Raw genomic sequence first — 114,408 nt, 5'->3', positions numbered from 1 at the left:
TAATAGATCGGCTGTCCACCGAAATGCGCATCCACATCTACATCCGGATACCGCTCTTCAATCTGCGCTGTAAACTTATCCGCATCTTCCTCAGATACTTCTTCTCCATAGTACAGACTGATCAGCTCAGAATCTTCATCAACCAGAAGAGCCAGCATCTCCTTCGTCGTATCCTCCACAGATTTTCCTACTGCAAGAATTCCCTGATCTCCGATTCCCATAATATCGCCTTCGTGAATCTCTTTGTCATCGATCTTTGTGTCTCTAACGGCGTAAGTAACCTGACCGGATTTTACGTTTTTAATCTCTTCTAGCATCGTTTCTTCATTGGTCTTTGCATCTGCATCCGGCATAAAATTAATGATCGCTGTGATTCCCTGCGGAACTGTCTTCGTTGGGATTACAATAATCTCTTTATCTTTGACCAGCGCCTTTGCCTGATTGGCTGCAAGCACGATATTCTTGTTATTCGGAAGAATGAAAATGGAGTCCGCATTGACACGGTCAATCGCATTTAACATATCTTCTGTACTCGGGTTCATCGTCTGTCCGCCTTCAATAATATAGTCGGCTCCAAGTTCCCGGAAAATTTCATTTAATCCTTCTCCGATAGAAACCGCAATGAATCCCATCGGCTTTCTTGGCTCATCTGCTTTTCTTGCCTCTTCCGCTTCCTTTTCCTGCTGCGCCAGTTTCTCTGCATCACGGATTAATTTTTCCTGATGCTCTTCGCGCATATTATCGATCTTCATACGGGAAAGCTGCCCGTATGTCAGTGCTCTCTGGATAGCCAGTCCCGGATCATTCGTATGAACATGGATCTTCACCACATCATCATCAGCCACACATACAATGGAATCACCAATGGAACTTAAGTACTCTTTGAAGGTATGCTCATCTTCTTCTGTAAACTCTTTTTCTGTAAGAATAATAAACTCTGTACAATATCCAAATTTGATATCCGCTGTATCTTCTGTACTGATCTTTGCAACTCCCGCGCCTGTTCCGGGCGTAATTGCAGTGTAATCAATCTCTTTTCCCAGGAATGCGTCATAGGCACCTTTGATTACTTCCAGAAGCCCCTGTCCACCGGAATCTACTACCCCAGCTTCTTTTAATACCGGAAGCATATCCGGCGTCTTTGCCAATACTTCTTCGGCATGTTCAATAACCGCTGGAATAAAGACTTCCAGATCGTCCGTCTCTTCTGCCATCTGAGCCGCTTTCTCAGCGATTCCGCTTGCAACTGTTAAAATCGTTCCTTCCTTCGGCTTCATGACCGCCTTATAGGCTGTGTCTCTCGCTCTTGAACAGGCTGCTGCCAATGCAAGTACATCAATCTCTTTTTCTTCACGAATTGCCTTCGTAAATCCTCGCAGCAACTGGGAAAGAATAACCCCTGAGTTTCCTCTTGCTCCTCTTAATGATCCGGAAGAAATTGCTTTTGCAAGTTCTTTCATATCAGATCCTGAAAGCGCAGTCACTTCCTTCGCCGCTGACATAATGGTCAGAGACATATTTGTCCCCGTATCGCCGTCCGGCACTGGAAACACATTCAGCTCATTAATATATTCCTTCTTCGCTTCAATATTCTGTGCACCTGCAAGAAACATCTTTGCAAGCATATCCACACTGATTGTTTTTGTAGCCACTTTCCTATGTCCTCCTTAATTAATCGATGACCCTGACGCCTTCAATGTAGATATTAATTTTATCTACCGGCATTCCGGAAAATTCTTCCACGCGGTATTTTACATTACTGTTCAAATTCTCTGTTACCGCAGAGATACTTACTCCATATGCAACAATAATATGGAAGTCTATAGTCAGATGATTATCATCAGAGATATCAACCTGGATTCCTTTTGTCAGACTTTCCTTCTTCAACAGATGAACTAGTCCGTCTTTTACATTCACTGCAGCCATACCAACGATGCCAAAACATTCAACTGCTACTGTACCGGCATATTTTGCGATTACTTCTGGATCAATTGTAATAATGCCGAGATCTGTGCTCATACATCCTTTCATAATTAAAAACCTCCGTTTTTTATTTTATATATAGCCATAGTAAACCATAATAATATAATATTATACTCCCTTTCCGCATATAATACAACACAAAAACTTTTACAATTATTCATGTTTTTTGTATAAAAAAGCACATTTTTCTTCCCTTTATGACAATAAAGTGATATAATACGTAATATTGCATATATTGCAATAGAATTTTTCATAGAAAGGATTGAGAACATGGAAAACAACAAGAACGAGTTCAAGCCGTATATTCCAGCCGACCGTGTCGTACCGGAATTTACAGCGACCTCTCTCTTGATTGGTATCCTGCTTGCTATCGTGTTTGGAGCAGCTAATGCTTATTTGGGGCTTCGCGTAGGTATGACAATTTCAGCTTCTATCCCTGCCGCAGTTATCTCCATGGGTATTATTCGTGTTATTATGCGTAGGGATTCCATTCTTGAGAACAACCTGGTTCAGACCATCGGTTCTGCCGGTGAGTCTGTAGCCGCAGGAGCAATCTTCACACTTCCAGCATTATTCTTATGGGCTGAAGAAGGAAAGATCGATTCTCCTAGCATCATTACCATCTTCCTGGTAGCATTTGTCGGAGGTATCTTAGGTGTATGCTTCATGGTACCACTTCGTCAGGCGCTGATCGTAGAGGAACATGGTACTCTTCCATTCCCGGAAGGAACTGCTTGTGCAGAAGTACTTCTGGCTGGAGAAGAAGGAGGAAGCAAAGCAAGTACTGTATTTGCAGGACTTGGAATTGCAGCTGCTTACAAATTTATCGCTGACGGTGTAAAACTGTTCCCAAGCGAAATCGGTTATGACTTCAAAGGTTACCCAGGATCTCACGCTGGTATTCAGGTTCTTCCTGCACTGGCCGGTGTTGGATACATCTGTGGACCTAAGATCTCTAGCTACATGCTTGCCGGAAGTACATTAAGCTGGTTTGTGCTGATGCCTATGATCGCACTGTTCGGTGCTAATGCAACGATCTTCCCAGGAACTACTCCAATTGCAGAACTTGCACCTGGAGACCTGTGGGGAACTTACATTAAGTACATAGGTGCCGGAGCCGTTGCTGCCGGAGGTATCATGAGCTTGATCAAGAGTCTTCCTCTGATCGCAAGAACCTTCAAACAGGCAATGTCCAGCATGAAGAAAAACCATACTGCTTCCAAAGCACTTCGTACAGAAGATGATCTTCCAATGCCATTACTGCTTGTAATCGTACTGGTAATCGCAATTGCAATCTGGTTGATCCCAGCATTCCCGGTTAACCCACTGGGTGCTCTGATCGTTGTTATCTTCGGATTCTTCTTTGCGACTGTATCTTCTCGTATGGTAGGTCTGATTGGTTCTTCCAACAACCCTGTATCCGGTATGGCGATTGCTACACTGATTATCGCAACTCTTCTTCTGAAGGTTACCGGAACAGACGGAACAACTGGTATGATCGGTGCTATCGCTATCGGTGGTATCATCTGTGTTATCGCTGCTATCGCAGGCGACTGTTCACAGGACTTAAAGACCGGATTTATTCTTGGTGCTACACCTAAGAAACAGCAGATCGGTGAAATGATCGGTGTATTTGCTTCTGCAATCGCTATCGGTTATGTACTGAACCTGTTGAACCAGGCATGGGGTTATGGCTCTGCTGAAATCCCTGCACCACAGGCAACAATGATGAAAATGCTTGTTGAAGGTATCATGAACGCTGAGCTTCCATGGTCACTGATCTTAATCGGTGTATTTGTAGCTATCGTAATTGAGATCCTGAAGATTCCGGTACTTCCATTTGCTGTAGGTATGTACCTTCCATTCAGTCTGAATGCTGGTATCATGGCAGGTGGTGTCGTAAGATTCATCGTAGAACGCCGTAAAGGTGAAGAAAAAGAGAAGAAAGCTTCTATCGACCGCGGTATCCTGTACACATCAGGTCTTATCGCTGGAGAAGGTCTCATGGGTGTTGTTCTTGCAGCCCTGGCTGTTGCAAAACTGGATACAAAGATTGTTTCCCCATTTGCACTTCCACAGATTGGAAGCCTGATTCTGTTCATCCTGCTTCTTGTTTCTCTGTACATGGTATGTATTAAGAAATCTAAAAAAAGCAAATAAGATGAATAAAAGTCTTGTAAAATAAGCATAACGGATACAGCCTGTGATTCGCAGGCTGTATCTTATTATCAGATAGTTGTAATCAATGCAAACGAGGAGTTTTACCCATGTCAAAGAAAAACAAGAACAAAAATTATCTAGACTTCATTCCTGTCCGAAATCCAAAGATCGAATTTGAAACCAGCGAGAAAGGGCAGGTAACTCTTTTCATTGAATGGAAAGGATTCTATCACAAGATCGCTCAGCGTATTTTCCGTCGCCCGCGAGTAAGCGACATCAAGCTGGATACTTATGGAAGCTTTGTATGGCTGTCCATTGATGACTGCAAAGATGTTCATCAACTCTCCAAAGATATGGATGCAAAATTTCCGGGAATGGAAAAATCTTTGTCCCGGCTGATTAAATTTCTTGAAATCCTACATGATCACAAATTGATCCACTGGAAAGGAGAAGAAAAATAATGCTAAAATATCTTCCCTATGTTTTATTATTCGCAGTCGCAACTGCCATCATTTACGGATGGGGGCTTTGGCGTTCTATGCGGCAGGGTCAGGATCTTTCTAATATGCTATGTTCCAAAGGAATTTCCAAGGTTCGAAAAGCTCTGAAAAAAAACGGCCCAATGACTCGCATGGAACTGGAACCTATTGTAAAAGATCTGACTGCAAAGCAGCCTTTTACCACAGAAAAAATGGGTGTTACAGATCCCAAAACTTTTTTGGAGTCCATCCTTCCATATATGATGAAACAAAAAATGATTCAGGAAATCAAAGAAAATAATAAAGTGAAGTATCAGATATGCAAGTAGAAAAGAATAATATAAAAAACGGACTGTCTCAGGCATAAAATGCTCCAGGACAGTCCGTTTTTTATTGTTTTTATCGCTGCATTACAAATGCCTATAAATTCGCCATTCTCTTTAATACATCCGTCAAAAGTTCATAGAATCGCTCTACAGAATCCAGTGGCAAACGCTCATCCGGAGTATGACAACCCTGAATGGTCGGTCCAACTGCAATCGCATCAATTCCAGGAAGGGCATCAGAAAACAGTCCGCATTCCAATCCTGCATGGATCGCTTCGATCTTTAACTCATCTTTGAAAAGATCACGATAACTGTCTTTGAAGACTTCCCTTACTGCAGATTCTTCTTTATAACTCCACCCTGGATACTCTGCACTAAATTCGCAATCAAATCCATACTCTTCCATGGACAGTCTGATTCGAAGTTTCAGATCCTCCATCAGAGATACTACAGAAGATCTTGGCGAGAAGTTAATATACATCACATTCTCTTCAAGATTTACAATTCCAAGGTTTGTAGAGGTAACAACAAAGCCTTCCATGGTCATATTACGCTTCTGAACACCGTTTGGCGCCATATATACCGCTTTTACAACCGTCATGCTATCCTCTCTTGTCAACGCAGAAACTACCGCCTCCTGTGAAGTCACATTGCAGGCAATTTCCTTCTCATACGCTGCTAATTCATCACGGAAAGCTTCTGCCAGCTCTTCTGCCAAAGCCTTCGCATTTTCTGCTTCTTTGGAATCTGCATAAACCAAAGACGCCTTACACTCTCTCGGGATTGCATTATCTTTCGTTCCGCCCACGAAGGAAACCACTCTTCCATCCGTTCCTTCCAGCAAACGGTACAAAAGTCTTGCCATCAAAATATTACCGTTCTGACGTCCTTTATTAATATCGCTTCCAGAGTGTCCTCCCATCAATCCAGATACAGACAACTGAAGCTGCGTTCCATTGATCTCTTCTCTTTCCACTTTTCTGGACGCAATGATACGAAGTCCTCCCGCACAGCTTACCGTCGCAATTCCTTCCTCTTCTGAATCCAGATTGATCATAGTAGATGCACTGATCTGGGATTTATCAAGTCCAGCTGCTCCAAAAAGTCCTGTTTCCTCCTGACTGGTAAATACGCACTCAAGCGGCGGATGCGCAAGTGTCTCATCATCCATTACCATCAACATCAACGCCACCGCAATTCCATTGTCCGCGCCCAGGGTTGTCCCATCTGCTTTCAAAGCTCCATCTTCAACCAAAAGATTTAATCCATCTTTCGTAAAATCATGCTCAACGCCTTCCAATTTTTCACATACCATATCGATGTGCCCTTGAAGCATCACCGGCTTCTGCTCTTCTGCGCCTTTGCTTCCCGGCTTCTTAATAATTACATTAAAAAGTTCGTCCTGGTAATACCAAAGTCCTCTTTCCTTTGCGTAGGCTACCAAATAATCGCTGATTGCCTTTTCATTTCCAGATCCTCTTGGGATCGCACTGATCTCCTCAAAAAAGTGAAATAATTTTTCCGGCTTGCATCCTGTAATCTTATATTCCATCTCTGCCGTCTCCTTTCTGATTCCCTTTTTATAATTTTAAAACATGAAATGTACTTTTTGACATTTCTATAATTAAACAAAAACTCAGATTCCTGACGAAATCTGAGTTTTAATTCTTACTGATATCAGTTTCAATTAAGCACGCTCTACTCTGCCTGACTTCAGACAAGAAGTACATACATACATCTTCTTTGTAGCTCCGCCTTCTGTTTTAACACGAACTGATTTTACATTTGATTTCCACATTTTTGGTGTTTTTCTATGAGAGTGGCTTACATTGTTTCCAAAGTGAGCTCCCTTTTCACAAATAGCACATTTTGCCATGATTGCACCTCCTAACCTACCTATATAGTCTCTTCTCCAGACTCACAACAATAGTATTTTATCAGATATGGGCTGTAATTGCAAGTGTTATTTTACTATTTTGCTTGTTTTGTCCATTTTTATATTGCTGTCTCTTCTTTTCCTCCTAACAGCAGAACAAATTGTAACCTGCAAGGATACACAGAATAATACACAGCACTTCCACAAATGTATTCGGCAGGATCAACGCCAGAACCATTCCAACCGCCACCCAGAAAAGCGCAAATCCAACGACCCGCTTCATACACTCACCTCTGCTTGCATTTTCTATCAATCTATGCACAGATGCCGATATTTATTCTTTAACAGAAAAAGATTGAAATTAATCGCCTTTATTTCTCTGCTTCATCCAGGATATCCATCACATCCTCTTCTGTCACTTTTCCCTCTTTTCTCTCCTGAAAACGATCCATGACATCCGGAATCAAATCCAGAATCTTGGTCATGGTATCCTGATTTCGAATGTTGACCAGTTTGGTATGTCCGTTCTGAATCACTAGCACTGCACTTGGAGTCATCTTTCCGCCAATACCGCCTGCTCCCTTTTCCCTATTTTCACCATTGAATGATCCGGCTCCCACCGCAAAGGATACATCCACCAACGGAAGGATAATGGTATCTCCAATATGAATCGCATCTCCTACCACCGTTTTACTGGACACTACTCCATTCATCCCATGAAACAGCGCTTCCACCGTTCCTTTAAAATTACTTTCAGCCATACTTTTTCTCCTCCTGCCTGCTACCATTTAAAATTTTTGATCTGCCGATACGCCAAGCGCACTTCCTTTGCCAAAACCAGTTTCAGCAAAAGACCCACAAACGGCGAAACTCGGATTCTTCCTTTGATATAGCAACTTCCTTCCAGAATCTGGTTTTCAAAATCCGGTTCGATCTCCACTGCCTCTCCATAAAACGGATACAGTATTCCAAGAACCGCCAACACCTTCCCTGTATTGTAAGGATCCGAAAATCCATAGTGAATCTTTGCACTTAATTTCTTAGGCCGGATCTTTTTTAACAGTGTAACAATTCCTTTTTTCACCTTCGCAAAGGCTTTTCTCTGAGTCGGATCCGTCAGAAATTCCGTGACTTTTTCTTTTCTATCCAATAATATTTTTATTTTATCACAGATCTTCTGAAATGTACATTTGATCTTATCGATCAGACTTTCTTTTTCTTTCTTTTCTGCATTGCTTTTTGAAGTGCTTTTACGTTCTTCGCCGCTTTTCTCCACTTTCTTCCGGTCAATCTTTGCACTTTCTTCCACTGTCTGCGTTTCTGCTTCTCGAACTTTTTCCACAGCTTTTTCTTCCATCTGCAAAGCTTCTTCCAGAGCTTCTTTTTGCGTTTCACAAGCTTTTTCAACTGTTTTCCATCCAGTGTCTTCATCCTGCTTTGCCTCCCTTTGTTCCCGTTTTTCATTCTCCAATTCCAGTTCCGCTTTCAGTTCTGCTTCTGGTTCTGCTTCTGCTTCCGACTCTGAAGCTCCCATCATTGTCTTCCATGCAACCCGAAGCTTCCATTTGATGCGTCCATCCTTCGCCGCCAGTCGGAAACTGACCAGATGCAAAAGCCAGCTTGCCCGCACCTGCGCCTGAAGATTCTTCATCGTCTTTTCACAGACCACTTTTCCTTCATAGCGGACAGGGACGAAGAGGATAATTCCGATCAGCAATACCAGTATCCCCAGTATTCCTACAATTATCATTCCAATTATTTTTAAAATCAGTAATAGAATATGCAGCATTCCTACTCTTCCTGTTCTTTCTCTAATATAAGGGACCGTACATCTGCCCCGCCTGTCTTTCGATACACTTCTTCTACAATGGCTTCTACCAATTTCACTGCCGCGTCATAACCTCTGGCAATTCCCACCACCAGATAGTCTTCCGTGGGATAAGCCGGCTGCAAAAACTGCACGGTATTATAAATCTCCAGTTGATTCTTTTCCCCTTCCGGCAGTGTAACTACAAACAAATCCCACTGCAGACGGTTCTCATTCAGCCTCCTGATAATTGTTTCTTTCTTCTTTTCCAGTCCTTCTGACCAGAAAAGTCTTCGACAGTACCTCATAGTATAACCCCTTTTCAGGAATATTTTCTAGTAATAATAAGTATCAAACACCTGCTTTGCCACATTAACAGCCTTGGCCGTTCCATCAGAAGACTCAATAATCACACTGATGACAAGTTCCGGATTTTCCACATTAGACATTCCTACAAACCAGGAATGGTCTTTCTCTTTATCAGAACTATACTCCGCAGTTCCTGTCTTTCCTGCCGCCGTATAAGACTGACCGGAAAGAACGGATCCCGTTCCATAATCCACCACACTTTGCATATAAGATTTCAACGCCGAAGCCTCCTGAGCCGTCATAAGCTCTCCGTATTTGGATGGTTTATTCTTACTCATCTCTGCGCCTTTATAGTTCGTCACTGAATCCACGAGATACGGCTTCATCAACGTTCCGCCATTGGCAACAGCTGCCGTAATCAGGGCCATATGGTAAGGACTTACCTGCGTCTGCCCCTGTCCCATTGCCGTCATCATTCTTGCCGCACTTCCATCCTGCGCTGACAGAGTAAAACTACTCTTCGCCGCCGGAAGTACGCAAGGGAGCTTCTTTCCAAACAACAGCTCTTTCGATGTCGCCTGAAATGCAGACGGATCCAAGCTCAAACCAATATTGGAAAAAGATGTATTACAGGAATAGGCAAAGCTTCCCTGCAAATCCAAAGGACCATGTACATTTCCGCCGTAACAGTGAATAGCTGTGCCTTCCTGTTCAATGACACCCGTGCAATTGTAGCTGTAAGAATTATAATCACTGTGTTCTCTCATATATTCCAGCGCCGTCACAATTTTAAAGGTAGAACCCGGTGCATAGAGCCCTTGCGTAGCCCGATTTAAAAGCACACTGTTCTCATCTGTACTAAGGGCTTCCCAGTTCTGCTTTACCGTATTTGGATCATAATCTGGCTTCGATACCATAGCAAGAATTTTTCCTGTGCTTGGCTCCAAAACTACAACCGCACCCTTATAGGCTCCCAGGGCATCATATGCCGCCTCCTGAAGCGTCGCATCCAACGTCGTCACCACGGTATCTCCCTGATTCTTCTGATCCTGAAATTCATTCTTTAGCTTCTCCAGGAAGAATGCATTAGACGTCAGAAGTTCATAGTTTTCTTCCGCTTCTAATCCGGCTTTTCCCTGCACACTGTAACCAACTACATGCGCGAAGATATTCCCATATGGATATTCTCTCGTCTCTGTTCCATCAGGAGCCACATTTGTCTGCGCCAGTACATTGCCGTTCTTATCTACAATCTTTCCTCTCACAACCCGGTCTGCGTAAGAGTCCTGCCTGGCGTTATAAGGGCTTCTGATAATATCCCGGCTCTTTACCACCTGGAAATATGCAATATATCCCATCATTCCAAGGAAAAGCGCCACAAAAATATAAGTAACCCTAGCGAACTCTTTGTTCCGGGCGCGCTTTGCCTTTTCCCGCTTCTTGTCTCTTTTGACCGCTTCTCTTCGCTCTTTCCGGGACATTTCCCGTTTTTCCTGGTCTCTGCGGATACGCTTGTCTGCTTCTCTTTGCTCGTAACCGCTCCTTCTTCTTTCTTTCAATATCCTCTTCCTCGTCTTCTCTTAATATATATAACCCTTGAATAATTGCAAACATAATCAGCGTGCTCAGAAGGGAGCTTCCTCCGTAGCTTACCAGCGGAAGCGTCACCCCCGTGGAAGGAATAAACTTCGTCACTCCGCCAATTGTCAGAAACACCTGGAAAATATAGCAGGTTCCAAGTCCAAGTGCCACCATCTTATAGAACATGTTATGAAGCTGCATTGCAATATTTAAGAACATAATATAACAGCTAACGCAGATAAGAATCATACATAATGCAAAGATCAATCCCATTTCTTCTGAGATAGCAGAAAAAATGAAATCTTCATCCGCTACCGGTATGGTATCCGGCTCTCCCTGAAACAGTCCCATTCCAAACCATCCGCCAGTACCAATCGCAAACAGGGATTGCGCCACCTGATATCCTCCATTGTCATACGTCGCAAAGGGATCTCTCCACACATTCACACGGGTACGCACGTGTCCAAACAGATAGTACGCTGCAACGGAAGCCACACTTCCTGCCCCCAGCCCAGCCAACAGATAAAGCGGCTGATGGGTGGCCACATACAACATTGTAAGATACACCACAAAAATAATCAGCGCCGCCCCCAAATCCTTGGACGCAACCAGAATCAAAACATGAAACGCTGCAACGGCTGTAGTAATCACAATATTCTTAAATTCCATGGAATACTTAAAACTCGCCGCCACAAAAAATACAAAAACAATCTTCACCAGCTCTGACGGTTGAATACTGATTCCTCCAATGGTAAATCCCAGCTTGGCACCGTAGGATACCTGCCCTAATACAGCAACAACCCCTAGCGACACAATTCCTGCAATGCCATAGAATTTACGCCACTCAGGAAGTTTTTTAAATTTTCTGATAATGACCGGAACCACCAGACTTAGGGCAACTGTTCCTGCCGCAATCACATACTGCTTCACCGCTTTTTCATAATTCAGCCTGGTCAGCATAATCAATCCGATCGAAAGCAGCATACACATATTGTTGACAACCAGCCTTGAGACCTTCGGATAAATCAATGTATACAGAAGAATGATCGCTCCCAACAACACCACCTGCATCAGATAGAATGCAAACATTTTAATATCTTCCGTCTCCAGATACATCACCACAAACGCGATCATATGAATCGTAAACATCAATACATTCTGCTTCCTCAGCATCCGTTTCTTTTTATCCGGATCATAATATCCGAAAATGTTAAAACACAGATATGTATACATTGTGATGAAAATAATCATCAGATATTTTGATAATTCTACAATAATATTAACCAATTTTCCACCTACTTTACTCCCCGTTTAAAATGTCCCCTGGTAAACTCAGATACGAACGGTTGCGTTTTTTCACCAGAAAGAAGGGCATGGATGCAGGAAGCTGTTATTTTCTGAAGTTCCTTTCCTGTCTCCACCGTCATATCCAGACGAAGCTCTGCAGGCGCTAACGCCCGAATCTCTTCCTGTTTATCTGCCAGGTAGAGAGGATTCAAATTATAAATCACATTATAGCAGTATTTGCAGCACTTTTGAACCCGAAATTCTTTCTGATATCTGTCAAATATCGACAATCCCCCTTCCTGTCTCCTGCAGGTTCCAGTCGTTTTCTCTATACAGTTTGCTGTAATCATTACCGGCTGGTAACCATAAACAGGCAGTGCTGCCTCCGTAATTCCAAGCCGCAGCAGCTCTCTGTCATTAAGTTCCGCAGGCGCTGTAATCCTGCTGATTCCATTTTCTTTAAAAAATGCTTTCCCATATTGATTCCACACATACAAATTCTGATCAGAACGTATCTCTCCTTCATATCCCTTTTCCCACAGCCAGGACAGGCTTTCCCAGTTTCGAATCAACATTCCGTCATAGTGTGTAAGTGCTTCGCTATATTCCTGCTCTAAGAAAGAAATCCCCTCCTTGCGCAGGATATAAGGAAGTGCAAGAAAGAATCTCTTCTCGCTCCCGGCATGACTTTGAAGCAGACGATACGCTTTCATTCCAAGTCCCACTGTACTGTCCACATAGATAGCTGAAATCTCCGGAATTAAAAGAGCCTGCTCCAGCTGTTCCTGCGTGTGAACCAACATCGTAATTTCCGGATCCTTCCCTTTCGATTCCGGGATTGTCTCCTTCTTGGGCTGTACTTTCACTTCCCTCCGATAGGTTTTTAATAAACCTTCACTGAGGAGAGAAAGCCCCTCCCGACGCAATTCATTCAGCGCCTGCATTGGAAGAAATACCTCCCCTTCCAACACAATCTCCAGCTGATCAAACAGAAAATCTGTATTTCCTGTCTTTCGCATCTGTTTTTCTATCCGCTCTTTTGAAAGCGGCTGGCTCTGAGCCTTCTGAACTATCTCCCCGGTACACAGAATTTGCGTTTCCTTGGCGCTCACCACCAGTTTAGCACTCTGCCCGACAGAAAGTATTAATTTGCCATTAATTTTTTCTTGTATTTTTTCATCCAACCAGCTGTTTCCCTGATCTTTTTCCCGATCTTTTGCCGGCTGCGGACGCTGAAAGGATATCATATTCTTTCCGTTGTGCTGTCGATAATACCCTTCACTATATCCCCTTCTTTGATAAGCCTCCTGCAGTTTCTGAAGATCACTTTGCGTAACCCGGAACTTCTCTCTTCCATTTGCAAGATACGCGTCCGCATACTTCCGATACATCTGAGTCACCACAAACACATATTCCGGCTGTTTCATCCGACCTTCGATTTTAAAGGAGTCGATTCCTGCATCAATCAAATCCGGAATCATCTCAATTGTGCACAAATCTTTCAAGCTCATAAGATCCTTCGGCTTCTGCCCCTTCACTTGCCACGGAAGACGGCATGGCTGAGCACACTGTCCTCGGTTGCCGCTTCTTCCTCCAATCATGCTGCTCATTAAACACTGGCCAGAATAACAGTAGCAGAGAGCTCCATGTACAAAACACTCTACCTCCAGACCCGTTTCCTGCTTGATCTGTCTAACCTCCGCAAGAGACAGTTCCCTGGCCGGAACAACACGAGTAATCCCCTGGGCTTTCCAAAATGCCGCTCCCCTGCTTCCGGTAATGGTCATCTGAGTACTTGCATGGATCTGAAGATCCGGAAAATAACGGCGGATATAAGCTGCCACACCTGCATCCTGTACGATCACCGCATCCAATCCTCTTTTATAGTATGGAAGAAGATAACTGTACAGTCCATCCATCTCTGAATCTTTCAGCAAGGTATTCACCGTCAGATAAATCCGCCTCCCATGGATATGCACATAATCAATTGCGTCTAACAATTCTTCTTCTGACAGATTTTTTGCATACGCTCTTGCGCCAAATTGTATGCCGCCGATATAAACGGCATCAGCCCCTGCAAGAATCGCCGCTTTTAAACTTTCTATCGATCCGGCAGGCGCCAATATTTCAACTTCTCGTTTCATCATATTCCTTTTCCTATCCCTATTTATCTAGCAGGGATTTGTCTGTTCCCCGCACCTTATCTCTTTGAAGAAAAATAGGCTGTCCTCGGACAGCCTATTTTTTATGATTATTCTTTATCTCTGTTTCAAGCTGTACGATCTTCATCTGAAGCTCCTTGTTCTCCTCTTTCAGCTTGTCCATCGCTTTTTCTGCATTCTCAAGCTTAATCTGTACAGAGATCAATTCATGTTTCAGATCGTACATCTCCTTGTCCTTGGCTTCGATATCACTCTCCAGCGTACTTCCCTGCTTTTTCGCCTTAAAGTAATCATCTGCAATATTCAATGCCAGCAGGATACTTCTTGTCTCCGCACTCTGCTTCCGGTATCCATCGCTGTTCCCACATTCGTCAATCTTATGATTCAGATAAGTAGATACCTTCTGCAGATACTCTTCACTCTCGAATCCGCTAAGCGTAAATACTTTTCCCCCAATTAATACTTCTGTATAATTTTTTGATGATGCCATAAAAAGCCTCCTCGAACTTTCCTAATACTCTGATAACTATTATAAACTAATCCGCTGCAAATTGCCACAAATTTATTCATTTTCGCATGAAATTCCAAGATGACGATATGCATGATCTGTTACAACCCTTCCTCTTGGTGTTCTCTGAATAAATCCATTTTTCAGAAGATAAGGCTCATATACGTCCTCTATGGTTCCTGCATCCTCGCCAAGTGATGCCGCCAGCGTATCGAGTCCTACCGGCCCTCCCTGGAACTTTTCGATCATAATCAGAAGTAAATCCCGATCCGTCTGATCTAACCCTTCCTTATCCACATCCAGCAAATCCAGCGCATAGTTAGCCACTTCCTCTGTAATATGTCCTTCGTATTTTACCTGCGCAAAATCCCGAACTCTCTTTAAGAGGCGGTTAGCCAGACGCGGCGTTCCTCTTGACCGTCTGGCAAGAGCGTAAGCGCCTCTTTCATCAATTCCAACCTCCAGCACATGTGCTGATCGTATAATAATCGTCTTTAATTCTTCCACAGTATAGTATTCCATCCGGTTTACCACACCGAAGCGATCCCGCAGAGGAGCCGTCAGCATTCCCGCTCTGGTGGTAGCACCAACAAGGGTAAATTTCGGCAAATCCAGACGAATCGACCTAGCACTTGCCCCTTTTCCAATCATAATATCAATTGCATAATCTTCCATCGCCGGATAAAGTACCTCTTCCACCTGCCTGTTCAGCCGATGAATCTCATCCACAAAGAGAACGTCTCCCTCCTGAAGATTGTTCAAAATCGCCGCCATCTCCCCCGGCTTTTCAATTGCCGGTCCAGAGGTAATCTTCAAATTCACATTCATCTCATTGGCAATAATTCCCGCCAGTGTTGTCTTCCCTAACCCCGGAGGACCATAGAACAGCACATGATCCAGAGCCTCTCCTCTGGCTTTCGCTGCTTCAATATATATTTTCAACGTCTCCTTTGCCTTCTCTTGTCCGATATAATCTTCCAAAAGCTGAGGACGAAGATGGTTCTCTATCTTAATATCTTCTTCCAAATTCTCCGTCGTGATAATTCTTCTGCTCATGCTCTGCTCCCTACATCATGTATTTCAGCGCCTGTTTCAGCACCGTTTCCACATCGGTATCTGCCTGCATCTCTACCTGTTTCACAGCTCTTAAAGCCTCTGTACTGCCATAACCAAGAGCCACCAACGCCTGTACCGCTTCACTTTGCACCTCTCCTTGTCCACCGGAAGAGACCCCCGATGTAGGTGCTTCTTCCAGATGATCCAGTACATCCTCTAGATGAAGCTTGTCCTTTAATTCCAAAATCAACTTTTCTGCTGTCTTCTTTCCGATTCCCGGCGCCGCACAGATTGCCTTGACATCATTGGACAGAACCGCAAATCGAAGATCATCAGGCGACAGGACAGACAAAACCCCAAGTCCTCCTTTCGGACCAATTCCATTTACTCCAATCAACAATTTGAATACCCGCAAGTCATCGCGGGTAAAAAAGCCATATAACTTCATGGCATCTTCCTTTACACTTAAGTATGTGTGTAGTTTAACCTCACTTCCTGCTGGCGGAAGCATTCCCATGGCAGAACCCGCCATGTAAATTCCATATCCCACTCCGCCTACATCTACAATCACCTTGTCCTCTTCGCAGTCCACAAGGGTTCCTCTGATATACGATATCATAACTCCTCCTACAATTGAATATCTTTTAGTCTCCTAATCATCCCGTTTGCCACCAGACCAATCACCAGACCTGTTGCCACTCCGGCAACAAGAAGAACCGGCACATAATAAGCCACGCTGAACGTCTCAACGACCAGCATGGCAACAATTAACTGACCGATATTGTGGCAGACACCTCCAGCCACACTGACTCCCATCACGCTGAAGCCGTCATTTTTTTTCAAACACGCCATAGCTGTCAGGCTCAAAAGCCCCCCTGCCAAACTGTATATAATACTAAAATAATTTCCAAATATAAATCCGGATAAAACCACTCTGACTACTGAAAGTAGATAGGCTTCCGAAAGACGCATTTTATAAAGTGCGATCACAATAATCAAATTGGCAAGCCCCAGCTTCACACCTGGGATTCCGAATGAAATCGGAATCAGCGTCTCTACATAACTGAAGATCAGAGCCAATGCTGTGAATACGCCAAAATATGCTACTCTGCTTTTCACTGCTCTTCCTCCCTTGCCGTCCCGTTAATTACTGATCCCGTCCAGCTTTCCTGACTCTGCGCTTTCCACTTCCACTACAACCTTATGCGGCAGACAAATAATGCTCTCATGGTTTTTTGAAATGGCTTTCTGGTGCACACAGAGCTGATCCGGACAATCCGCTTCCTCCATATCTGCTTTTCCATCTTTGATTATGAGGATGTTCGTTCCTCCATTGATCGAAATTTCCTGATCCTTAGACAACGTATAGGTACCTTCTAGCACACCGTCCACCTTCACGCTAATAACACCGGCGCCCTCGCCCCCAATCAGCTCGTGAAACAGAAATGCAGCGCCTGCCACAACCACAATAATTCCTATCAGAAGCCAGTCTTTCTTTTTGAATCGAAATTTCTTTGTATGATTTTCACCCATGGTTTTTACCTCTTTCATTCATTCTGTTCTATTTTAACACAAGAAATCTATGCCATCAACCATATGTCAGTTTGCAGATCCGACTTTTCATGGTATAATAATTGCATTATATGCAATTCAAGCCGATATATCGGCTTGCTGTCACGCCCGTGACAGATTATACCCTGCAATCCAATTTTACAGATCAAAGAGGTGTCTTATGAAATCAAAACGACTGATTGTTTTGCTGGCATCTGCCGCGCTCCTTTTAAGCGGATGTTCCAGCTTATCGAAAAAGAAAGAACTGACTTATACTGATACCCTGTTCGATACCGTCATCAGTGTACAGATTCTAGATCCTGCAGAAGAAAGCATCCTTAACGGCTGCAAAAAACTGTGCCAGAAATACGACCTGATGTTCTCTTCTTATAATGAAGAAAGCGAAATTTCTAAAATCAATTCTGCCGGCGGCGCACCCGTAGAAGTGTCCCCTGAAACGGCAGCGCTGATCAAAAAGGGAATCTATTATAGCGAGCTTTCCGGCGGTGCCTTTGACATCACCATTGGCCCCGTATCCAAATTATGGGACTTCAAATCCGGTGAGCACATCATACCGGATGCTGGTGCGATCGCCGAAGCTCTATCTCATGTAAATTATGAAAACATTATGATCTCCGACAATGTGGTCACTCTTGCCGATCCGGCAGCTGCCATCGATCTTGGCGCACTGGCCAAGGGATACGTTGCTGACCGCATCCGCGATTACCTGGAGAAGCAGGGAGTCAAACACGCTTTCATCAATTTAGGAGGAAATATTCTGGCCATGGGAACCAAACCAGACGGTTCTGATTATAACGTTGGAATTCAGGCTCCTTTTAAAGACACTGGAGAACCGATTACTTCCGTGAAGGTTGCCGACAAATCTGTCGTAACTTCCGGTACATACCAGCGCTACTTCGAAGTAGACGGGAATCTGTATCACCACATTTTGGATCCAAGAACCGGTTATCCATGCGAAAATACGCTGACCAGCGTTACCATCATTACAAATTCCTCTTTGACGGCCGATGCTTTCAGCACTACCTGCTTTCTGTTGGGCTACGACGAAAGCATGAAAATGATCAGCCAGATGGAAAACGTGGATGCTGTCTTCATTACAAATGACAATAAGATTCACTACTCCGCTAATTTTCAACAGAAATAAATCAAAAAGCAGACGGCTCATTTTGTCGCAAGGTCTTCCCAAGTGGATGACTCTAAACAAAATAAACCCTCTGCTTTTTATTTTTATACCTTCTGATACGAATCTTTATCTCTCTATACAGCCCTTCCTTTTCGGAAAACTCATAAATATTCCCGAATTCTTGACAGCAGATTTCCCGGATAATAACTCATAGGCGGCTCTCCCGGATAATAGCGAAACATCCGCCACACGTAGAACGCTACCATAAGAAGCATACCTGCCACCAAAAGCTGCAGCATCCATTTTCTGCTCTCTCTAAGGAACACATACCGATTGATTCCGAACAAAAGCACGAAGAATATTACCGCATAGATAAATGGATGGATTTTCCATGCCCCTGCAAAATCAAAATGCAAAAGACATATTCCCGCTCTGGTAAGTCCACATCCCGGACACGGCATTCCCGTAATCAGAACCCATGGACACCCACCGTGAAAAAACGTTCTTAAAACGACAAAATAGGCGATTATACCCATAATCACCCATTTTATCTCTTTGACGTCACTCCACAGCAGACGCAGTCCATCCCGCACAACCTGCCTGAAAGTTCGTCTTTTCATGCTATGTCCTCTCTTATAAGATAATCTTCTTCGGACACTTCTCTGCACATTTTCCACAGTTCGTGCATTTTTCCGGATCAATGTGGGCGATATTGTCGATGACTTTCACTGCATCAAATTCACATACCTTCTCACACATCTTACATCCGATACATCCTACGGAACATGCCTTCATAACATCCTTACCTTTATCTCTGGAACTGCACTGTACCAGATGTTTCTGATCATATGGCACCAATTCAATCAAGTTCTTCGGACATACGGCAATACATTTTCCACATGCCTTACACTCATCCTTATCCACCACTGCAACTCCATCTACGATATGGATCGCATCAAATGGACAGGCTTTCACACAGCTTCCTTCTCCAAGGCAGCCATAATTACATGCTTTTGGCCCTCCGTCCTGCATCATATTCACCATTACGCAGTCGTTTAAGCCATGATATTCATATTCCTGCTTTGCTTTGTCACAAGTTCCTGCACATTTTACAAAAGCAACCCGATGAACCTGTGTTCCTGCTTCGATTCCCATAATCTTGCCAACCTTCTCCGCAACCGGAGCACCGCCGACCGGACATCCGCCTACTTCAGCTTCTCCTTTTACGATGGCTGCTGCAAGACCGGAACAACCTGCATATCCACATCCTCCACAGTTATTTCCAGGAAGGACTTCCAGGATAGCCTCTTCTCTTTCATCTACTTCTACTGCAAACTTTTTTCCCGCAATTCCAAGGAACACACCAATGAATAATCCGGTGCCGCCTACGATTGCAGCAGCAATAATAATTCCTGTAATACTCATAGTCTGTTTCCTCCTAAATCAGTCCAGAGAATCCAAAGAACGCAATAGACATCAGTGCTGCTGTAATCAGCACGATCGGTGTTCCCTGGAAGGACTCTGAAATATCATTGTATTCAATCTTCTCACGGATTCCTGCCATAATCACGATGGCGATAGCAAATCCAACAGAAGTTCCGATACCATTGATCACACCTGTCAGAATACCGTAATCCTTCTGTACGTTGGTTAAGGCAACACCCAGAACCGCACAGTTAGTAGTAATCAGCGGAAGATATACTCCTAACGCATCATACAGAGACGGCATTGATTTCTTCAGGAACATTTCCACAAACTGTACCAGCGCCGCAATCACAAGGATGAATACGATCGTCTGCAGATAGGAAATATCCAATGGAACCAATATAAACTTATAGATCAATCCTGTAAAGAATGATGCAATTGTGATAACGAAGATAACGGCTCCACCCATACCGGAAGCTGTCTCAACCTTTTTTGATACTCCGAGGAACGGACAAATTCCCAGGAACTGGCTGAGTACAACGTTATTTACAATTGCAGACCCAATTGCAATAATCAATAATTCTTTCATCTATGTACTCCTCCTATTCTTCATTTCCCGTTGGGAATACTTTGCCGCTGCATCCTCCGCAGGAACCGCAGCCTTCTCCGCATCCGGAAGTCTCTGTAACCTTCTTGCCCTTCTTTGCCGCATTTTTCTTAATCTTATTCTGTAATGCTACCAAGCCTGCCAGTACAAGGAATGCACCAGGAGCAAGAATAAAAATGGTTACCGGAACGTATCCTGCTTTTCCCGCCGCCTCATCTGCAAGTGGAAGCAGCTGATATCCGAAGATCTGACCGGCACCGATCACTTCACGCACGATACCGATACATGTTAAACCAACTGTAAATCCAAGCCCCATACCAATTCCATCAAAGATAGACGGAAGCACCGGATTCTTAGATGCGTAACTCTCAGCACGTCCAAGGATAATACAGTTTACTACGATCAGCGGTATGTAAAGCCCCAATGCATCATAAAGACTTGGAACAAATCCTTCCAGCAGGAACTGTACAATTGTTACAAAGGATGCTACGACTACAATGAATGCCGGCATTCTGACAGAATCCGGAATAACCTTACGCAGCATGGAAATCAACATGTTAGACAGTACAAGTACGACCGTCGTAGAAAGACCCATACCCACACCGTTGATTGCGGATGTTGTTACCGCAAGGGTCGGACACATACCCAACATCAAAACGAAGGTAGGATTTTCTTTGACCAGACCGTTATATACTCTTTCGGTACATCTATTCATCTTTCACTACCTCCCTACATAAATACATTCTGGTAGTAGCTAAGGGCAGCGTTCACAGCTCCTGTTACCGCTCTGGAAGTAATGGTTGCACCGCTTAACGCATCGATCGGCTCCCCGTCTCCTCCATCCTTAGATACCACGAATTTTTCTGCCTGTTTTCCCTGATACTGCTCATAGAATGCAGGTTCTTTAGCCTTCATACCAAGACCTGCAGTCTCACTGATAGACAGAATAGAAACACCGTTTACCGTTCCGTCTGCTGTGATTCCGACGGTAATCTTAATATCTCCGCCGTATCCTTCAGAATCTGTAGTTGTGATCACATATCCTTCCTCGCCAACGGTACAGACTTCATCAATAGATCCTTTAATTCCTAAATCTTTGATCACCTTGTCAGCAGCCTTCTGATCCACATCCATCGGCTCAAATTCATCAAGATCCGCCTCTGGGAATACCGCCTGCCATGCTTCTTTCTTTGCAGCTTCCTGTGCCTGAGCGATCGGCTCTTTGGTAATTTCATACACAAATCCAAGTCCCAGACCAGCCACCAATGTAATGACTGTAAGAATCAATGTGTTTTTAATAATCTTATTCATTATTTTTCTCCTCCTTTACCGAATGGTTTTGGAAGAGTAACCCTTTCAATCAACGGAACCAATAAGTTTCCAATGATGATTGCATAGGATACACCTTCTGCTGATCCGCCAAAGAGACGGAACAGACCTGTTAAAATACCAAGCAGCGCACCATAGACATACTGCCCTTTCTTGGTAATCGGCGCCGTCACATAATCGGTTGCCATAAACCATGCACCGAGCATTAAACCGCCTCCGCACAGATGTGCTGTAATGTACTGCGGATCGAAAAGTCCTACAGACGCTTCTGTAAACTGTCCGAAGATTCCCACGAAGAGCACGAAGCTTACAATGTATGTTCCCGGAATACGAAGATCGATGACACCCGTCAGAATCAGTAAGATTGCTCCAATAATAATTGCAATCACGGAAGTCTCTCCGATGGTTCCCGGAACGGTTCCGATCAGCATATCCATCGTGTCAACTGCTTCGCCGCCCTTTAACAATGCCAAAGGAGTCGGTCCTGTCACACCATCGTAGATAAATCTGGTCATCGGTCCTGTAAAGGAAATCAAAAGGAAACATCTTGCTCCCAATGCCGGGTTCATAAAGTTCTGCCCCAGACCGCCAAACAACTGTTTTACGATCAGAATACCAAACACACTTCCCAGCGCTCCCATCCACCATGGTGCGGTTGCCGGCATGTTCAGTCCAAGTAATAAACCTGTAACCACTGCACTGAAATCATTGATGGTTACTTTCTTATGCATTAATTTCTCGTATATGTACTCTGTCAGGACTGCAGATACCGTTGTGCTGATCAGCATAATCAGCGCAGGCAGTCCAAAGTTCCAAACCCCGAAAGCTGCTGACGGCAGAAGTGCCACAACAACCAAAAGCATAATATTGCTTGAGGTAATCTTGGAACGAATGTGTGGTGAAGATGACATTTTTAATAAATTGTTCTCACTCACGATTGTTCACCTCTTCCAAATTATTTTTTCTTTTTGCGATTTGCCATTGCAATCTTTCTCATAGATCCGATTGCCTGCTTTAACGGACGTTTTGCTGGACATACAAAACTGCACGATCCACATTCCATACATTCCAGACCCTCGCGCTTTGTAAATGCTTCCTCATTATGATGCTCCGCGTAGTCTGCAAGTCTGGATGGAATCAAACGGCTTGGACAGGCTTCTACGCAGCGCCCGCAGTTGATACATGCCGTCGGCTCAAATTTTGCCACCTCGTCTTTGGTAAAGCACAGAATGGAGGAAGATGTCTTTGTCACCGGAACATCCAGCGTAAACATCGCAAATCCCATCATTGGACCGCCGGAAATCATTTTTTCCGGATCCACCTTAAATCCGCCCGCTGCTTCTACAAGCTCTGCCTGGTTCGTTCCAAACGGCACCTTAAAGTTTCCAGGCTCATTGATCGCATCACCACTTACCGTAACAACACGATCCATAGACGGCTTGCCTTCTGCAACTGCCTGGTAAATATTGATCATCGTCTCTACGTTGTCTACCACACATCCTGCATCAGCCGGAAGCATTGCGGAATTGATTGCTCTTCCTGTTGTTGCATAAATCAGCTGACGCTCTCCGCCCTGTGGATACTTGGTCTTAAGCGCAAGCACTTCCATACGCGGTTCATCCTTCGTCAGTTCTTTTAATTTTGCAATACAATCCGGTTTGTTGTCTTCTACACCGAAGATTCCTTTTGCATTGTCGAACAGCTTCAGAACAACCTTCATTCCTCCGACCAGCTTCTCCGGATTTTCAAGCATCCGTCTGTAGTCCGCCGTAATGTAAGGCTCACACTCCGCACAGTTCGCGATTACATATTCGATTTTCTCAGGTTCCTTCGGTGACAGCTTTACTTTCGTCGGAAATCCAGCTCCGCCCATTCCGACTACTCCTGCTTCCCCAATTGCATTCAGGATCTCTTCCTTTGACATCTCGTCCAAAGATTTTACTGCCGGATACTCTACTTCTTCATATTCTCCGTCATTCTCAACTACGATACTGTTAACCGTAGCACCCGTCGGATTCATATGTGGTTCAATTGCTTTTACAGTACCAGATACAGATGCATAAATCGGTGCTGATACGAATCCTCCGGCCTCTGCAATCTTCTGACCTCTCAGTACGCGCTCTCCGACTTCTACAATTGGGCTTGCCGGAGCACCAATATGCTGGGATACCAGATACACCAGATCACCCTGGGGTTTTACTTCGACAATCGCCTTTTCCTTTGCTAGGCTCTTGCCGTCATCCGGGTGGATACCACCCTTAAATGTTAACAATGCCATCCCTTTATCCTTCCTTCCTTTTTACTCTTTAATATACTATACAGGAATATGCACTGTTTTTCCAGTCAATACAGGCAATTCCTTGTATATTTCCATAAACATTTTGTTGTTTTTTTAACAGACAGAAAAGATAGAGGCTGATACGCCTCTATCTTGTATTTCGATCAACATATTCTCTTTTCAGATTATTCTGCTGTATCTTCTTCTCCAACTTCTTCCACGCTTTCTGCCGGTTCTAAAGCTTTCATGCTTAAGCTGATCTTCTTCTCAGACTCGTTCAGATCAACGATCTTCGCTGTAATCTCCTGTCCGATAGCCAGAACGTCAGACGGCTTATCCACATGTGCTCTTGAAATCTGAGACACGTGAAGCAGTGCATCCACACCAGGTGCAAGCTCTACAAATGCACCAAAGTCTGTCATTCTTGCAACTTTACCTGTAATTACAGTTCCTACTGCATAATTCTCTGCTGCATTTGCCCATGGATTTGCCTCTGGGAATTTCAGAGTCAGTGCAACCTTGGTATCGTTAATATCTTTGATCATAACTTCTACCGTCTCACCAACCTGGAATACCTTCTTTGGATTCTCAACGCGTCCCCAGGACATCTCAGAGATATGAAGGAGTCCGTCCACTCCGCCAAGGTCGATAAACGCACCAAAATCAGTTACGTTCTTAACGGTTCCTTCCATTCTGTCTCCAACCTGGATCTTTGCAAACAGTTCTTTCTGCTTCTCTGCACGTTCTGCAACTAACAGCTGTCTTCTGTCACCGATCACGCGGTTTCTTCTTGGATTGAACTCACTGATTACGAATTCAATCTCCTGATCCTGATATTTGTTCAGGTCTTTCTCATAAGTATCAGATACCAGGCTTGCCGGGATGAATACTCTTGCCTCATCGATAACAACGCTTAATCCTCCGCCAAGGATCTGTGCTACAGGAGCTTTCAGAACCTCATGGTTCTCATAAGCTTCTTTCAGTCTCTCGTTGCCCTTCTCAGCAGCCAGTCTCTTATAAGTCAATAATACCTGACCTTCTCCGTCGTTTACTTTCAGTACCTTTGCTGTCATCTCATCTCCAACAGACACCATCGTTGTAAGATCTGCACCTGATTCATTGGTGTATTCACTTCTTGTGATAATGCCGTCTGCCTTATAGCCTATATTTAAGATGATCTCATCCGGCTTAACGTCGATGACCGTACCATCTACGACCTCTCCATTTCTAATTGTCTTAAATGACTCTTCTAACATCTGTTCAAAAGTTAATTCTGACATTATTTTGAACCTCCTCAATTATATTGTTGGGCGTGGATGCCCCTGCTGTAATACCTACTGTTTCCACGGACCCTAATTGATTCATATTCAAATCGCCGAGTGTCTGTATATAGTACGTATTAAGACATGCATTCCTGCATATTTCAAATAACTTCTGAGTGTTGGAGCTGCGCTTGTCGCCAATGACGATCATCGCATCCACACTCTCTGCAATTTTACGTGCCTCTTCCTGGCGTTCTTTCGTTGCATTGCAGATCGTATTTAAAACAATTATATCATACCCCTTTTTTTCAATGATTTCAACTAAATCTTTGAATTTATTGTAATTAAATGTCGTTTGGGATACAATACAAACTTTCTGACTCTGATCTGGAAGGAAAAAGCTTTTCGCATCCTCCGGTGTCTGAATAACAGTAACCGGACTTTCTGACCACCCCCGGATCCCCTCCACCTCAGGATGCTCGCTATTTCCAATGATCACAATGCGGGATCCTTTCGCGCTTTCTTCTGCCACAATGCGATGAATTTTCTTCACAAATGGGCAGGTAGCATCCACACAGTCAACCTCTTTTCTTTCCAGCATATCACAGATCCTTTTGGGTACGCCATGGGATCGAATAATCACCACTCCCTCTGTCAGCGCCTCCAGCTCCTCTTCGCTGTCCACAACTTCTACACCATGCCGCTTCAGATCCTTGATCACTTCTTCGTTGTGAATAATCGGTCCATAGGTGTAGATTTTTTTCCCTTTATGAAGAGCAATCTGTTCATAGACTGTATCTACCGCCCGCTTTACGCCAAAGCAAAACCCCGCCGTCTTTGCCAGTTCTACCTTCATCTTTCGCCTTTCGCTCCTTCCTCTTCCTTCTACCTGCAAAGCTTCACAATTGCAGCCACCACTTCATCAATCGTCATATCTGAGCTGTCCAAAAGGACTGCATCTTCTGCCTGACGAAGCGGTGAAATCTCCCGGTTTTCATCCCGTTCATCCCGCTCCTTAATATCTCGTTCAATCTCAGCAAGATCGCAAGCCGCACCTTTTTCTCTTAACTCATCATAGCGTCTCTTTGCACGCGTCTCTACACTGGCAGTTAAAAACACTTTCACATCTGCATCCGGTAGCACACAGGTTCCAATATCCCGTCCATCCATAATGACGTTCTGTGTCCGTGCCAGTCCCTTCTGGAGCTCCAGAAGCTTTGCCCGCACTTCCGGAATTGCGGACGTTACAGAAGCCATATTTCCTACCGCCTCATCTCTAAGCCTCGCCGTAATATTCTGCCCGTTAAGATAGACCTGCTGAAGACCATCTTCATAGCAGATTGTCACATCTGCACTTTCACATGCCTTTACTACTTTCTCCGTCTCATTTGGCAAAATTCCCTGATCCAGAAAATGAATCGCAAGACCGCGATACATCGCGCCTGTATCTACATAAACATAACCTTTTTCTTTTGCTACCAGCTTTGCAATCGTACTTTTCCCCGCACCTGCCGGTCCGTCAATCGCCACATTATATCCCATATCGTTCCTCCGAATGTCCTTTTTCTAGTTATATTTCAACTCTTCTTAGTATAGCGCATGCTTCTATACGAAACAAGCTGTTTCCTTACTCTTCTTTACACAGACATTCCTGCCGCATATCCGGTAGACCACGCAATCTGCAGATTAAATCCTCCGGTTACCGCGTCAAGATCCAGCACCTCACCGGCAAAGCAAAGTCCCTTAACCAGCTTTGACTCCATCGTCCCCGGATCAATCTCCTTTACTTTCACACCGCCCTTTGTAATAATCGCTTCGTTATATCCCCGAAGACCGGTTAATGTCACCGGAAGATTTTTAATCAGCGACACAAATCTCTGGCGTTCTTCTCTGGAAATAATATTTACCTTTTTATCTTCATCAATTCCACTCAATTCAATCATCACAGGAATCAGTTTTGCTGGAAAGAGCTTTCCAACCGCATTCTTAAACTGACGATTCTGATTCTCTTCAAAATCCCGCAGCACCCGCTTTTCCAACTGTTCCATAGAAAGAGCAGGCTTTAAATCTATTACAAGCTTTAATTCTTTTTCTCTTAGCTTCTTCCCCACAATGCTGCTGGCACTTAACATCAGAGGCCCACTCACGCCGTAATGGGTAAACAGCATTTCACCGAATTCCTCATAAAGCCGCTTCTTTCCATCATAGATCACTGCGCTGACATTGCGAAGCGACAATCCCTGAAGCCTCGGAACCCAGTCTTCCTTCGCCGTCATTGGAACCAATGCCGGCATACACGGCGTAACACTATGTCCATTCTCTTTTGCAAAGCGATGTCCGTCTCCGGTAGATCCTGTTGTCTGGTAGGAAAGTCCTCCAGTCGCCACAATACAGGCATCCCCCTTGATCTGGCTGCCATCTGTAAGTTCAATGAAGGAAAATCTTCCCTCATCCGATACCACACGCCGAACCTCTGTGTACAAATGGATCTGAACTCCCCTGCGCCGCATCTCTGCTTCCAGTGCACGGATTACATCTGAAGAATGATCCGATTGAGGAAAGACTCGCTCTCCTCGTTCGACTTTGGTTTTCACGCCAATCTGTTCAAAGAAATCAATCACATTCTGATTGGTATATCCGTAAAAGCTGCTGTATAAAAACTTGGAATTCGTCACGACCGCATCAAACAGCGTCTCTATATCACAGGCATTGGTAATATTGCATCTTCCCTTTCCTGTAATAAAAAGTTTCTTTCCCAGTTTTTCATTTTTTTCGTATACATGAACCTCGTGTCCGTTCCCTGCCGCCGCAATCGCCGCGAACATTCCGGCGGCTCCGCCGCCAATCACCAGTGTCTTACTCATCATCTTCTCCCGTCTTCATCTTCATGGTCAGCTCTACTTTATCTCCTACCATATTCAGCTCATCTTTACTGTAAACCTGATATTCATCCCAGATCTGTTCCAGTGTCTCCAACGTAGTAATGACTTCCTCCTGCTTTTTCATGCACAGAGCCACCACTAACGCATTCACCACGCTAAGGGGGGCTACCAGCGAATCCACGATGGATGCCATATCGCTTCTTGCAATCAGATTACAGGAGGAATAAATCGTCATCGGAGAGTGTACACTATCCGTCAATGTAATCACCTTTGCCTTACGATTGCTTGCGAACTCCAACGCCTTCAAGGTTCGCATCGAATATCTTGGGAAACTGATTCCAATGACCACATCCTGCTCTCCTACCCGGATAATCTGCTCAAAAATCTCGCTGGAACTATTGGTATTCACCAGTTTTACATCCGGACAGATCAGATTCAGATAAAATCCCAGAAAACTTGCAAGCGGAGCGCAGCTTCTAATTCCAATAATGTAAATGGATTTGGCATTTAAGATGGTGTCTACTGCCAATTCAAACACGCTATGATCGATGGATTCCATCGTCATCTTAATTTTTTCAATATCCGACTGCAAAACGGATGCAAGAATCTCTCCCTGACTGATTCTTCCATAAGTCACTTCCATCCGCTGAATGGAATTTAGCTTCGTACGCACCAGTTCCCCCAGCGCTTTCTGGAACTCCGGGTATCCATTATACCCAAGCGCAGTCGCAAATCGAACAACCGTAGATTCACTGACTCCTACTTCTTCTCCCATCTTTGCCGCCGTTAAAAACGCTGCTTTATCATAATACTCCCGGATAAAATCAGCCAGCTTTTTCTGCCCCTTGCTGAACTTTCCATATCCTTCCTCTATCTTCTGCAATAATTCATTCTTATTTCCCATATATTTGCTGTCCTTCTCAAATCCGATTTCTTTCAAAATTATAACAGAATTATTATATAGCGAATTCCGTTAAGATTCAAGCAAAGAAAAAAGCCCTGACAGGGAACCTCTATCCAAAAGATAGAGATTGCCCTGACAAAGCTTTTCTATTTTCTGTCAGAAAATATTTTCTTATACCGGATAGCTTCCGTTTTCTGTATCAGCTACAGTCTGATCCACTTTGGTCTGCTGTGCTTCTCTGTATTTGAAGAAATCCGTTGCAACCTGTGGGAAGAGTGCATATGTCAATACATCTTCATCCTGCTGGCTCCACTGTGCCATCTCCTGTCTCAATGTATCCAGCTCATCTGGAATCAGGTCTGCCGGACGACAAGTGATAATCTCAGCGTCATCGCCAAGAACTTTCTTTCTTACCTCTTCATTAAATGGTTTTACAGTTGCACCATACTTTCCACTTAATACATCCTTAGTCTCTTTTGTCGCCATCTTATAACGCTCGCCCATCAGCACGTTAAATACAGCCTGTGTACCAACGATCTGAGAAGAAGGAGTAACAAGCGGCGGCTCTCCTAAGTCTTTCCGAACCTTTGGAACTTCCTCTAATACTTCATAGTATTTGTCCTCTGCGTTCTGCTCTTTCAGCTGAGAAGTCAGGTTGGAAAGCATTCCACCAGGTACCTGGTATAACAATGTTTTAATGTTAACACCAAGGTTCTTTGGATTCAAAAGTCCGCTTTCTAATGCTTCGTCACGAATTGGACGGAAGTAGTCAGCGATCTCTGCCAATAAGTTCTGATCAAATCCTGTATCGTATGGCGTTCCCTTAAAGGTCTCAACCATAACTTCTGTTGCCGGCTGAGAAGTACCCAGTGCAAATGGTGACATTGCAGTATCAATCACATCCACACCTGCTTCTACTGCCTTTAAGTAAGTCATAGAAGCCACACCAGAAGTATAGTGTGTGTGCAGCTGGATTGGAAGATCCACTGCTTCTTTCAATGCTCCGATCAACTCGGTTGCTTTATAAGGAACCAGAAGTCCTGCCATATCTTTGATACAGATAGAGTTTGCACCCATATCCTCGATTCTCTTTGCGATGTCTACCCAGTAATCTAGAGTGTATGCATCTCCCAGTGTATAGGACAAAGCAACCTGTGCCTCAGCCTTTTCTTTATTTGCTGCAGATACTGCTGTCTGAAGATTACGAAGGTCGTTCAGACAGTCAAAAATACGGATGATATCAATTCCGTTTGCAGCTGATTTCTGTACAAAATACTCTACTACATCATCTGCATATGGACGGTATCCAAGAATATTCTGTCCACGGAACAGCATCTGAAGTTTGGTGTTTTTAAAACCATCACGGAATTTACGAAGTCTCTCCCATGGATCTTCTTTCAGGAAACGAAGGGATGCATCAAAAGTAGCTCCACCCCAGCACTCTACAGAATGATATCCGACCTTGTCCATCTTTTCTACGATCGGCAGCATCTGTTCTGTCGTCATACGTGTGGCAATCAGAGACTGGTGAGCATCTCGCAGGATCGTCTCTGTAATCTTAATTGGTTTCTTTTCTATTTCTGCCATTATATCTTCCTCCATATATAATTATTATATTATTACATTACTCCGAAAATAGCCATAAATGTTCCGGCAGCTACCGCTGTACCGATAACACCGGCAACGTTCGGTCCCATTGCATGCATCAGCAGGAAGTTTGTAGGATCCGCCTCTGCTCCCACCTTCTGGGATACTCTGGCAGCCATCGGCACTGCTGATACACCGGCAGAACCAATCAGTGGATTTACCTTACCATGCGTTGCAATACACATTAATTTACCAAACAGAACACCTGCCGCGGTTCCGAACGCAAACGCGATCAGTCCCAAAGCTACAATTTTCAATGTATCAAGATTCAGGAACGCTTCTGCACTCGTTGTTGCTCCTACGGATGTTCCCAGCAGGATAACGACAATGTACATCAATGCATTGGAAGCCGTATCGGTCAGCTGTCTTACCACTCCTGATTCACGGAATAAGTTACCCAGCATCAACATACCAACCAATGGTGCTGTAGTAGGAAGAATCATACATACGACGATGGTAACAATGATTGGGAACAGGATCTTCTCCAGCTTGGATACTGGTCTTAACTGCTCCATCTTAATCTTACGTTCTTTTTCCGTTGTCAATAATTTCATAATCGGCGGCTGAATAATCGGCACCAGTGACATATAAGAATATGCCGCTACTGCGATCGGTCCAAGAATCGCCGTCTGCTGTAATTTACCGGCAAGGAAGATGGATGTCGGTCCGTCTGCTCCACCGATAATAGAAATTGCTGCCGCTGCCTTATCAGAGAATCCCATTGCCATAGCTCCCAGATAAGCTGCAAAAATTCCAAACTGTGCCGCTGCACCAAGAAGGAAACTCTTCGGATTTGCAATCAGCGGTCCAAAGTCTGTCATCGCTCCTACACCAAGGAAAATCAATGACGGAAGGATGGACCATTCGTCCAGCATGTAGAAGTAGTAGAGCAATCCGCCCGTTCCGTTTGCAGCATCTTCTGCATGCAGCATAATATCCGGATAGATATTAACAAGCAGCATACCAAATGCAATCGGAACCAGAAGCAGAGGCTCAAACCCATGTCTGATTGCCAGATATAGGAACGCACATGCAACCGCAATCATGATCAAATTGCCCCATGTAAGACTGAAAAAAGCGGTCTGATGCACGAGGTTTCCTAATGTTGTTGTTATATATTCCATTTTTTAACCTCCAGTCGTTTCAGTAAACGTCTTCTGCCTATATGCTAGTTCAATGTAGCCAATACCTGTCCAGCATCGATTGCATCGCCTACAGCCACATCAATACTTGCCACGGTTCCGTCTTCCGGTGCCACAACTGGGATCTCCATCTTCATCGCTTCGATAATGACAACAGCGTCACCCTTCTTTACGCTCTGTCCTACACTCGCCTCAACCTTGAATACTTTTCCGGCTGCTCCTGCTTTTACTTCAATAGAACCTGCTCCTGCTGCCTTTGGTGCTGCTTTTGGAGCTGCCTTCGGTGCTGCCTTTGGAGCCGCTTTCGGTGCTGCTGCAGGTGCTGCTGCATTTCCGTTTTCTTCTACTGTTACATCATATACATTACCATTTACTGTGATTGTATAGTTTTTCATCTTTCTTAATCCTCCTGATTTTTCGGTATTGGTTATTTCTTACCACTTATTCGATGGACGGCGTCTAATACTTCTCACAGTAAATCCGTCCGTACTGCTGCTTCCTTCTGAAGCTGCGATTGCCGCTGCAATAACTGCAACCAACTCTGTATCATCTGTTACGTCTTCTGCTTCTTCCACACTTGGCGCTGCCTCTGGCTGTACTGCCGGAGCTGCCTTCGGAGCATCCTTTTTCTTCTTGAATGCTGCTTCAATTGCCGGAATGAAACGGAACAGAGAAATCAATGCTGAAATAAAGATCAGTACCACAAACACGGTTCCCATACCAAGCACGGTATTCAGACCTGCTTTTTTCAGAATCTCTCCCGTTGTATATTCCGCATCTACCGTCATACTGTCCAAATACTGATTTTCATCAAACACAAATGTAATATGCGCATCCCGATCTGCAAATTCAGCCTCTGTAGATACTTGTAATTCATCCTTGGAGGCCTCGTACGTATAGTCTCCATGACTTACGTATTCGCCACATTCCTTCTCTGCTGACTGCCATGCATCCAAAGCACCCAAGAATCCATCTTTGGTAAATGGAAGTCCTGCCTGTGTCAGCTGAGACTCCAGCGCAAAGTCTGTCATCGTCTCCCACTGTTCTACCGTATCGTCCTGCATACTGGCACAATACTCGATCAGAAATTCCGTGCTCTGCTGCACTGTAGCTTCATCATACGCCATCGTCTCCTTGCTGCTTCCACAGCCGGTAAAGCACAGCGTCACTGCAAGTCCACAGAATAATAAGCTAATTTTCTTTCTCACTTTGCCTCACCTCTCTAAACCGTTCCATGCTTTTTCATCGGACGATCTTCTCTCTTTGTGAATAACATTTCAAAAGCACCGATCACATACTTTCTGGTATCTTCCGGCTCAATGATCGTATCCACATATCCTCTTCTTGCTGCAGATAACGGGCTGGACTGTAATTCCTTATATTCTGCTGCTTTTTCTTTCAATGTCGCAGCGTCTGCTCCTGCATACATAATCTTTGCTGCAAGTGCTGCATCCATCATTCCAATCTCTGCATTTGGCCATGCATAGACCATATCTGCACCTACAGATTTGCTGTTCATGCTCACATAAGCTGTTCCAAACGCTTTACCGATCACAACATTTACCTTCGGAACGGTTGCATTTGCGAATGCATAAGTCAGTCTTGCTGTCTGTCTTGCAAGATCTTTCTCTTCTTCCATGCCTGCCTTGAAGCCAGATACGTTGGTAAGTGTCAGAACCGGAATATTAAATGCATCACAGAAAGATACGAACTCTGCTGCTTTCTTTGCTCCGTCTGCTGATAAAGAGCCATCGAATTCTGCAACCACTTCTGCCTCTTCATTATAAACTTTGGAACGGTTTGCAACTGCTCCAACAGTCATTCCGTTCAAACGGATAAATCCTGTTACCATATCCTGTGCGAAATATTTCTTTGTCTCAAAGAAGATACCTTCATCAGAGATGGATGCCAGTGCAATCGCTGTATCCTCTGCTGCATTCTCGATTCCTTCGCATGCACGGTTCAAATCATCGTTGCACTCATCATAAGAAGCATCTTCCTCATTATTACATGGAAGCATGCATACCAGAGTACGGATGTTTTCCAACATCTCTTCCTCTGTTCCCATATCATCTACAAGACCTGCTGTCTCTGCCTGATATTTTGCAGAAGAGGTATCGTTCTTGGAGATCTCATTTCCAGGAATTGCATTTGGAGAATTGACAAAGAGTTTGCCTTTCTTTTCTTCCATAAATGTAAAGTCTGTCATAGCCGGAACTACGGATAATCCTCCTCCGCATGTACCGAATACAGCTGTAATCTGTGGAATCACACCAGAAGCCAGTGCCTGTTTCAGATAAAGTCCGCCGAATGCCTCCAGCGCGTCTGTCGCCTCCTGAAGTCTCATTCCGGCACAATCGATCAATCCGATCACTGGTGCCCCCATCTTCATTGCCATATCATAAATGTTAGCAATCTTCTTTGCATGCATCTCACCGATTGCTCCGTTTAACACGGATACATCCTGGCTGTATACATATACCAGGTTTCCATCGATTACTCCGTATCCGGTGATAACACCGTCTGCCGGAGTTGCTTTGTCCTGCAGATTGAAATCTGTATTTCTGGCTGTTACAGCGCCGCCGATTTCAACAAAACTGCCTGCATCAAGCAAAGAATTAATTCTTGCGCTTGCTGCGCTTTCTGTTGCCATGTTGCCCATAGTCAAATCCTCCATTTTCTAAGATATTAAAAGTTGGTTAATACCAAATTTTTTGCCAATTATATTATATATCTTTTCTTCCGATTGCGCAACAGTTTTTCCCTATTTTCGTTAAGAAATTGACAAACAAATATGGACACCTTTTTTCAAGATGCCCACACGCTTTTCTCCTTGTTTATATTCTCTTTTTTCTGCCTATTTCTGGCTCCTGAACTGCATTGGCGTCATATCGTACGCCTTCTTAAACAGCCGGTTAAAATGTTCTACATTTTGATACCCAACTGTGAGCGCAATATTCTCTACCGTCATATTACTGCTCTTAAGAAGCGCTCTTGCCTTCTTCATCCGAATCTGTTTTACCAACTCGCCAAAGGTCATTCCGGATTTTTCCTTGATGTATTTGGACAGATACGGCTTTGACAAATAGAATTTTTCCGCCAAATCATCCAGTGTAATATCAATATAGTTTGCCTGAATATAATTCAGCATCTCGATCATCCTTGGATCTTTACATCCTTCGGAATTCCCGATTTCATCAATTTTATTGACCGCTACCGTCAGCGCCTCCATAGACGCGCTGATAATATCTGCATCAATACCAACTCCCCAAAAGGTCTTTCCCTTGAAAACGATTCCCACATATGCCACCGCTTTAGAAGATGATCCTTTCGTCAGGGAATGCTCCTCATAAAAGCTCAGCTCATAACTAATATTAAAATATTGCTTGATTGCATTGCTGACCGCATCCAGACGTCCATTTCCCATAGCCGCTATGGTGTGCACCTTATTCTCATGGTTCAGCGTCACCTCTGCAGTAATTCCATCTGCCTGTTTAAAATGGCACTCGTCAATATGGAACACCGGCTTGGTATTCACATAATGATCGGAGAAAATCTGGTATACCCAGTCAGCCGTCAGTTCCTTGTGTGCTTTATCAGAAATATCCTTCACCAGATATCCCACTTCGGAACGCATTTCCTGCGGAAGATTGATTCCATGGCTCTGCTTCAGAATATAGTTCACACCGCCCTTACCGGACTGACTGTTAATCCGAATCACATCCGAATCATACTGGCGTCCCACATCCTGCGGGTCAATCGGAAGATACGGAACAGACCATGTTTCGCATGCCTTCTCTTCACGGTATGCCATTCCCTTGGCAATCGCATCCTGATGAGATCCTGAAAAAGCGGTAAACACCAGGTCTCCTGCATAAGGCTGACGCTCATATACATGCATCCTGGTCAGTCGCTCATAGGTTTCCCGAAGACGCTTCATATCTGAAAAGTCAAGCCCCGGATCTACTCCATGGGAAAACATATTCATTCCCATTGTAATCAGATCCACATTTCCGGTCCGCTCTCCATTGCCAAACAGCGTTCCTTCGATTCTGTCTGCTCCTGCCAGCACACCAAGTTCCGCCGTCGCCACGCCGCATCCTCTGTCGTTATGCGGGTGCAGACACAGAATAACGCTGTCGCGGTATTTTAAATGTTTATTGACATATTCCAACTGACAGGCAAATACATGCGGCATTGCATTTTCTACCGTAGTCGGAATATTGATAATTGCTTTATTGTCCTGCGTCGGCTTCCACACATCTAAAACTGCATTGCAGACGTCCACCGCGTAATCCACTTCCGTCCCCGAAAAACTCTCCGGACTATACTGGAAGGTAAAGTTTCCATCCGTCTCAGATGCCAGTTCAAGAAGAAGCTTCGCTCCGTCTACTGCAATCTGCTTAATCTCTTCTTTGCTTTTCCGAAATACCTGTTCCCGCTGCGCAACCGACGTGGAATTATACAGGTGAATCACAGCGTGAGGCGCTCCTTTTACAGCCTCAAAGGTCTTCTTAATGATATGTTCTCTGGCCTGCGTTAATACCTGAACCGTCACATCATCCGGAATCATATTCTTCTCAATCAGGGTCCGCATAAACTGATATTCCGTCTCAGACGCTGCCGGGAATCCTACTTCTATCTCTTTTAATCCGATGTCTACCAGCATCTGAAAGAATTCCAGCTTTTCCTCCAGGCTCATAGGTTCAATCAACGCCTGGTTTCCATCTCTAAGATCCACGCTGCACCAAATCGGAGGCTTTTCAATATATTCCTTTTTCACCCAGTCATAAGTTACCTCCGGTGGCATAAAATATGCACGTTCATACTTCTGATAATTCTCCATTGTTGCATTCCTCTCCTTCTTATATCCTATTTTGAAAGGCTTTGCTTGCGAAAGTCATTCGGATAATATTCATCAACTTTGTTGTTTATTTTTAACACTCTTTTATCCTATCATATGTGTTTTTAAAATTTAAGTGACATTTTTAATCACTTTTATTGATCTTTTTTAATCTTTCCAATCTTTCATCCCAATTCTTCTACTCCCGACAATTATTTCTGGTCTCCAAAGGAAGATTTTCTAGAAATCACAACCTTTTCTTCATAACACTCAAAGATCTGATCCACCTGTTCCTGTTTCGGCTTCGGCGTCAGCAAACTGACCACAGGCACCACCACAAGTCCCGCCGCCATGGCAAATGCTCCTGCATTAATGGGAGACTCAATATAACCGATCACCATGTTTGATACAGTAATTCCTACACCAACGGCAAAGCTTGCCCACACAGAGGCTTTCGTCACCCGTTTCCAGTATAATCCGTAGAGGAACGGCGCCAGGAATGCTCCCGCCAGCGCTCCCCAGGAGATTCCCATCAGCTGGGCGATAAATGTCGGCGGATTCCATGCCAGAAGTACCGACACCGCAATAAAAAATACGACCAGAATCTGCATCACCCGAATCTGTTTCTTTTCACTCATCTCCTGCATCAACGTATCCTTCAGGAAATCAAGGGTCAGTGTGGAACTGGAAGTCAACACCAGTGACGCCAATGTCGACATGGAAGCAGACAGAACCAACACCACCACAATTCCGATCAGAATATCCGGAAGGGAAGAAAGCATATGAGGAATAATACTGTCAAATACCACCACGCCAGATGCATCGTAAATTTCTTTCCCGTCAAACAGACGCCCAAATCCTCCAAGGAAGTAACACCCCCCGGAAATAATCACCGCGAAGATCGTGGAGATCACGGTTCCTGTATGGATGGATTTCTCATCCTTGATTGCGTAAAACTTTCCGACCATCTGCGGCAGCCCCCAAGTTCCAAGAGAAGTCAAAATAACAACTCCCAGAAGGTTCAAAGGATCTGGTCCGAAGAAGGAAGTAAATGCTCCCGGCTGCCCCAGTGTCACCGGAATATCACTTGGAATCTCCGCCATCTTCTCTATCGCTTCCAAAAATCCTCCCTGACCGCTAAGCACAGAGGCAATGACTGCCACAATTCCAATCAGCATAATAATTCCCTGAATAAAATCATTAATAGCCGTCGCCATATAACCTCCCAGAATCACGTAGATTCCTGTAAAGACCGCCATCCCTGCCACACACACTGTATAAGGTATGTGAAACGCCATTTCAAAGAGCCGTGACAGCCCATTGTAGATAGACGCTGTATAAGGCACCAGAAAGACGAACACGATCACCGATGCCGCAATCTTTAAAGCACGGCTTCCGTATCTGTTCCCGAAGAAATCCGGCATTGTTCTGGAACCTAAGTGCTGCGTCATTACCTTCGTCCGTCTTCCCAGAACGACCCACGCCAGAAGACTTCCAATCACTGCATTTCCAATTCCAATCCAGGTAGAAGACAACCCGTACTTCCAGCCAAACTGTCCGGCATATCCAACAAATACTACTGCAGAGAAATAGGAGGTTCCATATGCGAACGCTGTCAGCCACGGTCCCGCCGACCGTCCACCCAGCACAAATCCATCTACGCTCGTTACATGCTTTCTTGCATAAAGTCCGACTGCTACCATAACAGCAAAAAATACGATTAGTAATGCAATCTTAATCCCCATATCTGTTCTCCTTTTCTCTTTGTTTCGTCTTACTTTAAAGCGTTGCGCTTTAAAGCATTAAAGTTTTCTTCATAAGAATAACACACTGCTAAAAGAAATGCAAGTAAAAACAGGGCAGAAAGCCTTTTTGCCTTCTGCCCTGTTTTTTAACGCATTTTCTCGACCCGGTCCTGAATCGTTTTATTAAAATTCTCTACCTTCCGGCTGTATTCTTCTGTCATAAACTTAGAATTCAGCATAAAGTCTGCTGTTGCCAGGTTATTCGCTACCGGAATGTCATACACTACCGCGATTCTAAGAAGCGCTTTCACATCCGGATCGTGAGGCTGTGCCTCCAAAGGATCCCAAAGGAAGATCATAAAATCCACCTGGCCTTCCACAATCTTGGCGCCAATCTGCTGATCTCCTCCCAGAGGACCGCTGTTATAAGCTCTTACCGGCAGTCCCGTTTTATCTGCGATCAGTCTGGCCGTAGTTCCGGTTCCACATAAGAAATGCCCTTTTAAGACATCCTTGTTCTTATCGCACCACTCAACCAGTTCCTTCTTCTTTCCATCGTGCGCAACCAGCGCAATGCGTTTCGCTTTTCCAATCTCGAAAGATACATAATTATCGTTCATCATCTGCATTTCCTCCTTCATAATATTTCATCAGCGCCTGAGTTCCCAATTCTCCATACCCTTCTGCTTCTAATTCCTCATAGTTGGCAAGTACCTGACTTAACACGTCTAAGCTTAGGCCACTTCTGTTCGCCTCAATAAGCGCCAGCTTCATATCCTTAACAAAATGTTTCAGGAAAAATCCCGGCGCATAGTCTCCTGCCAAAATCTTCGGTCCAAAGGTATCAAGCTGTTTACTTCCCGCAGCTCCGGTTGCCACTGATTTCAAAACGGTATCAAGGTTCATCCCTTTGGCTTTCGCATAGGTAAGCGCTTCACAGACGCCAGACAATGTGCCTGCGATCATAATCTGATTGGCCATTTTGGCATGCTGGCCACATCCTGCGCTTCCCTGATAATTGATATTCGTTCCCATGGCTTTAAAAAGCGGCAGACAGGCCTCATAATCTTCCTGTTTTCCTCCCACGAGGATGGACAGCGTCCCTGCCTTCGCACCACCGTCGCCTCCGGTTACCGGCGCATCCAGCACGCGGCACCCTTTCTGCTGTCCGGCTTCGCTGATCTTCTCAGCCAGCATAGGACTGGTCGTTGTCATATCAATCAAATAGGTGCCTTCCTTCACGCTGTCTAAAATATTGCCTTCTTCAAAATATACTTCCTCTACATCTTTCGGAAAGCCAACAATTGTAATTACCGCGTCGCATCCTGTCACACAATCCTTTATGGTTTCATGGAATACCGCTCCTTCTGCAATGACGTCTTCCACCTTTTCTTTGTGTCTTGCAAAAATATGAAGCTCATATCCCGCCTTCATCAAATTACGAACCATGGATTTCCCCATAATTCCAACTCCGATAAATCCGATTTTCTTCATTGTACTCTCCTTTTATATTCCGCTTTTATTGTTTTTCAACTACTTCTCCCTGTCTTTTGTAAATACTCTCCTGCGGAACAAACCCTCTGACACTGGAAAGAGGATAAATATTCGTACGCTTTCCTACGACACTTCCCGGATTCAGCACAGTTCCACATCCTACTTCTACTTCATCACCAAGCATTGCACCGAATTTTTTCAGTCCGGTTTCCAGATTCCCTTCTGCCGTCTTAACCACAACCAGCTTTTTATCCGACTTCACATTGGATGTAATGGAACCGGCTCCCATATGCGCCTTGTATCCAAGGATAGAATCTCCCACATAATTGTAATGAGGTACCTGCACCTTGTTAAACAGAATGACATTCTTAAGTTCTGTAGAATTTCCTACCACCGCACCTTCTCCTACAATTGCATTTCCCCGAATAAACGCGCCATGCCGAACTTCTGCATCTTTCCCGATAATGGCTGGTCCATGAATATAAGCCGATTCAAATACATGTGCAGATTTTGCAATCCACACATCCTCTCCCACTCGGTCATATTCCTCTTCCGGAAGTGTTTCTCCTAATTTTAAAATAAAATCATGAATCTTTGACAATACTTCCCATGGATAAACCGCACCCTCAAAAATCTCTGCCGCAATGGTCTCATCCAATGTATATAGTTCCTGAATTGTTAATGCTTTCATCTCTTCTTATCTCCTTTTTTACTATTTGCCGTCGTCTTATAAAACTGCGCCGCCTTGTCATAACAGCCACGAAGCTGCCACTGATTTGCCAGCCCTTTGACTCCCTGCGTTCTGCTGACAATAAAATGATCCAGCTTCTGCATATATTCTTCCGGTGTGATCTCTCCGTCCGCCACGTAATTAAGTCCCTTTTCCCAGCTGGCTGTAAGCTCTGGATTCAAAAGCGATTTAATCGAGTGATCCACCACATCGTAAATCATCTCGCCCAACATGGTTGGCGTTACAATCTGCGTCTTTTTATTCAACGCCAGATATTTGTTGTGGAACAATTTTTTCAGGATTTCACCCCTGGTCGCACTGGTTCCAATTCCGCTTCCCTTAATCTGTGCACGAAGCTCCTCATCCTCGATCAGCTGCCCGGCATTTTCCATCGCAAGGATCAAAGACCCGGAATTGTAACGCTTTGGCGGCGACGTCTTTCCTTCTTTGATCGCGAGATTGGAAACCTCCAAAGACATCCCCTTTTTCAACGTCTGTATTTTCTGAAAAAAGGCTGCATCGGCGTCACGATCGTCTTCGGACTCTTCTTCCTGCTCTTCTTTTTCCTTCTTTAACGCCTGTGGCTTCGCCACCTTCAGATACCCTTCCTCTGCCAGCACCTTAAAGCTTGAGAAGAAAGACTCTTCCTTTATCTTCGTCACAATCGCCACTTTTTGGTACACCGCAGGCGGGTAAAAGATACTTAAGAACCTGCGCACAATTACATCATACACCATTCCTCCCAATCGTGGAAGAGAAGAAAGTGCATTCATTCCCTGTCCCGTCGGAATAATGGCATAGTGATCTGTAATCTGCTTATCATTTACATAGCGGGTTTTCTCCAGGCCTTTGTAACTCCCAAAAGATACAATTTCCTGAAGATACGGTACCGCCGGATCATATTTCATCAGACCATTTAAGTTTTTGTGAATCTCTTTTGCCACCGCAGTAGACAAAACTCTGGCATCCGTTCTCGGATAGGTCACCAATTTCTTTTCGTACATCTCCTGAACAATCCGAAGGGTCTCATCCGGGCTGATCTTAAAGCGCTTGGAGCACTCGTTCTGAAGTTCCGCCAGATTAAATAAAAGCGGAGGATTCTTCTTTTCCTTCTTTTTCTCAATGGTGGCAATCTGACACTTTAGAGGTTTTCCCTCTTCTGTTCCTTCCCGAAGCCAGCGGATCAATTCTTCTGCCTTTTCTTTCGTCTTAAAGCCATTTTCCTTATACAAATCAAAGGACTCAAAATAACGGGAGCCTTGCACTGCTCTCCATTCTCCTTCAAACCCCAGTTCTGATCCTCCGATCGTACTGATTACCCGGTAGAAGGGAGTCTCAACGAACTCCCGGATCTCCCGTTCCCGACGTACTACCATCCCCAGAACGCAAGTCATAACCCGCCCCACAGAAATGACCGAATATTTTGTATGTAAATAATTAGAAATACTGTTCCCATATTTCAATGTCAGAAGTCTGGAAAAATTAATTCCCATCAAATAGTCTTCTTTTGCCCGCAGATAAGCCGACGCAGAAAGATTGTCATATTCTTTCAAATCTTTTGCTTCACGAATCCCTCGAAGAATCTCTTCCTCTGTCTGAGAATCGATCCACACCCTTCTTCGCTCCTTGCCATGGACACCTGCCTGTTGTTCCACCAGTCGGTAAATATACTCTCCTTCCCGTCCGGAGTCGGTGCACACATAAATGGTATCCACGTCCTCCCTGTTTAAAAGGCCTGCCACAATCTTAAACTGCTTTGCCACTGCAGGAATCACCTCATATTGGAACTCCTGCGGAATGAATGGCAGTGTTTCCAGATTCCATCGCTTCAGCGCCGGATCATAGGCTTCCGGATAGCTCATGGTAACCAGATGTCCCACGCACCAGGTAACCACCGCATCTTCAGATTCCAAATATCCGTCCTGCCGTCTTGTCTTCATCTTTAATGCTTTGGCAAATTCCTGTGCAACACTTGGTTTTTCCGCGATATAAAGTGATTTCCCCATAAATATTATTCTAACTCCTTATATTTACTGTCTTTTATACCAGGCGGCAATACTCATTACCTCCGAAACAGACTCCTGATTCGTGCTGCAAAACTTTCTTTTTTCTCCTCCGGCTCTTTTCTTGCCGCCTGCAGAGCTTCTTCCATAAACACTGCCTGAGAATCAATAAATGGCTCGGACTGCTCCTTTTTTCGATAACTTCCGTCTCTTTGCAGCACCCTGGCTTTGATATTATCTTCCAGCATAATTTTCAAATAATGATTGATCTGTTCCTTAACCTCTTTATCCCGAACCGGACATGCAACTTCTACACGCTTCTCTGTGTTTCTCGTCATCATATCTGCAGAGCCAATATAAATTTTCTGCTCCGCTCCAGTTCCGAAACTAAAAATTCGCGGATGCTCCAGATAGCGCCCTACCACGCTCATCACCCGCAGATTGTCGGTATATCCCGGTACTTGCGGAAGTATACAACAAATTCCCCGGACAATCAAGTCAATTTTCACACCTGCACGAGACGCCTCTGATACTTTCTCGATAAAATCCGTATCCGTTACGGAATTCATTTTCATAATGATTCTTCCGTTGCTTCCTTTCAAAATTTCCTCATCCATCAGGGCAAGCACCGTCTGTTTCAGACTGGTCGGCGCCACAATCAGATGATGATAACTTCCATTCAGATTACTGATCGACATATTTTTAAAGAACTCTGCGGCATCCATTCCAATCTCTGGATTGGCAGTCATCAATGACAAGTCCGTATACATAGCAGCTGTTTTCTCATTATAATTTCCGGTACCAATCTGCGTAATATATTGAATCTCTCCTCGATTCCGGTAAGTGATAAGACAGATTTTAGAATGCACCTTATATCCTTCAAATCCATAAATCACCCGACAGCCTGCTTCTTCTAGTCTCTCCGACCATTCAATATTATTCTGTTCATCAAATCTGGCCCGAAGCTCGATAAGTACCGTGACTTCTTTGCCATTTTCCGCTGCTGCACAAAGATATTCCACCAGTCTTGCTTTCTTTGCCAGACGATAAATGGTAATTTTAATGGTCATAACATTCGGATCCACAGAAGCTTCTTTTATGAGCTTCAAAAATGGATTCATACTCTCATAAGGATAGAATAACAATAAATCCTTCTTCCGAATCTGCTTCATCATACTGCCGCTTGTCACTCTCGCAGATTCCTGCGGTGAAAATGCCGGGTAAGTCAATGATTTTTTCATAGGCTCCGGAAGATTTCCACTCATCGCAAAAATGTAGGAAAGCTTCATAGGCATTTTAGTACGGAAGATCTGATATGGTTTAATATCGAACTTCTCGCAGAAATATTTCTGCGTTTCGTCATTTAACTTCTCTGCCACTTCCAGACGCACCACAGACATTTTGCGACGTCTGTGAATGGTCTTTTGCATTAGTTTGCGGAAATCATCCGTAACTTCCAGGCCTTCATCATCCGGCGAAACGTCCCCGTTTCTGGTTACGCAGATATAATTAGCATCAGAAACCGTATACTGCTCAAATACCAAATCCAAGAACTCCAGAATCACCTTCTCCATGCGGATATAACGGATATCATACCCCGGAAGATACAGCACATCTGAAATATACTGAGGCACAGGAACAATTCCCAGCATGGATTTCTCTTTCCATTTCAATGTCGCTGTCACATAGATTTCTTTATTAAGCAGATGTGGAAACGGATGATTCGCATCCACAATCTGTGGAGACAGAACCGGAAGGACCTGTTCCTTAAAGTACTTCTTTACATATTTCTTTTCTGTCTGCTCAAGCTCCTTAAAGTCCAGCCCGCACACCCCATAAGGATGCAGCTGCTTCTTGATATCTGCGTAAGTCTTATCTCGTTCTTTGTAAAGCGGCGCAACCGCCTCATAAATCTTTGCGAGCTGCTCCCCTGCCGTCATTCCGGAACGGCTGTCCACCGCCTTTTCATCCGTGTGTACCATATCAAATAAACTTCCCACACGAATCATAAAAAACTCATCCAGATTACTGGTAAAAATTGCAACAAACTTCATGCGCTCCAACAGCGGAACGGTGATATCTCTTGCCTCTTCCAGTACCCTCTTATTAAATTCCAGCCATGATAATTCACGGTTCTGTGTGTAATTCAAGATTTCCTTTCTCATGGATAGCCTCCCATTCTTCTCACGGTGTTCGAGCTGAATATCTGACGAAAATGTCAAAAACTTCCACTTATAAAACGTGATATCAAGCATGCATTTTCTGAAAGAGGCAGATAAGATATAATATCTGCTGTATGAAATGTTCTAGATACTCAGCACTCAAATATGCCAAATAAGATAATAGAAAATATATTTTTTATCATCTTAACATAAGCAACACCCAGTCTCAAGTAGAAAGCATGTTAAGTTCTTGTTAAAATTGATTATTTCAACGACAAAAAGGACAGAAAATCTCTGTCCTTTTTGTCGTGATCTTATTTTGCCTTAATATATCCCTTCGCAGTCAGCGCCTCTGCACAGAGCACTGCTCCGCCTGCTGCTCCTCGAACCGTATTATGAGAAAGTCCGATAAATTTGAAATCGAACATAGAGTCCTCTCTCAATCGTCCAATGGACACACCCATACCATTCTCATAATCCACATCCATTGTTACCTGCGGACGATTATCCTCTTCTAAATACTGGATAAACTGCTTTGGCGCGCTTGGAAGCTCTGTCTCCTGTGGGAATCCCTTGAAGTTTACCAGCTTCTCAATCAGCTGTTCCTTCGTAGGCTTCTTCTCAAAATTGATAAAGACTGCTGCCGTATGTCCATTCAATACCGGTACACGCACGCACTGACAGGTAATCTTTGGAAGACTTGCCTTGACGATCTCACCATTTTCTACCTTTCCAAGCACACGAAGCGGTTCCTGCTCGCTCTTCTCCTCTTCTCCGCCAATGAACGGAATAATATTTCCTTCCATCTCCGGCCAATCCTTAAATGTCTTTCCTGCACCGGAAATTGCCTGATAGGTTGTTGCAACTACTTCCTTTGGCTCAAACTCTTTCCACGCTGCAAGGCATGGCGCATAGCTCTGGATAGAACAATTTGGCTTTACCGCAATAAATCCACGTGTTGTTCCCAGACGCTTCTTCTGATCAGCAATCACATCAAAATGATCGGCATTGATCTCCGGTACAACCATCGGTACGTCCGGTGTCCAGCGGTGCGCGCTGTTATTGGATACTACCGGAGTCTCTGTCTTTGCATAAGCCTCTTCAATCGCTTTGATTTCATCTTTTGTCATGTCCACCGCACTGAATACAAAATCAACCGTTTCCGCTACTGCTTCCACTTCATTGACATTATGTACAATCAGATTCTTTACAGCTTCCGGCATCGGAGTCGTCATCTTCCAACGTCCGCCAACAGCTTCCTCATATGTCTTTCCGGCAGATCTTGGGCTTGCCGCAACTGTCACCACTTCAAACCACGGATGATTCTCTAAAAGCGCAATAAACCGCTGTCCTACCATTCCCGTTGCTCCCAAAATTCCCACTCTTAATTTCTGTTCCATGTTCCTTCCTCTCCTTTTCTTGGTTCTCTTTATGCAATTCCTCTATACTGTCTCGTATGTCTCCATATATTTCTTATAAACTTCAATGACCTGCTTCATCACCGTCTGTCCCGGAGCCCCCGTCGTAACTCGCTTATTCACACAGGTTTCCAGACTGATCGCTTCATAGATATCCTCTTCAAAAACCGGAGAAATCTTCTGATATTCAACAAGCGGAAGCTCATCTAATGCAATCTTCTTCTCCAGACATGTTAATACCAATTGTCCCACAATTCCATGGGCATCTCGAAATGCCACTCCATGATTCACCAGGTAATCTGCCGCATCCGTCGCATTGGTAAATCCATGCCTTGCACTGTCCTTCATACGATCCTTGTTAAACTGCATGGTTTTCAACATCCCGGTAAACAGGGAAATGCATCCTTTCGCATTGTCGATTGCATCAAAAGCCCATTCCTTATCTTCCTGCATATCTTTATTGTAAGCAAGCGGAATTCCTTTCATAGTAACTAAAAGGCTGTTAAGCGCTCCATAAACCCGTCCCGTCTTGCCGCGTACCAACTCCGCAATATCCGGATTTTTCTTCTGCGGCATAATGCTGCTTCCAGTACTGTAGGCATCGTCAATCTCCACAAAACCATATTCATTGGAATTCCAAATGATCACTTCTTCAGAAAACCTGCTTAAATGCATCATCATAATGGAAAGTGCAGACAAAAGTTCTAACAGATAATCCCGGTCAGACACCCCATCCATGCTGTTCATCGTAGGTCCGTCAAATCCAAGAAGCTCTGCCGTATAATTCCGATCTAACGGATACGTCGTTCCGGCCAGCGCACCAGATCCAAGCGGACAGGTGTTCATCCGTTTGCGAATATCTGTCAGTCTTTCGTGATCTCTTTTAAACATCTCGAAATAAGCTCCCATATGATGCGCAAGGGTAATTGGCTGCGCTTTCTGAAGATGGGTAAATCCCGGCATATAGGTATCCGTATTTTCCTCCATAATCACAAGTAACGCTTCTAACATCTCTTTTACCAAACCATTCAGCACTTCGATCTCATCTCTGGTGTAAAGCTTCATATCCAAAGCCACCTGATCATTTCTGCTTCTTCCTGTATGAAGTTTTTTACCCGGTTCTCCGATTCGGTCAATTAAAGTTGCCTCCACAAAGCTGTGAATGTCCTCATATTGATCTGTGATCTCAAGTTTACCACTTTCTACATCCGCAAGAATCCCTTTTAATCCATCAATAATCGTTTCTTTTTCCTCTGCGCTTAGAATTCCCTGCTTTGCCAGCATCGTCACATGCGCAATACTTCCTGTAATATCTTGTGCATAAAATCTTTTATCAAAAGAGATGGATGCATTAAAGTTGTATACGAGCTGATCTGTCTCCTTTGTAAAGCGTCCGCCCCATAATTGTGCCATATTTTCTGCTCCTTCCTGTTTTGTCATGTATACGATTGTACCACATTTTTGCATAAAATCAAGTATTTTGCTTATATTTATACATTTCATTGCATGATTCTATGCTTTCTGCTGTTCTCGTTCCCGTTTGGAAAATTCGCATCCACAATAATCCTGCCGGTAGAGTCCGTATTCCTTCGATAATTCAATGGAACGTTTATACCCATTCTTTTTCTTAAAATCCGACAATAGATACGCAACCTGATATTCTTCTGCCAACCGCATTCCAATCTCATTTAACTTAACCGCGTTCTTCATCGGGCTGATACTAAGCGTCGTAGTAAAATAATCAAAATTTCCTTTTTTTGCAACTTCCGCTGCTTCCCGAAGCCTAAGTTCATAGCATTTCATACAGCGCGCACCGCCTTCTTTTAACGCCTCCATCCCCTCTGCCATCGCATAGAAGCGTTCTTTGTCATAAGCTCCCGCCATAAAGGAAATGGGATGTTTACTCTTCATTTGGCCAATCAGCGTCTGCTGCTCCAAAATCCGCTTGGTATATTCACTCTCCGGATAGATATTCGGATTATAGTAGAATACAGTAATTTGAAAATACTGGCTTAAATATTCCAATACATAACTACTGCAAGGCGCACAACAGCTGTGAAGCAGAAGTGTTGGAACCTTCGCTTCCTTATCTAGCTGTTCCAAAGTCTTATCCAATTCTTTCTGATAGTTCATCGGGTCTTTCTCCCTTTCTCATATAATGGTTATACTTTTGAATTATACTGCTTCTGACTCCTTCTGACAAGCCTTAGCCATCCTAATCCTTTCACCAACCACCGTCTCCTGTCATAGAATACAGTATAGTCCATCCAGGAGGTTCCCATGAAACGAATCTTAGAATTAGAACACGTCCACTATGCCTATCACACACCGGAAGGGGAGACCCCTGCACTTACAGATCTTACCTTTTCTGTGAACGCCGGAGAATTTCTGGCTATCGTCGGTCCGTCCGGCTGTGGAAAAACCACACTGCTTTCTCTGATCGCAGGACTTCTGACCCCCGAGAAAGGACAGATCCGAATCTATCAAAAGCCCTTGAGCGAAAGCACGACAAATATCGGTTATATGCTCCAGCATGACGAGCTGTTTGAATGGCGCACCATCTACCAAAACGTACTGCTCGGTCTGGAAATCCAGCATATGTTAAACGCCAGTACACGCCAGCATGCCCATGAACTTTTGGAAACCTACGGATTAAAACAATTTGAAAACGCAAGACCTTCGGAACTTTCCGGCGGCATGCGCCAGCGCGCTGCACTGATCCGCACCCTGGTCCTAAAGCCAGATCTTCTTCTCCTAGACGAACCATTCTCTGCGCTGGATTACCAGACCAGGCTCAATGTAGGCGATGATATTGGGCAGATTTTAAGAAAAGAGAAAAAAACTGCCATCTTAGTCACGCATGACCTATCCGAAGCAATCTCCTTAGCTGACCGGGTCATCATTCTCTCCCGCCGTCCCGCTACCATACACCAGACAATCCCCATTTTCTTTGACCTTGACAACGATACTCCTCTGAATCGCAGAGATACTCCTGAATTTAAGTCTTATTTCAAATTGATCTGGAAGGAGATGAATGAACATGAATAACCTGTCTACCGGACAAAAAAATTATCTGCATCAACGCAGACAGCACCGGCGTATCGTCTCTTTTTCCCGGATTCTAATTCTCGCAGGATTTCTCCTCCTCTGGGAAGCGACCACTGCCGCTGGAATCATTGATTCCTTTATTTTCAGCAGCCCTTCTGCAATCGCACAGTGCTTCTTCCGAATGATTTTAGACAAAAGCATTTTTCTACATTTGTCAGTCACACTCTATGAAACGATCCTAAGTTTCCTGCTGGTAACAATTTTCAGTATTTTGGCGGCCGTACTCCTGTGGTTCAGCAAAAAGCTATCGGAGATTCTGGACCCATTTCTAGTCGTATTAAACAGCCTTCCAAAATCCGCACTTGCCCCACTTCTCATCGTATGGCTGGGGGCAAATCAGACAACCGTCATCGTTGCCGGTATGTCGGTTGCCATCTTTGGAAGTATCCTGAATCTTTATACCAGCTTTACCACCGTCGATCCCGGAAAAATCAAACTCATCTATACCTTGGGCGGAAGGCGTTTACAGGCGCTTTCCAAAGTGGTGCTTCCAAGCTCCATTCCCTCTATCATCAGCAATATGAAGGTGAATATCGGACTTTGTCTCGTAGGCGTGATCATCGGGGAGTTTCTGGCAGCTAGAAGCGGGCTTGGGTATCTGATTATCTATTCCTCACAAGTTTTCAAAATGGATTGGCTATTAATGTCAATTGTTCTTCTTTGCATCATGGCAATGGGTCTATACGCAATCATTAACCTCCTGGAAAAATGGTGTATAAGGAAATTCTGATCATCCACCACAAAAAGAGAGCCTATGGAGAAACCTTAACATCTCCATAGACTCTCTTTTTTCTCAAGCTGGAAATCGGACTTGAACCGACGACCCCTTCATTACGAGTGAAGTGCTCTACCGACTGAGCTATTCCAGCATTTGTAACCTTTGACAGTCACAAATATTATTATACTCAATTCTGAGTTTTTTGCAAGACTTTTTTTCGTGAAATTACCCTTTCATATGCACTGCCAGCTGCGGATACGGGATTTCAATTTCATTCTCATCCAGAGTCAGCTTAATTTCTTCCAAAAGCCGCCATCTGGTTGCCCAATACTCCTCACTCTTCACCCATGCACGGGCACCGATAATAACTGCACTGTCCGCCAAATCATCAACAAACACATTGATCTCTTCTTCCTTGATGGTAGAGGGATCCTCACGAAGCAGGTTTTCTATCAGGGTCTTTGCCTTTTTAAGATCCGCTTCATAAGATATAGACACCTTCAGATCCAGCCGTCTCTCATCCTTTGCCGTCGCATTGGTCAAACTGTTATTCGTTAAAATTCCATTAGGAATCACAATCGTCTTATTGTCAATGGTACTAAGCTTCGTGTAAAAGATCTGTATCTCCTTTACCGTACCTTCATTTTTATTCGTATCCTCAATGATATAATCTCCTACTTCAAATGGTTTCAAAAGCAAAATCAACACTCCGCCTGCAAAGTTGGACAGACTTCCCTGCAGCGCCAGACCAATCGCCACACCTCCGGATGCGATTAACGCTGCCACAGACGCCGTATCCACGCCAAATTTTGCTGCGATGCTAAACAAAAGCAGAAAGTAAAGAATGAACTTCAAAAAGGAATCTACAAACTGCTCGACTCCTTTATCTGCCTTCGAGTGTTCCATAGACCGCCGCACAATTTTACGGATCCATTTGATCAAAAATCTTCCAATAAAGAAGAAGATCAACGCAAACAACACCTTGATGCCAAATGCAATAAGCGACGGAATATGATCCTGCAGATACTGTGCAAACCGTCCTACTTCCTCCACTGTCTCCTGCGTCACTTCTTCTACTTCATTTGTTCCTGACAAAAGCATAATCCCAAATGCCATATCATTCCTCCTGTCGTATCCCTTCTTCTTCGATGCAACGGCTTTTTTGCCGTTCTTTCTATTTTAATGCCAAAAACGCGCTTAAATTTCCTCGTTTGCCACCGGTCGCCCGATGGGAAAACAACACATTCGGATTACAGTGTGTACAAAGATTCGTCACTGCAATCTGATCCTTTGGAATTCCCGCTTCCTTAAGAACTAATTCATTTGCCTTCCAAAGATTCAGCTGATATTTCCCAGCTTCTCTTTGCTCTTCTTTCTGGTAAAACAGCTGCTGCCAATGGCATTCTTCAAAACTGTCCCGGAACTTTGCAATTACGTCTTCACTTACCTCGTAGCAATCCTGGCAGATAGACGGTCCGACAGCCGCCACGACATCGGCAGGATTCGTTCCATAGACCTCCGTCATCTTCTCCACTGTCACTTTTCCCATCTTATGAACCGTGCCCCTCCATCCGGAATGGCTAAGCCCGATCACTTTCTTCACCGGATCTACAAAATATAACGGCACGCAGTCTGCATAAAACGTCACCAGACAGATTCCAGGTACATTCGTTACCATTCCGTCGGTCTCCATAAATCTTGTCCCGCGATCTTCTTCCCGAACCACCGCTACATTCGTCGTATGCGTCTGATAAGTAAAAGTAAAATCTTCCACTTTCACTCCCAGCGCACCGGCAAGACGCCTTTTATTCTCCTCCACAGCTTCCGGCGCATCACCTCTTGTAGTACTGATATTCATCGTCGCACAATCTCCGGTGCTGACACCCCCTAACCGCGTAGAAAATCCATGCTTTACAACATTCGTTCTTTCCAACAGCGGATAAGTCAGAAGCGGAACTCCATTTACCACCTTTTCTTCTAATACGTTTTGGTCATCCTTATAAATTAATCCCAACATTTTTATTCTCCATAATCAAATGCGTTCTGATACAGCCGAAACTGCTCCCCTTCAATGCTGACCACATCAAAGCGTACCGGCACATCCACAAGACCATGCACCATCAGATAATAAAGCGCACATTTTGAAATCTTCTTCTGCTTGCGAAGATCCACCGCTTCCTCCGGATAACCACTTCCTGCCCCCGAGCGATACTTCACCTCGCAAAACACCAGGTACTCACCGTCTCTTGCTACAATGTCCACTTCTCCCTGACGGCATCTGTAATTGTATTCCAGAATTTTATATCCGTATTTTTCCAGATAGGCACCTGCTTTCCTCTCATAAACGGCTCCTGTCCGGCGTGTATTCTGATAGCTTTCCTTTTTCATCTTTTCTTCATACTTCTGATACAAAATTTTTGATAAAGCTTCTTCTATGAATCGGACTTGCCCCCTGACTTTTCAGCGCTTCTATATGAGCTTTCGTTCCATATCCTTTATTTTTAGCAAAATCATATCCCGGAATCACCCCGGCATACTCCGCCATCAAACGGTCTCTTGTTACCTTTGCCACAATACTTGCCGCTGCGATCGACACACTTTTCGCATCACCTTTGATAATCGGAATCTGGCGGATCTCAACTTCCGGAATCGTCACCGCATCATTAAGCAGAAGATCTGGCTTTACCGCAAGCTTGGAAATAGCCTCCCGCATCGCCTCATAGGTCGCCTGCAAAATATTAATTTCATCAATTCTTGCCGGACTTACCATTCCAATTCCTACCGCAACCGCCTTTTCCATAATTTCATCATATAGCTGCTCTCTTTTCTTTTCCGACAGCTTCTTAGAATCGTTAAGATAGAGAATCGGTTCATCTTTTGGCAGAATGACAGCTCCTGCTACCACTGGACCGGCAAGAGGGCCTCTGCCCACTTCATCAATTCCGCAAATATACGTACAGTCTGAATGTTCTGTTTCGTATACACTCATGCCTTTGATGCGTTCCATCTCTTTTTCCAGCTTTTCCTGCTGCTTTCTTCTGCGCTCTTCTTCCCTCTTATTCATGCCGAATCACTCCCATCTTATCAAACGGGTAGATTCTGACCCAAGCTTTTCCGATCAGATCTTCCCGATGCAGAATTCCAACACTTGGATCCCTGCTGTCAGAACTATGATTTCGGTTGTCGCCCAATACAAAATATTCGTCTTCCCCCAGCGTAATTGGCTCTGCAGCAATTCCAGGGGAATCCATGATCTCTGCGCCATAAATATCACTGGTCAGCTGCTGTCCGTCAATATACGCATATCCATCTATCACCTGCACAGTTTCCCCCGGCAGACCGATAATCCGCTTAATATAATAAGTATTTTCTTCATATTTATAAGGAAATACAACAATATCATACCGTTTCGGATCTTTAAAACGATAACTCAACTTATCTACAATCAGATTATCTCCATCACTGAGCGTTGTCTCCATAGAATGCCCACTGACTCTGGTTCTCTGTCCGACGTAAGTAATAATCAGATACGTAAGACCAATCAAAATCAGAATATAAACAAGCCATCCAAATATCGTTGAAAAAATTCCTCTTTCCTTTTCTTCCAGTCTTCCCATAACTGCCTGTTTCCCCTTTCCGGCTTCTCTTTACTTCTGCAGCTTCTTTCCTTCTACTTTTCACCTTCTGCCGGATATTCCAGCGTCAGTCTTCCAAGCCTGCCACTGCGGAAATCATCCAGCATCAGCATTGCCGCCTTCTCTGTATCCAGCCCGCTTCCTTTTAACAGACAATGTCTGCTCTGTGCAATTCGTTCCAAAACCACATATGGATCAGCCGACGACTCCAGTGCATACTTTTCTTCTAACACTCCCGAATAATACGTATTCATAAATGTGATCGCTTCCGCTGCCAACTCTTCCGTCTGCAGAATCTCATCCTTAATGGAACCAATCAGCGCAAGACGAAGTCCCACTGCCTGATCTTCAAATTTCGGCCACAGAATCCCCGGAGTATCCAAAAGCTCTACCTGCTTATTCAAACGAATCCACTGCTTTCCTTTTGTAACTCCCGGCTTATTTCCGGTCTTTGCCGCAGCTTTTCCAGCCAGCGAGTTAATAAATGTGGACTTTCCAACGTTCGGAATCCCCACAACCATTGCCCGCACCGGACGGTTTAAAATCCCTCTTTTCCGGTCTCTCTCCATCTTTTCTTTGCAGGCTTCCTGAATCACATTCTGAATGGATTTCAGTCCGCCTCCTTTTTTGGAATTCACTTTTACTACAGAATATCCCTGTCCTTTGAAATATTCCGCCCATGCATCATTCCATTTATCCTCTGCAAGGTCTGCCTTATTCAACAGAATCATTCTTGCTTTATTTTTTCCCAGCTCATCAATATCTGGATTTCGGCTGCTCATCGGAATTCTCGCATCCACAAGCTCAATTACCAGATCAATCAGCTTAATATTCTCCTGCATCATACGCTTTGCCTTCGTCATATGACCCGGATACCACTGAAAATGCATCTATCTGCCTCCTTTTAATCAAATACAAGCCCAAAGTGCTCTTTTGGGGAAAGTGTCAGCCAGATCTTTCCATAGATATAGCTGCGTTTCACATTCCCTACATCCGCATTCCGGCTGTCCTCACTGTTTTCCCGATTGTCTCCCAATACAAAATATTCGTCTGTACCAAGCTGTATTTCTTCATTTACAATTCCAACATCATCAATCTTTGTCGTCTTGTAGTCCTCTTCTAATTTCTTTCCGTCAATATAAATCCGATTTTCCACAATTTCGACCTTTTCACCTGGAAGTCCCACAATCCGTTTGATATAGTAGTGTGCATTCTCATTTCCTTTCGGCTTAAATGCAATAATATCTCCCCGTTTCGGTGTCGTTGCATTATAAATAATCCGATTCACCAGTGTCACATCCTTATTATGCAGCACCGGGTTCATGGAATCTCCAATTACGCTGACCCGCTGACCAAAATACCATACTGTCACATATGCAAATAGACAGACAACGCCAATTTTAAATATCCACTTTCCCACTGATTTCCACCTGGAAAGACTGAAATGAAATGTTCTTTCCCGTTTGACTTTTTTTACCTTGCGGGAACTCTTTTTCACACTATATACCGGCTGTTTTTTTCTTTTGTGCCTCATGAAACACCTCATATGTGCATATACAGAAAAAGGACAATATACATTATGTACTTGTCCTTTTTTGTTTCAGCTATTATTTTACTAATTCTTTTACTTTAGCTTTCTTACCTACGCGCTCTCTTAAGTAGTTCAGTTTTGCTCTTCTTACTTTACCTCTTCTTACTACTTCTACACGTTCAATGTTTGGAGAGTGCAGCGGCCATGTCTTCTCAACACCGATTCCATTAGAAGTCTTTCTAACTGTGAAAGTCTCTCTGGATCCGCCTCCCTGTCTCTTCAGTACAGTTCCTTCAAATACCTGGATTCTTTCGCGATTACCCTCTTTGATCTTACCGTAAACTTTTACAGTATCACCAACGTGGAACTCTGGTGCATTCTCTTTTAACTGCTCTGCTTCAATGTTTCTAATAATATCGTTCATAATGTGTGCCTCCTTATTTTCTCGGATGTTCTTAATACCTTTCGTACCAGAGGACCATCTCTTTTCTTCACAACACGCTACATTTTATCATAGATACCTTCTGTTTGCAAGGATTTTCTTGCCAATTCCTGTTCTTTTTCGCTTAATTCTGCCTTTTCCAACAAATCCGGACGATTCTTTGCTGTTCTGATAATGGACTGTTCCCGTCTCCATTTTTCAATATTGGCATGGTGCCCCGACAACAGCACAGAAGGCACCTGCTTCTCATGCCAGATCTCAGGTCTTGAATACTGCGGATACTCCAGCAAATGATCTTGAAAGCTTTCAAATTCCGCAGACACATCATTGTGGAGCACTCCCGGTACCAGTCTGGAGATACAGTCTACCATAATCATCGCCGGAAGTTCTCCTCCCGTCAGCACATAATCCCCAATAGATACATAGTCCGTCACAATTTCTTCCAGCACCCGCTCATCAATTCCTTCATAATGTCCACAAAGGAAAACTAAATCATCCTCTTTCGCGAATTCTTCTGCCATTTCCTGATTAAATGTTCTTCCCTGCGGCGACAAATAGATCACTCTCGGCTTTTTCACCGCTCCACCGCTCTTTTTCTTTTTCTGTATAATCTGTTCTTCCAACGCACGATAACACTGGTAAACCGGCTCCGCCTGCATCAGCATCCCGGCTCCCCCTCCATAAGGGTAGTCATCTACACTGTTATGCTTATTAAACGCAAAATCCCGGATGTTCCAGGCTTCAATGCCAAGAAGGCCGTTATTGACAGCCCTTCCGATAATACTCGTATTTAAGCCTTCCATCACCATATCCGGAAATAAAGTCATAATATAAAACTGCATCGCCACTCCTTACCGCTTTGCTAAATCAATCCGTCCATCAGATGGATCTGCATCTTCTGTTCCTCTATGTTAATGTCCAGAATACATTCTTTGATTGCCGGAACCAGCACTTCTCCATGTTCACTGCTTTCAATGATATACACATCATTTGCGCCCGTCTCAATCACGTCTTTCAGAGTCCCGAATACGGCGCCGTCCTCTGTCACAACCTGCATTCCAATCATATCTGCAATAAAATATTCATCTTCCTGAAGTGGTACTGCATGATCTCTGGTTACTAAAAGCGGGCATCTCTTATAACGCTCCACTTCATTTATATTATCAATCCCTTTGAACTTCAGTATCACAAACTGTTTGAAAAACTTCACGCTCTCCACTTCCAGATCCCGCTTCTCTTTTCCGGTATCCAGGATCACCTGCTTCAACTTTTTGAATCTTTTCGGATCATCTGTTGTTGGAAATACCTTCACTTCTCCCCGGATTCCGTGGGTGGAAGTAATTACTCCTACCTGTAATAATTTTTCCATGTCAGTCTCCTTTGCTTTCTGCCAAAAACAGGGACAGGCTTCGATCTCTCGGGCCTGTCCCTGCCTGGAAAGCAAGCTTATGAATCTAAAATATCAACAACTACTTTCTTATCTTCCTTCGCTGCAGCTGCTTTTACAACAGAACGAATTGCTTTCGCAATACGTCCCTGCTTTCCGATCACTTTTCCCATGTCGGAATCCGCAACCCGCACTTCCAGAATCGTCGTCTTCTTATCCTCGCGCTCTGTTACCACAACGCTGTCCGGATCATCCACCAGTGCTTTCGTAATCACTTCAACTAACTCTTTCATCTCGAGCACCTCCAGTCAAGCATCTCAAGGGCAAACTTATTTATTTCTCAATGCCTGCTGCTTTTAAGATCTTGCTCACTGTCTCAGTTGGCTGTGCACCGTTTGCAAGCCACTTTCTAGCTGCTTCCTCGTCAACCTTGATTGCACTTGGATCACAGTTTGGATCATAAGTTCCAACCTCAGCGATGAATCTTCCATCTCTTGGTGATCTAGAGTCAGCAACAACGATTCTATAGAAAGGAGCCTTCTTCTGTCCCATTCTTCTTAATCTCATTTTTACTGCCATGTTACTTACACCTCCATAATTTTTTATCATTCATTGTTTTATCTATATAACGCGCTATGCGCGATATACCTTAGTTAGAACGGCATTCTGAATTTTCCTCTTCTTCCGCCTTTTCCCATCATCTTCATCATCTTCTTCATCTCGTTAAACTGCTTTACCATGCGGTTTACCTCGCTGATGTCCACGCCGGCGCCCTTGGCAATCCGGTGCTTTCTGGATGGATTCAACAGATCCGGGTTTCTTCTTTCTTCCAGCGTCATGGAATAAATCATCGCTTCCATTCTCGCCAGATTCTTCTCAGCCTGGGCTGTCTGGTCATCATCAAGACCCTTCATCTTACCCATGCCGCCAAGTCCTGGCAGCATACTCATCACACTGCCAAGGCCGCCCATATTCTTCATTTGACTCATGCTGTCTAAATAGTCTTCAAAATCAAACTGGGCTTTCTTGAGCTTCTGGCTCATCTTCTTTGCCTTCTCCTCATCAATCTCAGCTTCCGCCTTCTCGATCAGAGTCAGCACATCTCCCATACCAAGAATACGGGATGCCATTCTCTCCGGATAGAACTGTTCCAGATCTGAAAGCTTCTCTCCCATACCTACATACAGGATTGGCTTACCGGTCACCGCTTTTACAGACAGCGCCGCACCGCCTCTGGTATCACCGTCAAGCTTTGTGACGATCACACCGTCTATTCCTATCTTATCGTTGAAATCTTTTGCAACATTGACTGCATCCTGACCCGTCATAGCATCAATTACCAGGATCGTCTGATGTACGTCTACCGTATCCTTGATCTCCTGAAGCTCTGCCATCATGTCTTCATCAATGTGAAGGCGTCCCGCTGTATCCAGGATTACGATATTATTCTTATTCTTCTGAGCATGCAGAAGCGCCGCCTTTGCAATATTAGCCGGCTTATGGTTCTCTCCCATGGAAAATACTTCCACGCCCTGCTTCTCACCATTGATCTGCAGCTGTTTAATCGCAGCCGGACGATATACGTCACAGGCTACCAGAAGTGGTTTCTTTCCCTTCAACTTAAACTTACCTGCAAGCTTCGCGGTCGTCGTTGTCTTACCGGCTCCCTGAAGGCCCGCCATCATAATGACTGTAATAGCGCTCCCCGGCTGAAGTTTAATTTCGGTCGTCTCGGATCCCATCAGTTTTACCAACTCTTCATTGACGATCTTCACAACCATCTGCCCTGGGTTCAGACCATTCATAACATCCTGCCCGATTGCACGTTCCTGGACGTTCTTAATGAAATCTTTTACCACCTTAAAGTTTACATCCGCCGCCAAAAGTGCACGTTTGATCTCTTTCAGTGCTTCTTTTACATCATCTTCGGTAAGACGTCCCTTACTTCTTAGATTTTTAAATATATTCTGAAGTTTTTCTGTCAAACTGTCAAATGCCATGCTACAACTCCTCTATAATCTCGTCAGATATTCTGCGGATACTTCCAAGCAGTTCTTCTCTTTGCTCTTCTTCATATTCTTCCAGTAATTGATCAATCTGCTTTACTTTCTCCTTAACTGCCACAAACTTCTCCACCAGATGCAGTTTCTCCTCATAACCTTTGAGCGTCTGACTGCACCGCTTCACCAGATCGTGTACTCCCTGTCTGCTGATCCCCGCTTCTCTTGCGATCTCGCCCAGCGAAAGATCCTCTAACACAAACTGTTCATAGATTTCTTTCTGATGTTCCGTAAGAAGCTCGCCGTAAAAGTCAAAGAGCAGAGCCTGTTCCAGAATTTCATTCACATTTATCACCTGTGTTATCATACAACAAAGCCTCTCTGGTGTCAAGTATTTTTTCTTGTCGAACTTATGTTCTTTCTTTATCTTTATTTTGAAATTGATTTCCATGGTATTTTGTCGTAATATAGAAATGCGCCAAAGGGGAGGCGTAAATCAGGGGAGGCAATCAGCAATGATGCATACGAATCAAAATGACGAAAAAAATTACTATGATATATTAGAAGTAACACAAACGGCATCTGCCGATGAAATTGCAGCGGCCAAAAACCGACTCGCAAAAAAATTTCATCCAGATACCAATCTTCAATACGGAATCGACACCACAGAACAGATGCAGGAAATTCTGGAAGCATACCGAATTCTTTCCGATCCGGTCTCCCGTGCCGATTATGACCAGTCTCTTCAGGGGCATCGCTCTTCCATGCAGACCTTCGACTTAAAAGAGGAAGACACCGCATCAGAAGACGCTTCTTTTGTCACCTGTTGGAAAGCTTCCGGGCATCTCTATGAACTCATCCTAGAAAGTGAGGAATTATTTCGTTCCCACAATCGAACCAGCCGTTTAACGCATCTTTCCATGCAGGCACTAAAGGATATTCTCGTTCTTAAGGAAGCTCAAATCCCGGAACAATACTGGTATCCCGATATCATGAACTGGCTGCTGTTCAAATGGTATCAAAACCGGAACTTCACCGTTCCGTATCTGCTGACACTCTATGACGAATATACAAAACAGGAAATGAAAGCTGTAGATCGCCTGAAACTTCAGCACCGTGCCAATCGTTTCTGCCATGCACTGAAACGATTGATGAAATATTAGCTCATCCTCTTTTCACACTTTGAAATCTTCCACATATGATATTACTGTAAATAAGATTAACGGAGGATTTTAACATGAGTGATTTAAGTGCGGCTAACTGCGGATGTGGATGTGGATGTGGATGCGAGGCTGACAGATGTGGACGGCATAATGGATGCGGTATGATGAACAACAGTTGTATCTGGATTATCCTTCTTCTCTGCTGCTGCGGCGGTTTCGGTGGAAATGGCGGATGCGGCGGACGTGGAAACGACAGCTGTCTGTGGATCATCCTTCTGCTTTGCTGCTGCGGCGGTTTCGGCGGATGCGGCGGCTATGATGATGGCTGTGGATGTGGATGCTAATATAAACGTCATACCATTTCAGCAGAACAATTCTTAGTCAAAATAGAGAAGAGGGTGCGGAGTATATCACTTCGCACCCTCTTCTCTGTTTCGATTCTGCGCTTCATTCATTCCTTTTTCTACTTCCTCCTGTGTCAGTCTTTTCTTAAGCCGGCACTCTTCATCAATCTCATAGACTACATTTCCTTCGATAATCAATGTACGCCCCATAGCTTCTCCTTTCTATTCCCATTTTTTACTTTCTTTTATTTTTCAAAAAGAGTATTGCCCCATTTCATAAAATTCATTCCCGTATCATATATATTTACAACGTTATCTTCAGGGGGCTTTTATGAATCAGAAATTTCCCAAACCCATGACGCCATTTGACAGCCTTGTCACGCCTCACCCTCTCTATCTTATGAAGCTTTTGCTCCCTTATGTTCCCCCAGCTTTCCAACGTATGCTTGCCTGCTATATTAAATTTATGGAATTTCAATATACATTGGAACACTTCCAGGGATTCTCCTCTTCTTCCGATGAGACTTCCCATATTCTAAACGACCTAAAGCCCTACATGGACCCCGGTGAACAGGAAATGATGGAACAAATGGAAAGCATGATGAATATGATGGAAATGGTACAGGGAATGCAGGAAATGGCATCTTCTATGCCGGATTCCGATTCTGATAATACGGCCTCTCCAGGGTTTGATCCCATGGAAATGCTAAAATCCATGCTGTCCCCCGATTCTTAAAAAGGAGTATCTGATTATGAATGAATGGATGAATCACCCCGCCATGAAAAATCTGGATCCGATTAAGCTGGAGCTGATCCGCTCTGCCGCTTCCCAGACTGCCGGAAAGACCGGACGCTCTCTTGCTCCCGTTATGATGACTCTCATCACCAATGCCAACAAGAAGGGAATCCGATTCACCTCCGATGAAGTTTCCTTAATTCTGGAAATCTTAAAAGAAGGCAAAACAGAAGAAGAACAAAAACAAATTGAAAATATGATAAAAATGGTTACTACTTATATGAAAAAACAAAAATAGGAAAAGAGCCGGCGTCAGCCGACTCTTTCTCTATTCGCATCAGAATTATAATTCTTTCTATATTCCTTCTTCTTTTCTGCGCATCTTAAGCTCTTTACGCATCTTGGCTTTCTCCCACTCTTCCCGATCTTCATCCGTCTCTAATTCCAACTGCGGAACCGGAACTGGTTTATCATCTGGTCCTAAACCAACCATCGTAAAATAGGCATGGTTAATCGGTGTCATCTCACCGTCAATCGTCTCGATATAGGTATCTACCTTTACTTCCATAGAGGTTCTGCCTACATAGGTGACTTTCCCAACAATCACAATGACATCATTCTGATAAGCTCCTCTCAAAAATGAAAGATTATCAATTGATGCCGTCGTAACATTCATTCTGGCATGACGCTTTGCCACAAGACCTGCGATCTCATCAATCCACTGTACCAGAATTCCGCCAAACAAACGTCCCGCACCATTGAGATGATTTGGACGTACCATATGAACTGTTTGCACCATAGATTCTGATACTTTTCTGCTTTGTATACTCATTGATAACTCTCCATTCTAGTGTTTTTCTATAATTTCTTCAATTCTGCTATTCTTTTCTGATCAAGCCCTTTTATTATACCACAGGATTTGTTATACTGAAACTGATTTATGACACAAGGGAGCGATTTGAATGAGAAATATTCGATTAACTATAGAATACGACGGAAGCCGTTACCAGGGCTGGATCCGTCTCGGAAAAGAAGAGACCGGAAGCAATACCATTTCCGGTAAGATTATGGAAGTCTTAAAAAAGATGACCGGAGAATACTCCATAGAATTAAACTGTGGATCACGCACCGAAGTCGGTGTGCATGCCTATGCTCAGGTTGCCAACTTCAAAACACAGTCAACCATGGACGTTTTGGACATCAAGCACTATCTAAACCGTTATCTGCCAATGGACATCGCCATTACCAGCGTAGAAGAAGTGCCGGAACGCTTTCACGCACAATTGAACGCCACTTCCAAAACCTATGTCTACCGAATGACGATCGATGATGTCCCAAGCGTCTTCGACCGTAAATATACCTATCACTGTTACCGAATTCCGGATAAACATCTGATGCAGCAGGCCGCCATGCTTCTGATTGGAAAGCATGATTTCCGTTGTTTCTCTTCCGCTAAGAAAACCAAGGTAACAGAACGAGAAATTTATGAAATTGAAGTCTATGGAGATACCGAAGAAATGCAGATTCTAATCCATGCAGACGATTTTCTTCATAATATGGCAAGATACATTATTGGCACCCTTTTGGACATCGGATTCGGAATTCGTCCCAAAGAGGACATTGAAGAGATCTTCGCAGGGAAGGCACTTCCAAGCACCGCCTGCGATCCCAAAGGTCTGTATCTTCAGGATATTACTTACTAACATAATTCAAGACACCAAACACCTTTTTAATACCTTAAAAAGAGACTTGCCAAAATCGGCAAGTCTCTTTTGCTAATGATCAATTTTGTCCCCGGATGATCACGGTTCCCATCTGCCTCAACTCTTCCAGTTCTTCTTTACAAAACTTATAGTCTGTCACGACTGCCGTGTAATCTTTCAGATGGTTCACACGGACCATCGCCTGACGGTCAAACTTGGAATGATCTACAACCAGATAGGCCTTTTCGCACTGCTTCGGGGTCTCCCTCTTAATCCACATTTTTTCAACCGTAGGTGTCGTCACCTCATAAGCTTCGTTGATGGATGCCGCACCAAAAAATCCAATGTCAAATTTGAAATCTGCAAGAAGCCCTGATGCATACCTATCAAACATGCTTCCAGTCTCCTTCTGCACTCTTCCGCCGCAGACGAATACTTCCACTTCACTGTCCATAAATAGTCTCGCGATCTCCAAATCATTGGTCACAATCAAAATGCCAGGAATCTCCTTAATCCGTTTCGCAATCTCATAGGTCGTTGTTCCCGCATCCAAAAAGATGGTATCTCCCTCTGACACAAAAGATGCACATTTACTGGCAAGCTGCTCTTTCATATTTCTATGACTGGTCTGCTTCTTAGCATAATTAACTTCCTTTTTTGCCACTGCCCCACCATGACAGCGCTCCACCTTCCCTTCTTCCTGCAGCTTCACCAGATCTCTTCGAATTGTCATAGCGCTGACTTTCAGTTCCTGTGCCAGATCTTCCACCTGCACACTCCCCCTGCTTTTAATCATCTCTGTAATCTTCGCCTGTCGTTCTGCCGCCAGCATATACACCCCTCCTTTGTCATCTATTCTTATTATAATAAGAAACACAGCAGGAAGCAACTCCTGCTGTGTTTCTCGTATGTAATCATTGTATTTTTACATGAAGATGTTTAAGATCAAAACTTCCACAACACCAATTGCCCATGCGATTGTAGATGTTACTGACCATACCGTCAGCTGGTCTTTCGCTTCGCTGACACCAAGTGTTCTGTTTACTACCCAGAAATAACTGTCATTGAAATATCCAAAGAACAGGGAACCTACACAACATGCAATCGCTCCAAGAAGCGGACTTGCTCCGGATGCAAGAATAATCGGTGCAGAAATACTTGCTGCCGTTGTCATTGCAACAGTACCTGATCCCTGAATAAAGCGCATTGCTGTAGAAATTAACAGCGGAAGAATAATGATCGGGATTGCAGTCTGTGCAAGTCCTTCTGCCATAAAGTTTCCAAGTCCGGAGTCTTTAATAATCTGTCCTAAAGCTCCGCCTCCACCGGTAACCAGCATAATAATACCTGCAGACATCATTCCTTTTTCCATCTCAGAAAGACAAGTATGTCTATCCAGCTTTCTTCCCAGTGTAAAGATTGCAACCAATAATCCAAGACCTACCGCTACAATTGGCTGTCCAAGGAAGACCAAAATCTCCATAGCACCTGACGTTTTACCAAGTGCAGACGCGATTGTATTGATCAGAATCAAAATAATCGGAACCAAAAGTGGCATAAAGGATTCCAATGCTCCTGGCACTCCGTGCATATCCATTGCAAATGCGCCTTCGTAATCCGGCTCCTGATAAGGTACTTCTACAATTTCACCTTCGTCATTTGGAATACGGTAATATTTTTTAGATAAGAATAATCTTGCATATGCAATACATGCAATCGTCATTGGCAGTGCAAGCACAATCGTAAGAAGAATAAAACTTCCTACGTCAATACCAAAGATACCACATACTCCTAACGGTCCCGGTGTCGGCGGTACCAAAGAGTGCGTAATAACAAGTCCTGCTGCCAGAGCTACTCCAAGACCAATGAAGGACTTCTTGGTAGCCTTTGAAATCGCTTTTGCAATTGGCGCCAAAACCACAAATCCAGAATCACAGAAAATTGGAATAGATACTAGGAATCCTGTCAAGGCAAGTGCTTCCTCTTCTCTCTTCTTACCGAACAGGCGCAAGAATGTATATGCCATTCTCTTCGCAGCACCCGTTACTTCAAAAATCTGCCCCATCATAACACCAAAGCCGATGATAATACCAATACTTCCAAGTGTTCCTCCGAATCCAGATGTAATCGAGTTAAGAATACCAAATGTCTTTTCTACTCCATCTACTTCAATTGTAATGTTAGCAAGCGGCATACCGCCAACTACACCAACGATAATCGTACAGATAATCAATGCCAGGAATGCCTGTACTTTTGTTTTCAATACCAGGAAAATCAGAACTGCAATACCTATTGCCAAACCGATTAGCATTCTTTCCCCACTAAGTCCATTTACCATGTTAGACCTCCTCGTTTCCTTTTGCCTTATTATTTTGTAAAGTTTGGTGCGTATTTTGCTGCCAGTAAAATAGCTTCGATCATGCTGACGGCACTTACGATTCCTTTTCCTGCGATATCAAATGCCGTTCCGTGATCTACGGATGTCCGTAAGATCGGCATTCCATTGGTAATCGCAATCGTCTTTTCAAAGTCAAGCGTCTTTGTCGCAATGTGTCCCTGATCATGGTACAAGGATAATACACTGGTATATCTGCCCTGTGCTGCCTGGTGAAATACAGAATCCGCCCCGATCGGTCCTGCTACATCATATCCTTCCGCTTTCAGTTCCTCCACTGCCGGAATAATCTCATTGACTTCTTCCCATCCAAAAAGTCCATGCTCTCCACTATGTGGATTCAATCCGGCAATTGCCATTGTTCCATCTGTCACACCCAGCTTTTTAAGCGCTTCCAGACAACGTTTCACATAATCTTTGATTCTGTCTTTCGTAATCATATCAAGCATCTCTCGAAGTGATACGTGTCTGGTAAGGAAGAATACTCTCATCCCGTTGGTCTCAAACATGGTCAATGGATCCTCGGTGCCTGTAAGGGCTCCGAATATTTCCGTATGTCCGATGTAATTGATCCCGCCTGCACGGAGAGATTCTTTGTTGATCGGTGTCGTTGCCACAGCATCAACCTTGCCGTTATTGGCCAGCTCAATACACTTTGCAATATATTCATATGCGGCTTTTCCGCACATTCCATCGACCTTGCCAAATTCAAATTTGGCCATGTCAACATTGCCAAGATCAATTAGATTCAGGATTCCTTCCCGGAAATCTCCCTCCTCTGGTTCTGCAATCAGATTCACTGTCAGGTCTGCACCCACAATCTGAATCGCATTCTCCATAATCTGTCTGTCTCCCACAATTACGCAGTTGGCCACATCAAAGACTTCTTTTGATGCAACAGATTTTGCTACAATTTCCGGCCCTACTCCTGCCGGATCTCCAATTGGTACTGCAATAAGTGATTTTTTCATGCTGTCTCATCCTTTCCTTGAATTTATAAAACGTTAGATATATAATTTTTCCTTCAAATAAGTGATACAACGGTTGATAGCGTCTCGTCCGCCCTGACTTCCACCCTTGGTAATAATATGAACTCCTTCAAACTTTCCTTTCAGGAACTGCCCGTACGCTGCCAACGGCAATACTTCATCCATCAGACTTAATCCTGCCGTTTCAAATCTTTGGCAAACAGACACTGTCACATCCCCACCACTGGTATAGAGTCCTTTGAAGGTTGGCTCCGCCTGGAAGATCCGGTAAGTAATCTCCGCAAATGCCTGGTTGATCTTTCCTGTCACCTCATCTAAAGAGCACTGATAACGTTCCATATAAGGTGCAAAATCAATTCGATTCTCCGGATAAATACCATCTCCGGTCACTGTAGAAATCACATTTCTATCGCACTCATCTAGAATTTCCTTCGTAACACGTGCAATTTCCTGTTCCCGTCTTCCTTCATCCTCCAAAAGTTCTTTCGTCTGAACAAACACATTGTGTGTCCGCTGTGACAGCCATAACTCCTCCATTTGTACCTTTGTATTCGAGTTAACACTTCCTACAACGGCAAGAATCTTATTTTTCTCTTTTTTCTTTGCCGGTACAATTAATTTTCTGGAAAGAGTCGCCGTAAAGACACCCGGATCTACTGCAACCACTTTCAACTTACTGGTAATCACCGCATCGGCAATCAAATCCAGATCCTCCTGTGTCACACAGTCCACTGTAATAATCCTGCTTCCGGCGTTGACACAATCCAAAAGCCGATCCGCCAGATAATGCTTTCCGTGCATCATATCCTTCATATAAATAGAGGATACCTGATACTTGCTCTGCTCCTTAAACAGCACTTCCACCTCAGACACTTTTACCGGAGTCTTCGGATCAATCGCAATATTCGTCTTATGGAGAGGAATTCCTTCTACCAGCATATAACCACCGATCACAATACGCCCGGAAGACGGAAAACAAGGCGCCACAATCGCCACGTAATCTTCTCCCAGTCCGTCCAGCATGGCATCCGTCTCGCTTCCAAGATTTCCCCGCAGGGTACTGTCAATTCTTTTAGAATAGACCTTCACCTCATCATTTTTCAACAGATTACATACATTGTATACCCGGTTATATGCAATCTCTGATTCCACCCCGCGACTGTCTGTCGGATACAGCACACAATCACATTCCGAAAGCGTCTCCAGTTCAATCCGTTCTGTATTCATTACCGTGTACGCTTTATAATTCATTTTCTTCAGGAGTACCCCCGTGGCATTGGCCCCGGTCAGATCATCCGCAATCACAACACACTGTGGCATGGTATTTTCCCCCTTTTGCTACCGTTTATGTTTGTTTATGTTCATATTGTACTCCCAATGTTCCTTTTTGTCAAATAAATCTATTTTTTATCAATCTTTTTTTCACTAATTGCACAATACCAATGTTATTATTTGTTCATAAGTACTTCCACAGCTTCTTTCAAAGTTGTAATCTCTCCTACATTTCCAGGGAAGATCACATACGGAGTAAGCGGAAATCTGCTTTCCTCTCCCGTCTGCCACACCGGGATGCCTGGTCGAATCTGACCTAACACATTCGCCTTCTTCACCGCCAGCGCTTTCGTACCCACGTCGCTGGATGTAATACCGCCTTTGGCAATTACAAAGCTTGGAGTAACAGAAAGACGTCCCACCAAAGACTGAACCGCATCGGAAATCTTTACAGAAAGACGAAGTTCATCCTCCTTATCTCCCGTATCTGCGGTAATCAATGCACGTGTCGTGTAACAGCATACTGTTTTCCCTGCCCGGATACATTCTTCTTCCTTTGCAAGGCATCTTTCCACCTCTGCCTCAAACGCTGCATCATCTTTCACGAGCGTCGCATCCAATTCGATAAATTCAAGATCCTGCAATTCTTTCAGGCACTCTACCTGCTTCGTTGTCTTCTCCGTATGAGAGCCTACCACAATAATACCGCCATTTTCTGTCTCTTTTACCACCATCTGGTCTCTGCTAAGAAGCGGCTGGTCTGTCACTGCGCCCATCACCTTCACAATCGCCGCTGCCGTACGGAACATAAATACTTTTCCTTTTGCCATAGCCCGGTAAAGCGCCACACAGAACACCTTCACATCCACATAATCAACCGCATTGACGATGATTTTGTTAAAATCTTTCACTTCCATTAACTGCGCTTCTATTTTATCAATATCCATATTGTGAATATCTTCCAGGGAAATGCAGGTTACATCAGAAGCCTTGTATTCACCTTTCGTCTTCTCTTCAATGTATTCCGGCATGGTAGACGCTGTATATCCAAATGTCTTATCCTTCGCAAACTCTGTTTCATTTGCCGGAACCAGCTCATCCCCATACTTTACATAATGTACATTATCAATGGTAAATCTTCCGCCTTCTTTGAAGAACGGACACATAATTTCTCCATCAATAGTACTTCCTGTATATTTTTCATAATCCGCCTTTAGAAGCTGTGTCTCCAACGGATAATGGCCGCGCAGCGTACTGTCGCTCCGGCTGATAAATATGTACTCTTTGCCGGTTTCCTTCGCAACTTCATCCACCACTGCCGCAATCTCATGGTGCGCTTTTGTCGTCTGTTCCACTGTAAACCCTCTGGAATTTGTCAAAATGTAGAACAGATGATTTTCTTCTTCAAATCCCTGTCTGATGCTTTCCTTCTCCCAATTCGTATAAACCGAAATGTCATGCACCGTCTGTACTCCCGTCGGATCATCGTCAAGCACCACGATCTTCTTATTATTCGCTGCAATCTCTTTCTCCAAAAGCCCATCAATATACGCTTCATCAATTGTTTTAAAAGAAGTCAATACCTCTGCTTTGATCGCCATATTCCTCTCCTCCTGTCCTAACGCTTCCTCTTAGTCGAATTTCTTCACTTCTACATCGGCCAGTTTTTCAAAATACTGTACGATTCCGCCATGATCATCATTCATATGGCCATGAATCTTCAGCGCCTGAAGAATCTCATATAACTGCGCGGTATATGGAATGGGAACATCAATGGCATGAGCTGTATTCACGACATTCTTAATATCCTTATGATTGATTCTAATCGGTCCGCCCGGCTTAAAGTTGCGCTCTACAATCATTGGAATTTTCGCATCCAGCACAGCGCTTCCTGCCAGTCCGCCGCGAATCGCTTCGTATACTTTCTGCGGATCTGCCCCTGCCTTTGTCGCCAGTACAAACGCCTCAGATACTACTGCGATAGTGTTATTTACAATAATCTGATTCGCAAGCTTGGTTACGCTTCCACTTCCGGACTCGCCGATCAAAAGTGCAGAAGAACCAAGAATATCAAAATATTCTTTCAGTGCATTAAAATCCTTCTCGTCTCCTCCTGCCATAATTGCCAGGGTTCCTGCAATTGCCCCCGGTTCTCCGCCGGATACCGGAGCGTCCACAAAGCCCACACCCTTCTCTTTCAATCTTGTGTAACATTCTTTTGACTCTACCGGTGTCACAGAACTCATATCACATACGATACTTCCTGCTTTCAGCGTGGATGCCACTCCATTCTCATCAAACAGAATGGATTTTACAATGTCTCCATTTGGAACGATTGTGAACACAATCTCACATGCCTCTCCAATCTCCTGATAACTGGCTTCTTTCGCCCCTGCTGCCACTACATCTGCAACCGCTTCCTTGTTCAGATCCGTCACCAACAGTTCTACCCCTGCTTTTACAAGGTTTTTTGCCATAGGTCTTCCCATAATCCCAAGTCCGATAAATCCTACTTTCATAATGATGTCCGCTCCTTTTCTCTTATTTTTTAATGTTTGATCCTGTTTTTTGAAATAATTCGTTCATTATTTCCTGTCTTAAGCACACTATACTGCAAACCGGTATACCGGTCAACCACCCATATATTCTTTCTCCCATTTTCACATAATTTTCCTTTATTTTTTATGCAATTTTCACATAATAATCACGTTTTGTTCGTTATGTTTTTAACATTTTAGACATAAAAAAGCGCGCATTTCTGCGCGCAATATTGACCCTATCAGCTATTTGTTGTATGATATTCTTTAGAAAAATCAAAGAAGGAGATACCATGACAGCATTAAACGAACAAGCTTACGAACATCTGCAAAACTTAATCTTATCAAACCAGCTCTCCTACCAGCAGGTATATTCCGAGACAAAGCTTTCCAAAGAACTTGGAATCTCCCGGACACCTTTTCGTGACGCCATCCACCGATTGGCTCAGGAAGGCTATGTTGATATTATTCCAAGCCGTGGATTCACACTTCACCAGCTTTCCAAAAAAGACGTCGAGGAAACCTTCCAGATCCGTTCTGCACTGGAGTGCTACTGTACCCTGCAAATTGCGAAACATGCCGATACACCGGACGCTGCCAGACTATTCGGGGAACTGGACTTGATCATGGAAAAGCTGCGTGAAATTCTAAACACCACCCAATCCATTCCAGCATTCAGCAAATATGATTTTCAGTTCCACACCAAAATTATCGAATATCTGAAAAACGAACAGTTTGCCTCTGTTTTCGCAACCTTTCTATATCGAATGCAGCGTCTTGCAGCGCTGTCTTTATCACACGAAGGCCGGATGCAGGACACCTTCCTGGAGCACCAGGCAATTCTGGATACTATGAAACGCGGCGATACAGAACACATCTACGAGGTCACCCTGCAGCACATGGAGAAACCACGGGAAATCAATCTGGAAGATCTGTAAGACATCCCCTTAATAAGCCCTTGCTCCCACTACTGCTCCAGATATCGTTCCAGCGCCTCATACTGACGCTTCATCAACCGATATCCATGCTCATAGAAATACATCAGTGTATCATAATTTTTTTCCAGCCTGGACACCGTTGGAACCAAAGGACGAAGTACGAATATCTTCCCCTCTTCTTCCAGCTGTTCTACCAGTTTCATCTGTTGATTGTACATCAGACTTCTGCGAATGCAGGTTCGCGTAAGATTCGGATACTTCTGATAGGATCTACGGTAAAGTTTCCCCACTGCCTTGGAAACAGGTTTCTTACGGTATCCCGGATTTCGGGTTAAAATCAGCACAATCTTCTCATTTCCCTTCTGAAGCGCCCGTTTCACAGGAATCGAATCTGCCAGACCTCCATCCAGATAGGGAACCCCATCAATATTCACAATGGGCGATACCAGCGGCATACTGCTGGATGCCCGACAAATCTTCATCAGACGGCCTCCGTCTTTCGTTTCGGTCATATATTCTGCCTGTCCCGTCTCACAGTTTGTCGTAACAATCTCACACTCTATCTCCGAACGAAAATACGTATCAAAATCAAACGGAAATACTTCTTTCGGATATTTTTCAAAAACCATATCCATATCCAACAGACTCTTCGTCTTAATGGACTTTGTAATGCTGTTATAATAACTGTACTCTTTCTCTCTGTGAATCATACAGTCCCTGGTTCTGCCCGGCTGCTTTGATACATAATCCACACCATTGCAGGAACCGGCAGATACTCCTATCACATGGGACAGATAAAGTTCCTTTTCCATCAGATAATCCAATACGCCAGAGGTAAAGACACCCCTTGTGGCTCCGCCTTCTAATACGATTGTTGCTTTTTCCATACTCGTCTCCCTCGCTTTCTATTCTGTTATTATATACCCATTTTTTAGGTTAGCAAACCATTCTGCAAAGAAAAAAGTATCCTTGCTATTTCCCTTCATATTTGTTAAGATGAGAATTGTATGTAGAAATAGAATGAATAACAATCATAAGGAGTATTGAAATTATGATAAGTGCAAGCAATGTCACACTGCGCGTTGGTAAAAAAGCGCTGTTTGAAGATGTCAATATTAAATTTACCGAAGGAAACTGCTATGGCCTGATTGGTGCAAACGGAGCCGGAAAATCCACATTTCTGAAGATTCTCTCCGGACAATTAGAGCCAACCAACGGAGATGTCATCATCACCCCCGGAGAGCGTCTGTCTTTCCTGCAGCAGGATCACTTCAAATATGATGAATTTCCGGTTCTCGACACCGTCATGATGGGAAATGCAAGACTTTATGAGATCATGAAGGAAAAAGAGGTAATCTACGCGAAAGAAGATTTCACCGATGAGGACGGAATCAAGGCCAGTGAACTGGAAGCAGAGTTCGCTGCTATGAACGGATGGGAAGCAGAATCTGACGCTGCTACTTTGCTAAATGGGCTTGGTATCCCGGCAGAGATGCATTATGATATGATGAAAAATTTAACCGGTCCGGAAAAAGTTAAGGTCCTTCTTGCCCAGGCTCTGTTTGGCAATCCAGATATCCTTCTTCTTGACGAGCCGACCAACCACCTGGATCTGGACGCTATTGCATGGCTGGAAGAATTCCTGATTAACTTTGACAATACAGTTATCGTAGTATCTCACGACCGTTATTTCTTAAATAAAGTATGTACACAGATCGCCGATATCGACTACGGAAAAATCAAACTGTACGCAGGTAACTACGACTTCTGGTACGAATCCAGCCAGCTTCTGATCCGTCAGATGAAGGAAGCAAACAAAAAGAAAGAGGAAAAGATCAAGGAACTGCAGGAGTTTATCTCAAGGTTCAGTGCCAACGCTTCCAAATCCAAGCAGGCGACATCAAGAAAACGTGCGTTAGAAAAAATCCAGCTTGACGACATCCAGCCGTCCAGCCGAAAATACCCATACATTGATTTCCGTCCAGACCGCGAGATTGGAAATGAGGTTCTCATGGTAGAAGGTCTCAGCAAAACCATCGATGGTGAAAAAGTATTAGACAACATTTCCTTTACCTTAAACCGTGAAGATAAAGTTGCCTTCGTTGGCGGCAATGAGCTCGCCAAGACCACCTTGTTCCAGATCCTCACCGGGGAAATGGAACCGGATGAAGGAACCTATAAATGGGGAGTAACTACCTCTCAGGCTTATTTCCCATTAGACAGCGGAAAAGAATTCGATAACGACTACACGATCGTAGAGTGGCTGACCCAGTATTCCGAAATCAAAGACGTCACCTATGTCCGCGGCTTCCTTGGAAGAATGCTGTTCTCTGGTGATGACGGCGTCAAAAAAGTCAAAGTACTTTCCGGTGGTGAGAAGGTGCGCTGCCTGTTATCTAAGATGATGATTTCCGGCGCCAACATCTTGCTCCTTGATGAGCCAACCAACCACCTGGATATGGAATCTATCACCGCCTTAAACAACGGACTGATCAAGTTCCCAGGTGTAATCCTCTTCTCTTCCAGAGACCATCAGATTGTACAGACAACCGCCAACCGAATTATGGAAATCGTTCCAGGCGGCAAACTGATTGACAAGATCACAACTTACGACGAATATCTGGAAAGCGATGAGATGGCAAGAAAACGCCAGACTTACAGTGTACAGGAAGAAGACAACTAAAACAAAATAGAACCTTCAAAAAAAGATCCTTTGGGAAATTACTCATTTCCCAAAGGATCTTTTTTATGCAATTTACTGCGCAGCGTTTCATAAATCTCATCGAACGTCTCCTGAAGCCCATCCCCTTTCACATAGGATACGATCTCATGGCGACCTCCTTGCGGATCCGTTAGAAACAGTACTTTTTTAATATCCTGCTGCTTTCCTACCTCAATCTTCTCCATATCCTCGATCCGAAGGATCTCCGGGACCGACTGATCTGTCAGCACATAATCCTTACTGATCATCACATGCACCAGCGGATATTCCAGAAGATCCGGCGCTGAGAGCTGCCAGAAAAAATCTTCCCTGTCTTTCACCCCATCCAGACATTTCATCAGCGCCTTTCTGGAATTATGATTGGCTGCTGCCAAAAAGATTCCAATTGCTCCCAAAACCACACCTATCATAATATTGGAAAGGGCTGAAATAAACGCCACTCCCAACATGCTGACCCATACGATTCTTCCCGTTTCAAGTCTGGTCTCTCGTTCTTTCATAAAATCATAATACTTCTGCTGTCCTGCCGTCTGTATCTTCATTCCGTATTTCCCCTTTCATTAGCGGATTCTCTCCGGAAATCCAACCTTCTTCTGCACTTTTCGCAGAGTCTTCATCGCGAAATAATTGGCTTTTTCTGCATTATTCTTAATGACACTTTCAATATAAGCCTTATCCTTTTCAAGTCTTGCTACTTCATCCTGCAGTGGCTTTAACACGGATACTACCGCTTCACCCACTGCCATCTTAAAGTCTCCATATCCCTTACCGTCGAATTCTTTTACCACTTCCTCCGGCTTCTTTCCGGTACATGCACTGTAAATATCAATCAGGTTCTTTACACCCGGCTGCTCATCCCGATAAAGGATCTGAGCCTCTGAATCGGTTACGGCACGCTTGCATTTGCGGATAATCGTATCCGGATCATCCATCAGATAAATGCTGGCATTCGGATTCTCATCTGACTTCGACATCTTTCTGGTCGGATCCTGAAGGCTCATAATCTTCGCTCCCACTTTTCCGATATAAGCCTCCGGTACCGTAAACACATCTCCATAAATATTGTTAAACCGCTCCGCAATATTACGGGTCAGTTCCAGATGCTGCATCTGGTCAATTCCAACCGGCACGACGTCCGCCTGATAAAGCAGAATATCCGCTGCCATCAGGACGGGATAGGTAAATAATCCCGCATTGATATTATCTGCGTGCTTAGATGCCTTATCCTTAAACTGTGTCATACGATTCAGTTCTCCCATATAGGTAAAGCAGTTCAGAATCCATGCAAGTTCTGCATGACCTGATACATGGGACTGATAATAGATACAGTTTTTCTCCGGATCCAATCCCGCTGCAATGTAAAGGGTCAAAAGAGCTCTTGCACGCTTTCTAAGGGTAGCCGGATCCTGTCTGACTGTAATGGAATGCATGTCCACCACACTATAAAAGCACTCATACTCGTCACTTAATGTCACCCAGTTTTTCAATGCCCCCAGATAATTGCCAAGCGTCAGATTTCCCGTCGCCTGCATTCCGCTGAACAGCACTTTTTTATCATTAATCATATCTTCATCCTCCTCTTGCCATCTATCTGGAGACTGTCTATTTCCCAATTCCCCAGTCTTCTACTTTATCATCATAATAAACTACATTTTCAGACAGAATCTCAATTCTGCCGTCTGCCGCGAACAATTCTGTCACTGCACAATTCTTATGTACGCCAATTCCCCAGTATTCTTCTATCGAGCCGCCCCGGATATGGTTCAGAATTCCTGCCAGCGCAGCTCCATGAGTCGTAATCAGAACATTACTCTCCTGATACTGCCTCTTCCCGCAGAGCTCCTCAATGAATTCTCCTGCACGTTTCTGCACCTGTTCAAAGGATTCTCCGCCTTTCGCAGGCTTAAAATGTGCCGGGTCGTGAAAAAAGCATTCAAATTCCTGAGGAAGGTTCCACCCTTCTTTGGAACAGCATTTTCCTTCGTATTCTCCAAATGCCATCTCCATAATCCGATTATCTGTAATAATCGGAACATCTCTTTCATTTAGAATCAGCCGCGCCGTCTCTTCCGCCCGTCCAAGAGGACTGCTGTAACAGACATCAAAAGGAATACTTTTCAGTCCTTCTGCCGTCTTCTTTGCTAAACTTCTTCCAAATGCATTCAGTGGGATATCTACTTGCCCTTGTATCCTCTTTTGCTTATTCCAGTCCGTTTCACCGTGGCGCACCAAATATAGTTTCATTTTCCTTCCTCCTTAAAACTCACCCTGTAAGTATAGCACATCTTCTGACATTTTTCATAGTATATTATACGTAAAAGTGCTATAATACCTGTAATTACAGAGAAAAGGAGTACAAAAATATGCAGAAAATTACCAGTTTCACAATAGACCATTTAAAATTAATTCCCGGTGTCTATGTTTCCCGGGTAGATTACGCAGGCGAATCACCGATTACCACTTTCGACCTTCGCATGACCAGTCCCAACGATGAACCTGTGATGAACACCGCCGAGATGCATACCATTGAACATCTTGCAGCAACTTTTCTTCGCAATCATGCCGAATTTGGCGATAAAACAATCTATTTCGGCCCTATGGGATGCCGAACCGGCTTCTATCTTCTTCTTTCCGGTAAGTATGAGTCTCGCGACATCATTCCTTTAATGCAGGAAATGTTTTCCTTCATTGCCGCTTTTGAAGGAGAAGTTCCCGGAGCATCCGCAAAAGATTGCGGAAACTACTTGGATATGAATCTTCCCATGGCAAAATATCTGGCAAAAAAATATCTGGAAGAGGTCTTAACCGACATTACCGATGAACGTCTGATCTATCCCTAATGTGGCAAAATCGTTTATTGTCCGATAATCTGAATCTGACACATATTCATAGCCTGCAATGCATTTTGATGGCTTTCTACCGTAACTCCGGCACAACAGCTGGCATCTACAATCACCGGAGTTTCCGGTAGAAATGCCTTCACCAGCAAAGCATTTGAAATCACACAGATATCGGTGCAAAGCCCTACCAGCGTTACCGATGTAATTCCCTCTTTCCCTTGTTTTTTCAGATCCTCGTCCTGCGCTTTCAAAAGCTGGCCAAGCACCGGACTTCCAAACGTCGGCTTATCGATCGGCTGCTCTTTTCTAAGCAATTCTATTTCCGGACAAATCTCCCATCCTTGCGTTCCGCGGATACAATGGCGTACCGGAAGATGACGTCCTTCCTGCGTATCAAGGTAATTCTCTTCGTGCGTATCTCTAGTGTACAGAACCCGACTGTTGGTTCCATCCTTGAAAAGACGAATCTTCTCTGCAACCTTCGGCACAATCTCTACCGCTTCTTTTGTTCCAAGCGCACCATCAACAAAATCATTCTGCATATCTACCACTACTAATATTTCCATGTTTTTCTCCTTTTTATTATCAACTATACTCTTGTTAACAGCTATCTACTTCCCTCAAAAATCCGTCTTGCTTCCTCTTCCTCAAACTGCTTATCATACAGATTTCTATAATATCCCTGCCGGGCCAGCAACTCTTCATGCGTTCCTTGCTCAATCACTTTTCCATCCTTCACCACCAAAATCAGATCTGCATTCCGAATGGTAGACAGGCGATGTGCAATTACAAAAGAGGTGTGCCCTTTCAGCAGTTTTTGTGTTGCCTTTTGAATCAACTGTTCTGTTGCCGTATCAATCGAAGAGGTCGCCTCATCCAATACAAAAATTGCCGGATCTGCCAAAATCGCCCTGGCAAAAGACAGAAGCTGCTTTTCACCCGTCGATAAACGGCCACCACTTTCACCAACATCGCTGTCGTATCCATCTTTTAATTTCCGAACCACCTCATCTGCCGATACACTTCTTGCAGCTTCCTCTACTTCCGCATCTGTTGCATCCAGACGGCCATACCGGATATTCTCCCGTACCGTCCCTGAAAAAAGATGAGGATTTTGAAGGACATACCCGATCTGGCTATGAAGCCAAAGCTGACTTCGTTCTCGATAATCTACACCATCAACCAGAATCCGTCCCGCCGTAGGCTCAAAAAACCGTCCCACCAAGTTTACAAGAGTTGACTTTCCAGCCCCTGTTTCTCCCACAATTGCCACATTCATGCCTGCAGGAACATGCAGATTAAAATGCTCCAACACATATTCTTTTCCATCAGGATAGCGAAAGGACACATCTTCAAATACAATATCTCCTTTTATCTTCTCCCAGTTTTCCTTTTTCGGCTGAAAATGATCTCCATACTTTTCGATTACCTCCGCCCGATCCGTTACGTTCGGTGTCTGTTCCAAAAGATCCATCACCCGTTCAATATTTGCCTGACAGGAAATTAAATCGGCCAGAAGCCTCGCCAGCTGCTGAATCGGCTCAAAAATAACGACCGCATAGGAAATAAACACCGACAGCGTTCCCAGCCGTATCAAATCCTCCTGTACCATGTAGCCGCCTCGGTATAAGACGAACGCGGCAGCCGATGATCCGCAAAGCAAAATCAATGGAATATAGACAGCATTTAGCTTTGCCGCACGCCCCGCCGCCTGGTACATATCCGAGGTTCGCCCGGAAAAGGCATCTTCATTCTCCTTCTCAATCCCCATACTTTTCGATGTCCGAACACCGGTGATTCCTTCGTTATACGCACTGGTAATCTGAGAATTAATCTTTCTGACCCGCCGGTTCCAGTAAAGAATCTTATTTTGAAATACCACCGTCAGTACAGCAATACAAGGCACGATTACCAGAAGAATCAACGCAAGACGAGCATTCAAAAAAAACATAATAATAAACACGCTGACCACATAGAGGAACGCCCAAAACATATCCACTAGCCCCCAGGCAACTACGCTGGCAATCTTTAACGTGTCACTCATCACCCGTGCATGAATATACCCCACCGGCGTCGTATTATAATAGGAAAAAGATAACGTCTGCAGATGCTTAAACTGTGCCCATTTCAAATCCTTCCCTACACACATCTCAATCGTAGTAGCCGCGTGAACCGACCAGTACACCGACACCGTCTGCATCACGATCATTCCCACATAAGCCGCTGCAAACACTCCGATTCCCTGCAGCGTATTCGGAACAATAAAATGATCAATCGCATAACTTTGAAACAGTGGTGTCAACACATCCACGCCTGCCAGGAAAATATTCAATCCCAGTGTAATCATAAAATATTTTCGGTAAGGCTTAAAAAACGGAAACATCTTTGCCCAGACTTTCATTTGAAACGGTTTCTTATACTCCTGTTCTTCATAAGCCGCCATCTTGCTTTTTCACCTTCTTTCTGTCATCCTGACTCATCTGTATCTCATAGATCTTTCGGTAAATTCCCTGTCCCTGAATCAGCTGCTCATGGGTTCCCAGTTCTTCTACCCTTCCATGATTCAAAACCAGGATCTGATCCGCTCCCATCAATGTTGTAATCCGGTGAGAAATCAAGATCATCGTTGTATCTTTTCGATTCTTAAGAAGCTCCTTACGGATCACATAGTCCGTCTGTGCATCCACTGCAGACAGCGAATCATCAAACACCATCACCTTTGCATTCTGAAGCAGCATTCTTGCTATCGCAATCCGTTGCCTCTGTCCACCTGACAGGGTAACGCCCCGCTCTCCTACCAGTGTATCATAGCCATCCGGAAATCCCATAATCGCATCGTCCACACAGGCAATCTTTGCGGCCTGACGGATCTCTTCTAAGGATGCTCCCGGCGCAGAAGCCTCGATATTCTCCCGAATTGTTCGTGAATAGAGAAATGGTTCCTGCAGCACCATCCCCACCATCTTTCTAAGTTCCTCCAACGGGATATCCTGAACTTCCCGGTCTCCCACGAAGATCTTTCCCTTCCCCTTCTCGCACTCATACAGACGGGTCAGAAGCTGTGCAATTGTAGACTTACCGCTTCCGGTTCCTCCCAGAATTCCAAATGTTGTCCCTCCTGGAATCTCAAAAGATACATCGGAAAGAACTTCTTTGCCTTCTCCATAAGAAAAGTCAACATGTGAAAACCGAATATCCAAAGCTTTCTCACATTCCTCCTTCTTTGCATTCTGCCCATACGCCTCTTCTTCTCCCTTTACAATGTAGTCTACACGTTCAAAAGACACGCCAGCCTTACTCATATCAGAGAGAATTCTTCCAAGTCCGCGAATCGGCCATACCAGCGTCGTATTATAGGAAGCAAACGCCACAAATTCTCCCACTGTAATATTGCCATAAACCGCCTCTACAGCGCCAATCACAATCACCGTCACCACCTGAAGCCCGGTAATCAGATCTCCCACGCCCCAATAGAGGCCGGAAAGTGTTCCAAGCTTAATCCACAGCTTCGCAAATGCGTCATTTTTCTCTTGAAATCGATCCATCTCAAACTTTTCTCTTCCAAATGCCCGCACTACCCGAACCCCGGTAGCATTTTCCTGCACTACGGTAGACAATTCTCCTTCCGCCTCATCGGCATCCGTAAACCGCCTTGCAATCAGGCGATAAAAAACAGCCGAATATAGCACAACCACCGGGACAAATCCCAGAACAATCAGCGACAATTTCCGATTCATGGAAAACATCATACCAAACGATACTGCCACCAGAAATGCAGTCCGAAACACCTCCAAAAGCTGTGTCACAACAAAATTTCGGATCACTTCCACATCCGAAGTACAGCGCTGAATAATATCTCCTGTCTGATTGTGGTCATGCCAGGACATCGGAAGCTTCTGCACATGGGAGAACAATGACTCCCGCATATTTCTGGCAAATGTCTCTCCCGCCAGCGCCGTTCCAACCCTTCCCATATACAGAAAAATTCCGGACAAAGCTGCAACTGCCACCAGTATCAGCGCCATGATCCACAGATGCGACAACAGATATGGGTATTTTCCACTTCCCAACACCGAATCGATGGTAAATCGAAAAATCTGGGGCGTCAAAGCATTCAGCGCAGTCGTCATAAGAGATGCAAAAACTGCTCCTGCAAAATACCTTTTTGCACCGTTAAAAAACTGTGCTGTCATGCGTATTTTTCTGCTTTTCATATATTTTTCTCCTCATAATTTCCTATGTTACAAGAAAATGATACAAGAAAATCCCGGACTTATGCCCGGGATCCATCTTATAACTTTTTCATCCAATTAAGCAAGTTTGCTCTTAGCAAGCTCTGCAAGTGCTGCAAATCCTTCTGCATCATTAACAGCCATCTCTGCAAGCATCTTTCTGTTCATGTCAACATTTGCTACCTTTAAGCCGTGCATGAATTTGCTGTAAGACAGACCATTCATTCTTGCTGCTGCGTTGATACGAGCGATCCAAAGCTGACGCATCTGACGTTTGCGCTGTTTTCTTCCTGCGTATGCAGAAGTTAAAGCTCTCATAACAGACTGTTTTGCAACTCTGTACTGTTTAGAACGTGCTCCTCTGTATCCTTTTGCTAACTTTAATGTTCTATTGTGTTTCTTTTTAGCGTTTAATCCGCCCTTAATTCTTGCCATCTCTTATTATCCTCCTTCAATACTTCCGATATCTTACAGATATGGTAATACTTTCTTCATGTTCTTTACGTTAGTTTCATCAGTAATGATTGATTTTCTAAGATTTCTTTTTCTCTTTGTAGATTTCTTAGTTAAGATATGGCTCTTATAAGCTTTATTTCTTTTTAATTTTCCTGTACCTGTTTTTTTGAAGCGCTTTGCAGCCGCTCTATTTGTTTTAATTTTTGGCATAATAACTTCCTCCTTAAATTTGTAAATGTATTTTTAACGTTTTACGGTTAAAACCATGCTCATACTTCTGCCTTCCATCTTAGCAGGTTTTTCTACTACAGCAACATCTTCCAGCATTCCGGCAAAATCATCCAAAATATGTTTACTCTGCTGAACATGTGCCATCTCACGTCCTCTGAATCGAAGCGTTACTTTTACTTTGTTTCCTTTACTGATGAACTTCTTAGCATTGTTCACCTTCGTATTCAAATCATTTGTATCGATATTAGGTGACAGACGTACTTCCTTCACTTCAACGGTCTTCTGTTTTTTCTTCGCCTCTTTTTCTTTTCTTGCAAGCTCATATCTGTACTTACCATAATCAATAATCTTGCAAACCGGCGGCTGAGCCTTTGGAGCAATCTTTACCAGATCAAGCTCTGCTTCCTGCGCAAGTTTCATTGCTTCTCTGGATGACATGATTCCCAACTGGTCTCCATTCTCTCCAATTACTCGTACTTCTTTGTCTCTGATTTGCCCGTTAATCATTAAATCGCTAATTGTCGTGCACCTCCATCATCATAATAAAAAATAAGTGAACAGTCTCAGACCATCCACTTATATATCTGTATACACACGAACTTTCATCGTCGTAATACTCAATATCAAACCGATAGTCACCCGATTGTGCTACGGTGAGAGTGGATACTCTGCTTTCTTTTTTCCTCATGCATTTATTAATCTACCATAACTGCGTTCAGATGTCAATAATTATTTTTCTTTCTTCTGCTTTTCTTTCATTTTTTACCATATTTATTATAATTTTCGACATCGTTTCATTAATTGTAACAGTTTTGCTTGAAAAAATCAATCTTTCATGCAATAATAGAGCATAATCTATTTTTTAGGAATGATTGCATACTATTTTTAGAGGAGGTTTTGTAATATGCAAAAACGAAGTAACTTTTCCAGTAAACTGGGATTCGTACTGGCTGCTTCCGGTTCCGCTGTAGGTCTTGGAAATATCTGGCGTTTCCCTTATCTTGCTGCCCAATACGGCGGTGGTTCTTTTCTTCTGATCTATTTGATTTTGGCAGTCACCTTTGGTTTCACACTCATGGTTGCCGAAATCGCAATCGGAAGAAAGACCGGCTTAAGTGCCATCGGCGCTTTTAAGGTTCTCGACAAACGATTCAGTTTCCTCGGCGTATTGGCTGCACTGGTTCCGATTATCATCTTCCCTTATTATTCTGTAATCGGCGGATGGGTAATTAAATACTTCGCAGTATTTTTAACTGGCGGCGTACATACTGCAGCAGAAGATACTTATTTTAATAGTTTTATCAGCGGAACTTTTGAACCCCTTGGATGGTTCTTCCTGTTTATCGCTCTGACTGCTATTATCGTACTGTGCGGAGTAGAAAAAGGAATTGAAAAAGTCAGCAAGGTGATGATGCCGATTCTGGTTCTTTTAACCATATTTATTGCGGTATACGGATTGACACTTGATGGAGCAATGGAAGGATTCGTTTACTACATCAAGCCACATATGTCTGACATCTCTGTAAAGACAGTTCTTGCAGCGATGGGTCAGCTCTTCTACTCCATGTCCCTTGCAATGGGTATTATGGTAACCTATGGTTCTTATATGAAGAAAGAGAACAACCTGGAAAGTTCTGTCAGACAGATTGAAGTATTCGATACCGGTATCGCCTTTTTGGCAGGACTGATGATCATCCCGGCCGTATTCGTATTCTCCGGCGGTGACCGTTCCATGTTAAGTTCTGGTCCTGGACTGATGTTCATGACACTTCCAAAAGTATTTGACAGCATGAAACTCGGCGGATTTATCGGATGCCTGTTCTTCCTGATGGTATTCTTCGCAGCACTTACTTCTGCGATCTCCCTGATGGAAACTATCGTATCCATCTTCCGTGACAAATTCCACTGGAGCAGAAAAGGCGCTTGTCTGTTCGTAACAGCTCTTGCACTGGTAATGGGTATTCCATCCTCTCTCGGATTTGGACCTCTTAGCTTCATCAGCTGGATGGGACTGACAATTCTGGATATTATGGACTTTTTAAGCAACAGTATACTGATGCCAATCGTAGCATTCTTTACCTGTATCTTTGTAGGATTTATTATTAAACCAAAGGCAATCGCAGACGAAGTCAAAGAAACCAACGGTAAATTCAAAGGCGAAAAGCTTTTCACTGTTATGATCAAATGGGTTGCTCCAATTTTCCTGATTCTGATTCTGGTAAGTTCTGTAGCCAATACATTTGGAATCATCAAATTATAATTTTAAAATGAATCCATAATAAAAACACCGGATTTGATATTCTTACAAATCCGGTGTTTTCTTACCTTTTATTCTACAATCCAGCTTTCTATTTCTTCTGCACCTGCGTAAGTTTCCAGATACCGTTTCCCGTATTCTAATGCCTTTTCCAGATCGTCATTGTCCGAAAAGGAATAGATTAGCGTCAGAACCTCGGCGGCTGATTCTGTAATCATCGCACGCTCCGAATCACTGGTAGAGCTTCCAATGGCTCCTTTTTCATCCGCCAGAACCGGAAGACAGTCGATTTTGATCTCTTCTTTTCCAATTCCTTTGTAAGTCTCTCCTTCTCGCCCTACACGAAACACTAAGTCTTCTTCGATATTCGCAGTATCATAAGAACCCACTGAGAAGCCTGATTCAATCGAGATCAGGTTGTTCACATCCACCACTGTATTGACCTCATACAGACCTTTGCCCTGTCCAATTCGGCGAATCAACGCTTCTGAGGATACGCGGTAACGGCTAGGATCCTTGCCAAAAGCCTTATATGCAAGTCTTGACTCTTTAATATTGGGAATATCATTTACCCCATAATCAAAGATTGCATCCTTCGTTTTTTTGAAAATATCCTTCTTCAGATACTTCCACATTTCTTCATTTTTCTTTTCTACCTTTACCCGATACTGAAAACACCCAACCCTTGTCGCCGGCCAGAGTTCTTTCATTTTGGCATCAATCGTCAGATTCTTCTTCATTTTTGTTTCCTCCGACTCTGTTAACGCTTATTTCCCATACAGAATACCGCTACCACTCCCGGTCCTGTATGACTTCCAATTACCGTTCCTATATTATTAATCAGAATATTCTCAATTCCCATCTTCGCGCGAACCAGTTCTGCAACATACTGGGCATCTTCCAGACAGTCTCCATGGGTAATCATTACAATGTCCTGTTCCCATCCTTTGCTTTGTTCAACTGCTTTATCCACAATCTTATTCAGAGAGCGCTTCCGTCCTCTTTCTTTTCCAACTACCTGAAGCGAACCATCGTCAGCCACATGAATCATCGGCTTAATCTGTACCATTGTTCCAAGAACGGCTGCCGTCTTTGAAATCCGTCCGCCCCTCTGCAGATGATTCAAGTCATCTACGGTAACATTGTGACAGATATGAAGTTTATTTTCCTCCACCCACGCTTCCACTTCTTCGATGGTTTTTCCTTCCTGCTTAAGTTTCAGCACATAATAGAGAAGAAGTCCTTCTCCAAGGCACGCGCACAGCGTATCGATCACGATAATTTTCCGCTCTGGATATTCCTCTTTCAACTCTTCCGCCGCAATCCGCATACTATTGCAGGTGCCGCTAAGAGCAGAAGAAAATGCCAGATGGAGTACATCTTTTCCTTCTTTTAAAAACGGCTCCAATGCCTCCCTTGCTTCCTCCGGGTTGATCTGTGATGTCGTAGCCATCTTTCCGTCTCTTAGTTTCTGAAAAAATTCTTTGGATGACAGCCCCGCCATATCTTCACAGGTCTCGCCATCTATGGTATATTTCAAAGGAATGACCGGAACATTTCTCTCTGCAAGCCATTCTTTCGGAAGATCCACGGTACTATTCACTGTTACAACATAATCGCTCATGTATTTCCCTCCTCTGATGCTTAATTTTTCTTTTCCTCCATCATATCACTTTTGCCCATCTTAGGCAAAATTTTTTTCATTGTAAAGATAAACAATATCGATGTAACAACCACAGACGTTACATCCGCAATTGGCTCTGCACGATAAATTCCCATAACACCCATCCATTTCGGCAGAAGAATTGCCAGAGGGATTAACAAAATCACTTTCCGAAGAAGTGCAATCAGCACCGACACTTTTGCCTCTCCAAGCGCCAGAAAAGTAGACTGACACGCAGACTGAATACCAAAAATGGTAAGCCCCATAAAATAGACCGGCATCACCTGAGACGTCAGTTCCACCAATTCTCTCTTAGATGTAAAGATGGATGCATACACCTCCGGTGCCAGCACGGCAACTCCGGCAAGGACCAGCGTTGCTCCAAAACAGATTCCAATCAGACGGCTGAATGTGCCAATCACTCTCTTCTTATTCCCGGCTCCATAGTTATAGCTGATAATCGGCTGTACCCCTTGTGTAATTCCCTGTACCGGAATTACGATCATCTGCATAACACTGGTCATAATCGACATCGTTCCCACATAAAGGTCTCCGCCGTACTTTTGCAGTCCGGCATTCAATGTAATACTTACCAAACTCTCCGTGCTTTGCATAATAAACGGTGAAATTCCAAGGCTTGCGATATTGCGCACAATCTTTCCTTCTAAGCGCATATTGGATGTTTTCAGCCGGATCACACTCTTGCCCGAAACAAGGAAACGCACAACCCACACTGCGCTGACCGCCTGTGAAATCACTGTTGCAAGAGCCGCTCCCTTCACTCCCATATCCAGCGCAAAAATAAATACCGGATCCAGGCAGATATTGATCACTGCTCCAATAAGAACCGACAGCATCGCAGTCTTTGCAGCTCCCTGCCCGCTGATAAATGTATTCAGTCCCAAAGCAAGCTGTACAAAAATCGTTCCAAATAAGTAAATTGTAATATAATCTTCTGCATATCCAATTGTTGCATCACTGGCTCCAAAAGCATAGAGAACCGGCGTCTTAAAAATCAAAAATCCAATGGTAAGAACAATGGAAAAAAACACGATCATTCCCGCAGAATTTCCAAGGATTTTCTCGGCCTCCTGATAATCCTTTTTCCCCAGCTGAATGGATGCCAACGGTGCTCCACCCATTCCGGCAAATGCACTAAATGCAGCGATTAACATAATAATTGGAAATGTCACTCCTACTCCAGTTAATGCCACATCTCCATACCCCTTAATATGGCCAATATAAATTCGATCCACAATATTATACAGCAAGTTAATAAGCTGAGCTGCAACCGCCGGAAGCGCCAATGATACCATCAGTTTCCCAAGCGGTTCTGTTCCCAGTCGATTATCTTTTTTCTCCTGCATATTTTTCAAACCTCTTCCCTTCACAAATTATTTCACATTGTATGATTTTAACACTATCCTCTCATTCTGTAAAATAAAATTACTATGAAAGAGTCGGATAAATCCCAAAAAACACCTGTATAAGCATCCACAAATCCGGGCATTCTATTGCTGAAACAACTGATTGAATAAGCGGAGGAAATCATATGCCGGAACCAAAAATCATTACAGCATCCAGAGAAGCCAGCATGAACTATATGAACGAAACACTGCCGGTGAAAGAAAGCTTTGACATTATTCAGCGGGACATGCTGATCGGAGGCCGCATGGCGACCTTTTATTTTATAGATGGATTTACCAAAGACGAAGTCATGCTCAAAATCATGGATTCCATGTTCAAGGTAACAGAAGAAACCATGCCTGCAGATGCCACACAATTTGCACGCATGTGCATTCCATACGTAGAGGTAGACGTTCTTGGCGACTTTGACCAGGTATTAAAAAACGTCCTGTCCGGAGTCACCTGCCTGTTCATAGACGGCTATGAGTCCTGCATCGCCATCGATTGCCGCACATATCCTGCAAGAAGCGTGGAAGAACCAGACAAAGACAAGTCCTTACGCGGATCCAGGGATGGATTTGTGGAAACGATCGTATTTAATACGGCACTTCTTAGACGACGCATCCGGGATCCTCATCTGACCATGCAAATGCTGGAGGTAGGCGAAAGTTCCCGCACTGACGTCGCCATCTGCTATATGTCAGACCGGGTGGATCAGAAGCTTCTGCAGACCGTATCCGAACGGATCAAAAACATTCAAACCAATGATCTTCGTATGAACCAACAAACCCTGGCAGAATGCATGTTCAAACGCAAATGGTACAACCCATTCCCTAAATTCAAATTCACGGAACGACCGGACACTGCCGCCGCCTGCCTGTTTGAAGGGAAAGTGATTATCCTTGTAGACAACTCGCCGTCTGCAATGATTCTCCCTACTTCTGTACTGGATATCATTGAAGAAGCCAACGACTATTATTTTCCAACGCTCACCAGCGTATACCTGAAGTTTTCCCGCGTATTGATTAATCTGATGACCATATTTTTAACCCCTTTATTTCTGCTCTTTATGCAAAACTTAAACTGGCTTCCTAAAATTTTTGCCTTCGTAGCCGTCAAGGACACGGTTAATATTCCGCTGATTTTTCAGCTCCTGATGCTGGAAATCGCCATCGACGGTCTGCGCCTTGCAGCCTTAAATACCCCTAGTATGCTAAGCACTCCCCTAAGTGTCATCGCCGGCCTTGTGATGGGAGAATTCTCAGTGAAATCCGGTTGGTTCAACTCCGAAGTCATGCTTTATATGGCATTTGTCGCAGTGGCAAATTATACTCAGCCCAACTTCGAACTTGGTTACGCCTTGAAATTTATGCGGTTGCAGCTTCTGATTCTGACTGCGTTATTTAACTGGGCAGGCTTTGCTGCCGGATGTCTCGTTATCCTCTTAAGCTTCTGCTTTAACAAGACATTATCGGGACGAAACTATTTGAACATTAAACTAAACTAACGAAAGAGGAAGAACGCTTCGCTGGCTGTTCTTCCTCTTTCTATCTTTCATTCCCTTTTATTTTTTATCTTCTTTTACTTTTTTCTATTTGGTCGTACTTCCAAATCCGCCATTTCGAACTTCCGTTGCTTCATCATCTACCGTGATGCCATACTCCACAAAGATTCCCTGCATAAATCCGGTTCCCTGCTTTAACTCCACCGTCTTTCCTTCATTGCTGTCGTTGGTAATCTTCGCAAAAATATGCCCTTCATTATCAGACATATAATAATCACTGTCAATAATTCCCACGGTATTATTCAGCTGCAAACGATATTTAAATCCCAGTCCGCTTCTCGGATAGCACTTTAATACCCAGTCAGTCGCAATCTTAACACGGATTCCCGTTGGGATCTTCAGAGTCTCTCCCGGCATTAATTTTGCTGTAATCGGCATATAGAAATCATACCCCGCAGACCCTTTCGTTGCCCGCTTTGGAAGCTTAATCTCCTCATAAATTCCGCGAAGCACTTCCTCATCTATTGTTCCAAATGTATCCTCATACCCTTGCTGAAACTGCTCAAAACTTACTTTAAAAAACTGTGCAACTTTCTTTGCCATCCTTTGCTCTCCTTCTTTCTTTCTAATGTCTTCTAAGATTGTAGCCGATTTTGCAAAGTACTGCAAGCACATTCCTAATTTCCGCACTCAATACTAATCTCATTAAACAGACCCAAAATCTCTTCTACCGACGTTTTTTCCTTCTCTTGCCCCTTCTTATCCAGAATCACCCGTCCCTGGTGCATCATCAGCAGACGGTTCCCGTACTCTACCGCATACCGAAGATTATGAGTCACCATGATCGTCGTCAGGTTCTTTTCCTTTACCACTTCGCTGGTCAGCTCCATAATCCGATCCGCTGTCTTAGGATCCAGCGCTGCCGTATGTTCATCCAAAATCAGGAAATCGATGGGTGTCATCACCGCCATCAAAAGTGCCAGTCCCTGACGCTGTCCGCCGGACAGCGCTCCTACTTTTACCTCCAGCTTATCTTCCAGTCCCAGATTCAGCTTTCTTAATTCTTCCCGGTAAGCCTCCACTCTTGCCTTATTACTCCCTCTTCCCAAACCAAAGCGTTTTCCTTTGTTATCTGCCAACGATAGATTTTCCAATATCGTCATAGAGGGGCAGGTCCCCATTGCCGGATTCTGATAAACGCGTCCAATCTTTGCATTTCTCTGGTATTCCTTTTTTCTTGTGATATCACGCCCCTGCATCAGCACCTGACCTGATTCTAGCGGAATGCTTCCGCAGATGATATTCAGCATCGATGTTTTCCCTGAACCGTTGCTTCCAACCACCGACACGAACTCTCCTTGTTCAACCTTCAGATCAAATTGATCAAACAGGCACATTTCATTTATGGTCCCTGGGTTATAGTATTTACAAATTTTTTTCAACTCAAGCATGCTTCTTCGCCCCTCCTTTTCTCTCCATACTGAAAATCAAAACAATCAGGAACAGAACGGCCGTAATCAGCTTCATTGCATTCGGTTCAAAGTTTTTAAGAGCAATTGCCACACACACCTTATAAATAATCGAACCGATTAAAACTGCCGTTGTTGCCTTGAATACCGTCATCTTCCGAAATAGACTCGTTCCGATAATCACACTGGCAAGACCAATTACAATTGCTCCGGTTCCCATGGATATCTCAAAGACCCTTTCTTCCTGCGCAAATATACTTCCTGCCATCGCAACCAGTCCATTAGCAAGAGAAAGTCCCAGTATCTTCACATTCCCCTGATCCTTTGCAAGCGCTGTCACCAATGCCTCATTATCGCCAACTGCCCGCAGCAGATACCCGGATTTTGTCTTTAAATAAAGGTCTAGAAGCACTTTGCAGATCATCACCAGTACCAGAATCAGAATCAGCGTTGAATAAGGACGCAGACTCTTTGGAACCATTCCATCCATCAGTTTATTTTTGAAAATCGTCTTCTGTGAAAAGAGTGGTACATTGGAAGTCCCCGCGATATAAAGATTCACAGACCACAGAGCCGTCATCATAATAATCCCTGAAAGCAGATCTCTGACTTTCCCCTTTACATGAATAAGACCGGTACAGATTCCCGCCAACGCTCCTGATGCAAAGGATACCAGAAGCGTCAGATAAGGGTTCATTCCCCTGGTAATGAGCGCCGCTGTAACAGCCGCGCCCAATGGAAAGCTTCCATCCACCGTAAGATCCGGGAAATCCAACACCTTATACGTAATATATACTCCCAGTGCAAGGATTCCGTAAATCAGTCCCTGCTCAATAATCGTCACCATAAAATTCATAACTCTGTCTCCTTATTCTGCGGAAATCTCATGAAAACTTTCTACTGCATTTTTTGCCAGTTCTTCCGGTACTTCTACTCCCAAGTTTTCTGCCACCTTGGTATTGACATAGAATCCCGGCTCCGTGATAATCTCATATTTCATTTCGGATGCTTTCTTTTCTCCCTTTAATACTTTTGCTGCCATTTTCCCAGTCTGTTCACCAAGAGAAATGTAATCGATTCCTTCTGCTGCAAGACATCCAAGTTTGACCTGCTCAATCTCACTTCCAAATACCGGGATCTTCTTCTCCCCAGCCTTCTCCAAAATTGTAGCCAGTGAAGAAACCACCGTATTGTCTGTCAGATTCGTAATACAGTCCACTTCACCAAGAAGCTCATCTGTCGCCAACGGAATATCTGCAGTTGCCGTAATTCCTTTCTCTACAATCGCAAACTCATAGTCTCCCGCCAGTTTCTTATATTCTTCAATTGCAGATACAGAGTTTGCCTCGCTTGTCGTATACATAATTCCAATCTTCTTTGCATTTGGAAGGAGATTTCTGATCATCTCAAGCTGTGCTTTGATTGGAAGCTTATCAGAAGTTCCTGTCACTTCCCCAACCGCATTGCCATCCGCGTCTGCCAATTCCGCTTCTACCGGATCTGTAACTGCGGTGTAAATCACGGGGATCTCCGCATCCATTGCTACATTATATGCACTCTGCGCCGCTGGGGTTGCAATCGCACAAATCATATCTACTCCATCAGATACAAAGCTGTCGGAAATCTGTCCTGCCGTTCCCATATCTGCCGCCGCATTCTTGTAGTCTATCGTCAGATTCTCACCTTCTACAATCCCTTCACTTTCTAACCCTTTTAAAACCCCTTCCCGGCAGTTATCTAAAGAACCATGTTCTGCAAACTGCTCAATTCCAATGGTATAACTTTCTTTTCCGCTTTCCTTCTTGTCTCCAGATGATCCTGCACATCCTGTTAACATCATTGTCATCATTGCTGCTGTTAATAATCCTGCTGTTACTCTTCTTTTCATAGCTCCATTCTCCTTTTTTCATGCTGATTCTTACGCAAATGCGCTGTTTCACTTTGTTAGGAGAGAAAGTTGCCGCCATGTCCCGGAAACTAAAAAACCGCCCCAAACCTTACGGTTTGAGACGGTAATAATATACTTATTATCGCGGTACCACTCAAATTGACGAATCGTCCACTTTCTCATGTACTAACATACACTCCTGATTGATAACGGGTTCGGTTCCCGACAAGTCCTACTGTTCCTGAATTGAAATTTCAGACTGCCCTCGAAAGGCCATTCGCTCATCTGCTTCATACAGCAATCTCACCATCTGCTGTTCTCTTTGATGCCGCCTGATAAGTTACTCTTCTTTCTCAACGGTTTTGCTCTTTATATTTATCACTTTAATCCATTAAAATCGATTTGTCAATCCCTTTTTTTATTTTTATTCATCCAAAACCGGTACCGGCTCCTCATCCCATGCATCCAGATTGTTGATGTACTTCTTCGTCTCTTTTGCAATTACATTTGACAACAGAAGCACCGCAATCAAGTTCGGAATCGCCATCAACGCATTCAGAATATCTGCCAATGCCCATACAACATCAAGTGCTACAATTGGTGCGATTGCTGCAACTGCAACATAGAGAATACGATATGGCACCAGTCCCTTTTTCCCTGCAAAATACTCAACCGCACGCTCTCCGTAATATGCCCATCCAAGAATCGTAGAGTAGGCAAAACAGATAATTCCAAGCGTCAGAATAATCGGTCCAAGAACTGGAATCTGTCCAAATGCCAATGTCGTAAGAATACCACCATCTTCGATCTGATCCGCATTAATCGCCGGATTCTTCATAATCGTGGAAACCAAAACCAAACCTGTCAATGCACATACCACTACCGTGTCCCAAACAGTTCCTGTAGAAGATACCAATGCCTGACGAACCGGATTTCTTGTCTGTGCTGCCGCTGCTGCGATTGGCGCAGAACCCATACCAGATTCATTGGAGAATAATCCTCTCGCAATACCATACTGCATTGCCAGACGAATACCGCTTCCTACCAGACCGCCTGCTGCTGCGCCCGGTGTAAAGGCAAGCTTAAAAATAGTGGACAATGCCGGAATAATATAATCATAGTTGATTCCCAGAATGATAATACATCCAAGTACATAGAAAATCGCCATAAACGGAACTAACTTTTCACAAACTTTTGCAATAGACTTAATTCCGCCAAAGATTACGATTGCCGTTAATACTGCCACTGCGATACCAACCGCCGCCTTTGGAATACCAACGTTCTCCTGAACGATATTAGCAATTGCATTTACCTGTGTTGCACATCCGATACCAAAAGAGGCAAATGCTGCAAAGATTGCGAAGATAAGTCCCAAGGCTTTTCCCAGACCTTTCCACTTCAGTCCCCTGGAAAGTGCGTACATCGCGCCGCCCTGCATACGCCCGTCTTTTGTCTTTACCCGGTACTTAACTGCAATCAATGACTCAGAATACTTGGTTGCAATTCCAAATACACCAGACAGCCAACACCACAGAACTGCTCCCGGACCTCCAAGTGCAATTGCCGTACCAACACCGACAATATTACCAGTTCCGATCGTTGCTGCCAAAGCGGTTGTCAATGCACCAAAGTTGGATACTTCACCTTCTGCTTCCGGATCTTTCGTAACGGACAATTTAATTCCTTTACTGAAAGTCTTTCTCTGAATGAATCCGGTTCGAATCGTCATAAAGATATGCGTTCCGAACAACAAGATGATCAGCCACCACCCCCAAATAATGCCGTCCACTTTGTAAATCCAATCTGCAATCTGTCCAAACATACTATGCCCCCTTTTCCTTTAAGTTTTGTTGTGCACCTTCCACTCACGAAATTAATTGTTAATTCATTCTACCTTAATACTTTTAAAATAGCAATAATAGTTACAGAAATGACATTCTTTTTGTTTATTTCTACTTATTTGATAGAATATTTGCATTTTATTTTGTGTTAATTATATAACAATCATATTTTATATATATTCTCTGATTATTCATACTATTCTGGAGGTATCACCGATATCCGAACAAGCTTATTGGCCGATTTTAACAGATTCTCCCGGTAAGTTAAATTCTTATAACGGTGAATCTGTTTTACCGTAACTCCCATCTGTCCTGCTGTCTCTTCCTCATTAGCACCATAAGCAAACAGTGTTACTCCGCAGGTATTACGGATACTCTGCGCACTATAACAGGGAATTCCTGCCTGCATCTCATATTTTTTCAACATCCTGCTGATATACATCAAATTCAACACATCTCCGCGCCGGTTACGGAACAGATACCCCTGTGGCTGACACACCTCCAAATAATGAAGCAGAACCTTTGCTGCATCTTCCGGAACATAACTTGGCGCCTTTCGCCCCGGTACCGCTAGATACATTCCATTATCATAAAGCAGAATATTTTTCACCTTCATTTCTGTAATCTCCCTTGACGTAAGTCCTGCCCGATACAAAAGTGTAATAATTGTATAGGATGCTTCATCCTCCCTGGCCGCCGCTAAAAGTCTGTCGATATCCGCAATCGGAACCGACCTCGCATAACGTTCCTGCTTTGCCAGATAAGGAAGATATCCTGCGTAAACATCCGAATAACTTTTCGGAATCTGATACTTTTCCCGATGCTCGCACAAATAGGCCGCAAAGGAATGATATTCTTTAAATTTCTTTGCCATTGTAGCGGGACTGATTCGCCCAGCCTTCGTCCTCTCCTTCAATTCTTCATAAAAGGCCTTTACCTCTTTTGCCGTAATCTCCTGAAAATCTTTCCGACAATAAGCCATCAATTCTTCAATATCTGCAAGATAAGACCCCTTCGTCGTTTCGCTTTTAAAATGTGCAATATAGTCCGGCCAGATTTGATTTTTCAGTTTTTTCGATGCATAACTGCTTTTCATAAGACGGTCCCTCCCTCCTTGTCTGCTTTTTCCGCGAAGCGGATTCCCTAGAAATGTTAGAAGTATTACTCATACTATAACATTTTTTGTGTAAAAGAAAAGACTTTTACAAGCCTTTTCCCAATAAATATTTTGCCTGTTCTAGATCTTTCTGGTGTACAAACACTTCATATTCATACATCAGCTCCATGGACTGCCCAAAGCTTCCCGTCCGTCCGCGAACGGTACCTTCCCGTCCTGCCCAGCTTCCCGCCTGATTCTTTACTTTGTAGGTATAGTCAATATGGTTCTGCGCCAGGCATTCCCGCACCTGTGCACACTTCTGCATATCAAAACCGATATATACACTCCTGCAGTTCCAAACTGCGATCATATTTTCCTCCCCTCCGTCTCTACGAAAGAAGTCTTAAAAATTCGGTGTTCCTTCCAAATCATACGGTGTTACCTGGTATACGTAATAATTCAGCCAGTTGGTGTACAGATTATTCGCTGTCGCTCTCCACGTCAGAAGCGGCTTCTTGGTTGGATCATCGTTTTCATAATAATTCTTCGGCACCTCAATCTCCAGACCTTTACCAAGATCTCTTTTATATTCTCCATCTAACGTAATCCGGTCATACTCAGGGTGTCCCATTACAAAAATCTTGCGCCCCTCTTCTGCCATCGCAAGAAACAGACCTGCTTCCTGTGACTCTGCAAGAACCGTCAACCTTTCCTCTGCACGGATCTGATCCATCGGAATCTCCGTGTGTCTGGAATGCGGCGCCATAAATACATCGTCAAATCCTCTAACCAAAGGAATTCTTCGATTCATCACCCGATGTTCAAAGATTCCGAACATTTTATGATCCAGCTGCACTTTATTAATTCCATAATGATAATAAATGCCCGCCTGCGCTCCCCAGCACAAATGCAGGGTAGATGTCACATGGCTTTTCGTCCACTCCATAATTTCTGTCAGTTCTTCCCAGTAATCTACCTCTTCAAACGGCATCTGCTCTACCGGTGCTCCAGTAATAATAAATCCATCAAATTTCTGATTCTTAATCTCTGAAAACTTCTGATAAAACTTATTCAGATGGCTGGTCGGCGTATTCTTAGACTGGTGACTTGACACCGTCACAAAAGAGACGTCCACCTGCAGCGGCGTATTGGATAAAGACCTGAGAATCTGAAGCTCTGTGTCTTCTTTTAATGGCATCAAATTTAAGAGACCTATTTTGATAGGTCGGATATCCTGATGCGTTGCGCGGTGTTCATCCATTACGAATATATTTTCTTTCTCTAAAATCTCCTTTACCGGAAGATCATTCTGTACACGAATTGGCATATGTTATTTCCCTCCTTGCTCCATTTCCTGTTCCTTTACATGGCGGTATTTTCCATTGCTGTCCACATAACTTAGGGCATCATAATTCTGCGAATCTACCGGTAGCTTCTTCTTTTCCAATCGATTGTTCATCAACATTTCCACAATATAATACAAAACTGCAAACGTCGGGACACCCATAATCATTCCTGCAAATCCGAACAAGCCTCCTCCCAGCAAAATGGCAACAATTACCCAAAATGCAGACAAGCCTGTCGAGTTTCCAAGAATCTTCGGTCCCAAAATATTTCCATCAAACTGCTGCAAAAGTAGAATGAAAATCACAAAATAAATTCCCTTCAGCGGATCAGACAGCATAATCAGAACTGTACTTGGAATTGCACCGATATAAGGTCCGAAAAACGGAATAACATTTGTCACGCCAACGATTACACTGACCAGCATTACATACGGCATATCCAAAATACTAAGTCCAAAGAAGCAAAGAACTCCGATAATCGCAGAATCAATAAGCTTTCCGATGATAAACCCGCCAAAGATCTCATTACTCTTCGTCGTCAGATGCAGTACAAAATTCGCATGTCTTGGTGAAAACATCGCATAGATGCATTTTTTACACTGACTGGAAAACGTCTCCTTGCTGAACAGAATATAAACCGATACAATCACACCGATCAATGCATTGAAAATCTCATTCAGAAGATTGATCACACCCTCTGTCAGATTCGTCATCAATGCATTGGTTCTGGCCAGAAGGTCAGTACGCAGCCATTCCTGCAGCATATTCGTGCCCTCTTCTAACGCTGTCTTCATCAATTTTCCCGTCGTGGAATCGTCAATCTCAATTCCGTTTAGACTCTGAATCAAGTCATTTAACTGTCCCGGAAGGGTAAAAATCATGTTGCGGATACTGGAATATAATTCCGGAATCAGCAGGTTGAACAGCGTAACAATCAATACCGTCATCAAAATCAGTGAAGCCAGAATCCCGATTCCCCTCGTCAGCTTCAACGCTTGTTCCGGCTTTTTCATATGCTTTTCCAACTGCGGCCGCAAATATGTATCAATCTTTTTCACCAGCGGATTCAGAAGATACGCGATCACACATCCATACACCACCGGTTTTAACACGTTAAAAACCTTGTTCAGCACTCCTGAAATATCCGTCATCCTAAGCAATGCAAAGTAGAACAGCAGACTGGCTGCAACGACCAGAAAAAATGTCATCCCTCTGCTGAATTGCTGTCTAAGCTTAGATGGTCCTCCCATTCCAAGCTTCGGTCTGCCGGCATAATATGCGCGCTCTTTCTCCGCTTCTGTCTGTGATTTTATTTCTTCTTTTTTTTCTTCCTGATTCATGCAATACACCCTCGTTTTCTACATATAGAACAATTATAACCTTCCGGCATATATGCGTCAAGACGCAACGAAATGGACGACACAAAAAAAGGAGAGACTTTTCAAATCGTCTCTCCTTGTCCTTTAAGATCCACACGAAAAGGTTGCACACTCTGTCTGCTCACATTTGCAGGCGCTGCTTCCCTCTACGCTGATTTTTCCGGCATGACAGTTACAGTCTTTATTGTACATACATTCCACCGCTTTGCAGTCGATCTCACTCTTCGGAGACGCTTCACCGGTTACATTGCTGTAGGAATCGGCAGTACGTTCCTCGAAGCTGTCACAGCAAGTCTCACCGGAACGCTTTGCACCACTTCCTCCCACTACAATCTGATCTAAATCACAATAAAAGTTTTTGTTGTGTGTACAAGTCTGTACCGTACATTTTAATTCTGGCATAATAATCCCTCCTGTTACAATGATCAGTAATTATTATGCCCACTTTTTTCTGTCTTACCCGTAAAATTTAATCTTCTTTGGTCACTTCTCTCTGCGTCTTTGTATCAATTTCTTCCCGAATCGCACTGATAAAATCAGCAATGCTCTTCTGTCCTTCATCTCCTGCAAAACGGCTTCTGACAGATACCAGAGAACTTTCTTCCTCTTTTGCTCCTACTACCAGCATATATGGAATCTTCTGCATCTGAGCTTCACGAATCTTATATCCGATTTTTTCTGCTCTCTCATCAATTTCTGCACGAATTCCTACTGCTTCCAACTCTTTCAAGACCTTCTGTCCGTATTCCAAGTGTTTCTCAGAGATTGGAAGTACCTTCACCTGTACCGGTGCAAGCCATGTTGGGAACGCACCTGCAAAATGTTCAATCAAAATACCGATAAAACGTTCAATGGAACCAAATGCCACACGGTGAATCATAATCGGGCGATGTTTTTCTCCGTCTGCTCCTGTGTATTCCAGCTCAAATCTCTGCGGCATCTGCATATCCAGCTGAATCGTTCCACACTGCCAGGTTCTTCCGATAGAGTCTTCCAGATGGAAGTCAATCTTCGGTCCATAGAATGCGCCGTCTCCTTCATTTACCACATAATCAAGTCCTAAGTCCTCCAGCGCTCCACGAAGTCCTTCGGTTGCAAGTTTCCAATCTTCATCGCTTCCCATGCTGTCTTCCGGACGTGTAGAAAGTTCAACATGATACTTAAATCCAAATAGACTGTAAACCTCATCAATCAGACGGGCAACCCCCTTGATCTCCTCACGAATCTGATCTGGCATCATAAAGATATGTGCATCATCCTGCGTAAAGCAGCGAACACGGAACAATCCATGCAGTGCTCCTGATTTCTCATGTCTGTGTACCAGACCCAGTTCTCCTGCACGAAGCGGCAGATCTTTATAGGAACGTGGTTCTGATTTATATACCAGCATTCCGCCTGGGCAGTTCATCGGTTTTACTGCGAAATCTTCTTCATCAATTACCGTTGTATACATATTGTCTTTGTAGTGATCCCAATGTCCGGAATTCTCCCACAAGTGTCTGCTTAAGATGATCGGTGTGGAAATCTCCACATAACCGTTTCTCTTATGGAGGTCTCTCCAGTAATCGAGCAGCGTATTCTTAAGCACCATTCCCTTTGGCAGGAAGAATGGGAAGCCTGGTCCCTCATCGCACATCATAAATAAGCCAAGCTCTTTTCCTAACTTTCTGTGGTCACGCTTCTTCGCCTCTTCCAGCCTGTGCAGATACTCTTCCAGCTCCGCTTTCTTTGGATAAGAGATTCCATAGATTCTGGTCAGCATCTTATTCTTCTCATCGCCGCGCCAATAAGCACCTGCAAGGCTTGTCAATTTCACAGCCTTTACCGTCTTCGTAGACATCAGATGCGGTCCTGCACACAGGTCCGTAAACTCTCCCTGTTTATAGAAGCTGATCTCTTCTCCTTCCGGAAGATCCTCTACCAGTTCTACCTTATATGGTTCCTCATTCTCTTTGAAATATGCAATAGCTTCTTCTCTTGGCATCGTGAAACGTTCAATCGGAAGCGCTTCTTTTGCAATTTTCTTCATCTCAGCTTCAATTTTTTCCAGGTCTTCCGGCACAAATGGTGTCTCTCTATCTAAATCGTAATAGAAACCATTATCAATGGATGGTCCAATTGCCAGCTTTGTCTCCGGATACAGGCGCTTTACTGCCTGTGCCAGAATATGGGATGTCGTATGCCAGAACGCACCCTTTCCTTCTTCTGAATCAAAAGTCAGAAGTTCCAGTTCACAGTCTTTCGTAACTTCTGTTCTCAGATCAACAATCTCCCCATCCACTTTCGCAGCTGTTGCCACTCTTGCAAGACCTTCACTGATATCCTTTGCGATATCCAGCACGGACATGCTCTGCGCATATTCTTTGACAGATCCGTCTTTTAATGTAATTTTCATACGTCATTTCCTCTCTTTTACTTTTGTTTTATTTTCATGGTCTTATCGACCTTTTTGAACCGTTTTAAACTGTTCTCGCACTGCAGCCGTCCGGGTGAAGCCGGGACCAGCCGCTCTGCGGAATTGTGCCGATTCTGTACATATCTTCCTCGGAAATTTCAAAATCAAACACATCCTGATTCTGTTTCATCCTCTCATATGCAGAAGATTTTGGAAGCGGTACGATGCCTCTTTGCAACGCATAGCGAATACAGATCTGCGCCACTGACACGTGATATTTTTCTGAAAGCTTCAAAAGAACCGGATGGTCTAAAAGAGCGCTCCGACCGATCGGACTCCATGCCTGCACCAGAATGTCCCGCTCTTTGCAATACTGCACCGTCAATTCCTGGGTATACCCCGGATGAAATTCAATCTGATTCACCATCGGTTTGATCTTGCTATGCTTCATCAGATTCTCCAGATGATAAGGAAGAAAATTGCTGACTCCGATTGCCCTTACGCGCCCCTCCTCGTACAGCTCTTCCAACCCTCTCCAAGTCTCAAGATCCAGTTTTTCCCAATCCTCATATCCATCTTCCGGAAGAGGCCAGTGAATCAGGTAGAGATCCAAATAATCCGTCTGAAGTCTTTTTAGCGATTCTTCAAATGCCTGTCTGACCTTCTCATATCCCATCTCCGTCTTCCACGCTTTGGAAGTCAGGAACAAATCCTCTCTTTTTACTTTGGACTCCTGAATCGCTTCTGCCAAATACTCCTCGGTTCCATAAAAGGACGCTGTATCAAAATACCGATACCCGGCATCCAGCGCTGTTTTTATCACTTCCGCGCTCTTCCCGTCCGCCGCTTTATAGGTCCCGAATCCAATACAGGGATTCTTCACCCCGTTTCTAAGTTCATATCCGTCATACATATTGTTCATACTGCCGTCTCCTATAAATAAAAAGCCCCCTACAGCTATAGCTGTAAGGGACGAGTTCACATTTCTCGCGGTTCCACCCTGCTTGAACCGGCACACATGCCGGAACCACTTCATTTTACGATGGTAACGGAATCACCGGACTGGTTCACAGTCACTCAGAGGTGGTCTTCAGTTGGTTTCCGATTAAGAAGCTCGCAGCCCATGGCTTCCCTCTCTGCAAATCTTTCTCCAGCCTACTCTTCTCTTCAACGTGTTGCAATATATGTTACTATTATATCACGGAAGATCACTTTGTCAACCACATCTTCCAGATGGCAAAACATTCCCGCACCATGTAATTCACGAACAATACCGGATTACATCCTGCTGCAATCGGGCATACATTGGAATAACCTGCCGCCTTCGCATACTGAAGCGCTCGATACAAATGGAAATTATTGGACACAATCCCTACCGGGCATCCACTCTCCTTTATAAGCGCCGCTGAAAACAACAGATTTTCCTTCGTCGTTCTTGACTGATCTTCCTGGGAAATGCGCTCTTTTGCAATCCCGTTTTCCATTAAATAGGACGCCATTGCTTCCGCTTCTGAAAGATCCTCTCCTTTGCCTCTGCCTCCGGACACAATCACCAAAGTCTCCTCATTTTGAACCAGATATTCTCTCGCACGGTCAAGTCTGCGCTTCAGGGAATCGGTAATCCGTCTTCCCGAAACCTGAGCTCCCAGTACAATCAGATACCGACATGGTTCCTTTTCACCCCTGCGCATCCCACTGCCAATCAGAAGGCAGGTAAAAAGGACTGTCAGGACAAAAACGAGCAAAAGAATACCAAAAATCCCCATGCATCCAAGTCTTTCTGCCACAAAGCTTCCTAACAGCAGAAAAATTCCTGCTGCCAGCCAAAAGCTCGAAAACGTAGAGTTCCACTTACGAAGCGTACACGCAATCAAAAAATAGTACCCCAGACACAGAACTCCTGCCACACAGAAAATTATCTGCCACAGCATTTCTTATATTTCTTTCCGGAACCGCACGGACACGGATCATTTCTTCCGATCTTCTTCTCCTTGCGAATCGTTGTAGACTCCTTCTGCTCCTTGTACAGTCTCTTTAATTCTTCTTCAGAATAAATCTCTTTCCACTGTGGAAGTTCATACAGCCAGTCTGCCTTTGCAGCAACCATATTCTTATACAGTTTCTCCTTGTCAAATGCAAGGCTTACAACCGTATCTTCTTCCATCGTCTCAATTGGATTTTCTTCCTTCAGACTTTCATTGATTCCATCCAAAAATCCAACCATAGTGAGAACTTCCTGTCCATATTTCTCAGCCAGTTCTTTTACAGTTCCCTTTACTTCCTCGTCCGGATTTGTCAAAAGCTTTTCATAAATTTCTTTTTCAATCTGAAAATAAGTTCCCCAGAATCTCTGAAGCTGCCCTCTGTCAGCAGTCTCATCATAAGCAATATCTCTCCACTGATCTAATAATGTACGACTCATATTCTTGTACTCCTTTGTATATTCATTTGCAATTTTTCATCGCTCTTTATATAATATACTAAAGTCTTGTATAGATGTAAAGGATGATTTGTGATGAAAAAATGGAAACGTATTATTGCCCTTGCGGGCGCAGTGCTTCTTGTAATCATGTATGGATGTACTCTCATCCTTGCATTAACCGACCAGTCAGAGACGATGGGGCTTTTTAAAGCATCTGTTGCCTGTACCATTATTATCCCGGTGCTTCTCTACGCCTATACACTGGTCTACCGTCTTACGCGTCACGATAAAGATGACGATGATACGACGTAATATTCATATGGAGTCAGACCGCTCTGCCTAGTGCGGTCTGGCTTTCTTACTTTTTTCCTTCTATTTAGGTATTCTTCCATAGAAATCACTTCCGGTTCCGGTACAACCCATTCTCTCTTATGCATATTCATACCTCCGTTTCCCTATTATTTATACTCTTCTTATCTTCTCCCCAAGGCCAATCCTGCACTCTATCATTATATGAGCACATTCTCTATTATATGCAGCGTTTGTGACTAGAATATGGCAGAAATCTAAAAGAAACATTAGGAATTCCTTAAGGCGCTTCTATGCAAAAAACAGGAAAACCCCGCATTTTGCGCAGTCTTCCTGTTCTTTTCTTTGGTACTATTCTTTATCGATAAATAATATCATCCCGTCCCGGTCCATTGGAAACCATGGTAATCGGATATCCGATTTCTTTTTCCACAAATTCAATATAATTTTTGCAGTTTTCCGGAAGTTCCTCATATGTTCTGATTCCTCGGATATCACACTTCCAGCCTGGCAGCGTTTTGTAAACCGGTACTGCCTTTTCAAGCAGATGCGTAGGCGGAAACTCTGTTGTTACCTCTCCCTGAATCTCATAGCCGACACATACCGGAATCTCATCCAGATATCCCAGCACATCCAGCACGGTAAATGCCACATCCGTCGTTCCCTGCATCCGGCATCCGTATTTGGAAGCCACGCAGTCAAACCAGCCCATTCTTCTTGGCCGTCCGGTTGTTGCTCCGAATTCTCCTCCATCTCCGCCGCGGCGTCTTAATTCATCCGCCTCGTCTCCAAAGATTTCACTAACGAATGCTCCCGCTCCTACTGCACTGGAGTAAGCCTTACACACCGTAATCACCTTCTTAATCTCATATGGCGGTACTCCTGCACCAATGGCTCCAAATGCTGCCAGTGTAGAAGAAGACGTTACCATAGGATAAATTCCGTGATCCGGATCTTTCAACGTCCCTAACTGTCCCTCCAGCAGAATCTCTTTTCCCTCTTTTATCGCTTGGTGAAGGTAAAGAGCCGTATCACACACATAAGGCTCTACCATTTTTTTATATTCCTGAAGTTCCTTATAGAGGTCTTCCGGATCAAGCTCCGGTTTCTGATATAAATGTTTCAAAAGCACATTCTTCTGCTCTGCCACACGAATCACCTTTTCTTTGAGCAGTTCATCATCGAACAGCTCACTGACCTGGAACCCAATCTTCGCATACTTGTCAGAATAAAACGGTGCAATTCCAGACTTGGTGGAACCAAAGGATTTTCCTCCCAGACGTTCCTCCTCATAGGCATCAAAATCTTTGTGATAAGACATCACGATCTGTGCGCGGTCAGATACCAGTATCTTCGGCATCGGCACCCCTCTGTCGATGATGGTCTGAATCTCGTGAAACAAAACCGGGATATCAAGTGCAACACCATTTCCGATCACACTGGTTGTGTGGTCATAAAATACTCCTGACGGCAGTGTATGCAGCGCAAACTTACCATAATCATTGATGATGGTATGACCTGCATTGGCTCCTCCTTGAAATCTTACAATAATATCCGCCTCTTTCGCGAGCATATCCGTAATCTTTCCTTTTCCTTCATCGCCCCAGTTTGCACCTACTACTGCTTTTACCATATTCATTCCTCCTGAATTATGAACCTGTATCTTCCTGTTATTCTGTGCAATTCCATAAAAATTACTTAAAAATTATACTATAATTCTTCTTTCGTGTAAAACGCAATTTTCCTCTTATTTCACAAGAAATTTCCCCTTATTTTCGTGCATTTCCCACAAAAACTATCGGTTTTTCTGTGCTTTACATCAGTGGCGCAATCAGACGGAGTACCTGTCCTGCAATCTTGGTAAAGGCGCTTCTTTTCTTCACTTCAATCAACGTCACCTTATGGCACTTGGCAAGTGTCTGCTGAAAATCCCGCTCAATTCGGTCGATCTCTGAGTTGTTATAAATAAATGTTCCACATTCAAAGTGCAGATATAAGCTTCGGTAATCCAAATTGATGGTTCCCACCGTAGCGGTATCATCATCCGCGACAAACACTTTCGCATGGACAAATCCCGGCGTGTATTCGTAAATCTGTACCCCGCTTTCAATCAACTCCTTATAGTATGTCTTCGCCACTACAAATGCATACCATTTATCTGGAATATGAGGCATAATAATGATCACTTCAATCCCACTTTTTGCCGCTCTGGTAAGCGTCGTAATCATCTCATTATCAAGGATCAGATACGGCGTCATAATATGGACATATTTCTTGGCATGATTCAGAATGTGGAAATACACCTCTTCTCCCACATTTTCATTGTCAAAGGGACTGTCAGCATATGGAATCACGTATCCTAACTCCCTTTTAAGCCCCGGTGTCTTCGGCGTCAGATAACGCCTGTAATCTTCCTCTTTCCGTTCATCCACATTCCACATCTGCAGGAAAATCATTGTCAGACTCTGAACCGCATCTCCTTTAAGCATCACAGCAGTATCCTTCCAATGTCCAAAGCGTTCCTTCCGATTGATATATTCATCTCCCAGATTGATTCCTCCTGTAAATCCAACGCAGCCGTCGATGACGCAGATCTTCCGATGGTCGCGGTTATTCTGGGTTGTCGACAAGAATGGTTTCACCTTGTTCACCATCTTGCACTTAATTCCCCAGCGATTAATCTTATTCGGGTAATCATATGGAAGCATAGAAATGGCGCACATCCCATCATACATGAAACGAACCTCCACCCCTTCTTCTGCTTTATGCCGCAAAATATTCAGGATCGTTCCCCACATATAGCCTTCTTCTACAATAAAGTATTCCATAAAAATATACTTCTTTGCTTTTTTCAGTTCTTCCACCAGCGCTTTAAACTTATACTCTCCCAGTGGGAAATATTTCACTTCTGTATTCCGGTACGTCGGAAATCCAAGTCTCTGGGACAGATAGTAGGACAACTGTGCATTGGCGGATTTACTTGCCCAAAGCGCTTCTAGCACTTTCGGCTCCTGCTGCAGATAAGGATCCGTCTCAATCCGAAGTTTTGCCAGGCGATGCTCCATATAGCTAGATCCAAACTGCATCTTCACGAACAGATAAAACAGTGTTCCAATAATCGGAAATGCCAGCACACACAGCATCCATGTCATCTTGAATGCCGGATTTCCTTCCGAATTAATAATATAGATCAATACCACAACCTCCAAAATTGTGGTAGCTCCATAAATATAGGTCATATATTCTTCCAGATAAAGAGGCATTCCAATAAAGACCGCCGCCTGCAATGCAATCAAAAGCAGAATAATCCCTGTTCGACTGAATACAATCCGAAATAAGCCTTTTTTGGCTGTACCTGACACTTCATTTTTAACCATAAAACGCATTTCCTCCCTCTTCTTTCTATTCAAACATATGCTACAGTGTAACACACTTTTTTCTTCATCTCAACTTGGCGCGTATTTTATTTTTATTTTATACCCAAAATCAGATGATATGTGTTATGATATAAGTTATAAATTGATTTTGAAAGGAGTTATATTATTATGGCAAAATGGGGAAAGAAAATTTTAAGTCTGGCTGTAATCGGAAGCGCAGCTGCAGGACTTGTATATTACTTTAAAAAGAAAGAAGCTTCCGAAGATGAGGCGTTCGCCGATGACTTTGAAGATCTGGATTTTGATCTCGACAATGATTTAAAACCGGTATCCGACCGTGAATACGTGCCGCTTACTCCAGCTGCAAAAGAAGCAGATACAAAGGCGGAAACTTCAGAAGAGGCACCGGAAACCAAGACCGCTCCTGCTGAAGAAGTCTCTACTGAAGAAGCACCTGCTGAGGAAGATCCTGCTGAAGAAGCGAAAACAGCAGAGGAATAAAATCCATATCCGACTATCTCCTAAAACAAAAGAAAGCGGCGGCATCTAAGGTGAATAAGGCCTCAGATGCCGCTATTTTGGTTTATCTCCACACCCGGTTCAGCACTTCTGCTGCATCCCGGATCTCATCTTCACTTAAATTAGCATACCCTAAAAGAATGGTTGCCCCCTCTTCTTTTCTGCCTTCTTCAATACAGTAATCCGAAAGCCCATACACTTTGATTCCCTGTTCTTTTGCCAGGGAAACCAATTCCTGCTCGGTCCGCCCATTTTCAAAGGTCAAAAGAAGATGTACTCCTGCATTTTCCCCAGACACCCTACAGACAGAAAGGAGCGGTCTTAAAGATTCTAACAACGTATCATGCCGGCTCCGATAGAGGGAACGCGTCTTATTCAAATGACGTTCATAATGCCCTTCCTCTAAAAAACGCGTCACAATCATCTGATCTACTTTGGATACTGTAGAATGAACAAAACCAAGTCTTTCCCGGTAGGTTTCCGCCAGTTCTTCCGGCAGCACCATATAGCTTAATCGAATGGCCGGTGCAATGGATTTGGAAAACGTTCCCAGATAGATCACTCTCCCATGGACATCATATCCCTGGAGCGCCGGAATCGGTTTGCCCTTATAGCGAAACTCACTGTCGTAGTCATCCTCCACGATATAACGCTCTCCTTCATCCGCCCACTTCAGCAGTTCCATCCTGCGTCTGATCGGCATTACAATCCCAGTGGGATACTGATGCGAGGGCGTTACATAAGCAATATCGGTCCCGGAATCTTCCAGCGCGTCTACCCGCATTCCATACCGGTCAAGCCCCACGGGAACCGTCTCATATCCAAGCTTTCTCACTACGCGGTACGCCTGCTTATAAGCCGGATCCTCGAAAGCAAACTTGTGCTCCCTCCCAAGAATCATCCCCAGAAGCATCAGCATATAATCGCTTCCTGCTCCCACAATCACCTGCTTAGGCGTACAATTCACTCCCCTGGCCTGGTGAAGATACCGACAAACTGCACTGCGGAACTCATACTCTCCCTGTGAATCTCCAGAGCGGAACAATTCCGTTCTGTCATCCATCAGAATCTCTCTGGAAAGTTTCCTCCACACATGATACGGAAAGCTGTTTAAGTCCACCCCATAAGGCGTAAAATCATAGGCAAACGCCTCTTCTTTCTGCTGTGGCTTTATCGGGATGGAAGCGGCTGTTTCCCACCTGTACATCCCTTCAATCTGCGCTACGAAAAAGCCCCTGCAGGGTTCCGATTCAATATACCCTTCCGACAACAGCTGCTCATAGGCAAGCTCCACTGTACTCCTGCTTACTTCCAGATGCCGGCAAAGTGCTCTCGTTGAAGGAAGCTTCTCACCATAGAGAAGCTTCCCATCCTGAATATCCTTTTTAATATACTGATAAATCTGCTCATAAAGCGGAACGTTCCCTCCCGCCTTAAGATTGATCGTCAATTCATTCATCTTATTCTTATTTTGGCAGTTTAAAAGAACTCTTCAGCGATACGATTCGGTTAAACACCAGGTTCTCCGATGTGGAATCTTTAGAGTCAATGCAGAAATATCCATTTCTTACGAACTGGAAGCTGTCGCATCCCTTCGCATCTTTGAAGCTGTCTTCTACATAGCATTCCTTTAAGATGGTTAAAGAATTTGGATTCAGGTTCAGGGAACCGTCTTCCTTATTATAAACACCCTTCTCTTCATCTACCAGGTTCTCGTAGAGTCTTACCTCCGCCTGTTTTGCATACGGCGCTGCCACCCAGTGAATCGTTCCTTTTACCTTGCGTCCCGTAAATCCGGTTCCACATTTTGTCTCCGGATCATAAGTTGCATGTACCACTGTCACATTGCCATCTGCATCCGTCTCAAAGCTTTCACATTTCACAAAATATGCATTCATCAAACGCACTTCATTGCCTGGGAACAGACGGAAATATTTCTTCGGAGGCTCAATCATAAAGTCTTCGCGTTCAATGTACAGCTCTCTGCAGAATGGAATCTGTCTCTTGCCAAGTTCTGGATTCTCCATGTTGTTATCCACATCCAGGTACTCCACTTCTCCTTCCGGATAATTATCGATCACCAGTTTAATCGGATCCAGAACCGCCATCATACGTGACTTCTTCAGCTTCAGATCCTCTCGGATACAGTATTCAAGCATTGCGTAGTCTACAGAACTCTGGCTCTTGGAAACTCCGCAAAGCTCAATAAACATTTTCAAAGACTCCGGTGTAAAACCTCTTCTTCTTAACGCTGCAATAGACACCAGTCTTGGATCGTCCCATCCATCTACAATCCCATCCATAACCAGCTTTTTGATGTATCGTTTTCCAGTTACCACGTTAGTCAGATACAGCTTTGCAAACTCAATCTGTCTTGGCGCCGGATCAAATTCACACTCTTTTACCACCCAGTCATACAGTGGTCTGTGATCTTCAAACTCCAAAGTACAAATAGAATGCGTAATCTTCTCCACTGCATCTTCAATCGGATGCGCAAAATCATACATCGGATAAATACACCACTTATCTCCGGTATTATGGTGCGTCATATGAGCCACACGATAGATAACCGGATCACGCATGTTGATGTTCGGAGAGGACATATCAATCTTGGCACGAAGCACTTTTTCCCCATCCTTGTACTTGCCTTCCTTCATTTCCTCAAAAAGCTGCAGATTCTCTTCTACAGAACGATCACGGTACGGACTGTTCTTTCCCGGCTCTTTTAATGTTCCTCTGTATTCACGAATCTCATCTGCCGTCAGATCGCAGACAAATGCTTTTCCTTTTTTAATCAGCTTTACTGCACACTCATACATCACATCAAAATAATCAGATGCAAAGTACAGATGCTCTTTCCAATCAGCGCCCAGCCACGCCACATCTTCCTTAATAGATTCTACAAACTCCATATCCTCTTTCATCGGATTGGTATCATCAAATCGCAAGTGGAATGTACCATTATATTTTTTTGCAAGTCCTGAATTCAGCAAAATGGACTTAGCATGTCCGATGTGCAGGTATCCGTTCGGCTCCGGCGGGAATCTGGTGCACACTTCGCTGTAAACACCCTCTGCCAGATCCTTATCAATCTCCTGCTCTATAAAATTTTTGGAAACTGTCTCTTCTCCCATTCTTTTCCTCCTACTACTAAAAAATCTCTTAAAAATCCCTTGTTCCTTATCTTATCATAAAAAATATGGCGAAACAAGGTGACTTTGCAGGATTTTATCCCCACTTTCTCGAATCCCATCCTGAAATCAAGCGATTTTTACAACTAAACAGGAACTATTGACTTTTGATCCTTCGCTTGCTAAGATGTAGAAATAGAGCAGAGAAGTCCTTCGCCGTAAGGCGAGGACTTTTTGATTATGTCAAATGTAAAAAGGAGTATTTCCATGGAAGAAAATAGAACCAAAACCAACGAAAATAAGATTGAGGGGCGTAACGCCGTATTAGAAGCTTTCCGCTCCGGCAAGCCGGTAGACAAGCTTTATGTACTGGACGGCTGTCAGGACGGACCGGTACGGACCATCATCCGGGAAGCCAGAAAACACGATACGCTCATTCAGTTCGTAGAAAAGGAACGTTTATCTCAATTGTCAGAAACCGGGCACCATCAGGGCGTCATCGCCTTTACCGCAGCATATGAATATTCTGAAGTATCCGATATGCTGGAACTGGCACGAAAGAAAGGGGAGGATCCTTTCCTGATCCTTCTTGACAACATAGAAGACCCTCACAACCTGGGCGCCATTATCCGTACGGCAAACCTGGCCGGCGCACACGGTGTCATCATCCCCAAACGAAGAGCCGTCGGTCTGACGGCCACCGTCGCCAAAACCTCCGCCGGTGCGCTGAACTACACCCCGGTTGCCAAGGTAACCAATTTAAAGAAAACCATGGAGGACTTAAAAAAGGAAGGTCTCTGGTTCGTATGTGCCGATATGGGCGGGGAAAAGATGTACGATCTGAATCTGACCGGACCGATCGGACTGGTGATTGGAAATGAAGGCGAAGGCGTCAGCCGCCTGGTACGGGAAACCTGTGATTTCATTGCCAGCATTCCAATGAAAGGTGAGATTGATTCCCTGAATGCATCGGTGGCAGCCGGCGTACTGGCCTACGAAATCGTCCGGCAGCGTCTGCCAAAATAAGAAAAGGCGGGAATGGTATATGGCAGGATATGAACAAAAGACGGATGAACAGCTCATCCGAATGCTCCGCAAAGGAGATACTGCAATCACCGATTATATTATGGAAAAATATAAAAATCTGGTCCGCAAAGAGGCGAACGCCATGTATCTTCTAGGCGGCGAAAACGATGATCTGATTCAGGAAGGTATGATCGGACTATTTAAAGCCGTACAGAATTATGATCTGGCACAGGAAACATCTTTTTACAATTTTGCCAGACTCTGCATTACCAGACAGATGTATTCGGCAATCGAAGCGTCAAAACGAAAAAAACACAGTCCGCTGAACAGTTATATCTCTCTTTATGAAAAAACGGGAGAAAAGGGACCGCTGATTGATACAATGGAAGCCGCCAAAGAAAGTAATCCGGAAGAACTTCTGGTAGGCAGGGAATATGTGGAGCTGCTGCAAAATAAGCTAATGGAGAACTTAAGCGATCTGGAAAACCGTGTTTTATATCTGCATCTTCTGGGAACAGACTATAAAACCATTGCCAGGCTTCTTGATAAGAGTCCCAAAACGATAGATAATGCACTGCAGCGAATAAAAAGTAAAATGGAAAAAATTTTAGCAAAAGAAAAAGCAGAAAATTAAGAATTCATATTGACAAATACCAGGGCAGTATTGTATATTAATACCGTTGCATGTCACACATGTGTGCTGCCTTGGCTCAGTCGGTAGAGCGTCGCCTTGGTAAGGCGGAGGTCGGCGGTTCGATTCCGCTAGGCAGCTTAAAGAATACTTATTAAAAGCCCTTGTTTTCAAGGGCTTTTATGTTGTTCAAAAAAGAAAATAACAAAGGAGAAAAATCTATGGAACGTAACACCACGATGACAGAAGGCTCCATCTGGAAAAAGCTGTTGTTTTTCTCGATCCCGCTGATTTTAGGAAATCTGTTCCAACAGCTGTATAATACGGTGGATTCGATTATTGTCGGTAACTATATCGGAAGCGAGGCCTTGGCCGCAGTTGGCGCCAGCGGTCCGATCATTACATTGCTGATCGGTTTCTGTATCGGTACATCTACAGGCGCCGGAGTTGTCATCTCCCAGTATTACGGGGCAAAAGACAAAGAAGGCGTAAGAAAGGCCGTACATACGACACTGGCCATTGCCATCGGCGCCGGCGCCATCTTAACCATTGTCGGAATTCTTCTGGTACCTTTCATTCTGCGGGCAATGGGCACACCGCAGGAAGTATTCGATCCGGCAGTTCAATATCTGCAGGTCTATTTCGGTGGAATTCTCTTCTCGGTAATCTACAATATGGCTGCAGGAATTCTAAACGCAGTAGGCAATTCCAAGCGATCCTTAGTTTATCTGATAATTGCAGCCGTATCCAATATTTTCCTGGATCTTCTGTTCGTAGTCGGACTGAAAATGGGAATTGTCGGCGCAGCGCTGGCAACGGATATCAGCCAATTCCTTGCATTCGTGTTTATTATGCAGTTCTTGATGCGAAGCCAGGATATTTACAAAGTACGACTGAGGGAAATCCGGGTATACGACCATCTTTTTTCCAAGATTGTGCGGATCGGTCTGCCTACCGGGATTCAAAATATCGTAATTTCTCTGTCAAATGTAATCGTACAGTCCAGCGTCAACAGTTTTGGCGCAGTCGTGATGGCCGGATACGCAGCCTACGTAAAAATTGACGGATTCAATATCCTGCCCGTCCTAAGCATCGGCATGGCCGCAACCACATTTGCAGGTCAAAACATCGGAGCAGGTAAATACGACCGAGTAATGAAAGGCATGAAGGTGTCGCTTTTGATGGGACTGATCTATACCATTTCAACCGGAATTCTGCTTCTGATCTTCGCACCTCAGGTCATTGGCATCTTTACCAATAACCAGGAAGTGGTAAACATTGGTATTTATATTATGAGATTCTTCTGTCCATTCTACTGGCTGATTGGTATTCTTCAAATTGCATCCGGAAGTATTCGCGGCGCCGGAAAAACAATGGAAACCATGTTGGTATTCCTGTTCTCCCTGTGCATTTTCCGGGTGGCATGGATCTGGTGTGCAATGAAGATCTCCCATGAACTCTTTGCCGTCATGATTATCTATCCACTATCCTGGGTAGTCGGCGCACTTCTGATTCTTTTGTATGCCTGGAAGGGCAAATGGATGCCTGCAAGCTACTATGAATCCTTATCAGAAAAAAGCAACTGTTAAACGAAAAAAGATCAGGCAGGAAATTCTCCCGCCTGATCTTTTTTCGTTTTTCTATTCCAGACTTTCCAGTCCAATCTTAATCAAGTCCAGCATCCGCTTCCACTCTTTTTTCAAATACAAATATCCCATCAAAGCCTCAAATCCTGTTGCCCTTCGATAATCTGTAATAGACTGGTTCTTCGCCGGCGAAACACTTTTCGTATTTCTTCCGCGCTTAAAGACGGCATGCTCTTCTTCCGTCAGATGTTCCTGCATCCTGCGCATCATTTTCGACTGCGCAGACGCCTGTACCAGTGTACTGGTCGCCTTATGGAGCTTCTGCACCTGTTTGTTGCCTTCATTTACAACTAAAGATTTAATCACCAAATCATAGATACTATCTCCAATGTAAGCCAGTGTCAACGGAGAATACGTCCCCGGATCCACCTCTTTCATCTGAAAGATTTCCTGCATATATGAATCAAACTGCCATACTACGCCTTTTTCCATTTTACACCTTCTCTGGTATCTTCCAGAACAATTCCTTTTTCCAACAGTTCATCACGGATTGCATCTGCTCTCGCAAAATCTTTTGCCTTTCTTGCAACCTGACGTTCCTCGATCAGCTTTTCAATATCTTCTGCAAGGATTTCCTCTTTTTTATCCACAATAAGACCTAACACGTCGGTTAATTTCACCAACAGATCGAATAAATTCTTGAGATACTCCTTGGAGCTTTCTCCATCTGTATTGGTATTGATATATTTTACCAGATCAAATACGGATGCGACCGCATCTGCCGTATTAAAGTCATCGTCCATCGCCGCTTCAAAGCCATCTACAAACGCATCTGTTTTCGCATAAGCTTCCTTCTCTTCTGCTGTCATAGCTTCCGCTTTCGCATTCTTCATCAGATACTTTAAGTTATCTGCTGCATTTACGATTCGCTCCAACGCATTTTTAGAAGACTCCATCAGATCTGCACTGAAGTTCAGCGGACTTCTGTAGTGCGCGCTCAGCATAAAGAACCGAAGCACCTGAAGATCATACTGCTCACTGATTTCTCGAACCGTACGGAAATTGCCAAGAGATTTGCTCATCTTATGGTTATCGATATTCAAAAATGCATTGTGCATCCAGTATTTTGCAAATTCTTTGCCGTTAGCAGCTTCACTTTGCGCAATTTCATTTTCATGGTGAGGGAATACCAAATCCTCTCCACCTGCATGAATATCAATCTGCTCGCCCAGATATTTCTTAGACATCACAGAACACTCAATATGCCAGCCCGGACGTCCGTCACACCATGGAGACTGCCATGCCGGCTCTCCCTCTTTTTTCGGTTTCCAAAGTACAAAGTCCAGCGGATCTTCCTTCTCATCCTCTCCGGTTACCAAAAGAGAACGCTCTCCGGAACGCAGATCATCCAAATTCTTGTGGGATAACTTTCCGTATTCTTTAAACTGTCTGGTACGGAAGTATACGGTACCGTTCTTCTCATAAGCATATCCCTTATCAATCAATGTCTGAATCATCTCTACCATGCCGCAGATCTCTTCTGTTGCAAGAGGATGCTTGGTGGCAGGTTTTACATTCATGCCAGCCATATCTTTCTTACATTCCTCAATAAAACGTTTGGATACCTCATCTGCAGAGGTGCCTTCTTCAATCGCTTTTTTGATAATCTTATCGTCCACA

120 protein-coding genes, 2 tRNA genes and 1 other annotated feature (2 of these 123 cut by a window edge) are annotated in these 114,408 nt (G+C 43.9%); of the genes, 22 read left to right on the top strand and 100 right to left on the bottom strand.

The features are described from left to right. On the bottom strand, nt 1-1,652 hold the 5' portion of the coding sequence (locus WKT00_RS01655; protein ID WP_101694457.1) for a DAK2 domain-containing protein. Its footprint begins 22 nt before the window's first position; the window shows 1,652 of its 1,674 coding nt (coding positions 1-1,652); the start codon lies at nt 1,650-1,652; the stop codon falls past the left edge of the window. A gap of 19 nt (nt 1,653-1,671) precedes the next feature. Beyond that, entirely contained in the window at nt 1,672-2,031 is a 360-nt protein-coding gene (locus WKT00_RS01650; RefSeq protein ID WP_101694458.1) for an Asp23/Gls24 family envelope stress response protein, read from the bottom strand. A 222-nt stretch (nt 2,032-2,253) separates the two neighbouring features. Between WKT00_RS01650 and WKT00_RS01645 the strand changes: the two genes are divergently transcribed. The 3 genes from WKT00_RS01645 to WKT00_RS01635 all read left to right on the top strand — a co-directional run bounded on the left by WKT00_RS01645 (nt 2,254) and on the right by WKT00_RS01635 (nt 4,951). Continuing rightward, complete coding sequence (locus tag WKT00_RS01645) at nt 2,254-4,143, top strand: OPT family oligopeptide transporter (RefSeq protein WP_173814197.1); 1,890 nt, start codon at nt 2,254-2,256, stop codon at nt 4,141-4,143. 107 nt (nt 4,144-4,250) lie between these two features. Then, nucleotides 4,251-4,604, top strand: a complete 354-nt coding sequence (locus WKT00_RS01640) for a PqqD family peptide modification chaperone (protein WP_101694460.1) — start codon at nt 4,251-4,253, stop codon at nt 4,602-4,604. Continuing rightward, the gene (locus WKT00_RS01635) at nt 4,604-4,951 is read left to right on the top strand and encodes a hypothetical protein (protein WP_101694461.1); all 348 of its coding nucleotides are present in this window, start codon (nt 4,604-4,606) and stop codon (nt 4,949-4,951) included. Before WKT00_RS01640 ends, WKT00_RS01635 begins: the two co-directional genes overlap by 1 nt. 91 nt (nt 4,952-5,042) lie before the next feature. On the opposite strand, the gene WKT00_RS01630 is transcribed toward WKT00_RS01635, so the two are convergent. The 14 genes from WKT00_RS01630 to WKT00_RS01565 form a co-directional block, all read right to left on the bottom strand. After that, nucleotides 5,043-6,500 carry an aminoacyl-histidine dipeptidase gene (locus tag WKT00_RS01630; RefSeq protein ID WP_101694462.1) on the bottom strand — a complete coding sequence of 486 codons (1,458 nt, stop codon included), beginning with the start codon at nt 6,498-6,500 and terminating at the stop codon, nt 5,043-5,045. A 135-nt stretch (nt 6,501-6,635) separates the two neighbouring features. Then, entirely contained in the window at nt 6,636-6,824 is a 189-nt protein-coding gene (rpmB, locus tag WKT00_RS01625) for a 50S ribosomal protein L28 (protein WP_101694463.1), read from the bottom strand. A 145-nt stretch (nt 6,825-6,969) separates the two neighbouring features. Next, on the bottom strand, nt 6,970-7,107 hold the full coding sequence (locus WKT00_RS01620; protein ID WP_173814194.1) for a hypothetical protein: 138 nt from the start codon (nt 7,105-7,107) through the stop codon (nt 6,970-6,972). A gap of 88 nt (nt 7,108-7,195) precedes the next feature. Continuing rightward, nucleotides 7,196-7,585 (bottom strand): GerW family sporulation protein, encoded by a 390-nt coding sequence (locus tag WKT00_RS01615; RefSeq protein WP_101694464.1) that lies wholly within the window; start codon nt 7,583-7,585, stop codon nt 7,196-7,198. Nucleotides 7,586-7,605: 20 nt separating this feature from the next. Next, nucleotides 7,606-8,613 (bottom strand): DUF2953 domain-containing protein, encoded by a 1,008-nt coding sequence (locus WKT00_RS01610; RefSeq protein WP_340260527.1) that lies wholly within the window; start codon nt 8,611-8,613, stop codon nt 7,606-7,608. A gap of 2 nt (nt 8,614-8,615) precedes the next feature. Further along, nucleotides 8,616-8,939 (bottom strand): hypothetical protein, encoded by a 324-nt coding sequence (locus WKT00_RS01605; protein ID WP_340260525.1) that lies wholly within the window; start codon nt 8,937-8,939, stop codon nt 8,616-8,618. 27 nt (nt 8,940-8,966) lie between these two features. After that, the gene (locus tag WKT00_RS01600; protein ID WP_173814313.1) at nt 8,967-10,298 is read right to left on the bottom strand and encodes a peptidoglycan D,D-transpeptidase FtsI family protein; all 1,332 of its coding nucleotides are present in this window, start codon (nt 10,296-10,298) and stop codon (nt 8,967-8,969) included. A gap of 37 nt (nt 10,299-10,335) precedes the next feature. After that, a complete protein-coding gene (locus tag WKT00_RS01595) occupies nt 10,336-11,808 on the bottom strand; it encodes an FtsW/RodA/SpoVE family cell cycle protein (RefSeq protein ID WP_173814191.1) in 1,473 nt (490 codons plus the stop codon). An 8-nt stretch (nt 11,809-11,816) separates the two neighbouring features. Continuing rightward, the gene (locus WKT00_RS01590; protein WP_244094091.1) at nt 11,817-13,955 is read right to left on the bottom strand and encodes a peptidase U32 family protein; all 2,139 of its coding nucleotides are present in this window, start codon (nt 13,953-13,955) and stop codon (nt 11,817-11,819) included. A gap of 91 nt (nt 13,956-14,046) precedes the next feature. Next, nucleotides 14,047-14,460, bottom strand: coding sequence for a cell division protein ZapA (gene zapA, locus WKT00_RS01585; RefSeq protein WP_101694468.1), 414 nt, complete (start codon nt 14,458-14,460; stop codon nt 14,047-14,049). A 72-nt stretch (nt 14,461-14,532) separates the two neighbouring features. Beyond that, nucleotides 14,533-15,534 (bottom strand): Holliday junction branch migration DNA helicase RuvB, encoded by a 1,002-nt coding sequence (gene ruvB, locus WKT00_RS01580; protein ID WP_101694469.1) that lies wholly within the window; start codon nt 15,532-15,534, stop codon nt 14,533-14,535. A gap of 10 nt (nt 15,535-15,544) precedes the next feature. Further along, the gene (gene ruvA, locus WKT00_RS01575) at nt 15,545-16,153 is read right to left on the bottom strand and encodes a Holliday junction branch migration protein RuvA (protein ID WP_101694470.1); all 609 of its coding nucleotides are present in this window, start codon (nt 16,151-16,153) and stop codon (nt 15,545-15,547) included. A gap of 8 nt (nt 16,154-16,161) precedes the next feature. Beyond that, on the bottom strand, nt 16,162-16,653 hold the full coding sequence (locus tag WKT00_RS01570) for a Gx transporter family protein (protein WP_101694471.1): 492 nt from the start codon (nt 16,651-16,653) through the stop codon (nt 16,162-16,164). A gap of 24 nt (nt 16,654-16,677) precedes the next feature. Continuing rightward, nucleotides 16,678-17,067 carry a NusG domain II-containing protein gene (locus tag WKT00_RS01565; protein ID WP_101694472.1) on the bottom strand — a complete coding sequence of 130 codons (390 nt, stop codon included), beginning with the start codon at nt 17,065-17,067 and terminating at the stop codon, nt 16,678-16,680. A 199-nt stretch (nt 17,068-17,266) separates the two neighbouring features. Between WKT00_RS01565 and WKT00_RS01560 the strand changes: the two genes are divergently transcribed. Further along, the gene (locus WKT00_RS01560; protein ID WP_101694473.1) at nt 17,267-18,250 is read left to right on the top strand and encodes an FAD:protein FMN transferase; all 984 of its coding nucleotides are present in this window, start codon (nt 17,267-17,269) and stop codon (nt 18,248-18,250) included. A gap of 140 nt (nt 18,251-18,390) precedes the next feature. On the opposite strand, the gene WKT00_RS01555 is transcribed toward WKT00_RS01560, so the two are convergent. The 27 genes from WKT00_RS01555 to WKT00_RS01425 all read right to left on the bottom strand — a co-directional run bounded on the left by WKT00_RS01555 (nt 18,391) and on the right by WKT00_RS01425 (nt 48,233). Further along, complete coding sequence (locus WKT00_RS01555; protein ID WP_101694474.1) at nt 18,391-18,849, bottom strand: DUF2752 domain-containing protein; 459 nt, start codon at nt 18,847-18,849, stop codon at nt 18,391-18,393. Nucleotides 18,850-18,862: 13 nt separating this feature from the next. Next, nucleotides 18,863-19,654 carry an RnfABCDGE type electron transport complex subunit B gene (locus WKT00_RS01550; RefSeq protein WP_340260515.1) on the bottom strand — a complete coding sequence of 264 codons (792 nt, stop codon included), beginning with the start codon at nt 19,652-19,654 and terminating at the stop codon, nt 18,863-18,865. A 13-nt stretch (nt 19,655-19,667) separates the two neighbouring features. Then, nucleotides 19,668-20,243 carry an electron transport complex subunit RsxA gene (gene rsxA / locus WKT00_RS01545; RefSeq protein ID WP_101694476.1) on the bottom strand — a complete coding sequence of 192 codons (576 nt, stop codon included), beginning with the start codon at nt 20,241-20,243 and terminating at the stop codon, nt 19,668-19,670. A gap of 13 nt (nt 20,244-20,256) precedes the next feature. Then, a complete protein-coding gene (rsxE, locus tag WKT00_RS01540) occupies nt 20,257-20,976 on the bottom strand; it encodes an electron transport complex subunit RsxE (RefSeq protein WP_101694477.1) in 720 nt (239 codons plus the stop codon). A 14-nt stretch (nt 20,977-20,990) separates the two neighbouring features. Next, nucleotides 20,991-21,572: an RnfABCDGE type electron transport complex subunit G gene (locus WKT00_RS01535; protein WP_101694478.1), complete on the bottom strand. Its 582-nt coding sequence runs from the start codon at nt 21,570-21,572 to the stop codon at nt 20,991-20,993. Beyond that, nucleotides 21,572-22,501 (bottom strand): RnfABCDGE type electron transport complex subunit D, encoded by a 930-nt coding sequence (locus WKT00_RS01530; protein ID WP_101694769.1) that lies wholly within the window; start codon nt 22,499-22,501, stop codon nt 21,572-21,574. Before WKT00_RS01530 ends, WKT00_RS01535 begins: the two co-directional genes overlap by 1 nt. 44 nt (nt 22,502-22,545) lie before the next feature. After that, nucleotides 22,546-23,868, bottom strand: a complete 1,323-nt coding sequence (gene rsxC, locus WKT00_RS01525) for an electron transport complex subunit RsxC (RefSeq protein ID WP_101694479.1) — start codon at nt 23,866-23,868, stop codon at nt 22,546-22,548. Between the two features lie 185 nt (nt 23,869-24,053). Beyond that, complete coding sequence (gene rpsA / locus WKT00_RS01520; RefSeq protein WP_340260507.1) at nt 24,054-25,148, bottom strand: 30S ribosomal protein S1; 1,095 nt, start codon at nt 25,146-25,148, stop codon at nt 24,054-24,056. Next, the gene (gene ispH / locus WKT00_RS01515; protein ID WP_340260505.1) at nt 25,129-25,986 is read right to left on the bottom strand and encodes a 4-hydroxy-3-methylbut-2-enyl diphosphate reductase; all 858 of its coding nucleotides are present in this window, start codon (nt 25,984-25,986) and stop codon (nt 25,129-25,131) included. Before ispH ends, rpsA begins: the two co-directional genes overlap by 20 nt. Before the next feature lie 29 nt (nt 25,987-26,015). Continuing rightward, a complete protein-coding gene (gene cmk / locus WKT00_RS01510; RefSeq protein WP_101694482.1) occupies nt 26,016-26,672 on the bottom strand; it encodes a (d)CMP kinase in 657 nt (218 codons plus the stop codon). A gap of 95 nt (nt 26,673-26,767) precedes the next feature. Beyond that, nucleotides 26,768-27,994: an NAD(P)/FAD-dependent oxidoreductase gene (locus WKT00_RS01505; RefSeq protein WP_340261533.1), complete on the bottom strand. Its 1,227-nt coding sequence runs from the start codon at nt 27,992-27,994 to the stop codon at nt 26,768-26,770. Next, the gene (locus WKT00_RS01500; RefSeq protein ID WP_101694484.1) at nt 27,987-28,916 is read right to left on the bottom strand and encodes a MurR/RpiR family transcriptional regulator; all 930 of its coding nucleotides are present in this window, start codon (nt 28,914-28,916) and stop codon (nt 27,987-27,989) included. The genes WKT00_RS01505 and WKT00_RS01500 overlap by 8 nt, the downstream gene beginning before the upstream one ends. Nucleotides 28,917-29,087: 171 nt before the next feature. After that, on the bottom strand, nt 29,088-30,503 hold the full coding sequence (locus WKT00_RS01495) for an oxaloacetate decarboxylase subunit alpha (protein ID WP_101694485.1): 1,416 nt from the start codon (nt 30,501-30,503) through the stop codon (nt 29,088-29,090). A 32-nt stretch (nt 30,504-30,535) separates the two neighbouring features. Next, nucleotides 30,536-31,687 carry a sodium ion-translocating decarboxylase subunit beta gene (locus tag WKT00_RS01490; protein ID WP_101694486.1) on the bottom strand — a complete coding sequence of 384 codons (1,152 nt, stop codon included), beginning with the start codon at nt 31,685-31,687 and terminating at the stop codon, nt 30,536-30,538. 44 nt (nt 31,688-31,731) lie between these two features. Further along, nucleotides 31,732-32,100, bottom strand: a complete 369-nt coding sequence (locus WKT00_RS01485; RefSeq protein ID WP_340260499.1) for a biotin/lipoyl-binding carrier protein — start codon at nt 32,098-32,100, stop codon at nt 31,732-31,734. Between the two features lie 39 nt (nt 32,101-32,139). Continuing rightward, a complete protein-coding gene (locus WKT00_RS01480; protein WP_101694488.1) occupies nt 32,140-32,913 on the bottom strand; it encodes an OadG family transporter subunit in 774 nt (257 codons plus the stop codon). 14 nt (nt 32,914-32,927) lie between these two features. Continuing rightward, nucleotides 32,928-34,367, bottom strand: a complete 1,440-nt coding sequence (locus WKT00_RS01475; protein ID WP_101694489.1) for an acyl-CoA carboxylase subunit beta — start codon at nt 34,365-34,367, stop codon at nt 32,928-32,930. 195 nt (nt 34,368-34,562) lie between these two features. After that, complete coding sequence (locus WKT00_RS01470) at nt 34,563-36,551, bottom strand: 2-isopropylmalate synthase (protein WP_101694490.1); 1,989 nt, start codon at nt 36,549-36,551, stop codon at nt 34,563-34,565. A 209-nt stretch (nt 36,552-36,760) separates the two neighbouring features. Then, complete coding sequence (locus tag WKT00_RS01465) at nt 36,761-38,293, bottom strand: sodium:solute symporter family transporter (protein WP_340260493.1); 1,533 nt, start codon at nt 38,291-38,293, stop codon at nt 36,761-36,763. A 146-nt stretch (nt 38,294-38,439) separates the two neighbouring features. After that, nucleotides 38,440-38,916, bottom strand: a complete 477-nt coding sequence (locus WKT00_RS01460) for a methylglyoxal synthase (protein ID WP_101694492.1) — start codon at nt 38,914-38,916, stop codon at nt 38,440-38,442. Continuing rightward, the gene (locus WKT00_RS01455; RefSeq protein ID WP_101694493.1) at nt 38,903-39,787 is read right to left on the bottom strand and encodes an NAD(P)-dependent oxidoreductase; all 885 of its coding nucleotides are present in this window, start codon (nt 39,785-39,787) and stop codon (nt 38,903-38,905) included. Before WKT00_RS01455 ends, WKT00_RS01460 begins: the two co-directional genes overlap by 14 nt. A gap of 25 nt (nt 39,788-39,812) precedes the next feature. Continuing rightward, nucleotides 39,813-40,478, bottom strand: a complete 666-nt coding sequence (locus tag WKT00_RS01450) for a UDP-N-acetylglucosamine pyrophosphorylase (RefSeq protein ID WP_101694494.1) — start codon at nt 40,476-40,478, stop codon at nt 39,813-39,815. Next, nucleotides 40,475-42,523: a DNA topoisomerase gene (locus WKT00_RS01445; protein WP_101694495.1), complete on the bottom strand. Its 2,049-nt coding sequence runs from the start codon at nt 42,521-42,523 to the stop codon at nt 40,475-40,477. Before WKT00_RS01445 ends, WKT00_RS01450 begins: the two co-directional genes overlap by 4 nt. A gap of 56 nt (nt 42,524-42,579) precedes the next feature. Next, on the bottom strand, nt 42,580-44,685 hold the full coding sequence (gene ppk1, locus WKT00_RS01440) for a polyphosphate kinase 1 (protein ID WP_340260485.1): 2,106 nt from the start codon (nt 44,683-44,685) through the stop codon (nt 42,580-42,582). Nucleotides 44,686-44,996: 311 nt separating this feature from the next. After that, nucleotides 44,997-46,082, bottom strand: a complete 1,086-nt coding sequence (gene asd, locus WKT00_RS01435) for an aspartate-semialdehyde dehydrogenase (RefSeq protein WP_340260483.1) — start codon at nt 46,080-46,082, stop codon at nt 44,997-44,999. A gap of 42 nt (nt 46,083-46,124) precedes the next feature. Continuing rightward, nucleotides 46,125-47,513, bottom strand: a complete 1,389-nt coding sequence (gene argH, locus WKT00_RS01430) for an argininosuccinate lyase (protein WP_340260481.1) — start codon at nt 47,511-47,513, stop codon at nt 46,125-46,127. Nucleotides 47,514-47,612: 99 nt separating this feature from the next. After that, entirely contained in the window at nt 47,613-48,233 is a 621-nt protein-coding gene (locus WKT00_RS01425; RefSeq protein WP_340260479.1) for an epoxyqueuosine reductase QueH, read from the bottom strand. Between the two features lie 147 nt (nt 48,234-48,380). On the opposite strand from WKT00_RS01425, the gene WKT00_RS01420 reads away from it, so the two are divergent. Both WKT00_RS01420 and WKT00_RS01415 read left to right on the top strand, forming a co-directional pair. Beyond that, nucleotides 48,381-49,148, top strand: a complete 768-nt coding sequence (locus tag WKT00_RS01420; RefSeq protein WP_101694499.1) for an ABC transporter ATP-binding protein — start codon at nt 48,381-48,383, stop codon at nt 49,146-49,148. After that, nucleotides 49,141-49,938 carry an ABC transporter permease gene (locus WKT00_RS01415; RefSeq protein ID WP_101694500.1) on the top strand — a complete coding sequence of 266 codons (798 nt, stop codon included), beginning with the start codon at nt 49,141-49,143 and terminating at the stop codon, nt 49,936-49,938. The genes WKT00_RS01420 and WKT00_RS01415 overlap by 8 nt, the downstream gene beginning before the upstream one ends. A gap of 66 nt (nt 49,939-50,004) precedes the next feature. On the opposite strand, the gene WKT00_RS01410 is transcribed toward WKT00_RS01415, so the two are convergent. From WKT00_RS01410 to ylxM, 15 genes are all read right to left on the bottom strand, one after another. Continuing rightward, a tRNA-Thr gene (locus WKT00_RS01410) sits at nt 50,005-50,077 on the bottom strand. 74 nt (nt 50,078-50,151) lie between these two features. Continuing rightward, nucleotides 50,152-51,027 (bottom strand): mechanosensitive ion channel family protein, encoded by an 876-nt coding sequence (locus WKT00_RS01405; RefSeq protein WP_101694771.1) that lies wholly within the window; start codon nt 51,025-51,027, stop codon nt 50,152-50,154. 73 nt (nt 51,028-51,100) lie between these two features. Then, nucleotides 51,101-51,943 (bottom strand): peptidoglycan editing factor PgeF, encoded by an 843-nt coding sequence (gene pgeF, locus WKT00_RS01400; protein WP_101694501.1) that lies wholly within the window; start codon nt 51,941-51,943, stop codon nt 51,101-51,103. A gap of 2 nt (nt 51,944-51,945) precedes the next feature. Beyond that, the gene (locus tag WKT00_RS01395; protein WP_173814181.1) at nt 51,946-52,314 is read right to left on the bottom strand and encodes a YraN family protein; all 369 of its coding nucleotides are present in this window, start codon (nt 52,312-52,314) and stop codon (nt 51,946-51,948) included. 7 nt (nt 52,315-52,321) lie between these two features. Next, nucleotides 52,322-52,990: a ribonuclease HII gene (locus WKT00_RS01390; RefSeq protein ID WP_340260470.1), complete on the bottom strand. Its 669-nt coding sequence runs from the start codon at nt 52,988-52,990 to the stop codon at nt 52,322-52,324. After that, a complete protein-coding gene (gene lepB, locus WKT00_RS01385) occupies nt 52,983-53,543 on the bottom strand; it encodes a signal peptidase I (RefSeq protein ID WP_101694503.1) in 561 nt (186 codons plus the stop codon). Before lepB (WKT00_RS01385) ends, WKT00_RS01390 begins: the two co-directional genes overlap by 8 nt. A 53-nt stretch (nt 53,544-53,596) precedes the next feature. Further along, entirely contained in the window at nt 53,597-54,451 is an 855-nt protein-coding gene (gene ylqF, locus WKT00_RS01380) for a ribosome biogenesis GTPase YlqF (RefSeq protein ID WP_101694504.1), read from the bottom strand. Nucleotides 54,452-54,465: 14 nt separating this feature from the next. After that, nucleotides 54,466-55,095, bottom strand: coding sequence for a signal peptidase I (gene lepB, locus WKT00_RS01375; protein ID WP_101694505.1), 630 nt, complete (start codon nt 55,093-55,095; stop codon nt 54,466-54,468). A gap of 73 nt (nt 55,096-55,168) precedes the next feature. Beyond that, entirely contained in the window at nt 55,169-55,516 is a 348-nt protein-coding gene (rplS, locus tag WKT00_RS01370) for a 50S ribosomal protein L19 (RefSeq protein WP_101694506.1), read from the bottom strand. A 77-nt stretch (nt 55,517-55,593) separates the two neighbouring features. Beyond that, a complete protein-coding gene (gene trmD, locus WKT00_RS01365) occupies nt 55,594-56,376 on the bottom strand; it encodes a tRNA (guanosine(37)-N1)-methyltransferase TrmD (RefSeq protein WP_101694507.1) in 783 nt (260 codons plus the stop codon). Between the two features lie 20 nt (nt 56,377-56,396). Continuing rightward, a complete protein-coding gene (rimM, locus tag WKT00_RS01360; protein WP_173814178.1) occupies nt 56,397-56,903 on the bottom strand; it encodes a ribosome maturation factor RimM in 507 nt (168 codons plus the stop codon). 77 nt (nt 56,904-56,980) lie between these two features. Further along, nucleotides 56,981-57,214 carry a KH domain-containing protein gene (locus WKT00_RS01355; protein WP_101694509.1) on the bottom strand — a complete coding sequence of 78 codons (234 nt, stop codon included), beginning with the start codon at nt 57,212-57,214 and terminating at the stop codon, nt 56,981-56,983. A 40-nt stretch (nt 57,215-57,254) separates the two neighbouring features. Then, a complete protein-coding gene (gene rpsP / locus WKT00_RS01350; protein WP_101694510.1) occupies nt 57,255-57,500 on the bottom strand; it encodes a 30S ribosomal protein S16 in 246 nt (81 codons plus the stop codon). Nucleotides 57,501-57,574: 74 nt separating this feature from the next. Then, a complete protein-coding gene (gene ffh, locus WKT00_RS01345; protein WP_101694511.1) occupies nt 57,575-58,921 on the bottom strand; it encodes a signal recognition particle protein in 1,347 nt (448 codons plus the stop codon). A 1-nt stretch (nt 58,922) separates the two neighbouring features. Next, the gene (gene ylxM / locus WKT00_RS01340; protein ID WP_173814177.1) at nt 58,923-59,288 is read right to left on the bottom strand and encodes a YlxM family DNA-binding protein; all 366 of its coding nucleotides are present in this window, start codon (nt 59,286-59,288) and stop codon (nt 58,923-58,925) included. Between the two features lie 148 nt (nt 59,289-59,436). Between ylxM and WKT00_RS01335 the strand changes: the two genes are divergently transcribed. Beyond that, nucleotides 59,437-60,084 (top strand): J domain-containing protein, encoded by a 648-nt coding sequence (locus WKT00_RS01335; protein WP_242962630.1) that lies wholly within the window; start codon nt 59,437-59,439, stop codon nt 60,082-60,084. A gap of 74 nt (nt 60,085-60,158) precedes the next feature. Then, nucleotides 60,159-60,428 carry a chorion class high-cysteine HCB protein 13 gene (locus tag WKT00_RS01330; RefSeq protein WP_340260458.1) on the top strand — a complete coding sequence of 90 codons (270 nt, stop codon included), beginning with the start codon at nt 60,159-60,161 and terminating at the stop codon, nt 60,426-60,428. Nucleotides 60,429-60,494: 66 nt separating this feature from the next. Here WKT00_RS01330 and WKT00_RS01325 read toward each other — a convergent pair whose 3' ends face one another. Then, nucleotides 60,495-60,638 (bottom strand): hypothetical protein, encoded by a 144-nt coding sequence (locus WKT00_RS01325; RefSeq protein ID WP_340260456.1) that lies wholly within the window; start codon nt 60,636-60,638, stop codon nt 60,495-60,497. A gap of 121 nt (nt 60,639-60,759) precedes the next feature. Here WKT00_RS01325 and WKT00_RS01320 point away from each other — a divergent pair, with 121 nt between their 5' ends. Together WKT00_RS01320 and WKT00_RS01315 are read left to right on the top strand one after the other, a co-directional pair. Then, entirely contained in the window at nt 60,760-61,164 is a 405-nt protein-coding gene (locus tag WKT00_RS01320) for a hypothetical protein (RefSeq protein ID WP_340260454.1), read from the top strand. Between the two features lie 16 nt (nt 61,165-61,180). Then, nucleotides 61,181-61,462: a hypothetical protein gene (locus WKT00_RS01315; RefSeq protein ID WP_101694515.1), complete on the top strand. Its 282-nt coding sequence runs from the start codon at nt 61,181-61,183 to the stop codon at nt 61,460-61,462. Between the two features lie 57 nt (nt 61,463-61,519). Here WKT00_RS01315 and WKT00_RS01310 read toward each other — a convergent pair whose 3' ends face one another. Next, a complete protein-coding gene (locus tag WKT00_RS01310; protein WP_340260451.1) occupies nt 61,520-61,996 on the bottom strand; it encodes an acyl-CoA thioesterase in 477 nt (158 codons plus the stop codon). 130 nt (nt 61,997-62,126) lie between these two features. Between WKT00_RS01310 and WKT00_RS01305 the strand changes: the two genes are divergently transcribed. Further along, on the top strand, nt 62,127-62,867 hold the full coding sequence (locus WKT00_RS01305) for a tRNA pseudouridine synthase A (RefSeq protein ID WP_101694517.1): 741 nt from the start codon (nt 62,127-62,129) through the stop codon (nt 62,865-62,867). A gap of 79 nt (nt 62,868-62,946) precedes the next feature. On the opposite strand, the gene WKT00_RS01300 is transcribed toward WKT00_RS01305, so the two are convergent. The 6 genes from WKT00_RS01300 to garR all read right to left on the bottom strand — a co-directional run bounded on the left by WKT00_RS01300 (nt 62,947) and on the right by garR (nt 70,042). Continuing rightward, on the bottom strand, nt 62,947-63,699 hold the full coding sequence (locus WKT00_RS01300) for a DeoR/GlpR family DNA-binding transcription regulator (RefSeq protein ID WP_340260448.1): 753 nt from the start codon (nt 63,697-63,699) through the stop codon (nt 62,947-62,949). A 93-nt stretch (nt 63,700-63,792) separates the two neighbouring features. After that, nucleotides 63,793-65,205, bottom strand: coding sequence for a GntP family permease (locus tag WKT00_RS01295; protein ID WP_101694519.1), 1,413 nt, complete (start codon nt 65,203-65,205; stop codon nt 63,793-63,795). Nucleotides 65,206-65,234: 29 nt separating this feature from the next. Next, a complete protein-coding gene (gene pdxA / locus WKT00_RS01290; protein ID WP_101694520.1) occupies nt 65,235-66,233 on the bottom strand; it encodes a 4-hydroxythreonine-4-phosphate dehydrogenase PdxA in 999 nt (332 codons plus the stop codon). Between the two features lie 33 nt (nt 66,234-66,266). Beyond that, the gene (locus WKT00_RS01285; protein ID WP_101694521.1) at nt 66,267-67,571 is read right to left on the bottom strand and encodes a four-carbon acid sugar kinase family protein; all 1,305 of its coding nucleotides are present in this window, start codon (nt 67,569-67,571) and stop codon (nt 66,267-66,269) included. Nucleotides 67,572-67,699: 128 nt separating this feature from the next. Further along, nucleotides 67,700-69,124 carry a four-carbon acid sugar kinase family protein gene (locus WKT00_RS01280; protein ID WP_173814170.1) on the bottom strand — a complete coding sequence of 475 codons (1,425 nt, stop codon included), beginning with the start codon at nt 69,122-69,124 and terminating at the stop codon, nt 67,700-67,702. A 30-nt stretch (nt 69,125-69,154) separates the two neighbouring features. Further along, nucleotides 69,155-70,042, bottom strand: a complete 888-nt coding sequence (gene garR, locus WKT00_RS01275; protein WP_101694523.1) for a 2-hydroxy-3-oxopropionate reductase — start codon at nt 70,040-70,042, stop codon at nt 69,155-69,157. 311 nt (nt 70,043-70,353) lie between these two features. On the opposite strand from garR, the gene WKT00_RS01270 reads away from it, so the two are divergent. Beyond that, a complete protein-coding gene (locus WKT00_RS01270; RefSeq protein ID WP_101694524.1) occupies nt 70,354-70,998 on the top strand; it encodes a GntR family transcriptional regulator in 645 nt (214 codons plus the stop codon). A gap of 29 nt (nt 70,999-71,027) precedes the next feature. Here the strand turns inward: WKT00_RS01270 and WKT00_RS01265 are convergent, their stop codons facing one another. Then, entirely contained in the window at nt 71,028-71,885 is an 858-nt protein-coding gene (locus tag WKT00_RS01265; protein WP_101694525.1) for a patatin-like phospholipase family protein, read from the bottom strand. Between the two features lie 164 nt (nt 71,886-72,049). Between WKT00_RS01265 and WKT00_RS01260 the strand changes: the two genes are divergently transcribed. Further along, on the top strand, nt 72,050-73,681 hold the full coding sequence (locus WKT00_RS01260; protein WP_101694526.1) for an ABC-F family ATP-binding cassette domain-containing protein: 1,632 nt from the start codon (nt 72,050-72,052) through the stop codon (nt 73,679-73,681). 38 nt (nt 73,682-73,719) lie between these two features. Here WKT00_RS01260 and WKT00_RS01255 read toward each other — a convergent pair whose 3' ends face one another. The 3 genes from WKT00_RS01255 to WKT00_RS01245 are packed head-to-tail and all read right to left on the bottom strand — an operon-like array spanning nt 73,720 to nt 75,964. After that, entirely contained in the window at nt 73,720-74,262 is a 543-nt protein-coding gene (locus tag WKT00_RS01255; RefSeq protein ID WP_173814169.1) for a hypothetical protein, read from the bottom strand. A gap of 18 nt (nt 74,263-74,280) precedes the next feature. Beyond that, complete coding sequence (trpS, locus tag WKT00_RS01250; RefSeq protein WP_340260437.1) at nt 74,281-75,285, bottom strand: tryptophan--tRNA ligase; 1,005 nt, start codon at nt 75,283-75,285, stop codon at nt 74,281-74,283. 37 nt (nt 75,286-75,322) lie between these two features. Further along, nucleotides 75,323-75,964, bottom strand: a complete 642-nt coding sequence (locus tag WKT00_RS01245) for a histidine phosphatase family protein (protein WP_101694529.1) — start codon at nt 75,962-75,964, stop codon at nt 75,323-75,325. A 119-nt stretch (nt 75,965-76,083) separates the two neighbouring features. On the opposite strand from WKT00_RS01245, the gene WKT00_RS01240 reads away from it, so the two are divergent. Beyond that, a complete protein-coding gene (locus tag WKT00_RS01240; protein WP_101694530.1) occupies nt 76,084-76,560 on the top strand; it encodes an S-ribosylhomocysteine lyase in 477 nt (158 codons plus the stop codon). 14 nt (nt 76,561-76,574) lie between these two features. Here WKT00_RS01240 and WKT00_RS01235 read toward each other — a convergent pair whose 3' ends face one another. The 6 genes from WKT00_RS01235 to infC all read right to left on the bottom strand — a co-directional run bounded on the left by WKT00_RS01235 (nt 76,575) and on the right by infC (nt 81,986). Further along, nucleotides 76,575-77,126: a cysteine hydrolase family protein gene (locus WKT00_RS01235; RefSeq protein ID WP_173814166.1), complete on the bottom strand. Its 552-nt coding sequence runs from the start codon at nt 77,124-77,126 to the stop codon at nt 76,575-76,577. 41 nt (nt 77,127-77,167) lie between these two features. Continuing rightward, complete coding sequence (locus WKT00_RS01230; protein ID WP_340260433.1) at nt 77,168-79,003, bottom strand: ABC transporter ATP-binding protein; 1,836 nt, start codon at nt 79,001-79,003, stop codon at nt 77,168-77,170. Next, nucleotides 78,990-80,774: an ABC transporter ATP-binding protein gene (locus WKT00_RS01225; RefSeq protein WP_173814164.1), complete on the bottom strand. Its 1,785-nt coding sequence runs from the start codon at nt 80,772-80,774 to the stop codon at nt 78,990-78,992. Before WKT00_RS01225 ends, WKT00_RS01230 begins: the two co-directional genes overlap by 14 nt. A 96-nt stretch (nt 80,775-80,870) precedes the next feature. Then, complete coding sequence (gene rplT / locus WKT00_RS01220; protein WP_101694534.1) at nt 80,871-81,227, bottom strand: 50S ribosomal protein L20; 357 nt, start codon at nt 81,225-81,227, stop codon at nt 80,871-80,873. A gap of 33 nt (nt 81,228-81,260) precedes the next feature. Then, a complete protein-coding gene (gene rpmI, locus WKT00_RS01215) occupies nt 81,261-81,458 on the bottom strand; it encodes a 50S ribosomal protein L35 (protein ID WP_101694535.1) in 198 nt (65 codons plus the stop codon). 33 nt (nt 81,459-81,491) lie between these two features. Then, complete coding sequence (gene infC, locus WKT00_RS01210) at nt 81,492-81,986, bottom strand: translation initiation factor IF-3 (RefSeq protein WP_101694536.1); 495 nt, start codon at nt 81,984-81,986, stop codon at nt 81,492-81,494. A 397-nt stretch (nt 81,987-82,383) separates the two neighbouring features. Here infC and WKT00_RS01205 point away from each other — a divergent pair, with 397 nt between their 5' ends. Then, complete coding sequence (locus WKT00_RS01205) at nt 82,384-83,739, top strand: sodium-dependent transporter (protein ID WP_101694537.1); 1,356 nt, start codon at nt 82,384-82,386, stop codon at nt 83,737-83,739. A gap of 68 nt (nt 83,740-83,807) precedes the next feature. Here the strand turns inward: WKT00_RS01205 and WKT00_RS01200 are convergent, their stop codons facing one another. From WKT00_RS01200 to WKT00_RS01190, 3 genes are read right to left on the bottom strand one after another with little or no spacing between them, the layout of a single operon-like run. Further along, a complete protein-coding gene (locus tag WKT00_RS01200) occupies nt 83,808-84,476 on the bottom strand; it encodes a B3/B4 domain-containing protein (protein WP_101694538.1) in 669 nt (222 codons plus the stop codon). Nucleotides 84,477-84,496: 20 nt separating this feature from the next. Then, a complete protein-coding gene (locus WKT00_RS01195; protein WP_101694539.1) occupies nt 84,497-85,360 on the bottom strand; it encodes a DegV family protein in 864 nt (287 codons plus the stop codon). A 20-nt stretch (nt 85,361-85,380) separates the two neighbouring features. Then, nucleotides 85,381-86,766: an MATE family efflux transporter gene (locus WKT00_RS01190; RefSeq protein ID WP_101694540.1), complete on the bottom strand. Its 1,386-nt coding sequence runs from the start codon at nt 86,764-86,766 to the stop codon at nt 85,381-85,383. 185 nt (nt 86,767-86,951) lie between these two features. On the opposite strand from WKT00_RS01190, the gene WKT00_RS01185 reads away from it, so the two are divergent. Then, nucleotides 86,952-88,313 carry a spore germination protein gene (locus WKT00_RS01185; RefSeq protein ID WP_101694541.1) on the top strand — a complete coding sequence of 454 codons (1,362 nt, stop codon included), beginning with the start codon at nt 86,952-86,954 and terminating at the stop codon, nt 88,311-88,313. An 84-nt stretch (nt 88,314-88,397) separates the two neighbouring features. On the opposite strand, the gene WKT00_RS01180 is transcribed toward WKT00_RS01185, so the two are convergent. From WKT00_RS01180 to WKT00_RS01115, 14 genes are all read right to left on the bottom strand, one after another. After that, nucleotides 88,398-88,913, bottom strand: a complete 516-nt coding sequence (locus WKT00_RS01180; protein ID WP_173814163.1) for a deoxyuridine 5'-triphosphate nucleotidohydrolase — start codon at nt 88,911-88,913, stop codon at nt 88,398-88,400. A gap of 74 nt (nt 88,914-88,987) precedes the next feature. Next, nucleotides 88,988-89,761, bottom strand: a complete 774-nt coding sequence (locus WKT00_RS01175; RefSeq protein WP_101694542.1) for an ABC transporter ATP-binding protein — start codon at nt 89,759-89,761, stop codon at nt 88,988-88,990. Continuing rightward, complete coding sequence (locus WKT00_RS01170) at nt 89,754-90,635, bottom strand: ABC transporter permease (protein WP_340260422.1); 882 nt, start codon at nt 90,633-90,635, stop codon at nt 89,754-89,756. The genes WKT00_RS01175 and WKT00_RS01170 overlap by 8 nt, the downstream gene beginning before the upstream one ends. 12 nt (nt 90,636-90,647) lie before the next feature. Next, nucleotides 90,648-91,667: an ABC transporter substrate-binding protein gene (locus WKT00_RS01165; protein WP_101694544.1), complete on the bottom strand. Its 1,020-nt coding sequence runs from the start codon at nt 91,665-91,667 to the stop codon at nt 90,648-90,650. Between the two features lie 114 nt (nt 91,668-91,781). Next, nucleotides 91,782-92,033 (bottom strand) — a binding site (T-box leader). Nucleotides 92,034-92,091: 58 nt separating this feature from the next. Next, a complete protein-coding gene (locus WKT00_RS01160; RefSeq protein WP_101694545.1) occupies nt 92,092-93,489 on the bottom strand; it encodes an alanine/glycine:cation symporter family protein in 1,398 nt (465 codons plus the stop codon). 215 nt (nt 93,490-93,704) lie between these two features. Further along, entirely contained in the window at nt 93,705-94,604 is a 900-nt protein-coding gene (locus WKT00_RS01155) for a tyrosine-type recombinase/integrase (protein ID WP_101694546.1), read from the bottom strand. Between the two features lie 106 nt (nt 94,605-94,710). Further along, nucleotides 94,711-94,977 (bottom strand): hypothetical protein, encoded by a 267-nt coding sequence (locus tag WKT00_RS01150; protein ID WP_340260415.1) that lies wholly within the window; start codon nt 94,975-94,977, stop codon nt 94,711-94,713. A gap of 33 nt (nt 94,978-95,010) precedes the next feature. Continuing rightward, entirely contained in the window at nt 95,011-95,934 is a 924-nt protein-coding gene (metA, locus tag WKT00_RS01145) for a homoserine O-acetyltransferase MetA (protein ID WP_101694548.1), read from the bottom strand. 3 nt (nt 95,935-95,937) lie between these two features. After that, complete coding sequence (locus WKT00_RS01140) at nt 95,938-97,293, bottom strand: AI-2E family transporter (RefSeq protein ID WP_340260412.1); 1,356 nt, start codon at nt 97,291-97,293, stop codon at nt 95,938-95,940. Nucleotides 97,294-97,416: 123 nt separating this feature from the next. After that, nucleotides 97,417-97,734, bottom strand: coding sequence for a DUF1540 domain-containing protein (locus tag WKT00_RS01135; RefSeq protein WP_101694550.1), 318 nt, complete (start codon nt 97,732-97,734; stop codon nt 97,417-97,419). A 67-nt stretch (nt 97,735-97,801) separates the two neighbouring features. After that, nucleotides 97,802-99,727, bottom strand: coding sequence for a threonine--tRNA ligase (thrS, locus tag WKT00_RS01130; protein WP_101694551.1), 1,926 nt, complete (start codon nt 99,725-99,727; stop codon nt 97,802-97,804). Between the two features lie 64 nt (nt 99,728-99,791). Continuing rightward, entirely contained in the window at nt 99,792-100,649 is an 858-nt protein-coding gene (locus WKT00_RS01125) for an aldo/keto reductase (protein WP_340260409.1), read from the bottom strand. A 286-nt stretch (nt 100,650-100,935) separates the two neighbouring features. Beyond that, entirely contained in the window at nt 100,936-101,658 is a 723-nt protein-coding gene (locus WKT00_RS01120; protein ID WP_340260407.1) for a YdcF family protein, read from the bottom strand. Beyond that, nucleotides 101,643-102,149, bottom strand: coding sequence for an SEC-C metal-binding domain-containing protein (locus WKT00_RS01115; RefSeq protein ID WP_101694554.1), 507 nt, complete (start codon nt 102,147-102,149; stop codon nt 101,643-101,645). The genes WKT00_RS01120 and WKT00_RS01115 overlap by 16 nt, the downstream gene beginning before the upstream one ends. A 93-nt stretch (nt 102,150-102,242) precedes the next feature. Between WKT00_RS01115 and WKT00_RS01110 the strand changes: the two genes are divergently transcribed. After that, nucleotides 102,243-102,461: a hypothetical protein gene (locus WKT00_RS01110; protein ID WP_173814157.1), complete on the top strand. Its 219-nt coding sequence runs from the start codon at nt 102,243-102,245 to the stop codon at nt 102,459-102,461. On the opposite strand, the gene WKT00_RS01105 is transcribed toward WKT00_RS01110, so the two are convergent. The 3 genes from WKT00_RS01105 to cls all read right to left on the bottom strand — a co-directional run bounded on the left by WKT00_RS01105 (nt 102,431) and on the right by cls (nt 105,835). Beyond that, a complete protein-coding gene (locus WKT00_RS01105; RefSeq protein ID WP_200816236.1) occupies nt 102,431-102,586 on the bottom strand; it encodes a hypothetical protein in 156 nt (51 codons plus the stop codon). The genes WKT00_RS01110 and WKT00_RS01105 overlap by 31 nt on opposite strands. A 230-nt stretch (nt 102,587-102,816) precedes the next feature. Beyond that, nucleotides 102,817-104,091: an adenylosuccinate synthase gene (locus WKT00_RS01100; RefSeq protein ID WP_101694556.1), complete on the bottom strand. Its 1,275-nt coding sequence runs from the start codon at nt 104,089-104,091 to the stop codon at nt 102,817-102,819. 181 nt (nt 104,092-104,272) lie between these two features. Further along, nucleotides 104,273-105,835, bottom strand: coding sequence for a cardiolipin synthase (gene cls / locus WKT00_RS01095; protein WP_101694775.1), 1,563 nt, complete (start codon nt 105,833-105,835; stop codon nt 104,273-104,275). A gap of 168 nt (nt 105,836-106,003) precedes the next feature. Here cls and WKT00_RS01090 point away from each other — a divergent pair, with 168 nt between their 5' ends. Next, nucleotides 106,004-106,336: a hypothetical protein gene (locus WKT00_RS01090; RefSeq protein ID WP_101694557.1), complete on the top strand. Its 333-nt coding sequence runs from the start codon at nt 106,004-106,006 to the stop codon at nt 106,334-106,336. Between the two features lie 82 nt (nt 106,337-106,418). Here WKT00_RS01090 and pdxR read toward each other — a convergent pair whose 3' ends face one another. Beyond that, a complete protein-coding gene (pdxR, locus tag WKT00_RS01085) occupies nt 106,419-107,813 on the bottom strand; it encodes a MocR-like pyridoxine biosynthesis transcription factor PdxR (protein ID WP_101694558.1) in 1,395 nt (464 codons plus the stop codon). A 7-nt stretch (nt 107,814-107,820) separates the two neighbouring features. Continuing rightward, nucleotides 107,821-109,488, bottom strand: a complete 1,668-nt coding sequence (locus WKT00_RS01080; RefSeq protein ID WP_173814156.1) for a glutamine--tRNA ligase/YqeY domain fusion protein — start codon at nt 109,486-109,488, stop codon at nt 107,821-107,823. Between the two features lie 264 nt (nt 109,489-109,752). Here WKT00_RS01080 and rlmB point away from each other — a divergent pair, with 264 nt between their 5' ends. The 4 genes from rlmB to WKT00_RS01060 all read left to right on the top strand — a co-directional run bounded on the left by rlmB (nt 109,753) and on the right by WKT00_RS01060 (nt 112,731). Further along, nucleotides 109,753-110,511: a 23S rRNA (guanosine(2251)-2'-O)-methyltransferase RlmB gene (rlmB, locus tag WKT00_RS01075; protein WP_101694560.1), complete on the top strand. Its 759-nt coding sequence runs from the start codon at nt 109,753-109,755 to the stop codon at nt 110,509-110,511. A 19-nt stretch (nt 110,512-110,530) separates the two neighbouring features. After that, nucleotides 110,531-111,145 (top strand): sigma-70 family RNA polymerase sigma factor, encoded by a 615-nt coding sequence (locus tag WKT00_RS01070; RefSeq protein WP_101694561.1) that lies wholly within the window; start codon nt 110,531-110,533, stop codon nt 111,143-111,145. A 65-nt stretch (nt 111,146-111,210) separates the two neighbouring features. Further along, nucleotides 111,211-111,283 (top strand) — tRNA-Thr (locus WKT00_RS01065). An 80-nt stretch (nt 111,284-111,363) separates the two neighbouring features. Continuing rightward, the gene (locus WKT00_RS01060; RefSeq protein WP_340260393.1) at nt 111,364-112,731 is read left to right on the top strand and encodes an MATE family efflux transporter; all 1,368 of its coding nucleotides are present in this window, start codon (nt 111,364-111,366) and stop codon (nt 112,729-112,731) included. Nucleotides 112,732-112,782: 51 nt separating this feature from the next. Here WKT00_RS01060 and WKT00_RS01055 read toward each other — a convergent pair whose 3' ends face one another. After that, nucleotides 112,783-113,220, bottom strand: coding sequence for a Mini-ribonuclease 3 (locus tag WKT00_RS01055; RefSeq protein ID WP_101694563.1), 438 nt, complete (start codon nt 113,218-113,220; stop codon nt 112,783-112,785). Continuing rightward, nucleotides 113,205-114,408, bottom strand: partial view of a cysteine--tRNA ligase gene (gene cysS, locus WKT00_RS01050; protein WP_101694564.1) — the 3' portion only. Its footprint extends 203 nt past the window's final position; the window shows 1,204 of its 1,407 coding nt (coding positions 204-1,407); its start codon lies beyond the right edge, outside the window — the gene reads right to left on this strand; the stop codon is at nt 113,205-113,207. The genes WKT00_RS01055 and cysS overlap by 16 nt, the downstream gene beginning before the upstream one ends.

The organism is Dorea sp. ICN-14282 (assembly GCF_037890115.1).
Taxonomy (GTDB): Bacteria; Bacillota; Clostridia; order Lachnospirales; family Lachnospiraceae; genus Dorea_B; species Dorea_B phocaeensis.
This window is presented reverse-complemented; position numbering and strand designations above follow the sequence as displayed.

What these genes read in the sequence shown, in the direction of transcription:
- WKT00_RS01650 (WP_101694458.1), bottom strand. Translation starts at nt 2,031, where the DNA reads ATGAAAGGATGTATGAGCACAGATCTCGGCATTATTACAATTGATCCA.
- WKT00_RS01645 (WP_173814197.1), top strand. Translation starts at nt 2,254, where the DNA reads ATGGAAAACAACAAGAACGAGTTCAAGCCGTATATTCCAGCCGACCGT.
- WKT00_RS01640 (WP_101694460.1), top strand. Translation starts at nt 4,251, where the DNA reads ATGTCAAAGAAAAACAAGAACAAAAATTATCTAGACTTCATTCCTGTC.
- WKT00_RS01635 (WP_101694461.1), top strand. Translation starts at nt 4,604, where the DNA reads ATGCTAAAATATCTTCCCTATGTTTTATTATTCGCAGTCGCAACTGCC.
- WKT00_RS01630 (WP_101694462.1), bottom strand. Translation starts at nt 6,500, where the DNA reads ATGGAATATAAGATTACAGGATGCAAGCCGGAAAAATTATTTCACTTT.
- rpmB (WP_101694463.1), bottom strand. Translation starts at nt 6,824, where the DNA reads ATGGCAAAATGTGCTATTTGTGAAAAGGGAGCTCACTTTGGAAACAAT.
- WKT00_RS01620 (WP_173814194.1), bottom strand. Translation starts at nt 7,107, where the DNA reads ATGAAGCGGGTCGTTGGATTTGCGCTTTTCTGGGTGGCGGTTGGAATG.
- WKT00_RS01615 (WP_101694464.1), bottom strand. Translation starts at nt 7,585, where the DNA reads ATGGCTGAAAGTAATTTTAAAGGAACGGTGGAAGCGCTGTTTCATGGG.
- WKT00_RS01610 (WP_340260527.1), bottom strand. Translation starts at nt 8,613, where the DNA reads ATGCTGCATATTCTATTACTGATTTTAAAAATAATTGGAATGATAATT.
- WKT00_RS01605 (WP_340260525.1), bottom strand. Translation starts at nt 8,939, where the DNA reads ATGAGGTACTGTCGAAGACTTTTCTGGTCAGAAGGACTGGAAAAGAAG.
- WKT00_RS01600 (WP_173814313.1), bottom strand. Translation starts at nt 10,298, where the DNA reads ATGGGATATATTGCATATTTCCAGGTGGTAAAGAGCCGGGATATTATC.
- WKT00_RS01590 (WP_244094091.1), bottom strand. Translation starts at nt 13,955, where the DNA reads ATGATGAAACGAGAAGTTGAAATATTGGCGCCTGCCGGATCGATAGAA.
- zapA (WP_101694468.1), bottom strand. Translation starts at nt 14,460, where the DNA reads ATGGCATCATCAAAAAATTATACAGAAGTATTAATTGGGGGAAAAGTA.
- ruvB (WP_101694469.1), bottom strand. Translation starts at nt 15,534, where the DNA reads ATGAGCAGAAGAATTATCACGACGGAGAATTTGGAAGAAGATATTAAG.
- ruvA (WP_101694470.1), bottom strand. Translation starts at nt 16,153, where the DNA reads ATGATATCGTATATCAGAGGAACCCTTGTGGACTGCGAAGAGGACAAG.
- WKT00_RS01565 (WP_101694472.1), bottom strand. Translation starts at nt 17,067, where the DNA reads ATGGGTGAAAATCATACAAAGAAATTTCGATTCAAAAAGAAAGACTGG.
- WKT00_RS01560 (WP_101694473.1), top strand. Translation starts at nt 17,267, where the DNA reads ATGAAATCAAAACGACTGATTGTTTTGCTGGCATCTGCCGCGCTCCTT.
- WKT00_RS01555 (WP_101694474.1), bottom strand. Translation starts at nt 18,849, where the DNA reads ATGAAAAGACGAACTTTCAGGCAGGTTGTGCGGGATGGACTGCGTCTG.
- WKT00_RS01550 (WP_340260515.1), bottom strand. Translation starts at nt 19,654, where the DNA reads ATGAGTATTACAGGAATTATTATTGCTGCTGCAATCGTAGGCGGCACC.
- rsxA (WP_101694476.1), bottom strand. Translation starts at nt 20,243, where the DNA reads ATGAAAGAATTATTGATTATTGCAATTGGGTCTGCAATTGTAAATAAC.
- rsxE (WP_101694477.1), bottom strand. Translation starts at nt 20,976, where the DNA reads ATGAATAGATGTACCGAAAGAGTATATAACGGTCTGGTCAAAGAAAAT.
- WKT00_RS01535 (WP_101694478.1), bottom strand. Translation starts at nt 21,572, where the DNA reads ATGAATAAGATTATTAAAAACACATTGATTCTTACAGTCATTACATTG.
- WKT00_RS01530 (WP_101694769.1), bottom strand. Translation starts at nt 22,501, where the DNA reads ATGTCATCTTCACCACACATTCGTTCCAAGATTACCTCAAGCAATATT.
- rsxC (WP_101694479.1), bottom strand. Translation starts at nt 23,868, where the DNA reads ATGGCATTGTTAACATTTAAGGGTGGTATCCACCCGGATGACGGCAAG.
- rpsA (WP_340260507.1), bottom strand. Translation starts at nt 25,148, where the DNA reads ATGTCAGAATTAACTTTTGAACAGATGTTAGAAGAGTCATTTAAGACA.
- ispH (WP_340260505.1), bottom strand. Translation starts at nt 25,986, where the DNA reads ATGAAGGTAGAACTGGCAAAGACGGCGGGGTTTTGCTTTGGCGTAAAG.
- cmk (WP_101694482.1), bottom strand. Translation starts at nt 26,672, where the DNA reads ATGGGATATAATGTGGCGATTGACGGACCGGCAGGTGCGGGGAAAAGT.
- WKT00_RS01505 (WP_340261533.1), bottom strand. Translation starts at nt 27,994, where the DNA reads ATGAGTAAGACACTGGTGATTGGCGGCGGAGCCGCCGGAATGTTCGCG.
- WKT00_RS01500 (WP_101694484.1), bottom strand. Translation starts at nt 28,916, where the DNA reads ATGGGAAATAAGAATGAATTATTGCAGAAGATAGAGGAAGGATATGGA.
- WKT00_RS01495 (WP_101694485.1), bottom strand. Translation starts at nt 30,503, where the DNA reads ATGGCAGAAATAGAAAAGAAACCAATTAAGATTACAGAGACGATCCTG.
- WKT00_RS01490 (WP_101694486.1), bottom strand. Translation starts at nt 31,687, where the DNA reads ATGGAATATATAACAACAACATTAGGAAACCTCGTGCATCAGACCGCT.
- WKT00_RS01485 (WP_340260499.1), bottom strand. Translation starts at nt 32,100, where the DNA reads ATGAAAAACTATACAATCACAGTAAATGGTAATGTATATGATGTAACA.
- WKT00_RS01475 (WP_101694489.1), bottom strand. Translation starts at nt 34,367, where the DNA reads ATGGGCAACATGGCAACAGAAAGCGCAGCAAGCGCAAGAATTAATTCT.
- WKT00_RS01470 (WP_101694490.1), bottom strand. Translation starts at nt 36,551, where the DNA reads ATGGAGAATTATCAGAAGTATGAACGTGCATATTTTATGCCACCGGAG.
- WKT00_RS01465 (WP_340260493.1), bottom strand. Translation starts at nt 38,293, where the DNA reads ATGGGGATTAAGATTGCATTACTAATCGTATTTTTTGCTGTTATGGTA.
- WKT00_RS01460 (WP_101694492.1), bottom strand. Translation starts at nt 38,916, where the DNA reads ATGATGAACGATAATTATGTATCTTTCGAGATTGGAAAAGCGAAACGC.
- WKT00_RS01455 (WP_101694493.1), bottom strand. Translation starts at nt 39,787, where the DNA reads ATGAAGAAAATCGGATTTATCGGAGTTGGAATTATGGGGAAATCCATG.
- WKT00_RS01450 (WP_101694494.1), bottom strand. Translation starts at nt 40,478, where the DNA reads ATGAAAGCATTAACAATTCAGGAACTATATACATTGGATGAGACCATT.
- WKT00_RS01445 (WP_101694495.1), bottom strand. Translation starts at nt 42,523, where the DNA reads ATGGGGAAATCACTTTATATCGCGGAAAAACCAAGTGTTGCACAGGAA.
- ppk1 (WP_340260485.1), bottom strand. Translation starts at nt 44,685, where the DNA reads ATGAGAAAGGAAATCTTGAATTACACACAGAACCGTGAATTATCATGG.
- asd (WP_340260483.1), bottom strand. Translation starts at nt 46,082, where the DNA reads ATGGAACAGAAATTAAGAGTGGGAATTTTGGGAGCAACGGGAATGGTA.
- argH (WP_340260481.1), bottom strand. Translation starts at nt 47,513, where the DNA reads ATGGCACAATTATGGGGCGGACGCTTTACAAAGGAGACAGATCAGCTC.
- WKT00_RS01425 (WP_340260479.1), bottom strand. Translation starts at nt 48,233, where the DNA reads ATGAACTATCAGAAAGAATTGGATAAGACTTTGGAACAGCTAGATAAG.
- WKT00_RS01420 (WP_101694499.1), top strand. Translation starts at nt 48,381, where the DNA reads ATGAAACGAATCTTAGAATTAGAACACGTCCACTATGCCTATCACACA.
- WKT00_RS01415 (WP_101694500.1), top strand. Translation starts at nt 49,141, where the DNA reads ATGAATAACCTGTCTACCGGACAAAAAAATTATCTGCATCAACGCAGA.
- WKT00_RS01405 (WP_101694771.1), bottom strand. Translation starts at nt 51,027, where the DNA reads ATGCTTTTGTCAGGAACAAATGAAGTAGAAGAAGTGACGCAGGAGACA.
- pgeF (WP_101694501.1), bottom strand. Translation starts at nt 51,943, where the DNA reads ATGTTGGGATTAATTTATAAGGATGACCAAAACGTATTAGAAGAAAAG.
- WKT00_RS01395 (WP_173814181.1), bottom strand. Translation starts at nt 52,314, where the DNA reads ATGAAAAAGGAAAGCTATCAGAATACACGCCGGACAGGAGCCGTTTAT.
- WKT00_RS01390 (WP_340260470.1), bottom strand. Translation starts at nt 52,990, where the DNA reads ATGAATAAGAGGGAAGAAGAGCGCAGAAGAAAGCAGCAGGAAAAGCTG.
- lepB (WP_101694503.1), bottom strand. Translation starts at nt 53,543, where the DNA reads ATGGGAAGACTGGAAGAAAAGGAAAGAGGAATTTTTTCAACGATATTT.
- ylqF (WP_101694504.1), bottom strand. Translation starts at nt 54,451, where the DNA reads ATGCATTTTCAGTGGTATCCGGGTCATATGACGAAGGCAAAGCGTATG.
- lepB (WP_101694505.1), bottom strand. Translation starts at nt 55,095, where the DNA reads ATGAGGCACAAAAGAAAAAAACAGCCGGTATATAGTGTGAAAAAGAGT.
- rplS (WP_101694506.1), bottom strand. Translation starts at nt 55,516, where the DNA reads ATGAACGATATTATTAGAAACATTGAAGCAGAGCAGTTAAAAGAGAAT.
- trmD (WP_101694507.1), bottom strand. Translation starts at nt 56,376, where the DNA reads ATGCAGTTTTATATTATGACTTTATTTCCGGATATGGTGATGGAAGGC.
- rimM (WP_173814178.1), bottom strand. Translation starts at nt 56,903, where the DNA reads ATGGAAAAATTATTACAGGTAGGAGTAATTACTTCCACCCACGGAATC.
- WKT00_RS01355 (WP_101694509.1), bottom strand. Translation starts at nt 57,214, where the DNA reads ATGAAAGAGTTAGTTGAAGTGATTACGAAAGCACTGGTGGATGATCCG.
- rpsP (WP_101694510.1), bottom strand. Translation starts at nt 57,500, where the DNA reads ATGGCAGTAAAAATGAGATTAAGAAGAATGGGACAGAAGAAGGCTCCT.
- ffh (WP_101694511.1), bottom strand. Translation starts at nt 58,921, where the DNA reads ATGGCATTTGACAGTTTGACAGAAAAACTTCAGAATATATTTAAAAAT.
- ylxM (WP_173814177.1), bottom strand. Translation starts at nt 59,288, where the DNA reads ATGATAACACAGGTGATAAATGTGAATGAAATTCTGGAACAGGCTCTG.
- WKT00_RS01335 (WP_242962630.1), top strand. Translation starts at nt 59,437, where the DNA reads ATGATGCATACGAATCAAAATGACGAAAAAAATTACTATGATATATTA.
- WKT00_RS01330 (WP_340260458.1), top strand. Translation starts at nt 60,159, where the DNA reads ATGAGTGATTTAAGTGCGGCTAACTGCGGATGTGGATGTGGATGTGGA.
- WKT00_RS01325 (WP_340260456.1), bottom strand. Translation starts at nt 60,638, where the DNA reads ATGGGGCGTACATTGATTATCGAAGGAAATGTAGTCTATGAGATTGAT.
- WKT00_RS01320 (WP_340260454.1), top strand. Translation starts at nt 60,760, where the DNA reads ATGAATCAGAAATTTCCCAAACCCATGACGCCATTTGACAGCCTTGTC.
- WKT00_RS01315 (WP_101694515.1), top strand. Translation starts at nt 61,181, where the DNA reads ATGAATGAATGGATGAATCACCCCGCCATGAAAAATCTGGATCCGATT.
- WKT00_RS01310 (WP_340260451.1), bottom strand. Translation starts at nt 61,996, where the DNA reads ATGAGTATACAAAGCAGAAAAGTATCAGAATCTATGGTGCAAACAGTT.
- WKT00_RS01305 (WP_101694517.1), top strand. Translation starts at nt 62,127, where the DNA reads ATGAGAAATATTCGATTAACTATAGAATACGACGGAAGCCGTTACCAG.
- WKT00_RS01300 (WP_340260448.1), bottom strand. Translation starts at nt 63,699, where the DNA reads ATGCTGGCGGCAGAACGACAGGCGAAGATTACAGAGATGATTAAAAGC.
- WKT00_RS01295 (WP_101694519.1), bottom strand. Translation starts at nt 65,205, where the DNA reads ATGGTAAATGGACTTAGTGGGGAAAGAATGCTAATCGGTTTGGCAATA.
- pdxA (WP_101694520.1), bottom strand. Translation starts at nt 66,233, where the DNA reads ATGAAAAAATCACTTATTGCAGTACCAATTGGAGATCCGGCAGGAGTA.
- WKT00_RS01285 (WP_101694521.1), bottom strand. Translation starts at nt 67,571, where the DNA reads ATGCCACAGTGTGTTGTGATTGCGGATGATCTGACCGGGGCCAATGCC.
- WKT00_RS01280 (WP_173814170.1), bottom strand. Translation starts at nt 69,124, where the DNA reads ATGGCGATCAAAGCAGAGGTATTGACTTCTTTTAAAACAATTGATGAA.
- garR (WP_101694523.1), bottom strand. Translation starts at nt 70,042, where the DNA reads ATGAAAGTAGGATTTATCGGACTTGGGATTATGGGAAGACCTATGGCA.
- WKT00_RS01270 (WP_101694524.1), top strand. Translation starts at nt 70,354, where the DNA reads ATGACAGCATTAAACGAACAAGCTTACGAACATCTGCAAAACTTAATC.
- WKT00_RS01265 (WP_101694525.1), bottom strand. Translation starts at nt 71,885, where the DNA reads ATGGAAAAAGCAACAATCGTATTAGAAGGCGGAGCCACAAGGGGTGTC.
- WKT00_RS01260 (WP_101694526.1), top strand. Translation starts at nt 72,050, where the DNA reads ATGATAAGTGCAAGCAATGTCACACTGCGCGTTGGTAAAAAAGCGCTG.
- WKT00_RS01255 (WP_173814169.1), bottom strand. Translation starts at nt 74,262, where the DNA reads ATGAAGATACAGACGGCAGGACAGCAGAAGTATTATGATTTTATGAAA.
- trpS (WP_340260437.1), bottom strand. Translation starts at nt 75,285, where the DNA reads ATGATTAATGATAAAAAAGTGCTGTTCAGCGGAATGCAGGCGACGGGA.
- WKT00_RS01245 (WP_101694529.1), bottom strand. Translation starts at nt 75,964, where the DNA reads ATGAAACTATATTTGGTGCGCCACGGTGAAACGGACTGGAATAAGCAA.
- WKT00_RS01240 (WP_101694530.1), top strand. Translation starts at nt 76,084, where the DNA reads ATGCAGAAAATTACCAGTTTCACAATAGACCATTTAAAATTAATTCCC.
- WKT00_RS01235 (WP_173814166.1), bottom strand. Translation starts at nt 77,126, where the DNA reads ATGGAAATATTAGTAGTGGTAGATATGCAGAATGATTTTGTTGATGGT.
- WKT00_RS01230 (WP_340260433.1), bottom strand. Translation starts at nt 79,003, where the DNA reads ATGGCGGCTTATGAAGAACAGGAGTATAAGAAACCGTTTCAAATGAAA.
- WKT00_RS01225 (WP_173814164.1), bottom strand. Translation starts at nt 80,774, where the DNA reads ATGAAAAGCAGAAAAATACGCATGACAGCACAGTTTTTTAACGGTGCA.
- rplT (WP_101694534.1), bottom strand. Translation starts at nt 81,227, where the DNA reads ATGGCAAGAATTAAGGGCGGATTAAACGCTAAAAAGAAACACAATAGA.
- rpmI (WP_101694535.1), bottom strand. Translation starts at nt 81,458, where the DNA reads ATGCCAAAAATTAAAACAAATAGAGCGGCTGCAAAGCGCTTCAAAAAA.
- infC (WP_101694536.1), bottom strand. Translation starts at nt 81,986, where the DNA reads ATGATTAACGGGCAAATCAGAGACAAAGAAGTACGAGTAATTGGAGAG.
- WKT00_RS01205 (WP_101694537.1), top strand. Translation starts at nt 82,384, where the DNA reads ATGCAAAAACGAAGTAACTTTTCCAGTAAACTGGGATTCGTACTGGCT.
- WKT00_RS01200 (WP_101694538.1), bottom strand. Translation starts at nt 84,476, where the DNA reads ATGAAGAAGAATCTGACGATTGATGCCAAAATGAAAGAACTCTGGCCG.
- WKT00_RS01195 (WP_101694539.1), bottom strand. Translation starts at nt 85,360, where the DNA reads ATGAGCGATTATGTTGTAACAGTGAATAGTACCGTGGATCTTCCGAAA.
- WKT00_RS01190 (WP_101694540.1), bottom strand. Translation starts at nt 86,766, where the DNA reads ATGCAGGAGAAAAAAGATAATCGACTGGGAACAGAACCGCTTGGGAAA.
- WKT00_RS01185 (WP_101694541.1), top strand. Translation starts at nt 86,952, where the DNA reads ATGCCGGAACCAAAAATCATTACAGCATCCAGAGAAGCCAGCATGAAC.
- WKT00_RS01180 (WP_173814163.1), bottom strand. Translation starts at nt 88,913, where the DNA reads ATGGCAAAGAAAGTTGCACAGTTTTTTAAAGTAAGTTTTGAGCAGTTT.
- WKT00_RS01175 (WP_101694542.1), bottom strand. Translation starts at nt 89,761, where the DNA reads ATGCTTGAGTTGAAAAAAATTTGTAAATACTATAACCCAGGGACCATA.
- WKT00_RS01170 (WP_340260422.1), bottom strand. Translation starts at nt 90,635, where the DNA reads ATGAATTTTATGGTGACGATTATTGAGCAGGGACTGATTTACGGAATC.
- WKT00_RS01165 (WP_101694544.1), bottom strand. Translation starts at nt 91,667, where the DNA reads ATGAAAAGAAGAGTAACAGCAGGATTATTAACAGCAGCAATGATGACA.
- WKT00_RS01160 (WP_101694545.1), bottom strand. Translation starts at nt 93,489, where the DNA reads ATGTTTGGACAGATTGCAGATTGGATTTACAAAGTGGACGGCATTATT.
- WKT00_RS01155 (WP_101694546.1), bottom strand. Translation starts at nt 94,604, where the DNA reads ATGAAAAGCAGTTATGCATCGAAAAAACTGAAAAATCAAATCTGGCCG.
- WKT00_RS01150 (WP_340260415.1), bottom strand. Translation starts at nt 94,977, where the DNA reads ATGATCGCAGTTTGGAACTGCAGGAGTGTATATATCGGTTTTGATATG.
- metA (WP_101694548.1), bottom strand. Translation starts at nt 95,934, where the DNA reads ATGCCAATTCGTGTACAGAATGATCTTCCGGTAAAGGAGATTTTAGAG.
- WKT00_RS01140 (WP_340260412.1), bottom strand. Translation starts at nt 97,293, where the DNA reads ATGAATCAGGAAGAAAAAAAAGAAGAAATAAAATCACAGACAGAAGCG.
- WKT00_RS01135 (WP_101694550.1), bottom strand. Translation starts at nt 97,734, where the DNA reads ATGCCAGAATTAAAATGTACGGTACAGACTTGTACACACAACAAAAAC.
- thrS (WP_101694551.1), bottom strand. Translation starts at nt 99,727, where the DNA reads ATGAAAATTACATTAAAAGACGGATCTGTCAAAGAATATGCGCAGAGC.
- WKT00_RS01125 (WP_340260409.1), bottom strand. Translation starts at nt 100,649, where the DNA reads ATGAACAATATGTATGACGGATATGAACTTAGAAACGGGGTGAAGAAT.
- WKT00_RS01120 (WP_340260407.1), bottom strand. Translation starts at nt 101,658, where the DNA reads ATGCTGTGGCAGATAATTTTCTGTGTGGCAGGAGTTCTGTGTCTGGGG.
- WKT00_RS01115 (WP_101694554.1), bottom strand. Translation starts at nt 102,149, where the DNA reads ATGAGTCGTACATTATTAGATCAGTGGAGAGATATTGCTTATGATGAG.
- WKT00_RS01110 (WP_173814157.1), top strand. Translation starts at nt 102,243, where the DNA reads ATGAAAAAATGGAAACGTATTATTGCCCTTGCGGGCGCAGTGCTTCTT.
- WKT00_RS01105 (WP_200816236.1), bottom strand. Translation starts at nt 102,586, where the DNA reads ATGCATAAGAGAGAATGGGTTGTACCGGAACCGGAAGTGATTTCTATG.
- WKT00_RS01100 (WP_101694556.1), bottom strand. Translation starts at nt 104,091, where the DNA reads ATGGTAAAAGCAGTAGTAGGTGCAAACTGGGGCGATGAAGGAAAAGGA.
- cls (WP_101694775.1), bottom strand. Translation starts at nt 105,835, where the DNA reads ATGGTTAAAAATGAAGTGTCAGGTACAGCCAAAAAAGGCTTATTTCGG.
- WKT00_RS01090 (WP_101694557.1), top strand. Translation starts at nt 106,004, where the DNA reads ATGGCAAAATGGGGAAAGAAAATTTTAAGTCTGGCTGTAATCGGAAGC.
- pdxR (WP_101694558.1), bottom strand. Translation starts at nt 107,813, where the DNA reads ATGAATGAATTGACGATCAATCTTAAGGCGGGAGGGAACGTTCCGCTT.
- WKT00_RS01080 (WP_173814156.1), bottom strand. Translation starts at nt 109,488, where the DNA reads ATGGGAGAAGAGACAGTTTCCAAAAATTTTATAGAGCAGGAGATTGAT.
- rlmB (WP_101694560.1), top strand. Translation starts at nt 109,753, where the DNA reads ATGGAAGAAAATAGAACCAAAACCAACGAAAATAAGATTGAGGGGCGT.
- WKT00_RS01070 (WP_101694561.1), top strand. Translation starts at nt 110,531, where the DNA reads ATGGCAGGATATGAACAAAAGACGGATGAACAGCTCATCCGAATGCTC.
- WKT00_RS01060 (WP_340260393.1), top strand. Translation starts at nt 111,364, where the DNA reads ATGGAACGTAACACCACGATGACAGAAGGCTCCATCTGGAAAAAGCTG.
- WKT00_RS01055 (WP_101694563.1), bottom strand. Translation starts at nt 113,220, where the DNA reads ATGGAAAAAGGCGTAGTATGGCAGTTTGATTCATATATGCAGGAAATC.